The 89,780-nt window shown below is 42.4% G+C and carries 64 protein-coding genes and 1 pseudogene (1 of these 65 running past the window's edge); 27 read left to right on the forward strand and 38 right to left on the reverse strand.

The annotated features are described in order from the left end of the window. Positions 1–825 carry the 5' portion of a multidrug effflux MFS transporter gene (locus tag LN995_RS06430; protein WP_229959551.1) on the reverse strand. 411 nt of this gene lie to the left of the window's left edge, so only the first 825 of its 1,236 coding nucleotides appear in the window; the start codon lies at positions 823–825; the stop codon falls past the left edge of the window. A gap of 284 nt (positions 826–1,109) precedes the next feature. Beyond that, positions 1,110–1,301, reverse strand: coding sequence for a cold-shock protein (locus LN995_RS06435; protein WP_229959552.1), 192 nt, complete (start codon positions 1,299–1,301; stop codon positions 1,110–1,112). Between the two features lie 238 nt (positions 1,302–1,539). Here LN995_RS06435 and LN995_RS06440 point away from each other — a divergent pair, with 238 nt between their 5' ends. Beyond that, a complete protein-coding gene (locus LN995_RS06440; RefSeq protein WP_229959554.1) occupies positions 1,540–2,580 on the forward strand; it encodes an aldo/keto reductase in 1,041 nt (346 codons plus the stop codon). Positions 2,581–2,627: 47 nt separating this feature from the next. Continuing rightward, positions 2,628–3,761 (forward strand): aldo/keto reductase, encoded by a 1,134-nt coding sequence (locus tag LN995_RS06445; RefSeq protein ID WP_229959556.1) that lies wholly within the window; start codon positions 2,628–2,630, stop codon positions 3,759–3,761. Positions 3,762–3,950: 189 nt separating this feature from the next. Here the strand turns inward: LN995_RS06445 and LN995_RS06450 are convergent, their stop codons facing one another. Further along, a complete protein-coding gene (locus LN995_RS06450; protein ID WP_229959558.1) occupies positions 3,951–4,895 on the reverse strand; it encodes an NADP-dependent oxidoreductase in 945 nt (314 codons plus the stop codon). 241 nt (positions 4,896–5,136) lie between these two features. Between LN995_RS06450 and LN995_RS06455 the strand changes: the two genes are divergently transcribed. Continuing rightward, a complete protein-coding gene (locus LN995_RS06455) occupies positions 5,137–5,286 on the forward strand; it encodes a hypothetical protein (RefSeq protein ID WP_229959560.1) in 150 nt (49 codons plus the stop codon). A 215-nt stretch (positions 5,287–5,501) separates the two neighbouring features. Here the strand turns inward: LN995_RS06455 and LN995_RS06460 are convergent, their stop codons facing one another. The 8 genes from LN995_RS06460 to LN995_RS06495 form a co-directional block, all read right to left on the reverse strand. Continuing rightward, positions 5,502–7,943 (reverse strand): TonB-dependent receptor domain-containing protein, encoded by a 2,442-nt coding sequence (locus LN995_RS06460; protein WP_229959562.1) that lies wholly within the window; start codon positions 7,941–7,943, stop codon positions 5,502–5,504. 561 nt (positions 7,944–8,504) lie between these two features. Continuing rightward, a complete protein-coding gene (locus LN995_RS06465; RefSeq protein WP_229959564.1) occupies positions 8,505–9,128 on the reverse strand; it encodes a DUF3347 domain-containing protein in 624 nt (207 codons plus the stop codon). A gap of 103 nt (positions 9,129–9,231) precedes the next feature. Beyond that, positions 9,232–10,434 (reverse strand): efflux RND transporter periplasmic adaptor subunit, encoded by a 1,203-nt coding sequence (locus LN995_RS06470; protein WP_229959566.1) that lies wholly within the window; start codon positions 10,432–10,434, stop codon positions 9,232–9,234. Between the two features lie 56 nt (positions 10,435–10,490). Beyond that, a complete protein-coding gene (locus tag LN995_RS06475; RefSeq protein ID WP_229959568.1) occupies positions 10,491–11,816 on the reverse strand; it encodes an efflux RND transporter periplasmic adaptor subunit in 1,326 nt (441 codons plus the stop codon). A 91-nt stretch (positions 11,817–11,907) separates the two neighbouring features. Next, positions 11,908–13,206 (reverse strand): TolC family protein, encoded by a 1,299-nt coding sequence (locus LN995_RS06480; protein WP_229959570.1) that lies wholly within the window; start codon positions 13,204–13,206, stop codon positions 11,908–11,910. Continuing rightward, positions 13,190–15,088 carry an efflux RND transporter permease subunit gene (locus LN995_RS06485; protein ID WP_229959572.1) on the reverse strand — a complete coding sequence of 633 codons (1,899 nt, stop codon included), beginning with the start codon at positions 15,086–15,088 and terminating at the stop codon, positions 13,190–13,192. The genes LN995_RS06480 and LN995_RS06485 overlap by 17 nt, the downstream gene beginning before the upstream one ends. An 8-nt stretch (positions 15,089–15,096) precedes the next feature. After that, positions 15,097–16,359: an efflux RND transporter permease subunit gene (locus tag LN995_RS06490; RefSeq protein WP_229959574.1), complete on the reverse strand. Its 1,263-nt coding sequence runs from the start codon at positions 16,357–16,359 to the stop codon at positions 15,097–15,099. Between the two features lie 156 nt (positions 16,360–16,515). Then, the gene (locus tag LN995_RS06495; RefSeq protein ID WP_229959576.1) at positions 16,516–16,938 is read right to left on the reverse strand and encodes an HYC_CC_PP family protein; all 423 of its coding nucleotides are present in this window, start codon (positions 16,936–16,938) and stop codon (positions 16,516–16,518) included. 333 nt (positions 16,939–17,271) lie between these two features. Here LN995_RS06495 and LN995_RS06500 point away from each other — a divergent pair, with 333 nt between their 5' ends. Then, positions 17,272–17,787, forward strand: coding sequence for a peroxiredoxin family protein (locus LN995_RS06500; protein WP_229959578.1), 516 nt, complete (start codon positions 17,272–17,274; stop codon positions 17,785–17,787). 112 nt (positions 17,788–17,899) lie between these two features. Here the strand turns inward: LN995_RS06500 and LN995_RS06505 are convergent, their stop codons facing one another. From LN995_RS06505 to LN995_RS06530, 6 genes are all read right to left on the reverse strand, one after another. After that, positions 17,900–19,306: an alkaline phosphatase family protein gene (locus tag LN995_RS06505; RefSeq protein ID WP_229959580.1), complete on the reverse strand. Its 1,407-nt coding sequence runs from the start codon at positions 19,304–19,306 to the stop codon at positions 17,900–17,902. Beyond that, positions 19,251–20,525 (reverse strand): metabolite traffic protein EboE, encoded by a 1,275-nt coding sequence (eboE, locus tag LN995_RS06510; protein ID WP_229959582.1) that lies wholly within the window; start codon positions 20,523–20,525, stop codon positions 19,251–19,253. The genes LN995_RS06505 and eboE overlap by 56 nt, the downstream gene beginning before the upstream one ends. Positions 20,526–20,586: 61 nt before the next feature. After that, on the reverse strand, positions 20,587–21,768 hold the full coding sequence (locus tag LN995_RS06515; protein ID WP_229959584.1) for a 3-dehydroquinate synthase: 1,182 nt from the start codon (positions 21,766–21,768) through the stop codon (positions 20,587–20,589). A 160-nt stretch (positions 21,769–21,928) separates the two neighbouring features. After that, the gene (eboC, locus tag LN995_RS06520) at positions 21,929–22,837 is read right to left on the reverse strand and encodes a UbiA-like protein EboC (RefSeq protein WP_229959586.1); all 909 of its coding nucleotides are present in this window, start codon (positions 22,835–22,837) and stop codon (positions 21,929–21,931) included. Next, positions 22,837–23,781 (reverse strand): TatD family hydrolase, encoded by a 945-nt coding sequence (locus LN995_RS06525; protein ID WP_229959587.1) that lies wholly within the window; start codon positions 23,779–23,781, stop codon positions 22,837–22,839. Before LN995_RS06525 ends, eboC begins: the two co-directional genes overlap by 1 nt. A gap of 22 nt (positions 23,782–23,803) precedes the next feature. Beyond that, positions 23,804–24,700, reverse strand: coding sequence for an EboA domain-containing protein (locus tag LN995_RS06530; protein WP_229959588.1), 897 nt, complete (start codon positions 24,698–24,700; stop codon positions 23,804–23,806). A gap of 558 nt (positions 24,701–25,258) precedes the next feature. Here LN995_RS06530 and glgP point away from each other — a divergent pair. Next, positions 25,259–26,905: an alpha-glucan family phosphorylase gene (glgP, locus tag LN995_RS06535; RefSeq protein ID WP_229959589.1), complete on the forward strand. Its 1,647-nt coding sequence runs from the start codon at positions 25,259–25,261 to the stop codon at positions 26,903–26,905. 127 nt (positions 26,906–27,032) lie between these two features. On the opposite strand, the gene LN995_RS06540 is transcribed toward glgP, so the two are convergent. The 4 genes and pseudogenes from LN995_RS06540 to LN995_RS06555 form a co-directional block, all read right to left on the reverse strand. Continuing rightward, a complete protein-coding gene (locus LN995_RS06540; protein ID WP_229959590.1) occupies positions 27,033–30,149 on the reverse strand; it encodes a T9SS-dependent M36 family metallopeptidase in 3,117 nt (1,038 codons plus the stop codon). 416 nt (positions 30,150–30,565) lie between these two features. Next, the gene (locus LN995_RS06545; protein ID WP_229959591.1) at positions 30,566–32,029 is read right to left on the reverse strand and encodes an aminoacyl-histidine dipeptidase; all 1,464 of its coding nucleotides are present in this window, start codon (positions 32,027–32,029) and stop codon (positions 30,566–30,568) included. Between the two features lie 406 nt (positions 32,030–32,435). After that, positions 32,436–32,844: pseudogene (locus tag LN995_RS22150) on the reverse strand (putative zinc-binding metallopeptidase). A gap of 86 nt (positions 32,845–32,930) precedes the next feature. After that, positions 32,931–34,205, reverse strand: coding sequence for a metal-dependent hydrolase family protein (locus LN995_RS06555; protein ID WP_229959594.1), 1,275 nt, complete (start codon positions 34,203–34,205; stop codon positions 32,931–32,933). Positions 34,206–34,652: 447 nt separating this feature from the next. Here LN995_RS06555 and LN995_RS06560 point away from each other — a divergent pair, with 447 nt between their 5' ends. Beyond that, positions 34,653–34,922 carry a hypothetical protein gene (locus tag LN995_RS06560; protein WP_229959596.1) on the forward strand — a complete coding sequence of 90 codons (270 nt, stop codon included), beginning with the start codon at positions 34,653–34,655 and terminating at the stop codon, positions 34,920–34,922. Between the two features lie 67 nt (positions 34,923–34,989). On the opposite strand, the gene LN995_RS06565 is transcribed toward LN995_RS06560, so the two are convergent. From LN995_RS06565 to LN995_RS06595, 7 genes are all read right to left on the reverse strand, one after another. Further along, on the reverse strand, positions 34,990–35,295 hold the full coding sequence (locus LN995_RS06565) for a DUF3459 domain-containing protein (RefSeq protein ID WP_229959598.1): 306 nt from the start codon (positions 35,293–35,295) through the stop codon (positions 34,990–34,992). After that, positions 35,259–36,821, reverse strand: a complete 1,563-nt coding sequence (gene treZ / locus LN995_RS06570; RefSeq protein WP_229959600.1) for a malto-oligosyltrehalose trehalohydrolase — start codon at positions 36,819–36,821, stop codon at positions 35,259–35,261. The genes LN995_RS06565 and treZ overlap by 37 nt, the downstream gene beginning before the upstream one ends. A gap of 152 nt (positions 36,822–36,973) precedes the next feature. After that, complete coding sequence (locus tag LN995_RS06575) at positions 36,974–38,584, reverse strand: alpha-amylase family glycosyl hydrolase (protein ID WP_229959602.1); 1,611 nt, start codon at positions 38,582–38,584, stop codon at positions 36,974–36,976. Positions 38,585–38,803: 219 nt separating this feature from the next. Next, positions 38,804–39,382: a DUF1579 family protein gene (locus LN995_RS06580; protein ID WP_229959604.1), complete on the reverse strand. Its 579-nt coding sequence runs from the start codon at positions 39,380–39,382 to the stop codon at positions 38,804–38,806. Between the two features lie 355 nt (positions 39,383–39,737). After that, positions 39,738–40,100 (reverse strand): methylglyoxal synthase, encoded by a 363-nt coding sequence (locus tag LN995_RS06585; RefSeq protein WP_229959606.1) that lies wholly within the window; start codon positions 40,098–40,100, stop codon positions 39,738–39,740. 138 nt (positions 40,101–40,238) lie between these two features. Then, positions 40,239–41,309, reverse strand: coding sequence for an NADPH dehydrogenase NamA (gene namA / locus LN995_RS06590; protein WP_229959608.1), 1,071 nt, complete (start codon positions 41,307–41,309; stop codon positions 40,239–40,241). 259 nt (positions 41,310–41,568) lie between these two features. Next, positions 41,569–41,847, reverse strand: a complete 279-nt coding sequence (locus tag LN995_RS06595; protein ID WP_229959610.1) for a GNAT family N-acetyltransferase — start codon at positions 41,845–41,847, stop codon at positions 41,569–41,571. Positions 41,848–42,046: 199 nt separating this feature from the next. On the opposite strand from LN995_RS06595, the gene LN995_RS06600 reads away from it, so the two are divergent. The 9 genes from LN995_RS06600 to LN995_RS06640 all read left to right on the forward strand — a co-directional run bounded on the left by LN995_RS06600 (position 42,047) and on the right by LN995_RS06640 (position 57,221). Next, positions 42,047–43,420, forward strand: a complete 1,374-nt coding sequence (locus LN995_RS06600) for a DUF4270 family protein (protein ID WP_229959612.1) — start codon at positions 42,047–42,049, stop codon at positions 43,418–43,420. 74 nt (positions 43,421–43,494) lie between these two features. Next, the gene (locus tag LN995_RS06605) at positions 43,495–44,448 is read left to right on the forward strand and encodes a Kelch repeat-containing protein (protein WP_229959614.1); all 954 of its coding nucleotides are present in this window, start codon (positions 43,495–43,497) and stop codon (positions 44,446–44,448) included. Positions 44,449–44,900: 452 nt separating this feature from the next. Continuing rightward, a complete protein-coding gene (locus LN995_RS06610; RefSeq protein ID WP_229959616.1) occupies positions 44,901–45,986 on the forward strand; it encodes a sensor histidine kinase in 1,086 nt (361 codons plus the stop codon). After that, positions 45,983–46,741: a LytR/AlgR family response regulator transcription factor gene (locus tag LN995_RS06615; protein WP_229959618.1), complete on the forward strand. Its 759-nt coding sequence runs from the start codon at positions 45,983–45,985 to the stop codon at positions 46,739–46,741. The genes LN995_RS06610 and LN995_RS06615 overlap by 4 nt, the downstream gene beginning before the upstream one ends. Positions 46,742–47,001: 260 nt before the next feature. Continuing rightward, a complete protein-coding gene (locus LN995_RS06620) occupies positions 47,002–51,060 on the forward strand; it encodes a S8 family serine peptidase (RefSeq protein ID WP_229959620.1) in 4,059 nt (1,352 codons plus the stop codon). Between the two features lie 81 nt (positions 51,061–51,141). Next, on the forward strand, positions 51,142–51,864 hold the full coding sequence (locus tag LN995_RS06625; protein ID WP_229959623.1) for a DUF4197 domain-containing protein: 723 nt from the start codon (positions 51,142–51,144) through the stop codon (positions 51,862–51,864). A gap of 400 nt (positions 51,865–52,264) precedes the next feature. After that, positions 52,265–55,090 (forward strand): TonB-dependent receptor, encoded by a 2,826-nt coding sequence (locus tag LN995_RS06630; RefSeq protein WP_229959625.1) that lies wholly within the window; start codon positions 52,265–52,267, stop codon positions 55,088–55,090. Positions 55,091–55,291: 201 nt separating this feature from the next. Next, positions 55,292–56,446 carry a sensor histidine kinase gene (locus tag LN995_RS06635; RefSeq protein WP_229959627.1) on the forward strand — a complete coding sequence of 385 codons (1,155 nt, stop codon included), beginning with the start codon at positions 55,292–55,294 and terminating at the stop codon, positions 56,444–56,446. Positions 56,447–56,522: 76 nt separating this feature from the next. After that, positions 56,523–57,221, forward strand: a complete 699-nt coding sequence (locus LN995_RS06640) for a LytR/AlgR family response regulator transcription factor (protein WP_229959629.1) — start codon at positions 56,523–56,525, stop codon at positions 57,219–57,221. Positions 57,222–57,542: 321 nt separating this feature from the next. On the opposite strand, the gene LN995_RS06645 is transcribed toward LN995_RS06640, so the two are convergent. The 4 genes from LN995_RS06645 to LN995_RS06660 all read right to left on the reverse strand — a co-directional run bounded on the left by LN995_RS06645 (position 57,543) and on the right by LN995_RS06660 (position 60,971). Then, positions 57,543–58,262 carry a pirin family protein gene (locus tag LN995_RS06645; RefSeq protein ID WP_229959631.1) on the reverse strand — a complete coding sequence of 240 codons (720 nt, stop codon included), beginning with the start codon at positions 58,260–58,262 and terminating at the stop codon, positions 57,543–57,545. A 7-nt stretch (positions 58,263–58,269) separates the two neighbouring features. Further along, positions 58,270–58,770, reverse strand: a complete 501-nt coding sequence (locus LN995_RS06650; RefSeq protein WP_229959634.1) for a hypothetical protein — start codon at positions 58,768–58,770, stop codon at positions 58,270–58,272. A gap of 70 nt (positions 58,771–58,840) precedes the next feature. Continuing rightward, on the reverse strand, positions 58,841–59,575 hold the full coding sequence (locus LN995_RS06655) for a dioxygenase family protein (RefSeq protein WP_229959636.1): 735 nt from the start codon (positions 59,573–59,575) through the stop codon (positions 58,841–58,843). Between the two features lie 1,198 nt (positions 59,576–60,773). Next, positions 60,774–60,971, reverse strand: a complete 198-nt coding sequence (locus tag LN995_RS06660) for a hypothetical protein (RefSeq protein ID WP_229959638.1) — start codon at positions 60,969–60,971, stop codon at positions 60,774–60,776. A gap of 434 nt (positions 60,972–61,405) precedes the next feature. On the opposite strand from LN995_RS06660, the gene LN995_RS06665 reads away from it, so the two are divergent. After that, positions 61,406–65,230, forward strand: coding sequence for a DUF5689 domain-containing protein (locus tag LN995_RS06665; protein WP_229959639.1), 3,825 nt, complete (start codon positions 61,406–61,408; stop codon positions 65,228–65,230). Positions 65,231–65,311: 81 nt separating this feature from the next. Here LN995_RS06665 and LN995_RS06670 read toward each other — a convergent pair whose 3' ends face one another. Both LN995_RS06670 and LN995_RS06675 read right to left on the reverse strand, forming a co-directional pair. After that, on the reverse strand, positions 65,312–66,727 hold the full coding sequence (locus tag LN995_RS06670; protein ID WP_229959640.1) for an exonuclease domain-containing protein: 1,416 nt from the start codon (positions 66,725–66,727) through the stop codon (positions 65,312–65,314). A 146-nt stretch (positions 66,728–66,873) separates the two neighbouring features. Beyond that, a complete protein-coding gene (locus LN995_RS06675) occupies positions 66,874–68,004 on the reverse strand; it encodes an AI-2E family transporter (protein WP_229959642.1) in 1,131 nt (376 codons plus the stop codon). Positions 68,005–68,360: 356 nt separating this feature from the next. Between LN995_RS06675 and LN995_RS06680 the strand changes: the two genes are divergently transcribed. The 8 genes from LN995_RS06680 (at position 68,361) to rplT (ending at position 78,328) form a co-directional block, all read left to right on the forward strand. Continuing rightward, entirely contained in the window at positions 68,361–70,223 is a 1,863-nt protein-coding gene (locus tag LN995_RS06680) for a DNA topoisomerase IV subunit B (RefSeq protein WP_229959644.1), read from the forward strand. Then, the gene (locus tag LN995_RS06685; protein WP_229959646.1) at positions 70,216–72,975 is read left to right on the forward strand and encodes a DNA gyrase/topoisomerase IV subunit A; all 2,760 of its coding nucleotides are present in this window, start codon (positions 70,216–70,218) and stop codon (positions 72,973–72,975) included. Before LN995_RS06680 ends, LN995_RS06685 begins: the two co-directional genes overlap by 8 nt. 59 nt (positions 72,976–73,034) lie before the next feature. Further along, on the forward strand, positions 73,035–73,817 hold the full coding sequence (locus LN995_RS06690; RefSeq protein WP_229959648.1) for a tetratricopeptide repeat protein: 783 nt from the start codon (positions 73,035–73,037) through the stop codon (positions 73,815–73,817). Positions 73,818–73,985: 168 nt separating this feature from the next. Beyond that, positions 73,986–75,074, forward strand: coding sequence for a tetratricopeptide repeat protein (locus LN995_RS06695; protein ID WP_229959650.1), 1,089 nt, complete (start codon positions 73,986–73,988; stop codon positions 75,072–75,074). A 14-nt stretch (positions 75,075–75,088) separates the two neighbouring features. After that, a complete protein-coding gene (thrS, locus tag LN995_RS06700) occupies positions 75,089–77,026 on the forward strand; it encodes a threonine--tRNA ligase (protein ID WP_229959652.1) in 1,938 nt (645 codons plus the stop codon). 119 nt (positions 77,027–77,145) lie between these two features. Then, positions 77,146–77,673 (forward strand): translation initiation factor IF-3, encoded by a 528-nt coding sequence (gene infC / locus LN995_RS06705; protein WP_229959654.1) that lies wholly within the window; start codon positions 77,146–77,148, stop codon positions 77,671–77,673. Positions 77,674–77,696: 23 nt separating this feature from the next. After that, entirely contained in the window at positions 77,697–77,891 is a 195-nt protein-coding gene (gene rpmI, locus LN995_RS06710; RefSeq protein ID WP_229959656.1) for a 50S ribosomal protein L35, read from the forward strand. Between the two features lie 92 nt (positions 77,892–77,983). Continuing rightward, positions 77,984–78,328 (forward strand): 50S ribosomal protein L20, encoded by a 345-nt coding sequence (rplT, locus tag LN995_RS06715; protein ID WP_229959658.1) that lies wholly within the window; start codon positions 77,984–77,986, stop codon positions 78,326–78,328. A gap of 244 nt (positions 78,329–78,572) precedes the next feature. Here the strand turns inward: rplT and LN995_RS06720 are convergent, their stop codons facing one another. Next, positions 78,573–80,393 (reverse strand): hypothetical protein, encoded by a 1,821-nt coding sequence (locus tag LN995_RS06720; RefSeq protein WP_229959660.1) that lies wholly within the window; start codon positions 80,391–80,393, stop codon positions 78,573–78,575. A 258-nt stretch (positions 80,394–80,651) separates the two neighbouring features. Here LN995_RS06720 and LN995_RS06725 point away from each other — a divergent pair, with 258 nt between their 5' ends. Further along, on the forward strand, positions 80,652–81,410 hold the full coding sequence (locus LN995_RS06725) for a polysaccharide deacetylase family protein (RefSeq protein WP_229959661.1): 759 nt from the start codon (positions 80,652–80,654) through the stop codon (positions 81,408–81,410). A gap of 1 nt (position 81,411) precedes the next feature. On the opposite strand, the gene LN995_RS06730 is transcribed toward LN995_RS06725, so the two are convergent. Together LN995_RS06730 and LN995_RS06735 are read right to left on the reverse strand one after the other, a co-directional pair. Beyond that, positions 81,412–82,716, reverse strand: a complete 1,305-nt coding sequence (locus tag LN995_RS06730; RefSeq protein WP_229959663.1) for a glycosyltransferase — start codon at positions 82,714–82,716, stop codon at positions 81,412–81,414. A 122-nt stretch (positions 82,717–82,838) separates the two neighbouring features. Beyond that, complete coding sequence (locus tag LN995_RS06735; RefSeq protein ID WP_229959665.1) at positions 82,839–83,990, reverse strand: glycosyltransferase family protein; 1,152 nt, start codon at positions 83,988–83,990, stop codon at positions 82,839–82,841. 305 nt (positions 83,991–84,295) lie between these two features. On the opposite strand from LN995_RS06735, the gene LN995_RS06740 reads away from it, so the two are divergent. After that, positions 84,296–85,315: a zinc-dependent alcohol dehydrogenase family protein gene (locus LN995_RS06740; protein WP_229959667.1), complete on the forward strand. Its 1,020-nt coding sequence runs from the start codon at positions 84,296–84,298 to the stop codon at positions 85,313–85,315. A gap of 109 nt (positions 85,316–85,424) precedes the next feature. On the opposite strand, the gene LN995_RS06745 is transcribed toward LN995_RS06740, so the two are convergent. Then, a complete protein-coding gene (locus LN995_RS06745) occupies positions 85,425–86,894 on the reverse strand; it encodes a M28 family peptidase (RefSeq protein ID WP_229959669.1) in 1,470 nt (489 codons plus the stop codon). Positions 86,895–87,317: 423 nt separating this feature from the next. On the opposite strand from LN995_RS06745, the gene LN995_RS06750 reads away from it, so the two are divergent. Beyond that, positions 87,318–89,654 carry a glycoside hydrolase family 95 protein gene (locus LN995_RS06750; RefSeq protein ID WP_229959671.1) on the forward strand — a complete coding sequence of 779 codons (2,337 nt, stop codon included), beginning with the start codon at positions 87,318–87,320 and terminating at the stop codon, positions 89,652–89,654. Positions 89,655–89,780 lie beyond the last annotated feature (126 nt).

Raw genomic sequence — 89,780 nt, forward strand, 5'->3', positions numbered from 1 at the left:
TCGATACCTACGAAGCATGATACTGTTCACTTGGCTGGCACTAATTAAACCAATAGAGAGGAATGCGAAAATCCAGCCATATTCCTTTTCATTTACCTGAAAGATCTCCATAAACAGCAGCGGGGAACCAGAGACATAAGCCAGCAAGCCTGCAAAAGAAACGGCCCCCGATAATGCATATGTATAAAACTGTGGTTCTTTAATAACCATTAAAAATTTTGAAAGGATTGGCCTGGGCTTAAGGGAATAGCTTGGGTCAGGCTTGCTGCTCTCAGGTAAGCCAAAGTAAACTGCAACCAATATAACAGCCGCCATACCTGCCAGAATTAGAAATACTGCTTCCCAACCAAAACCGGCCGTTACATAGCCCCCAACTGTTGGTGCAATCATTGGAGAAACTCCTACTACCAGCATCAGCAACGAAAATACCTTTGCATTGTCCTCTATCGGAAACAGATCCCGCACCATGGCTACAGATGCCACTGCAGCAGCACAGCTACAAACCGCCTGGATAAATCGCAGTACAATCAGTGCCTCTATTGAGGTCGCAAAAGCACAGGCTACGGAGGCTACCATGTAGCCGGCAAGGCCAATATAAAGCGGTCTTTTTCTGCCAAAACGATCCATCAGAGGACCATAGAGCAACTGGCCAGCTGATATACCAATAAAAAAGCTGGATAAGGACAGGGAAACTTCTGCAACGGTAGTTCTAAGATCTTTAGCAATGGCTGGGAAACCAGGCAAATACATATCTATAGAAAAAGGGCCCAGAGCAGTAAGAGTACCTAATATCAGAATGAGGGAAACGTATTCCTTTCGTGTCATAAAAGAAGAGATTGCTCCGCAAAGGTACAGATAAAAGCGTTAGTGAGAGTCACGCTAACTTAATTGATAAGCGTATTAACCCGTAGGTAAGGTCTCCAATATATTGGTTAATCAGGAACTTTCTCAACTAAATGAGCAATAGGAATTGAAGATAAACAGGTGGGGCGCTACTTCTGAAAGCGGTTTTCATAGCTGAGTAAACCTATGCTTTAGTAGCCTTGGGAGATAAAAAAAAGCCTTACGGAATGTAAGGCTTTCTCATAAACGACTCTTATATACTAAAACTAAGCGCGTTTTACGTTAATCGCGTTTAAGCCTTTTCTTCCATCCTGCAGGTCAAAAGTTACTTCGTCATTTTGTTGGATCTCGTGTACCAGTCCTGATACGTGTACGAAGTACTCCTGATCTGAATTTGTTTCTTTGATGAACCCGAACCCTTTCAGGTCATTAAAGAATTTTACTGTTCCGTTATTCATATTGTATTGTTAATTATACACCTACTACATATCTGGTGATAGATACGTTCATTATTAGCTTCAATAAACTGATAAATAATATTAAACACTCTCAGTTTGTAACAGACAGGTAAAATGAATTTAAAAAGTCTTGTGCCAACTCCTGAAAACTTATATAGGCATTACTGGTTTTCATTTTCCTGGCTAACCAATAAAAGTATATATCGTTTCTTAAATGACAATTATAACAATAAAAGAAATGGAATACAGACAACTAGGAGCATCTGGATTGCAGGTGCCGGTGCTCAGTTTTGGTACAGCCACATTCGGAGGTGGCAACGATTTCTTCAAAGCCTGGGGCAGTACCCAGGTAGAGGAAGCCACTCGTATGGTTAACCTTTGTATGGATGCTGGGGTTAATTTTTTTGACACGGCAGATATTTATTCAGAGGGACTTTCTGAAGAGATATTAGGTAAAGCCCTGGAGGGGCAGCGTGATAAAGTGCTTATTTCAACAAAAGGGACTTTTCCTTTCGGGCAAGGGCCTAATAACCAGGGATCATCCCGCTTTCATTTAACAAAGCAGGTAGAAGGCAGCCTGAAACGCCTTAAAACAGATTACATTGATATTTACCATATGCACGGTTTCGATGGCAACACGCCGATAGAAGAAACCTTGCGAACTCTGGATGATCTAGTACAAAGCGGGAAAATCCGCTACATTGCCGCCTCTAACTTTTCTGGCTGGCATCTGATGAAGTCTTTGTCCATATCGGAAAAGTATGGCTGGAGCCGCTATGTGGCTCACCAGGTGTACTACTCACTGGCCAACCGGGAATATGAATGGGAACTGATGCCGCTGGGGATTGATCAGAATGTGGGCGGAATTATTTGGTCACCGTTGTCTGCTGGCAGGTTGGGTGGTAAGTACCGACGTAACCAACCCTTGCCACAAGATAGCCGCGTAGCGCAAGGAGGCAGTCCTGTACCCGAAGCAGTTGTAAACGAAGAAGTGTTTTACAACACCATAGATGCTATGGATGAAGTAGCTGCCGAAACAGGCAAAACACTTGCCCAGGTAGCACTTAACTGGCTGTTGCAGCGCCCAACTGTCTCTAGTATTGTTATTGGTGCCCGTAACGAAGAACAGCTAAAACAAAACCTGGATGCCGTGGGCTGGAACCTTAACACTGAGCAGGTAAAAAAACTGGATGCTGCCAGTGAAGTTCCTACTATTTATCCTTATTGGCATCAGAGGCAGAATACTTCCCTTAACCCATTACCAGAATTTTATAAATAAGAAGAAGTAGTAAGTGCTACAGTGCTTTGCTATCAGATATTTTACCTATGACCACACGACGTAATTTTATTTCTACAGGTATAAAAGGAGCGGCAGTAGCCGGCTTGGCTCCTATAATTCCGGCTTTTGGTGCCTCCGCTGATTATTCTAACGGTGAAAAGATGCTTGGTACACAAACAAAAGGTAAATCTTCAGGAGCTTACCAGTTTCAGCCTTCCCAGCCTTTCGGTTTAGGCGGGGTAGCCATCGGCAACGCTTTCCGGCCAACTACTGATGAGCAGGCACAGGAAGCTATGGAGGGAGCCTGGGCTGCAGGAGTTCGTTACTTTGACACCTCGCCCTGGTATGGGCTAGGCCTTAGTGAACGCCGCTTTGGACATTTTCTTCATAATAAAAAGCGTGAAGAGTATGTATTGTCAACGAAAGTTGGTCGATTGCTTAAGCCCACGAAAGACATTCCGGAGACTATGTGGCAAGAACCATCTCCTTTTACTTATGAATATGACTATAGTGCAGCAGGGGTAAGGCGTTCGATAGAAGATAGTCTGCAACGGTTGGGAATCGAAAGCATAGACATTGTTTTTATCCATGATCTATCTCCTGATAATGAGGACATGGGGGAAAACTGGACAGAATACTTTAAAATTGCCCGGAGTGGTGCAATGCCAGAGTTAACACGAATGCGAGAAGAAGGCCTGATTAAAGCTTGGGGTTTAGGTGTAAATACCATTGATCCAATACTACGCACGCTGGAAGTGGCCGACCCAGATATCTTTCTTTCAGCAACCCAATACTCTCTGATGTATCATGAGGATGCTCTTAACCGCCTGTTTCCGGCATGTGACAAACATGATGTTTCTATCATAGTTGGAGCCCCGCTAAACTCCGGTTTTCTGGCTGGTATAGACCGGTATGATTATAGCGAGAAAATTCCCGAGGGGTACAAAGAAAAACGGGCGCGCATGACAAAAATAGCTCAGAAACATGGTATTGATTTACGTACCGCCGCACTTCAGTTTTCCGGTGCCCCTGCTACAGTTTCGGCTGTAATTCCTGGTACACGTTATGCCAAACAAGCCAAAGCAAATGTTGAATCTATGAACGTGAAAATACCTGCGAATTTTTGGATTGAGCTGAAAGAGCAAAAACTAATAGCAGCTAATGCACCTGTACCAAAATAGTAAACAGCTACTAAACAGGCAGCTATAGAGCTGCCTGTTTAGTAGCTGTTTACTATTTTGGTACAGAAAATGACATTGCTATAAACTGTTTTAGCTTTTTCTACTATGCGTGTAAAGGAAGTAAGGGTAAAACCCATGAAACCTTTACACCTTGCTAGTATTCTGTTACCTCTTCTATACTACTACTACTTAACTTACACGTATAATCACTTTGCCGTTCGTGGTTCTGCTAGCTACTTTCTCATGTGCATCAGCTATATCTTCAAAACCATAAGTTTGAGCTATGTAGGGTTTTATTTTACCTGACATCAGAAGCTCCGCCAATTGTGTTTCGTCTTCTCCACTTGATTTAACGCTATGGTTTTTTGCCTGAATATTTCGCTTCTTTGCCTCTGCCTTTACCTCGTCTGTAGCTCCTCTTAAAATGGAGATGATTTTGCCACCGTCTTTCATTGTTTTCAATGATTTACGAGTGTTTTCCTCTCCCAGAGAGTCAAGCACCACATCCACATCTTTTACCACATCCTCCACGTTCTGATTTTTATAGTCAATTGGCTCATCAACGCCTATTGATTTTAGAAAATCGTGGTTTTGTGCGGATGCTGTTCCTATTACGTAAGCTTGAAAGTACTTGGCAATCTGCACAGCAAAATGGCCCACACCGCCTGCCGCTGCATGAATAAGCACCCGTTGCCCCGGCTGAACATCTGCCTCATGCACCAGTACCTGCCAGGCAGTAAGTGCCGCCAGTGTAGTGGCAGCGGCCTCTTCAAAAGAGACCTGGGCTGGCTTATGTGCCAGGTGGCCTTCAGGGGCAGTCACATATTCGGCGTATGCCTTGCCATGCCCAGGAAAGTTGACCATTCCAAACACTTCATCGCCCGCTTTAAAGTACTCCACTTCGTCGCCTACAGCCTCTACCTCACCTGAGATGTCCCAACCCAGAATCAGTGGATTATTGTCTTTCAAAGAATCGTATGCTGCTTTGCCTTCCCGAGTTTTAGTATCTACCGGGTTTATGCTAATCGCCTTTACCTTTACCAACACTTCGTTTTTCTGTGGTACTGGCTTTTCAATCTCTTTTATCTGGAAGTTTTCAACGCCTCCCGGTTTTGGTAATATGATTGCTTTCATGTATGAAGTTTTTTTTACAGCTTCTTATTTTAAACTTCATAGAATGTAAAAGGTTATTTATTATAGAGTTAAACCTTGAAATGGAGCTCGTTCCCGTTTGTAGAAGGAAAGGCATTGATAGAATGAAGCATCGTGTACGTTGATCTGTAAGACCTACAGGCAAAGACTAGTGTAGACTTTAACTATTTAGGAGATATTGTTGGCAGGAATCAAAGTCAATGCCTTTTTATAACAGTTGGATATGCAAAGCCTGACGCAGTCTATTTACAGTTTAGCTGATGCAGTGGCAGATGCAAGTGGAATAGTAGTTTCTGCTGAGGTAGATGACCTAGATTATATTATCCAAAAAATGATGAGACCTATACCTGATTGTACAGGAGAGCCTCAATAACATTGTGAAGCATTCGGGGGCTACGCATGTTAAACTTATTATTATCAGAAATAAACACGCTCACCTTCCTGCTCTTCTGCTTTATGAAAAATGTAAACCCCCTTTTGCCTGAGATCAACACAGAATATTAAAGTGATAACTTGTTTCAGGATGAGATGATACAAAAAAAGCAGTCTGCATAAACAGACTGCCTTTAAAGATAAACTATTTACACGCTAATTTCCTGTTCTGTTCAGTTCCTCAAGATTTACATCTCGTTTCTTAGCTTCGAAGTCTTTGCCTTTGTTAAACCTGTACCGAATATTCACTCTCACACTTCTTGCCCCCTGGTACTGGTCTATGTTGTTAATGTTTCCTTCTATGTTGGTATTGACAACTAGTATGCGGCTTTTGAAAATATCAGTAAAGCTTAGGCTTAGATCCAGTTTATCATTCATAAATGAGCGCTTAAACCCTGAATCTACCCACCAGTTGTCTTCTACTTTATACAGACCATATACTGCAGGACCCTGATAGCCAGCGTTTATTTCCATTTTGATGCCAGCAGGTAATTGTATATTCTGGGTTGAGTTAGCCATAAAGCTAAGCTGATCGTTTAGAACAGATTCGGTGTTAAACTTATTTTTATAGCGTTGGTAGGTTAAGGTCGCGTTGTTATTCATATCCCATTTAGATGAGATTTTAATCGGGGCCACCAAAGTTGCACTAAGGTTCTCGAAGTTATCTACATTCTGTTGCTGAAAAACTGTTGTGTTATCTTCTTCGTTTTGCATAGGTACTTCTGCTATAAAATCTTCGGTAACTGAGTAACCTAGCACCAGATTATAAGACTGTTTTAAAGTGTGTGTCAGCTCAAAAGAATTGGTGTATTGCGGTCTCAGGTAAGGGTTGCCTTGTGCCCAGGTGTACGGGTCGAGATAGAAGATGAAAGGGTTAAGGTTTTCGTAGTAAGGTCTGTTTATTCTGCGGCTGTACTTGTACCCGATCTCATAGTTATCATTCACTTTCTGTTGCACAAACACACTTGGGAATAAGTTTAGGTAGCTTCTGTCTGTTGTCTCGTCGTTAGTAACAGAATAACCTTCAGACTCTGTTTGCTCTGCACGCAAACCAGCCTGCAGGCTCCACTTCTTACCAAAACTTGTGGAGTAGTTTGCGTAAGCGGCATAAATATTTTCTTTGTAAATGAAGTGGTTGCTTCTCTTATCATCCAGCATTTCTCGTGTATCTTCTACTTCGTAGAAAAGAAGCTCGTTGTCAGACGTTACATGGCTGCCTTTGGCCCCCAGTTCAAGTTTACCAGTTTTGCCTAATTTTTTTGTAAAGTCTACTTTAGCTGAGTAAATGCTATAGGTGGTAGGGTTGGTGCTTGTGAGCAACTCGTTAACTCGAACCGGAGGACTATAGTTAAGGCTGTCGCGTTTGTTAAAGAACCTGGAGTCGTCGTCGCTGCTGATATTAGCATAATCTATATCTGCTGATAAGGTGGTGCCAGTTGTATCAAGCTTACCCATATAGTGCAGGTTGAAGGTACCATTAAAATAGTCACCTTTAGCTCCGTTTTCAGCTCGCACAAAAACATTTTTTCTAGGGTTAAAATCACGCAGGTAAGAATCAGTGTAAAATGTCTGATCAGATTTCGAATAATAAAGGCTGGTTTGGGCACCAACGCTATGTTTATCGTTAATGTCATAGTCTGTGTTAAGGCGTATGTTGGGAGCAAAGCGTTCATTTTCTTCATAGCCATCCTGCTCAAAGTAGCTCTTTCTGCCTTCATTATTGAACACTCTGTACATGTCCATATCACGGTAACGCATGCGTTTGGCTACATCCAGACTGGCAGACGAATTCCATTTGCCGTTTTTGTAATTAGCACTTGCTCCTGATGTATAAGTGCTTAACTTGTTATATTGGTAACCTGCATAAACACTACCATTCAGACCGAAGTCAATGTTCTTTTTAAGGTTTATGTTGATGATACCAGATGCCCCTTCTGCATCATATTTTGATGATGGATTAGTGATAACTTCCAGATCTTTGATGTTTTCTGCAGACATACTTTGCAGCAGGTTCTGCAGGTCTTTGCCAGACAGGTAAGACTGTTTTCCATTGATCATGATCTGAACGCCAGCCTTACCATTAAGCTTAATGTTTCCGTCCTGGTCTATCCAAACGCCTGGAGATTTTTCCAGCACCTCGTAAGCAGTACTGCCTCCGGCCAGAGCAGTTCCTTCTACACTAACTACCATCTTGTCAGGGTGCGTGGTGATAGTAGGGCGCATCGCCTGAACAGTAACCTCACTGAGAGTTTTTGCATCAGTTTTAAGTCGTAGTGTACCAAAATTCTTTGCGAACTTTTCGTCTGTCACCTCAAAAGGCTCTGTTTGGGTTTGTTCATATCCTAAACCACTCAGTTTAAGGTAATACTTTCCTTTAGCTGGAGCTTTTATCTCAAAGTGGCCGTCCATATCGGCAATGGCTCCAGTTACAACAGATGAACTGGCTGCTTGCACAACGGCTACGTTTGCAAAGCCTACGGCCTGTTCTTTTTCATCTATCAATGTACCGCTCAGCATACCTGCTGTCTGAGCGAAGCTTGATAAGGAAATGCTTAACATACAGAAAAGCATAAGGAGGGAAGTGTACGATTTTCTCATAGTTTTATTTTGTTTAGCGTGTGTGGTAAGTGTTAATCAGTGTTTCAAAATTATTATATAGTACTTTGCAATGCAAGGTACTGTTGGTTTCAAAAATCGTATATTATACAAACATCCGTATTTTGTCTATGAATTCTTGTTAGGCTAAGACAGAAGCTTTAATAGCTCATTTCTGATACTTTTGTGTCTCCTTAGGTTGAGCTATTTTCATTCAAAAGCCCTTACAATGTTCTTAAAGCACTTTATTACTACAGTAACCGAAAGATGGGAGACAAGCGGGAGGAGTTGCCTGAGCAAATCAAGTACTATATAAACAGGTAGCTATTGCCCACAAACCAAAGAATTTACTAGACGAAGCTTTAAAATGAAGTGCCAGTGTACCTTTAGCTAAGGTTGTGTTAGTTTTAGCCGCCTAACGCAAAGAAAGTATGAGCCTAATCAGCAGTAAAAATAAAAGCCGCAGGTGTAGTAAGCGCTACACCTGCGGCTTCATAAAAAACATACAGCCCTAAGTAACACGAACTGCTACTTAGGGCTGTATCAGAGGCGTTATTTGAAATACTAATTCAATACTTCTTCAGTACTGCCACACTCCCGCATAGCATCACCAAAATATGGGTTTTCAATTTCTTTGCTTGCACTCATCCAGTACCCCCCCTCATTGTTTTGGGCCATTGGGCAGTGCTGGTAGTACAAAGTTCTTTCATTTGCACCATAAGCTTTGGCCAGGGAGAAAGTGGCTTCAGAAAGAAGCTCAAGGTTCTCACGCTGAGCAGCTATGTCGTTGGCATTGGCTATTTTAGAAGCACTTTGTTTTACCTCTTCTACTTTCTCTTCTGCATAAGCTTTATGGTCGCCTACTAGCGTGGCTACAGGCATAGACTGAGCGGCACTTAAAACTAAGTTAGCAGCTTCTTGTGCAGCCTTAGCATCAGCTGAAACAAGAGCATCCTTCACTTTAAGGTACTCATCTACCAACTGTGAAATATGTGTGTTGATAGGTTCAGCTACCGAAGTAAAGTCAGGCGTTTCAACAACAACGTTACTTGTCATTTCCTCCTCTTGTTGTTCTGTCTCAACGCTTGCCGTTGTGTCCTGCTGCGAATTTTCAGAGCAGGATGCAAATAAAAATATCGCTATTGTTGCTGTTGTTAATACAGATCTTTTGAATGGATTTGTTGTCATGATCAATAATGGTTTGTGGTTGTAAATTTAATTATTTCTGATTTATCAATATCTACTGTTATTCTCAACAGGAGCTACAGGATTCTCATACTGCTGATTGATGTTAATGGTCATGGCTAGCCATTGGATCACTTCCTTTCTTTAAAACGAATTCACTGTAGAGAAGGTAAGCACCGGAGGTTACTACTTTCTCATTCTCCTTTAGGCCACTTAAAATGGCTACTGTGTCAAAGCTTTCTTCTCCCAGGCGCACCATACGTGCTTTAAAGGTGTCTTTGCCAGTTTGAACCCACACATGGTTCCCTGCAGCATCCCGTATAACAGCATCAGTTGGTACAGCAAGAGTTGAACCATTTAGGCTACTAAGGGTGATATTAGCCTGCATGCCTGGCAGGTACTGTCCCTCCGGGTTAGGTAGTTCAGCACGTAATATTGTTACCTGACTTCCTTGCCTGTACTCGGGACTGATAAAAGAAACTTCAGCTGTAACAGGTTCCTGCGGGGATCCTTGTACAGCTACCTGTATCTCATCACCAACGTTTATATTGGTAATTTCCTGCGGATACAGTTCTGCCTCTACCCAAATCCTGTTAAGCTTTCCGAGCCTGTACAGCAAGCTTCCCTCAGCTATATATTGGCCTTCAGCTGCAGTTACATCCGTTATTATGCCTGAGGCAGGAGCTACAAAAGTAACGCGAGCATTCATGTTGCCGTTCTTAGCTAGCTGGTTTAATTGACTTTTAGTTAAACCATAAAGCAGCAGCTTTTCTTTAGCTGCTTGCATAAAAGAAGCTAAACGAGGCTCCTGGTTTCCTAATTCCTGGTATTGCTTTAACGCCAGTAGGTACTCTTGTTGTAGCATAAGCAACTCTTCACTATATAACTCATAAAGTGGTTGCCCCTTTTTTACTGCCTGTCCGGTTTCCTTTATATACAGACGCTCTACACGACCTGCAGCACGGCTGCTGATTACGTCCGTCTCCGTCTCGTCGAGCACAAGCTGCCCCGTAAGTATAGTACTATTGCCTACGGCATCATATTTTACCGGCTGTGTACTGATATTCGCCAAGGCTATCTGGCTATCACTTAACATTACTTCTCCGTCTTGTTTCTCTGATTGAGCCACAGGCACCAGGTCCATACCACAAATAGGACAGGAGCCAGGTTCATGCTGTACTACCTGCGGGTGCATAGGACAGGTGTAGGTGCTTGTTTCTTCTCTGACATGCTCCTGCGGCTGCTCTTTACAGGCCACTGCTGATAGCAACAGCAGGAAGAATATTAAAATGTTCAGGTATCGTTTCATAATCTAATGTTGATTAGTTGAATGAATGACTCTTTCTTCACAGCTATCAATCCAACTCATTCATTTACTTTTATAAAGCTTTCGCTATCTACCAGGAACTGTGCATTAGAAGCAATAGCATCCGTTGCTTGCAAACCTTCTGTTATTTGAATCTGATCTCCCTGTTTTGTACCAACTGTTACAGCAATAGGCTGAAAAGCACCATTTACTTTTTTAAAAGCTACTGATCTGGTACCTATGTCAAGAACGGCTGCTCTGGGTATCCATAGTGCCGGGGGGGGAGTGTAGGTAGCATGGGCAGTAATTAGCTGGCCTACTCTGGCTAGCTTTTGCTGGCCTGGCAGATATACTCTGACAGTGGCAAAGTTTTCCCCTCCCTGATAAAAAGGCTGAATAAAATCTACTTGAGCTTTCAGTGAGTCATTAGGCAATTGCGGAAACGTAATAATAACAGGTGTACCTTCGGATAGAGCACTGATACCCGCAGCGGGTGTACTAAACTCTGCCCACAACTGGTCTGTATTAACCACTCGTAATAATGGCTGGCCTGTGCTCACATACATTCCCTCTCTAAGCTCAATATCCTGCTCAGTTGTGGCAATTACGGATGATGTTCGTGTAGCTTGCTTGCTCATGCTGTTGCCGCCTCCACTACTATTCATAGCACTTCCTCCACCCGTAACCATTGCATTATTCGTCATGCCCGGTGTTTTTCCCGGAACTGTAGCGCTGAGCCCGACAGCATAGCCACTGTAAGGACTGTAGACGGCAAAAGTATAGCTTGCTTTTCCTGTACGGATCAGGTGGTTAATCTGTATATCGGTGGCTCCTAAAAGGCGCAGCTTTTGCCTTGCTGCTTCTACTAATTGCTTATCTTCAGGTGCTGATTGTTGAAGGTACAGTAGTTCCTGTTGTGCCGTTACCAGTTCAGGACTGTAAATTTCCATTAGCTTTTGTCCTTTACTGATAGGTTGATAGTTGTATTGTACAAATAATTGCTCCACACGACCAGCTATTTTTGCAGGTACAGTATTCACACGGTTTGGGTCATACGTAATAACTCCTTCCATTTCCATTGTCGCCTGTACTGCCTTATACTCAGGGGTAACAGTAGCAATAGAGGATACAACGGTGCTATTGGTAGGCTGAAGCAGAAATGCAAGGTCATCTGTGACCTCTATAGACTCACCTTTGGCTATTTGCTCCACCAGATCCATACCACAGATAGGGCATGAGCCAGGCTCTTGCTGCACAACCTGCGGATGCATAGGGCAGGTGTAGGTTGTTTTCTCCTCTTCGGCGTGCTTATGCGATTGCTCATTACAGGCCGCTGCAACTAACAGGAACAAAAGAGCTGAGAGTATATATATGTATCGTTTCATTATCTAATGCTGAATAGTTTGATGAGTGAACAATTAAATAAGCGCTGGATTATCAGGGGCCTATTATCTACTATTAAAAACTCATCCATTCTTATTTCTCTAATTCTTTTTCATATTTTACAACTATCAGGTAGAGTTGCTCCAGGTTATTCAGGTACTCCATTTGGGCCATGTTCAGGGCTTCCCAAGCGTCAATAACATCGGGTAGTTCAGCGTTGTTTTGCTCATAAGCCAGCATGGTCACATCGTAGTTTTTCTTCAGGGCCGGCAGAATTTTGCTTTTGTAGTTCCCTACCTGTTCCCGTTTAGTGTTCACTTCTAAAGCCATTTCCCGGATCATCCCCAGAGCTTCATTTAAGATTGACTCGCGTTCCTGTTGCATCGCCTCAATCTCCAGGTTCATAGCCTTTACATTGGCTTTGTACATTTTAGAAGACCAGGGAGCTATCGGAATAGAAACCATACCCATAGCTGTGAACTGGTTTGGCATGCTGGTGTTCAGGGGTGTCATATGGTCGAAGCGGAGACGGAAGTCAGGTTTGCGTTCCAGGTTCTCTAGCTGCGCGTTCAGCCGCATGGATTCTATTGTTCTGTCCAATTGACGGATATCACTCCGGGCATTGTTAAGGTAAACGGAATCAGCGGTTAAAACGACAGGCGCAGGTATTGTAACAAGCGTATCTATGGTAAAGCGTTGCTCTTTGGGCAGGTTCATAAGCGTATTGAGCTGTACGTTCTTTTGAACAATCTCATTGGCTGTCATCAGCTGCATATTCTCTACTTCGTGTAGTCTGGCTTCTGCTTTATAGATACTGCCTAACTTACCCTGGCTGTATGGGTAGCGGATTCGGGCCAATTTCAGCATGAACTCCATAATGCGTTCATTTTCTTTTAGTACTGCCATTTTCCGCTCCTGCACTACCCAGCTATAATAGGTAGCCTTTGCCTGAGCGCGAAGCTGATTATAGGTAACAGCCTGTTTCTCTTCTTCTATAGAAGCCCGAGAATTGAGGTATGTTTGGCTTGCCCGTTGTTTAGCGGGGTTAGGTATGGCCTGTTCTGCAGATAGCATCACAGAACCTTCTCTAGCATCACCCATGGTGTTCTGGCCTGGGTAAGGTAGCATGAACACACCTCCTCCCACCATAGGAGCCATCCAGCCTGTAGCACCTTCTGCATAGGCATCCATTGCTTTTGAACGTGTATTATACTGCTGCAGCATAGGGTTATTCACTGCAATCTGATGTAATACGCTATCAAGGCTTAGAGGCTGGTTTTGTGCTGCTACATGCTCAACTGTATGCAGCCATAAGCTGAATAGGAGCAGCATAAATGCACTTTTTGCTCTTTTAGGATGAGAGGTGCTTATATTATTAATGCTTAACATCATATATCTCCAGTTTTCCGTGCTTTTTAAGCTCGTATTCTTTTGTCATTTCAAAAACTACCGGGGTAACCAGCAGAATGTGGATGGAAGAAGTAAACACCCCGCCTATCATAGGCAGTACTATGGGTAGCATAACATCTGTGCCTACGCCTGTTGCCCAAAGCACTGGTATCAGCCCAAACAGCGCTACTGATACAGTCATGATTTTAGGGCGAAGGCGCTTGGCTGCACCTCTGAAAACAAAATCTCTGATATCCTGTTTTGTAATGGTCTCGCTGGAATTCCCCTTCTGATCTACCAGTTCCTTCATCGCCTCATTTAGATAAACCACCATTACCATGGCTGTTTCAATAGCTAAACCAAAAAGGGCAATAAAACCTACTGCCACCGCCACCGATAAATTCACTCCATATATGTACACGATGTACACACCGCCTACAAGCGCAAAAGGAATGGTAATAAGGTTCAGGAAAGCCTCCTTTAAAGATTTAAAAGTGAAATACAGGATAAGGAAGATGATTGCAAGTACCAGTGGAATAATAATTGTCAGCGTTTGGTTGGCCCGAACCTGATTTTCCCACTGCCCGCTCCACTCTAAATAGTAACCATCAGGAATACCTGTTACCTCTGCATTTATCTTTTGCATGGCATCTTCCACAGTACTCCCCAGGTCCCGGTCCCGCACGTTGAAAAGCACTGCTCCACGTAGCTGTGCATTTTCTGAGTTGATCATGGGCGGGCCATCTGCAAACCTAATGGTAGCGACAGAAGATAAGGGAATGGTACCAGTTGTAGCCGTCTGAATCGGGATGCGTTGAATACGCCCTATACTGTTCCGGTACTCCTGTGCCAGACGCACATTAATGGCAAAACGCTGACGTCCTTCAATGGTATTACCAATAGGCATACCTCCCAAAGCCGATTCCACGATCATGTTTACATCATCAACCGATAGGCCATAGCGACCTAAGGCTTCCCTATTGATGTCGATTTCCAGGTATTTGCCTCCTGTTACAGGTTCTACATAAAGATCTTTCACGCCTGGTACGCCATTTAATGCGTCTCGTACTTTGTCCGACACAGCACTGATAGAATCAAGATTCTGCCCATACACTTTCACCCCTACATCAGTGCGTATACCGGTGGCAAGCATATTAATGCGGTTAATGATTGGTTGTGTCCATCCATTTACCACCCCCGGAATCTGCAGTTTGGCATCCAGTTCCTTGATGATGGCTTCTTTGGTCATGCCTTCCCGCCATTCTGATCGGGGTTTTAGCATAATAATGGTTTCAATCATGCTGATAGGGGAATTGTCTGTAGCTGTACTTGCTCTGCCTGCTTTCCCTAAAACCTGCTCTACTTCAGGCACAGACTTAATTATTTTATCTTGCACTTGCAGAATACGCTTTGCCTCAGTATTTGAAATATCCGGCAGTGTAACGGGCATAAACAGAATAGAACTTTCATCCAGGGGCGGCATAAACTCAGTACCAAGGTTAAGGAGCATAGGTATCGCAACAAATAATGCTAAGAGGTTTATACCAATTGTTGTTTTACGCCACTTCAGACACCATTTCAGCACTGGCCCGTACACCCGCTCTAATCCCCGGTTTATCGGATTGACATTATCAGCCTTCAGCTTTCCTTTCAGAAAGAAGGAGATAAGCACTGGTGTTAAGGTAATGGCCACAATGGCATCCACTATCAGAATAAAAGTCTTTGTCCAGGCCAGCGGGCTGAATAGTTTACCCTCCTGACCGGTTAACAGAAACACCGGCAGGAAAGAGGTAATCACTATGATCGTGCTCCAGAACACACTGGGGCCTACCTGTTTGCTGGCCTTTGCTATTATATCGAGTCTTTGTTGCTTTGTTAGCTTCATGTTCAAAACTAATTATTCGCCTCCGCCAGATGCCGGTATGCATTCTCTACCATCACAATGGCATCATCCACAATTACACCTATAGACAAGGCAATACCTGTAAGGGACATAATGTTTGAGGAGATGCCAAAAGCATTAAGTAGTATGAACCCGATGGCAACAGAAAGCGGTAACTGAATCATGATAATAAGCGCACTGCGCCAGTGGAACAGAAAGAGAAACACAACAACAGAAGCTATAATCATCTCTTCTATTAATGTATTTCTGACTGAGTTGATGGATTCATTAATGAGGCCGCTACGGTCGTAAACAATGTTGAATTTTGCTCCTTTCGGTAAACCTTTGGATACCTCTTCCATTTTATCTTTTACATTCTTGATCACCTCTGCAGCGTTTTCACCATAGCGCATCACTACAATGCCACCAACGGCCTCGCCTGTAGCATTCAGGTCAAAGATACCCAGGCGGCTTTCGCCTGTCATTTGTACTGAGGCAACATCTTTTACACGCACAGGAATGGTGTTATTCGTAACAACTGCAATATTTTCTATCTGTTCTGCTGATTCGAGATAGCCTGTTGTTTTAATAATGTAGCCAATGTCGCTGAGTTCGAATTTGCGGCCTCCCGACTCGTTGTTATTTGCACGAACAGCCTGTATTACCTGGGGGATGGACAGGTTGTAATAAGTTAGTTTATTTGGGTCCAGCGTGATCTGGTATTGCTTCTGAAAGCCTCCGAAAGAGGCTACTTCACTGACTCCTTCTACATTTTGTAGCCCAAACTTCACGTACCAGTCCTGTATGGCCCGCTGTTCGCCCAGGTCCATGCCAGGGGCATCTAAGGTGTACCAGAGTATATGGCCAACACCGGTGCCATCTGGTCCAAGTGTAGGGGTAGCATCATCCGGTAATGTGTTGCCAACGGAACTAAGCCTTTCCAGTACCCGCTCACGTGCCCAATATACATCCGTGTCATCATCGAAAATAACATAGATAAAGCTCATGCCGAACATAGAAGTTCCGCGCACATATTTTACCTGTGGGAGGCCCTGTAGGTTAGTTACAAGCGGATAGGTAATTTGGTCCTCTATCAGTTGCGGACTGCGCCCCATCCATTCTGTAAAAACAATTACTTGGTTTTCGGACAAATCGGGAATTGCGTCTACTTTATTGGTCTGTACAGAATACAAGCCCCAGGCAAATAGAAAAGCAGCTATAAGCAACACCATTACCCGGTTTCGGAGCGAAACGGATATTAACTTCTCAATCATGAAATAGAATATTAACCTTAACAGGAATAAAACTAAACCGCACAGCGTTTGTGGTAAAAGAAATATGAGCCAGAACTGATGGCTGATGGTGTGTTTGTGTTACCTGAAGTACACAACGCCACAGCAGCCATACGCTGAACTAGCCACACAGTAAGGTTAAAGAAGAAAGGACTGCACCAGCACAGGTATGTCGCGTGCCAGTGGCGGAGAGGAGTAAAGTGCGTAAGTGGGTTTAAGAGCAGGCTCAGGAGCAAACAACTGTACAAGCACGACTCTTACAGCAGCTATAAATTTAATGTCAAGAGAATGAAGGTTGATAAACTTAGTATCAGATGCAACATCCAGGCGCTCTACTACAAGTTTATGGTCTTCGCAGCAGCTATTGTCTTTTTGCTTAGGGCTATGGCATGGAGGAAGCTTTTCCTGCTTTTGTGCCATAGGGCATTCTTCCGGCTTTCCCAAAAAGGTAATGTCGCGCAATTCTCCACCACATAAATGCATACCCACCGATACACCTGTCGAGGAGACAAGCACCAGCAGTGTTAAGGTTAGCAATATGATCTGGCGGAAAAGCTTCATTAGTTTGGTTTCTCTTGCTACAAAGGTATAACGGAATCGGCAGGAGGTGTTATATAATTAACAAAAAGTTTTATAAAATTTACTAAAGAAGGTGCAGTAGAAACTGATTAAGATCTATATATGTAATTATATTTAACAAAAGATTGTTGAAGTGAGCAATTCAGGATCATAAACTTGTTAAACTGTACTATAAGGCTTAATTTAAAATTTCTTAAAAATTTTTAGTTATAGCAACAAGAACTGTAGCCAGCATAACAGGATGTACCCTTGTTAAGGAAAGCAAAATCAGACAGTAAAACTTTCGCTTGAATATTATAGAAGTTGAATTAGATAATGAAAAGGATTTTAATAATACTTATTGCTGCAGTGCTTATAGGTGCAGGAGCTTTTTATGGCTTAGGTAAGTTCTCAAAAAGTGAAGCTAAATCAGTGTCAACTCCTAAGGAGACTGCCACAAACAACATCCCATGGATACAGTTAACCCGTCTTGATGGCTCTAAAATTGTGGCGCATGATCTGGAAAGCAATGTTGTGCTAGTGGTTTTTCAGCCAGATTGCGATCATTGCCAGCGGGAGGCAAAGGAGATTAGTGAGCATTTATCGTCTTTTAAAAAGTATGATCTCTATTTTATATCCGACGCTGAAATGGATAAGTTAAGCCAGTTTGCTAAAGATTATAAGCTACATGGAGAAAACAATGTTCATTTTGTGCAAGCAACTGCGAACGATATCTTCAATAACTTTGGAGCTATTCCTACTCCTTCGCTCTATGTTTACTCCGATAACGGACACTTAGAGAAATCTTTCATAGGGGAGACTCCTATCGAGAATATTATGAATTCCCTTTAAGTTAAGAATTTATCATTTTGATATTGTGAAATGATAATGCTTAATATCTCTTGATTTAAATGTTCTATTTAACCAGAAAGAGGCTGCCATCTGAATAGCAGCCTCTTTCTGGTTATGCAATAAGTTCTTGCTTAGGAACAGGAAGCTGTAGATGAGAAAGTATGATACTAAACACATCTGTTGCCTGCGGAGCCTGAGGCAATGTTTGGTTTAGATTTTTAGTAAACAGTATCGGCCATTCTGCTTTGTCTTCTGGCACATGTCCATGGGATCCCTTAATAAGGGTAGCGTCCAATGGAATAATATCCATCACCATTCGGAAGCCTAACTTTTTCTTAAGTACTTTCCCGGCCACCAATGGAATCAGCATTTTGATGTCAGGATCTGTAAACATCTCTACGGGATCATAGCCAGGCTTTTTATGAATATCCACCATGCGGGCATAATCGGGAGCCATTTTATCATTCAGCCAGAAATAATAGGTGAACCAGGAGTTATTATCAGCAATGCATACTAGTTCGCCGCATCGTTCATGTGCCAGGTTATATATATTTCGCTCATCACCCTCCAGCACTTCCTGTATGCCCTCTACCTGCTGAAGCAGTTTTTTTACTTCAGCGATTTTACTCTGGTCCTGTATATACACATGCGCTATCTGGTGGTCAGATACGGCAAAAGCTTCACTCATAGCTGTATCCAGCAACTCTGTATCCCGTTCATTTCGCACAGCAATGTAGCCGTTCCTGCGCAGCACACGGTTAATGTGCACCGGGTTGTTTACACTGGAAATACCATACTCAGACAGTAAAATTACCTGTGCCCCTCTGGCTTCATAAAACTTAATAAGATCGGCGCATACAGCATCTATTTCTCTCAGGTCTTTGGCTAAACGCGGGGCATTCTGGTCAGGGCCCAGGCGTTGCAGGTTGTAGTCCAGGTGAGGCAGGTAGATGAGCGTCAGTGTCGGGTTGTACAGGTCGTCTGTTATCTTGGACGCGTCGGCTATCCATTTGCTTGATTTAATAGAAGTTTTCGGGCCCCAATAATTAAAGAGAGGAAATGTTCCCAACTGCCCCTGTAGCTTGTCACGCAAGTCAGCCGGTTGGGTGTAGCAGTCGGGTAGTTTTCGACCATCTGCCAAATACTGCGGACGAGGTGTGAGCGTGTAATCAGCTTTGGTGTTCATGTTGTACCACCAGCCCATATTGGCAACGGTAAAATCAGGATCCGCTGCTTTAGCTATATCCCATATTTTAGGAGACTGTATCAACTTATTAGACTGGCGCCACAGCTTTACTTCATCCTCATCCCGAAAGTACCAGCCATTAGCTATGATGCCATGTTCTTTGGGCCATTTGCCTGTAAGGTAGGTTGCATGGGCTGTACAGGTAACGGCAGGCACAACTGGCTGAATGGTAGTTCCTTGAGCCTCCTGTGTCCATTTAGCCAGGAAAGGAGTGTTTTTACCAATGAGCGACTGTGTCAGTCCTACTACGTCCAGTACTACTGTTTTCTGCATTTCTTAAATTATTTATTGTTGAGATCACCCACTCCAGTTCACGCTGAACGGATTCTGACAAGTCTTTCTTTAAAACATCAGGCAACACCCCCCATGTATACGTTTCTACCTCCAGGTGCTGGGTAAAATGTTCCTGTTGTAACAGCCTGAGTACTTCTACTATATCATCTTGCGTCGATTGCAACTCATTGTATGTCTGCGTGAACAGTGGCACGTGGAAGTGCGTGCGCCATTCAACAGCTTCTGGTTTTTGGATATGCGGTAAAGCTACAGCCAAGTCAGGGTATTGGGTTATGGTGCCATCCGTATTGCGCTCCAGCACTTGGTGCAGGTACGTTGATTCTGCAAACTGCTCCAGTCTTTCCGCCAGCTTTGTTCTGGTTTTAATATCACTTGAAAGCAAGACTTTTAAAGCAGCACTTAATTGAACTTTGCCTATTCTGATACCTGATCCCTTTAATTTATGCAATGCCTCCGCATGATTTTCGTAAGCCAATGCAAAATGGCAAACATCGTAGCAAAGCTGCAGATGAGCGTAAATTGCCTCTTTAGCTTTGGTTTCTGCTAAATTCAGACGCTCCTGTAGTTGTTTTATACCTATAGGTAACAGCCAGTTTTTGTAGTAATTTATTACTTCATTGCTGTTCTCTAACAGTCCGTCCGGTTCTGGCTCTATATCAATATGAATTGTTCTCCCGGTTTCTCTTTTTAACCTGAGAAGTTCTTCTACCAGCTCTACCAGGTGGTTTGTGGCTACGGCAAATACCTCGTTCGTCTTTGTGTCTGAATCAAGCCAGGGCTTATAGGAGAGGGGAGAGGTTGAAATGCCTCCTTCCATGCCAGTTGGTAATAATTCTGCCAGTATATGGGCCAACCTAACTGTATAGTCTAAGCGTTGCCTGGTTGTCCAATCAGGTTGATGTACCTCGTCTTTTACGACTTGTTGATGAAAGCCTCCGTACGGAAAGCCGTTCATGGTAAACACATAGAGATCCTGTTCCTGTAACCATTGCTTAAACTCCTGTAGCTTATTTGCTTCCAGAATGTCTGCACTAGCCTGGTTAGAAAGGCGAAGGCCAACACCAAAAGGTTTATCAGGCGATAATTTCTGCTTTAGCTGGGGAAGGTAGTGTTCCAGTGTTTGAAAAACTGCTTCCCAGGTTTCACCAGGGTGAATGTTGGTGCAATAGGTTAAATGATATCCTTGGTCCAGATACATAATTTATTTTAATCTGATGATGCGGAAAGCGCGCCTTTAACTAAATACAGGCTTTTATTAACTATGCCTGCGTAAGCAGCTGTGCTTGGTAGCGTTTCTGTAGCAACTCTATTGATTGCATGACAAGTGCTTCGTCCATTTCATGTACTTCTACACCTTGCCCTATTTTGGTTAACAACATAATGGTTAATTGGCCACCAAGATGCTCTCTGAATTCATTTAGCCCTTTGATGACACTTAGCTTACCTGATGTATTATCCTGATGCAACAGTTCCGGCACATACAGTTCAAAGCCTAGTTTTTCCATCAAGTCCAGTATATCTTCACATTCGGCAGCACTTAACATACCTTTTAAGCGGGAGTAAATTACATCTATGGCAATGCCAATGGCTACGGCTTCGCCATGCCGCAGGCTATAGTTTGTCAGTTGCTCCAGTTTGTGTGCTGCCCAGTGGCCAAAGTCAAGCGGACGGGAAGAGCCTGTTTCAAAGGGATCTGCACCACCAATATGCTGCACGTGCATTTCCGCGCAACGGTGAATCAGCTGCTGCATAGCCGGCATGTCACGATGGGCTAATTTAATAGCATCGGCTTTGATAGCCTCATAAAAAGAAGCATCTTTAATCAAAGCTACTTTTATAGCCTCCGATATGCCTGCACGCCAGTCACGGTCATCAAGCGTCAGCAGGAAATCACTATCGTTTATTACGGCAAAAGGTGGGGCAAAAGTGCCGAGAAAGTTTTTTTTGCCAAAGGAGTTAAAGCTGTTTTTAACTCCTACAGCTGAGTCATCCTGAGACAAGACAGTGGTAGGTATGCGAATATGGCGAATGCCCCGATGCGCAATGGCTGCCGCAAAGCCAGCCATGTCTAACACAGCGCCACCACCAATAGCAATGAAATAAGAATGCCGGCAGATGCCATGGGCGTTAACAGCCTCGAGCAATTCCTGTAGCAGGTCTATATTGTTTTTTGCTTCTTCACCTCCTGTTATCACCAATGGCTCAGTCAAAAGCAGGATATCATCTTTATGATGATTTGTATAGCCTATAATGTTTTGTATCAGACACGGATGCGCCTCGGCTACGCCACTATCTACAACAAAAAAAACTTTGCGTGCTCCTTCACTTTTATCCTGTTTTAGTACATCAAGCAGGACTGTGTTACTTGGGTTAAAGAGCTTTTCAGTGAAATAAACCCCATATTTAAACTGCACTGCGAACGACTGTTGTATTGTTCTCATAATCCTTGGGGCAACCTTAATGTTTGTTTTAAATTATCAAGCAAATAAAGTTACTAAAATAACTGGTTGTTATTGTACTATTTTTTCTTTATTTATTACGTAATGGTTGTTGTGCTACTAACAGCTCATTCAACAGTATAATTATCTACTGCCTGTAAGATCAGGTAACAGCAAAGTTTTTAGCTATAAAAATAGAAACAGGTAACAACAGGAGCACAACTAAGCCATATTGCCAACCAGCAAAGCCAGCTGCTATACTGGCATCCATTACGATTAGTGCTACCACACCGGCTTTTACAGCTTTCATAATCAGCTTTGGCTCTTTGGCAGGCAAGGCTTTAATAAGTGGCGGAAATATGAGGTAGCCAAATAACAGCAGGAATGGAATGCTGTACAATACATTAAACTGTGGCAGGAATGTTAGTGACACAATGCCGCAGAAAACTGTCAGGTATAAGAATACAGCACCTTTTAGTGCGGCTGGATTTCCGCCATGCACTTCGCCACGGCTAATCATTGTGATTGCGGAGATATAGACAATCGGAATAAGTGATATAAACCAAAGCTGGTCTACCATGTCAGGAATGGCACTTATACCTAACAACAGGTTTCCACCACGGCAGGCACCCATATTAACAGGACCCAGAATAGAGTTATGTTTCCCTTTCCAATCGTAAAGCAAAGCAAGTAGTGCCACACCCAAGGCTATGGTGGCACTAAATAGGGAGACATGCCATGCTGCGAGTACGCCGCCAGCTAAAAGTGCAAAGCCTAAAAGAGAGGCTCCGGCCAAAGAAGCTTTGCCGCTTGGTATCGGCCTTTCCGGACGCTCTACGCGGTCCAGTTCCGCATCAAAAACATCATTGAATACAACTCCCCCGCCATACAAGCCTATTGTGGCAAGGATGAGCCAGAAAAGCGGTTGCAGGTTAATACCAGATAAACTGTTGCCTGTATTTGTAAACGGTAAGAGAGCTCCTGAAGCCGCAAAACCCAGCATTATGTCGGCAACAGCCGTTACAATATTGGCCGGGCGCATAAGCCGTAGGTAAGCACTGAGTCTGGTCATTAACGTACTATGTTTGAATCTAACTCCCCACTAGGTATTATTTTCTCTCCTACAACTGGTGTTTGTCCACCACGAAGCACAGAACTCCCGGAGAATTTCTCTCGCTGATCAATAGGGGAAGCCGCTAACCAGTCAGACTCATGCATCTGACCGCTTTTGCCAAAAGCACCTAAGGCATTCTGATAACATACCTTGCGTACATCCTCCAGCGAAATACCTCGTTCTAACATCAAAGAGGCAGTTTTAGGTACTGACAAGGCATCACTAATGCCCCAGTCGGCAGCACTGTTCACCATAATACGTTCTGAACCATACTGCTTCACTATTTCCACCATGCGTTCATTACCCATTTTAGTGTTTGGATAAATAGTGAAGGCTGCCCAGAATCCTCTGTCCAAAACATCTTTAACTGTTTCTTCATTATTATGGTCTACTATCACCATGTCAGGCGCTATACCATGTTCCAGGCTTACCTCCATACTGCGGATCGTGCCGGCTTTCTTGTCGCGGTGAGGTGTATGGATTTGCACAGGCAGGTTTACCTCTTTTGCCAGTTCCAGTTGCAGCCTGTAATACTTGTCTTCGGCTACCGTTTGGTCGTCGTAGCCAATTTCACCAACGCCAACTACACCTTCTTTACAAACAAATAAAGGCAGCAGCTCCATTACCTGCTCGGCTAGTGCTTCGTTGTTAGCTTCTTTAGAGTTTAGGCCTATAGTGCAGTAATGCTTAATACCAAACTGGCTGGCCCTGAAACGCTCCCAACCAACAAGGCTACTAAAATAATCTTTAAATGCTCCGGCCTCTGTACGCGGTTGTCCCAGCCAGAAAGCAGGCTCTATAATAGCCATAATGCCAGCCTGCCGCATGCGCTCATAATCGTCGGTAGTGCGGGAGGTCATGTGAACGTGAGGATCGATCAGCATTAGGTTGTACGTATTCATGTTTTTTTAGATTAAGGGTGTTCTAATTAAGTGCTAAAGCCTTGTCACTAATCTGTTGCCAGTTAAGTTCGTCAGCCTCTATTCTTGTTTTTAAATCCGGATGCTCATTTAAAAGCGCAATTGCAGGTGCAAAGTTGCTTTGCACACAGGCTAGAGCTGCCGCTTCATGCTGTACCTCTTCCGGGAGAGAAAAAAGCTTTTTGATGTCTTTCAGGATAGTTGCATCTATAAAAGGACCAACAGGGCGCCACAGTTCCGGAGTTACAGAACGGCCTGCTGCCCATCGCTCATGTGCATAATCAGAAAGCATATGAGCTAATTTCGAATTGCTGCGCCTGTCTATGCCGTAAATCTGGTTAATGGGTTTGCCAACAAAAATCGTCTTTAGAACAAGCTGATTCCAGGCATCTTCCTCCATGTAATCAGCAGAAAAAGGATTGTCCAGTACTACAGCCTCAAACACAGAACCTATGTTGGTGCGAACTCCTTCTGAAGCCCGGGGCTTAAACAGCTCAGGGTGTGGCAATAGCGGCAGACTCCCGTATAAAGCCACCTGCTCCCCCATATCGGCTGTATCGAAAAGCTTCTCGATTTTCTGTTGAAAGGCCTCAGCATCAGAATGTGGCAAAGAGAGCAGGAGAAGAGTTCGTGCTGTTTGGTCAGATGTCCAGCTGCTGGGGTTAAAGCCAGTTCTGAGATCATTGGCTTGTTGTACATCTGCCTTTGATAGTTGGAGCTTATTTTTGCCTACAAAACGAGGTGTAGCACTGAAAGCTAGATACAGATCTTTATCTCGGGCACCTGAAGAATTTAGCAGCTCAAGCTTTTTGTCCAGCCAGTCCATACCCTGTGTAGTAGTAGTCGGCTGTAGCTGTTTTTTCAGAAACTCTATAATAGCGTTTATGTCTGCCTGATACACGGTTTTAATACTTTAATTCTAAATAGCTTACAAAGGCAATAGTTAAAACACTGTAACCAGTTTACTTTTTACCTATTGTTGTAACAGTGATTTACTCTACAATGTAATAAATTTTTTATAATGTAATGGAATGAAGATAAAATGTTCCTTACGAATACTTGTTTAAACTGGTAGCGGCTAAGTCTTGCTTTTAGAATGCTTCTATGAAAAGAATAACCTACTTCGGGTGAAGTTCTTCAGGAGTATAAACTAAAACATATGCTTAATATATTGATTTATAGATGTTTATAAATGTTTATAAATGTTTATAAATGTTTGAAACTCTAAAACCCTATCTTGTAAAAAGGACTATAAGCCTAAAGTAAATTCATATAGTAGTTTAATGGTACTAAAAAGTAGTTATACTTAAATACTACATATCTGTGCCAGAAGTTAATGAGATGGGTTACTTCTGTGGAACTAGTTTAAAGTTACAGGAAGAGTGTTTAAATAAATAAAGTTTTTATAACCTTGCTCAAACCTGATGTAAGGTTGAGTTTAATTTATTGAATAAAGTATATGGCGAACTACGATAGATGGTATCATCCCTACGAGATCAACGAGAAATATAACAAGCGTGTAGCGTACTTCTGTATGGAGTATGGCATTCATCAGGCCCTTAAGATTTATTCCGGAGGGCTTGGCTTTTTGGCGGGGTCGCATATGCGCAGCGCCTATGACCTTCGCCAGAATATGATTGGCATCGGTATTCTCTGGAAGAACGGGTACTATGACCAGGTCCGGAATGATGATCAGACAATGGGAGTGTTGTTTCAGAAGAAGTTCTATACTTTTTTGGAGGATAGTGGTATTACTGTTCGGATTATAGTTAATAATCATCCTGTTTTTGTAAAAGCAATGGTGCTTAAACCAGAAGTTTTTGGAACAGTGCCACTTTATTTATTAACAACCGATATTCCTGAAAATGATCATTTGGGGCGCACCATTACGCACAGGTTATATGACCCGGAGCCAATGGCCAGAATTGCCCAGAGCATAGTATTAGGCGTTGGCGGAGCTAAAGTTGTAGATGCGTTAGGGGGAGCAGAAACTTATCACATGAACGAAGGTCATGCGCTTCCACTGGCTTTTCATCTTTACGATAAGTTTGGTACGGCTAATGAGGTCAGGAAACGCATGGTTTTTACTACCCATACTCCTGAAAAAGCCGGTAACGAAGAACATGATATTAACCTGCTGAATCGAATGGGCTTCTTTAGTTCTGTCTCGTTTGATGAGGCCCGGGAAATTACCGGTATGTATGGGCAAACCTTAAACTATACTCTTGCCGCCCTGCGGTTATCCAAAGTGGCGAATGGCGTGTCGCAGCTTCATGGGGAGGTGTCCAGAAGTATGTGGTACGGAAATGATAGGGTATGTGAGATAAAAGCCATTACAAATGCTCAGAATAAGCTTTTCTGGATGGATGATGTAATGGAGCAGGCTCTGAACCACAATAATGATGAGCTGCTGACGCATCGTAAAGCTGAAATGAAAGAGCAGCTATTTGAGATTGTGGCTGACCAGACAGGTAAAATTTTTAGACCGGATGTACTGACGGTGGTGTGGGCAAGGCGTTTTGCAGCTTATAAACGGGCAGACCTGCTGCTCCGCGACCTGGAGCGCTTCCTAAGTATCATAGGCCGTAAAGAGCAGCCTGTGCAGTTTATTTGGGCAGGCAAACCATATCCTTTTGACACTGGAGCTGTAAAAACCTTTAACGACTTAGTGCGCATTTCTTATAGACGGGAAAACTTTGCAGTGCTTACCGGTTATGAGATTGCTTTGTCTAAAAAGCTCAAATGTGGAGCTGATATCTGGCTAAACACACCACGGCGCCCGAGGGAAGCTTCCGGTACCAGCGGTATGACAGCTGCTATGAATGGAGCTATTAACTTTTCGGTGCGGGACGGTTGGTTGCCTGAGTTTGCGCGGCATGGAGAAAATAGTTTTGTTATTCCGGTGGCAGATACTTCGCGCTCCGAGAACTTACAGGATGAAGAGGATTACCACAATATGATGCATATTCTGGAAGATGAGATTGTTCCTACTTATTACCATGACAAACAAAGGTGGACCACTATTATGAAAAACAGTATGCGGGATGTACTGCCACACTTTAACTCTGATCGCATGGCGCATGAGTATTATGATAAGATGTATTAATAATATATGGTGAAGCAAAGCTGTTCAAGGGCGTTCTTGTACAGCCTGAGCATCTAATTTTTTTCAATCAACCCATGTATAAAAGAAAAGAGCGATATCGCTCTTTTCTTTTATACATGGGTTATGGCTATTTATCAAGCACAATCTTTACAAATTTAATGTCATGATCTGTAACTAACCTAGCAATATAAATGCCCCCTGCCAGATTGCCTCTGTCGAAGGTGTAAGAGTACGATTCTCCTGCTTTTCCTTCGTCTTCAGTTAGCACAGACACTACAGCACCTCTAATATCCCGAATCTCGAGCTTAAATTTACCATCCTGAACCATAGTGAATTCTAAGTTTGTATATGAGCCAGCAGGGTTAGGATAGGCAGTAAGTAATAAGCCATCTGCAACAGATTCATCGCTTAAGTCACTGAACCCGGCTGTAGCTATACTGGAGTTGCAGTCTCCCAATACATCGCCATGTGTCAGGTGTGCAGCTACAGCACTTGAAGAAATACAGTTGCTCTTGCCGTTGTGGCATACCAGCACTTTGTCGTTTTTCTTACCGCAACGTACATCAATTACAGTAATAGTTACAGTGGCTGATTTTGAACAATCTTCAGTGTTTGTTGCGGTTACTGTAAGGTTGTAGCTACCTGCTGCTTTAGGCGTGAAAACAGGATTGGCAACATTTGTATTACTTAATCCATTGGCAGGACTCCAGCTGTAGCTGTTGCTACCGCTGGCCTCTAGTTGTACACTTTGAGCGCCATAGCCTAAGTAGATAGTGTTCACATCTCCTCCTGTAAATACATTAGAAGTTGGCTTTACAGTAATAACAGGTGCATTGCATGCGTAAACTGGTGGTAAGTCAAAAGCCTCAAGCTGATCTGTTCTACTAGCGCTTGAGCCTTGGTCAGCGCTGTAGCCAAGGCCTCTGTTTGCAAAAACTTTCCAGATTAGTTCCTGGTTAGCACCTCCATAATTTTGTACGTCAGCAGCTAAAATAGCATCGCGTGCATCTACAAAACCAGGGCTGCATGGTTGTAGTTTTAAACCATCAATTACCAATTGCATGGCCATGTTATTACCACCTTTGCCATAGTACACATCTTTATCAAAACCATATTGGTCTACCATAGCCCAGGTTAAATCCCAAAGCATTGTTGCCCATACAAAGCCTACACCATGCGGGGCTGCCAAGCTAGTGTTGTTGGTAGCGCCATAAGTATAACTGTTTATAGCAAAGCTTGTAGAGTAAGGAGCAGGCCTGATGCCCTGCCCTGTAGTTGATTGGCCTTGTGCATATGTACCGATACCTCTTGCTTTTTCACTTTTATCACCAGGTTGCATAGTTATCATTAAGCCAAACCAGTCGCTCCAGCCTTCGCCACCCTGCTCTGCGTTATTTAAGCAGGCAACATTGTTCGGGCCACCTGTTAAGCGGATGGAGATACCATGTCCATATTCGTGTGCAATAATTCCATTATCAAAGTCCCCATCAATTTCAGGGCTTGAACCATCATTTTTAAGAGAAACAATAACATCTTTAGCTTCATCTAGTAAAGCACGCACAACTGTGCCATCCTCTTGGCTGATCATGACAGATGAAATGTTGATCTCTTTAGTTGGAGTGCCGCCCATGGTAATGGGAGCGCCGGGAGAATTATTAACTACTACTACGGCAATAGCGCCTGCTGCCTCAGCAAACTGCACCTTGTCTACAAATGCACAGGTACCTCTGTAAACTACAGCAATGTTTCCCTTAATAGCATCAGCATTTGAGAAAGCAGAACAGCCTGCCTGCTCGTTTGCCAGCACAAGTTTACCAGTAACAGGTGTAGGAGACAGTGGTTTTCCGAAGGCTGCTTCTAAAGTAGGATAGCTGCCTGCTATGGTTGCCGGAGAAGTAACACGAAACATATCTGCATCAGGACTACCGCTCCACAGGTACATTTGCATACGTGGTCTTGAGCCATCTCTTGGTGTAGAAAAGTTCGCGTTATTACGGGTACTCGTAATGTTTCTGCTGTCCTGTGCCTCTGCCATTACATAGTCGCCTCCAGCACCACCACGTCCGTAATTGTTTACCTGAAAGTTACCGCTGGCTTCATCGAAGCCATACTGATACCATACATCATGCATGATGTTGTTCGTGTAAAACAGGTTTGCTACAGCTGCATCGCGATAATTTTCCGGTTGCTTTTTAAAATCAACCGGGTAGTCAAACAACAACGACGATCCTCCGTCAGGACTGTAATTGTTGTTATACCTATTGTTGTTGTTGTCAGGGTCTTCATAGGCATGAACGTTGTTACCTCGGGTAATGGTAAATTCCGGATTTTTAGATTCCTGCGTCGTATGCCAACCATAAGGAGAGGCAGCTTTGTCGGCTGCATCAGTAGTCACATAAATTCGTGGCCCGTGGCTGGGGCTTTCAGACGGAAGCGCAAAAACATTATATGCATTAGAAGAAAATGCCGCAGAAGACGCCGCCGTGGTGTTGGCCTCTACTGTGTGGCTGTGGCTCGAATGAAGTGCTATATCATTTGCTCCATTGTTATCGAACTGGCAGTGTACTACCATATTATCTTTATCTAGTACTTTTCCAGTATTGGCATCAACCCGAATGTTCCACCAGTTAAGTGCATCAAGTTCATAAATAGATATTTCCCAAGCCAAAACTAGGCTTCCGTCTTCCATAGGTTGGTACACTAGTTTGGCAGGAATTGGCTCGAGTGAAATACCGCCTGTGGTGAATAAGACTTCTTTATTCTGGCTGTGTCCTCTTTCTTTTACAGAGAGAGACTCCTTTATAGAAAGATTAAGATGCTTTGCTGCGGCGGCTACTGCAGCCTCAGCAGCAAGTTGCGGGGCAGTTGACTTAACCTTTTTACTTAGCTCTCTATGGAACCTGTTTCCCATGCTAACAACCTGATTGTCTCTTGAAATGTTGATGTTGGTAACTGCGCCATAGATTTCTATCCCCTGGTAAGCTTGCTGCAGGTAAAGGTGCCTCATGCCACTATGGCGAGTAAGCGCTTCATCTGACAGCTTTAACTCAGTAAGATCTGCATCTGATAAATTCAGCTTAAGCTTGTTACTTCTCAAATGATTTACGGCTGCCTGTGGTACAGCTTTCTTTTCTAAAAAATACTTTTTTTTGGGGCTTATGCCCTGGCTAAAAGAGTCGTAGCTGCCTAAAAGTAACACGGCGGCAAGTGCCAGTTTTGAAAAAGAAGGTAAAAGTTTTTTCATGCGGTGATTTTAGATGACGAAATCGGTTATATTAAATTTTGTATATATATTGTTATAAAATTGCACTATATTAAACCTGTTTCACAGGAAATATTACCTTTTAAAGTAACATCTGTTATAACATTAAAAAACAGTTTTTGAGATCAAAATATGCCGTTTTATTATAAGATGAACTATTATTAGATCAAAATGAAAAGGCGCAATAGTAACATATAACAAAGCAAGATTATAACAGGATTCTAGCTGTTTGATAAGCTTGTTGATGTTATGTTATAGATGCGCTGAGCCTAGAGCCACTAATTTTATACAATTGAGCTGTTGCTTTAATCAAGCGTAAGGGGAGCATAAAACAGAAAGCCTGTTCAAATATGAACAGGCTTTCTGTTTGTCAAGTTATTTCTTAGATAAAACTGCTGTTAAGCTTTTACAGGAATATGTTTTAAAGTTTCTAACAGAAAGTTCCAGTACTTCTGTACCGAACTAACCGCTACCTTTTCGTCTGGAGAGTGAGCACCCCGAATGTTTGGACCGAAAGAAATCATTTCCATTTCAGGGTAATTTGCACCGAGTATACCGCATTCTAAACCAGCGTGGCAGGCATTTACCAACGGTTCATCGGAAAACAATTCTTTATACAGGTCACTCATGACTTGTACAATAGCTGCTCCCGGTGCCGGAGCCCAGCCAGGATATGAGCCACTTAGCGTTACATTGGCACCAGCCAGTTCAAAGACAGCTTGTATAGCCTGTGCTAAATCCATTTTCTCGCTGTCTACAGAGCTGCGGGTAAGGCACATAATTGTAGACTCTCCATTCTGTACCAGCACACGTGCTACGTTATTAGATGTCTGTACCAGGCTTTCTATATCCGGGCTGAGACGGTAAATGCCATTGGGGCAGGCATAAACAGCACGCAGTAGCTTATCCTGAAAACCAGTGGTGAGTACTTTGGCTGGTGCCTCTGTAGCTTCTATTATCACCTGTAGATTAGGATCTGTCGTACGGTGTTCTTTTTGTAGTACCGTTGTGGTTTCTTCTACAAAGGTTTTAAAGGCATCATCTTTATCAGACGGAACAGCCACTATAGCAAAAGACTCTCTGGGAATAGCGTTTCGCAAGCCTCCACCATCAATAGAAGACACTCGTAAACCAAATTGGGTGGAAGCCAGATATAGCAGTCTGTTCATTAGCTTATTGGCATTGCCTCTGCCCAAGTGAATGTCCATACCGGAGTGGCCGCCGGTTAAACCATTAAGAGTCATTTTGTAAGCTGTGTAATTAGCGTCCAGGACTTCTTCTGTGTAAGTGCCTGTAGCTGTAACGTCCACGCCTCCGGCACATCCTATGGTTAACTCTCTATCATCTTCAGTATCGAGGTTCAACATGATTGTGGCATCTAACATGCCTCCTTTCAAGCCCATAGCTCCTGTCATGCCTGTTTCCTCATCTACCGTAAAAAGTGCCTCTATAGGAGGGTGCGCTATGTCTGTAGAGGCAAGTATAGTCATAATAGAGGCAACACCAATGCCATTGTCGGCACCAAGTGTAGTGCCCTTTGCTTTTACCCAATCACCATCGACATACATTTCAATCCCTTGTGTGCTAAAGTCAAAATTAGTGGCGGCATTTTTTTGGTGCACCATGTCGAGGTGGCTCTGCATAACTATCGTCTGCCGATCCTCATAGCCTGCCGAAGCGGGCTTTTTTATAATCACATTGCCTGTTTGATCTTCAGTTGTTTCCAGCCCCAGCTTTTCACCAAAGCTTTTGATGAACTTAATAACTCTTTCTTCCTTTTTAGATGGTCTTGGTACAGCATTAAGGTCGGCAAAGTTATTCCATAATGCCTTTGGCTCTAAAGCCCTTACTTCTTCGTTCATAGTTTGTGTTTATAATTGTTTTCTGTGCTCTTTCAGGCAGAATCAGGATATAAAACAAAGATAAGAAGCTTCGCGCGATATGCCAGATGTTGGGTAATATCAGTCTTGTTGTTTATAAAACTGATATTTAAGGTGCTGTTGCTGCAGTAAATTAAATACAGCTACTGTAGCAAAGTTTAGCTGCCGTGTTCCTGCTTAGTAAGCAATCGGCTTTACATAATATTTGGCGTTCTTGATGAGGCGGTGAATGTGGCGAAGCTTTTACAAAACGGGAGGAGAAAAAAACCTCAGGCAAAAGGTCGGTCAACCCAAGTTCGCGGTTAAGTTCGTTTACTTTTATCCCAATCTGTAAGTATTGTGATACCATCTGGATGAACTGACTGTCTTCCGGGTCATCATTGTTTTGTTACAGCAGGTTAACATTCTTTGCCGTATCAAGTACGGTGCCCCAGGTTTCAGCAAAGTCCTCCCAGGGGTGCATGGTGGCGTAGGCACTGATATAGCTGTTTTGCCAGTCTGGTTTAGGAGTATTGCGCCATTGCATTGCGGTAAAGCGGATTTTCATGATCTCCGAATATACTTTTAAAGGCAGCTTCCTCTTTATTCTGCACCAGCAGTTGCCAGTAATAATGGCCTATTTCATGGCGAAAGTGGCGTATCAGTGTTCGATGAGATTCACCAAAACTTACACGTAGCTTCTCCCGCTCCACCGGGTCAGCTTCAAGTATGTTGATCGTGATTTTACCAGCTGCATGCCCGGTATAGACTTTCTCTTCGTTGCTGATTGTTCTCCATCCTGCATTGTCAGGAATAATATCGGCTTTAAAATCGAGAAAAACACACGAGCAGCCTACGCTACATAGGCTGCTCGTGTGTTTTTTATAAAGCTTAAGTTAAGAGTTTAGTTTTTCACTATTTCTCCATCCTTCATCACAAGCCTCACTTGTCGAACCTGTGAAATAGAGGTAGTAGGGTTACCTTCTACGGCTATAATGTCAGCCAACAGCCCCTGCTTTATGCGGCCTATTTTGTCGCTTACTTTAAAAGCATCAGCGTTTACAGCGGTGGCAGCCCTAAGCACATCAATCGGCTTCATACCGAAATCTACCATCATTTCCATTTCATGGGCATTGTCGCCATGAGAGAATACCCCCACATCACCACCCATTAAAATGGTTATTCCAGCGTCTAGAGCTGCTGTAAAGTTTTTTCGTTTAGCCTGGATACGCTCCGGTTCTTCTTCTGAACCTTTTCTCCAGCCACGGTATTGTGAAATGGCATCGCCTGCAGCCAGCGTAGGGCAAAGGGCCACCTTATTTTTCTTCATCAGGCGGAAAATTTCAGGTGTAGCGTCATCGCCATGTTCAATAGTAGAGACTCCTGCCATAATGGCCCTGCGCATACCTTCTGCAGTAGAGGCATGGGCTACGACAGGCCGTCCACTACTGGCCGCTACTTCCACTATTCTTCTCAGTTCTTCTTCTGTAAAGGTAGGCTGCGCAGTGCCATTAAGACCCCAACGGTAGTCTGCATATACCTTTATCAGATCAGCGCCTTTACCAATCTGGGTGCGTACTTCTTTAATCAAAGCGTCTGTGCCGTCTGCTACAGCTGCCCCAATGGGCGTTTCTATGTCGTAGCTTAATTCTTTAGGGCCATAGCTACCAGACGCTACAATGGCACGGGTGGCTATCAGCATTCGTGGCCCCGGAATCACTTTTTTCTCAATGGCTTGTTTAAGCCCTACATCGTCGTATCCTGCTCCTTCGGTACCTAAATCGCGAACTGTGGTAAAACCAGCCATCAATGTTTTCTGCGCATGTACTGTAGCTCTGGCGATACGTTCGGTTCTGGATTCTTTTAATACCTGGTCATTCCAGGGCGTTTCGTTGTAAGGGTGAAGAAACAAATGGCTGTGTCCTTCAATAAGCCCGGGCAGTAAGGTGGTGCCAGCTAAATCAATAACCTGTGCACTAGCCGGAACTTGCTGTATGTTACCAACCGCTTCTATACGGTTATTCTTAACCAGAACCTGCCAGCCATCATGCATTTGTTCACCATCAAAAACTCTGTCTGGCTTAAGTAAATAAACGGTGCCGTTGGTATTTTGTGCCTGAAGAACAAAAGCTGAAAAAAGGGAGATTAAAGAGATTAGTAAACAAGGAAATCGAGCCATTAAATAGAGTTGAGTTAGTTTAGGTATTTAGGGAAGAGCGAATATAATTAAAGGCAAATAATATATTGATACCTAATTCGTAAAATGCTATGGCTAATTTATCAAGTTATCTTCAAAATAATGCTAAGAAATATTATAACCCGCAAGTTAAATCTCTTTTCCCTTCTTTAAGAAGCTTATTGTGGAAATCAGCTTTTGTGTTGTTTTATGTTTATATGCTATCGTGTATTTTTACCAGAACTCAAAAAAACATTAGCTAAGTTTCTGGTTCTTTCGTTGCCTATCTCTATCTTGTTAAGTATAAGATTGTTACAATAGGTTTTGCCAATTTTGTAATGATGTATACATTAGCAGTATTAGCAGCATAAACTTAGCAGGACTGGCTGGCCTTGTTTATTTTGTGTGGAGGATCGTATAAGTGATTTGAATTTATTAGAAAAATAGGAAATGGAAATATCTTATAAACCAATAGATAGTAGTTATCGGGAAATGTTAGAGGAACTGGCTGCAAAAAAAGCTTTTGTGCGTGTGCAGTATTTTACTGATCTACGAGAGCTTCTGAATGTAACAGCAGTTATGAAAGAAGTGTTTGAAAAGGATGATGCTGCATACCTGCGTCTGGCAACAGGAGAGGAGGTGCGCCTGGACCGTATCGTAAGGGTAGCCGATAAGCCAGCTCCTGGTTATGATGAAGCATATTTTAAATGTGATATTTAAAGATGCATCATAGCTGAAACAATGTTAATAGTAAAAGAGGGCAGTACTTAAGTACTGCCCTCTTTTACTATTGTGCTTCTTTATATATAGCAACACTTAAAGGTGGTAGTTTTAGTTCTTCACCTGCCTGAGCTTGTTTTGGCAGTAACATTTCTTGTTCTTTATCGTTTTCCAGCCAGTTGCTTTCTTTAGAATCCAGCACTTTTCCCCATTTTAAAGCCAGGTTAGGTAAAGTGTGTGTCTGTGTTTGCTCAGAGAGATTAAAGAGGCAAAAGATGTGCTGCTGGCCATCGCTGCTTTGCCTATGTAACACAAAGCCATTCTGACCCAATGGGTCTACTCTAACACCAGACTTAGCAAAGTTCTGTAGCACAGGCTCTGTGCGGCGTAGCCGAATAAGTTCTTTGTACCACTGTAGCATGATACGATGCTTACCTTCTTTTCTCTTCTGCCATTGTAGTTTAGATTTGTTAAAGGTTTCTTCTGCCTGCGGGTCTGGTGGTTCAGCATTCCAGTTAAAGTCTGCAAATTCCTCTTTACGGCCTTAATCAAATCTGTGTCAGAGTGACTTATAAAATAGTAAAAAGGTGCTTCTTCGGCATATTCATCACCCATAAAAAGCATCGGAACATATGGTGCCAGTATGATAGCCGCGGCTCCTAACTTTAGCCGCTCAAAATCAATCAGAGAAGATAGTCTCAGGCTTCCGACATGATTGCCCACCTGGTCGTGGTTTTGGGTAAACACAACAAACTTGTCGCTTGGCACGCCAACCGAAGAGGCCCCATGTTTTCTTTTCCGGAAGCCAACATATTCCCCACTGTGCACAAAACCGTCGGTATAAGCTTTTGCCAGCTGCTCCATCTGCCCGAAATCTTCATAATATTTTTGTCCTTCCTGATGGAGCAATACATAGAGGGCATGATGAAAATCGTCCAGCCACTGAGCTGTAAAACCATAACCACCCACCTCTGGTGCTTTAACTACTTTAGGGCTGTTAAGGTCACTTTCAGCAATCATGTGTAGGGGACGGCCTAGTTTTTGTTCCAGCTCTTCTTTTTTGTTATGGGTCAACTCCCAAAAGCAAACAGCCCCGGTATCATAAACGGTGTGAATAGCATCCAATCGTAACCCATCCAGATGATAATGCTCGAACCAATACAGCGGGTTGTTTGAAAAATACTCCCGGACACCATCTGACCACGCTCCATCAAAATTCAAGGCATCTCCCCAGGGGGTACAATACTGATCAGTGAAGTAGGGGCCATATTTGGCAAAGTAGTTTCCCTCAGGCCCAAGGTGATTATATACTACATCCAGGAAAACGGCAATGCCGCTGGTATGGCAGGCATCAACGAGTTTTTTCAGGCTATCAGGGCCTCCGTAAGATGCCTGTACGGCATAGGGGTAAACACCATCATAGCCCCAGTTCCGGTTTCCCGGAAACTGCGACACGGGCAATAATTCAATGGCGTTTATACCCGTTTCGGCAATATCATTCAGCAAGGGAATAATCGCCTCAAACGTGCCTTCCTTCGTAAAAGTACCTACATGGAGTTCATATAACACGAGATCTTTAAAAGGAAGGCCCCGCCAGTTTGTATCCTGCCAGGCATAGGCGCTGTGGTTAACTACCTGTGATGGCCCGTGCACGTCCTCAGGCTGGTAGTTTGACGCTGGGTCAGGATAGTCTGTTTCTCCATCAGGCATAAAGAAGTACTTTGTACCAGGTTGTATGTCAGTTAATTCAACTTTAAAATAGCCATATTTATCTTTTTGCATCTCCACCTTATGTTCCTTTGGGTGGATCAGATGCAGTGTCATAGATTCTTTCTGGGGTGCCCAAACAGTAAAAGCACAATGTCCATCTTCCTGATACTCTGCACCAACTTTCTTCATTTATAGTTGTAGCTAATCTTTAAGGCATTTTTAAAAAAAAATAAGTATAAATACGGATCGTATTTACACTTAAGCTTATACTTTAAGTAGCTGTAAAGGTTGATGCTACGGCTGCTATTTAGCTAAAGATACTTTATGGTTCGCCTGAGTTGTTAATCGTCTAGCCGAAGCAATATGCCTTCATCTCCGCCTAAACTGATCGTGTTGCTGTAAACAGTGCCTTCACGCTCAGGAAATGTAGCTAATACCACAGTGCCTTTAAAAGAGAAATGTTTAGGCTTAAAATAGCATGGCCTGTGGCTCAGGTTTAGTACCACCATATATTGTTGGTGCCCTTTGGCGTGCCTGGTAAAAGCCAGCATTTGGTTGTCAGAATATATAGGACTGTAATCACCGACATGAAGCGATGGTTCCTGCTGACGTAACTCTATGAGGCGCTTGTAGAGTGATAGCATTGAGAAAGTGTCTTCTTTCTGTACTTTAACATTTTCGCGGCGGAAGTTGTCTGCCAGTCTTAGCCATGGCTTGGCATCTGTAAAACCTCCATTGTCAGTATTGTCCCATTGCATAGGTGTTCGTGCAGGGTCACGGCTTAAGTTTTTATCTGGCATGTTAAGGCCCTGTGGGTCCTGTACTTCATCAAACGGAATCGGAACATCTCGCATACCAATCTCGTCGCCATAGTATATAGTGGGAGTGCCGCGCAACGTAAGCAGCAGCATAGCAGCCACTCTTGCCTGAGACATACCTACACGGCTGGTAATGCGGGGCTGGTCATGGTTACTTAACACCCAGTTAGGCCACCCTTCTTCTGGCAGCGCACCTTCATATTGATCAATGGCAGAGGCCAGCTTTTTTGCTTCCCAAGGTGTAGATATCAGCATAAAGTTAAAAGGCAGATGTGCTCCTTTATTGTCTACACCATAATAAGTTACCAGTTTTTGAATAGGTAGGTAGATTTCACCAATCATCATGCGTTCATCATAGCTGTCCAGCACTTCACGCATCATGCGCACAATCTCATGAACTTCCGGCTGATCTGTAGAATAAACCGGTAACAGCTGATCATAAGTTGCCATGTGCGATTCATAATCAGGGTTAATAGGGTTATCACGAAACTGGTTGTCCTTAATCATGTGCCACATCACGTCTACCCTAAAACCGTCTACACCTTTGTCTAACCAGAAACGCATAACATCCATCATTGCTTTTTGTACCTCTGGATTACGCCAGTTCAGGTCGGGTTGCTCCTTCAGAAAAGCATGGTAATAATACTGTTGCGTTTGCTCATCCCATTCCCAGGCACTGCCACCGAACGAAGCCAGCCAGTTGTTTGGCTCTGATCCATCAGGCTTAGCATCGTGCCAGATGTACCAGTCCCGTTTCGGGTTATCGCGCGAGGACTTTGACTCCTGGAACCACGGGTGCTGGTCAGAGGTATGGTTTGGTACCAGGTCTAATATTAACTTCATGTCCCGCACATGAATTTCTTCTAACAACTTGTCAAAATCATTCATGGAGCCGAACAGCGGGTGAATGCCTGTATAATCAGATATATCATAGCCAAAATCAGCCATAGGAGATGGATAGATTGGTGAAATCCATACAGCACTTATACCTAACCACTTCAGGTGGTCAAGCCGTTTTATAATGCCGTTAAGGTCGCCTACGCCGTCACTGTTGCTGTCCTGATACGAGCGGGGATAGATCTGATAAAAAATTCCGTTTTGCCACCAAAGATGTTCTTTTTTCTCTTCATTCATAGTATATTCTTGTTTAAGAATAGTTCTGGAGTTAACTGTACAGCATTCATAATTTAAGAAGTTTTAATGTACGGTAGATATTTTATCAGGATATAAACCTTTCAGCAGGAAGCCTTAATGTAGCTTAAGGAGCTTTGTGTTTAAAATGTTGAAAAAGCAAAAGCCCTGTACCATGCTCTCGCATAGTACAGGGCTTTATAGGTAAACTACAGTATGCTTTTACAACCCTGCAGTGTTGGCAGGTACGTAATGGTTAGTAGCAGTTATAACGTAAAGCCCTTTCGCATTAGGCTTTCTTACAATTTTCTTTATTGAGCCATCTTCCAGGAAAAAATACTGCCAATGAGCAACATTGCTGTTGCCTATTGCAAAGCTTTCTGTTTCCTTTACAGATGATAGGGTTAATAAATTGTACTCAGGGCGCCATTCTCCTACCATTAAAACAATACTTTCCCCCTCATCGTCCAGCTGAACAAACTCAAAGCGCTTGCTGGTTTCTGAATATCGTAAAAAGCCTTCACCTGTTACGATGCTTCCATCAGTTTTTTTTATTTCAAATTGCTCCTTGATATAGTTTCCCTGGTAAGCCTTATTAAAAGATGCGTTGCCAGTTGTCTCTACAAATTTCTGAGTTTCAGGCTGCCATTCATAAGAACTTATTCGCCAGTTGCCAATGGTTTTCTGAAGAAGCTTATTGGCTTCTGAAGTTGTGATGTCTTTTTTGTTTTGTGCCTCTAAGGTTGTACCTGAGCCTACCAGCAGCACTGCTGTCAATAGGTAAACGATTATTTTTTTCATGGTTTTATTTTTATGGATTATGGTTGCGATGTCTTCAAAAGTCTGGTTCTTGTTAGAAGACATTGCTAATTTACGCTGATAAAATGTAGAATATTCGTGAACTATACTAACAAGCGCTAAGCCTCTGCAAACGAATAGTTTTTGTGGACAGGGAGTAATGGGAGAGGGGGGGGGGCGACGAATTTTGATGGAGGAATTAAGCTTCTGAGGGGTAGGGAGAGTCTGTGCCTGCAGGTACTGAGGAAGATTGCTTTTTTTTGAATTTAAAGAGCTGATGAAAAACAAAGCGTTAATGGCTTAGCTGTTTTGTGGCTAAGCCATTACGCTTAATAATGAGGTGGGTAGTTGCTTTTACTTATTCGTCACATACAATCAAATCGGCAGAAGCACGATTAAGAGCAATAGGGATGTTATTTATCACAGCCGTACGGATAAGCGTCTGGATATCATGTTCATGCCCCTGTGGTGTTTCAGCGTCTATAAAAAAAATGATTTTGTCTACTTCTCCCTGTAGAATTTTAGCAGCCAGCAATATATCTCCTCCACTTGGGCCATGACCAAAGCCAGTTACTTTTAAATCGATCAAATCACTTATCAAACGAGCTGTATTTGATGTTCCGATAAGGTCATGCTCACTTAGTTTTGCATGGTTTTCCTTCGCCCAATTTAAAAGGTCGTTTTTCTTCTTGTCGTGGGCAATTAGTGCGATAGTTTTCATGATGAGCAAATGTATAATAACTTCCTAATATTAGAAAGATAATCTTATCTCTCCAATATTACATCCTGATTCTTTAGAATCATATCTTAAGATGGTATGTTGGCTTATGTTTCTTTTAGCACGTCGTATTGTTGTAGTTTAACGCCGTGGCTTTGCTCTCTCATATTGTAGTGGCCAGGTAATGTCATGGTTCAACTCCTGTGCAGCTTTTAGCGGGAAGTAAGGTTCTCTAAGAAACTCTCTTGCCAAAAGCACCAGGTCTGCTTTTCCGGTGGTGATAATATCTTCAGCCTGTTCCGGTGATGTTATCATGCCTACGGCTCCTGTTGGCATACCTGTTTCCTTTTTTATGCTTTCTGCAAATTCTACCTGATAACCTGGTCCTACAGGAATTTTGGCATGTGGAACATTACCGCCTGTTGAACAATCAATCAAGTCAACGCCCTTATCTTTTAGTACATTGGCTAAGGCTACAGAGTCTTCTCCTGTCCAGCCTCCTTCCGTCCAATCGGTAGCAGATATCCTTACCAGAAGCGGGTACTCGACAGGCCATACTTCCTGAACACTCTCTATTACTTCCAGTAGCAGGCGAATTCTGTTTTCGAAAGAGCCGCCATAGTTGTCGGTTCTCTGGTTGCTCAGCGGCGAGTAAAACTCGTGGAGCAGGTAACCATGGGCAGCATGCAGTTCTATAACTTTAAATCCGGCTTCCAGAGAACGTTTAGCTGCCGCTTTAAAATCAGCAATTACTTTCTGTATACCTTCCGCATCAAGTTCCAGCGGTTTCGGTTCTGATTCGATAAAAGGAATAGCACTGGGAGCTACTGTTTGCCAGCCATCTTCTTCTTCTGTGATAGCTGTACCTCCTTTCCAGGGGCTGCGGTGGCTTGCTTTTCTACCTGCATGCCCCAGCTGCACACCCGGAACAGTGCCATGTGCTTCTATAAAAGAGGTAATGCGTTTAATACCCTCAACGTGTTCGGCTTTCCAGATGCCAAGGTCATCAGGGGTAATCCTTCCCTCTGGAGATACGGCTGTAGCTTCAAATATTATAAGGCTGGCACCTCCTACTGCCCTGCTTCCTAAATGTACCAAATGCCAGTCGTTCGCAAAGCCATCTTCGCTGGAGTACTGGCACATGGGAGAAACAACAATTCTGTTCTTTAACTCTATATTTTTGATCTTTAGTGGGCTGAAAAGGTTGGGCATAGTTTATTCTGTTTATGAATAGTCAAAATTTTGATGGGCAAACTTTAACCAGCCTACCGATTTTAATATTTTGGAAAGGATGTCAGTTGATTTGTCTAAACTTATCACGAATCCTTGCTTACGTATTTATCCTATGTGAAAAAGAGGCAATGGTTCCATGCGTTTCTTTACCATGGCATTCTGTTATTTCCACTACTAATGCTTAATGAACGAAAATGTTCCAGTTGCTTTCTAAGGTAACGCTTACAAGTCACCTGTTTCAGGTCATCAGGTCGTTATACTCCGGGTGCCGTTTGGCATAAGCCTCTACTACAGGGCAGGAAGGAATAAATTTGTAATTCTTTTCCCGGACATAATCCAACCCTGCTTTTACCAGTTTGTCTGCCATTCCCTTTCCGCGACTTTTTTCAGGCACAAATGTATGGTCAAAGTCCATTACGCCGTCTTCTGGATAGGTATAGGTAAGCTCGGCCTGATCTTCTCCGAGGTCTGCATAAAATCGCAGATCATTCTCATCATGTATAATGTTAGGTTCCATAGTTAGGTTTAAAGTGTACAGGATATACGGAGCAAAGAAGGGAGTGTTCAAGCAATAGTTTGAGGTTCTATAACAATTGATGTACTGTTCATGGAGAAGACTGTCTATTTCAGTCAGCATTTTGTCCGCTTCATCTTTCTTTTGATTGTAAGGTCAGGCTATAAGGGTAAAATTTGCCTTACTGATTCAATAAAAAAACATGTGTTCATCTACTAATAATTATCTTAAAGCCCTGTTTCTTTTACTGCTGGCAGGGGCTTTTTATTCCTGTGAAAACCCTAACGATGTGGGCTTGGAACTAGAAGACAATACGCTTCAAACATTATACACAGATACTGTTACGGTTAATGTCTCCACTGTTTTACTGGACTCGATTGTTACATCCGGAAGCGGTACCATGTTAGTGGGGCAGTTTCAGGATGAGTTAATGGGTAAGACAACTGCCAGCTCTTATGCACAAGTAGAGTTGGGCGACAGCTGGACTGTTGAGGATGATGCTGAATATGACTCTATAAAACTGATTATGCCTTATTCTGGCTACAGTTATGGAGACACTGCCCAATGGCTGACAATTGAAGTACACAAGTTATTAGAAGAAGTTAGTTTGCTCTCTCTTCCTCCTTACGTGGGCACAGAAGAACCACAGTCTTATTTCTACAGTAGCTCAGCGCTCTATAACACGAGCCAACTTAAGGCAGAAGAGCAACCATTAAGTGTATATGCTTTCCAGCCAAGGCCGAGCAGAACGGACAGCCTAATGATTTCTTTGCCTGATGCATTAGGTACAGACTGGATGAGCCTGAAGAAGGCGAATGACAGTAAGCTGACTATTTCTAATAACTTTATGGACTATTTTAAAGGGATAAAGATAAACCCTGCTGCCTCTGGTGAAAGTGGTTCAATTATAGGCTTTAATCTAAGCAATGCATTTATCAGATTGTATTATAAAGAGACATCAGGCGGAATTGTTGAGAGTCTTTATCACGATTTTCCTTTGGCGTCCATCAATCAGTACAACCAGCTTACCGGCGACTATAGCCAGTCGGTGTTAGCGGGTCTGGAGCGGGGAGGGGAGCCTCTTTCCAGTAGTGCTTCTTCTAGTGTTGGAATTGCACAGTCAGGTACAGGACTGATGATTAAGCTAGAGTTTCCGTATCTAGAGGACTTGCAAAAAGCCATTAATTCTAAAATGATAAACATGGCGGTACTGCAAGTGGTACCTGTTGTGAACACAAACAGATACCCTTACCTGCTTCCTACTACGTTGGCCCTGTATGAAACAGATAAAACCAATGTGCCGCTGAGCCCACTTTACATGGATTACTCTACCACGCAACAGACGGCCACCTATCAGGCAGATGAAGAATATGACATGGCCTCAACTTATCAGTTTGGTATTACAGAGTACTTCTCTGAACTGTTCGAGGAAACTGAAACTTCCGGAAGGGCAATACTACTGGCTCCTTCGTCAGATTCTTTCACTCAGTCAGTTGATCGCATAGTGGTAGGAGGGTCAGGCCACACAAGCAGAGTTAAATTAAAGCTTTACTATACTTTACTGAACAACAATTAATAATTATTTACAACAGTTTTATGAAGAACCTCTTAAACAAGTGCCTATTATTACGTTTAGCACTATCCTTATTAATGATAAGCGCCTTTACCTCGTGCGATAGCGATGAAGATGAAGATCTGCTGGGTGCTTATACAAAAGAGTCAGATTTTGCCGGTGTGGCACGCAGTGGTGCCGTCTCCTTTGTTATTGGGGAGAAGGCCTATGTTGGTACAGGCTACGACGGCAAAAACAGATTAAAAGATTTTTGGGAATATGATGCATCCAAAAGCTCCTGGACTAAAAAGGCAGAGTTTCCAGGCACAGCTAGAAGTGCAGCTGTAAGCTTTACTGCTAACGGAAAAGGGTACGTAGGTACAGGTTATGATGGCTTAAACTACCTGAAAGATTTCTGGGAGTATGATCCCGAAGCTGATACCTGGACACAAATTGCTGACTTCCCTGGCTCAGCCCGTTATGGATCTATTGCCCTGTCTCTGGAGGAAAAGGGCTATGTTGGTGCCGGTTATGATGGAAATTATCTGAAAGATTTCTGGCAATATGACCCTGCAACAGCCACTTGGACAGAAAAAGTGGGTTTAGGTGGCTCTAAGCGGCTGAATGGTTTTGCTTTCACCTTGAACGGTAAAGGTTATGTTGGCGGCGGTGTTAACAATGGCCTGTATGAGTCTGACTTCCTGCAATACGATCCTGCCACTGATACTTGGACAAGACTGAAAGCGTTGAATGAAGATGATCGTGAGGACGAAGATGCTTATCCTTCTTCCAGAGCCTTGGCAGTTACGTTTACGCTGAATGGTAAAGCTTATTTGTGTACTGGTACCAATGGTTCAGCCCTTACTGAAGTGTGGGAATATAATGATTTAGGAGATCTTTGGACACAGAAGTATTCTTTTGAAGGTAGTGCACGAGAAGCAGCCGTAGGTTTTGCCATAGGTAACTATGGTTATATAACAACAGGTAACAGTGGTAGCTACCGCTATGATGACCTGTGGAAATTTGATCCAACTCTTCTTACTGAAGATTAATTGTAACCAGCAGTTTCAGCCACTACAGAAGTAGTGGCTGAAACTGCTTTTGCCTTTTAAGATCATCAGGTTGTACAGTAAAAGGTTTCCAGGAAGTCTGACAGTGTATGAACTTCTTCTTTAATTCATAAGAACTATAATGTAGTTCTTTCGCCTCTTGCCCTCACATTTAACCTCACCAAAAGACTGATACATCGCACTGCTTTGGCTAGTAATACTTCTTATTTAGTTAGGTTAAGCAGGCTTTTATAAAAAAGCTTTCACTTGTTTTTTTTGATGGCTTAAAGTGATGTATCCTTAAAATTTTATATATTGTGCCTCTTTTGGTTTCTGTAATGAATTATTAAATAACTTAGAATAAGTGTATATTTTAAATTTAGAAAATATAGCTGTACAATCTGTCAGGCTAAAGATAGGAAAGCTATTCTCTAAGAAGGCTTTTTTTTACTGTTATGAATAAATCAAGCAATTATAACAGGGAGCTATTTATAGTAGCTTTGATAACTTCTGTTTTCTTTGGAGTGTTTAGTGTTTTGCCAATGCTGATTTCTTCGCATTTGTCTTTTATAGCACCACCTCCACCGCCCCCACCACATGCTTTGCATGGGGTAATGCGAGAACACCCTCCGGTAAATCTGACTTCCAGCATTGTTGTAACTACAGCTTTAATGCTTTGCCTGTGGATGATGAACATTTTTATCTATTCCAGGCTAAGAAATATCAAGGCAAAAGAGCAAACAATGAATATCATACGCTATGTTATAAGCTATGCAGTCATGTTTGGCTTAGTGACGGCTTATTACTTGGTTCTGACCATGTTTGTTCCAGACCCAAGACATGGCAGACAGTTGTTTTTCCCCTTTATTGCTGGCATTACGAATAATACCATTGTCTTGATAATTCTTGACTTGGTTGTGTTGCAGCGGAAAAAAGCACTGGTTGAATTGGAGAATACAGAACTGAAGATGAACAGCATAATTGCTCAGCATCAGCATTTAAAGCATCAGTTGCAGCCCCATTTCCTGTTCAACTCGCTTAACATATTAAAGTCACTGATAAAAAAACAACCTCAGGAGGCTGAAGATTACCTGATAAGGCTGTCTGAGTTCCTGCGCTCCTCTATAACAGCAAATAACCAGAATACAATTGCCTTGCAGGAGGAACTGAAGCTGTGCATTGATTACCTGGAGATGCAGAAAGTACGCTTTAAAGATGCCTTTGTTTATAAAATAAATATACCAGAGGATATAAAGAAGTCAGGATATCTGCCTGTGTTTTCGTTGCAGTTATTGGCTGAGAATGCTATAAAACATAACTCCTTAACAACAGAGGAGCCTCTTACAATATGGATCTCCTACACGGGTGAAGACAGTATTATTATTAAAAATAACAAAAAACCGAAGCGCATAAATGAGTCCTCTTCTGGTATTGGGTTAAGGAATCTGTCAGAGCGCTACAAAGTGATTTCAGGTGATGAAATAAATATCATGAATTCTGAGAACTTCTTCTCGGTTGAACTTAAAGTACTGGAAAGTTGAAAGTAGTTATAATTGAAGATGAGCCGTTAACGGCAGAAGACCTGTCTGATACTTTACTGCAGGTAGATAAATCTATTCAGATTGAAGCAGTGCTTACGTCTGTAAAAAATGCCATCAGTTATTTTAAAGACAATGCGTTCCCTGACCTTATTTTTTCGGATATACAGTTAGGAGATGGATTAAGCTTTGAGATTTTTAAGGCTATCAATACAACCACACCGGTTGTATTCTGTACCGCTTACGATGAGTATGCCCTGGAAGCATTTAAGGCAAACGGTATCGATTATATATTAAAGCCTTTTACTACAGCTTCTATCAATGCTACTATTCATAAGATTAAGCAGTTGCAGCAAAGGCTTTCTCAAAAAGACACGTCGTACAAAGACCTTTATGAATTATTTGAAAACAAATTAGCCCGTAAGAAAGGCTCCATATTGGTTTATCAGAGGGATAAAATTATTCCTCTTCCAGTAAAAGAAATAGCTATTTGTTATGTTGATAACCAGATTACCCGGGCTGTCTGTTTTGACCAAAGAAGTTACATCGTTAATCATACATTGGATGAGTTGGAGGATATACTGGGGACACCGTTTTTCCGTGCTAACAGGCAGCACCTGGTAAACCATGAAGCTGTTAGAGAAGCCTCACATTACTTTGGACGAAAATTAGTTGTAAATCTTACAGTTCCTTTTCAGGATGACGTTATAGTAAGTAAAGCTAAAAGCTCAAGTTTTTTAAATTGGTTAGCTGGTTAGCACCGTGAAAGGCAATAGCAGGATATGCTTTTAATTAGCCTTGAGTGCTAAGGCTGCTGCTGGGTAACCTGCCTCTATCGTAGTGTGACGATGCATGTTCTTTCTTTACCTCGTTCCATTGAGGTGATAATTTGAATAGCTCAAAATAGAGATTGTCCGCTTCACCTGTTTTTCAATTGCCTGATTGATACTTCCTTCAGAACTTAGTTAAAGACAAAACTGGAATATATTAAAATTTATAAAGCCTGATAAGCAAGGTTATGAAATTATATCGTTTGGGGCTGATTGTACTTGTACTGGGCCTGCAGTGTCTACAGGCTTATGCTCAGGACAACACACGTTTACGTTTAATGGATGACACGAGTCGTCTACCTGTAAAAATCAACACCCATTTACTTAAGAAAGATGCCAATAGCTATCAAAAAAGCTATAAAAAGGAGCATCGGAAGGCGAAACGGTTTGCACTTAAGAACGGCTATCCTATTAAAAAGTCAGACGCAAAAGGTAAGGTTACAGAGCTTCAAGGCTTTTATAAGACAGGTAAACCAAAATACTATACTACCTACAGTAGCTCTGAAGGCAGCACTATAACTATCTCAGCCGCAGATGCGGCTTCCACTACCAGTACAGATCAGCTTTGGCAGGGAGGCTCTTTAGGTTTAGAGTTAGATGGGAGCAGTTCGGCAGTTTCCGGCAAGCTGGGCATTTGGGATGGTAGTTCTGTTCGTGCAACGCATCGGGAACTTACAGGCAGAGTCACGCAGCAGGATCGGGTAACGGTAACTTCTCTAGAAGATCAGGACCACCCGACGCATGTGGCGGGTATTATGATAGGAGCAGGTGTAAACGCCCGTGCTAAGGGCATGGCCTATAATTCCAATCTCAAAGCCTGGGACTGGAACAGTGATATATCGGAGGCAACTACAGCAGCTGCGGCTGGTATGTTACTTTCTAATCATTCTTATGGCTTAGGATATGTTGGCTGGGTTTATAATTCAGATCGAACAGGCAGCATAAAATGGGAGTGGCATGGTGATACTGACATTGATGCTTATGAAGATTACCGTTTTGGTTATTATGATGATGAGGCCAGGCAGATAGACCGGCTGGCTTATAATGCACCGGGATACTTAATGGTGGTGGCAGCAGGAAACGACAGAACTGAGAGCGGACCTACAGATGGGTCATCCTATTATTTAGGGTTTACCAACAGAACAAGTACTGTAGCAAGGCGCAAGCAGGAAGATTATGACTTGCTGACTGGTAACGGAGTAGCTAAAAATGTCTTAACGATTGGTGCCGTTTCCGCTATTGTAGGAGGGTATCAAACAACAACAGACGTTGAGAGTGCTTATTTCAGTAACTGGGGGCCTACAGACGATGGTCGTATTAAACCCGATCTGGTTGGTGACGGTGTAAATGTTTTTTCATCTGTTGCCACTTCCGATGATGCTTATGCCTCTTACAGTGGTACTTCTATGGCAGCCCCTAACGTGACAGGCTCTTTGCTTTTATTGCAGGAGCACTACGCGAAGCTTAACGAGGGCAGCTTTATGCGGGCTTCTACCTTAAAGGGCCTGGCTATTCACACAGCCGATGAAGCAGGCAATGCACCAGGACCGGATTATAGCTTTGGATGGGGCTTATTGAATACAGCCAGGGCTGCATCGGTTGTCACTAACAGCGACAAAACGAACCTTATGACAGAGCGAATCATAAACCAGGGCGAGAGCTATACGGCAACGGTTGTTGCCTCTGGAACAGGCCCAATAGTTGCTACCTTAAGCTGGACAGATCCGGAAGCTACACCACTTAACATTGATGATGAAGTAGTTAATAATCGAACCCCAAGCTTAGTGAATGATTTAGATTTACAAATTTCAGATAGTGATAACACCTGGTTACCTTGGGTGCTGAACCCGGCACAGCCAAAATCAGCAGCCTCTACCGGCGATAATACCATAGACAATGTTGAGCAGGTACTTATTAGGAATCCTGTGGCAGGAAAAACCTATGAGCTGACGGTAAAGCATAAAGGAACCTTAACAAACAGTTCTCAGGTTTATTCGCTCATCTTAAGTGGAATAGGAGGTGGTACCTATTGTGTATCCAGTCCAAATTCAGATCAGGGAGCTCGTATCACGAAGGTTACGTTGGGTGAGATCAATAGTAGTATTACAGACAACGTTTGTACTACTTATTCTGATTTTACAGATCAACAGGCAACTCTGGTAGTAGGAAGTAGTACTGCCTATCCTTTAAGCGTTAGCCTTGGTACATGCAGTAGCAATGCAGACAAATTAGTAAAAGTGTTTATTGACTGGAACAATGATTTCGATTTTGACGATGCAGATGAATTAGTTGCTACCTCAGGAGTGATAGCTGGAAATGGAACTTTCACAGCCAATGTTGTGGTACCTGCAAATATCAATGTAAATACCTTTACCAGGATGAGAATTGTATGCACTGAAACGGATGATGCAGATGATGTAAAAGCCTGTGGAGCATATGAAAATGGGGAAACTCAGGACTACAGTATCAAAGTAATTGATCCGGTTACAGATGCTGGACCTGTGTCGCTTGTGTTACCTGACTCCAGTACCTGTGCGGGGCCTCAAACAGTAAAAGTAAAAATCAGAAACTACGGCAGTAGCAGTATCACTAACATTAAAGTTACAGCAGTGGTAATACAGGCCAGTCAGGAATTAGCTACTTTATCTGGTACTTACACTAATACTTTAGAAACTAAGCAAGAGGCAGAGTTGAGTTTAGAAGGTACTTTTACAGCTACAGCGGGCGAAACGTATATTGTTTTATTAACCACAGAACTCGCAAACGACCAGGTTGCAGGCAATAATACCTACACTACCTCCGTGACAATTGCTCCGCAAACGGTTGCTCCGGAGGCGCAGGCCTATAGCTGTAATGCCAGTAACATTAACCTGTACGCGAACGGAGCCGGAACAGCTTATTGGTATGATAGCGCTACAGGTGGTAATCTGGTAGCTGCAGGAAACAACACTTCTACCAGCACCATGCCTGCCAATGAGACTTATTATGTAGCCTTTAATGAGTTTACAGGCAGCCTTGGGCCAACTGCAAAAACGGCTTTTGGAGGAGGAAGTTACGGTGGTGGCTATGTACCCATGCCTCTCATTACAACTGATGTTCCGCTGGAACTGGATAGCGCCAGGTTGTATATTGGTTATCCGGGTAAGTTGACCTTTACCGTGGAAACTGCTAATGACAGTATTATAGCCAGTGCCACTATTGATGTGCAAGCTACCCGTACGGAGCCGTCTGCTACAGATGCAGTGGATGATGTAAACGATACAGGAGCTATGTATCCTTTAAACCTGAAAATACCGGAGGCAGGTAATTATCATATTCGAATGACTTACCAGGACGGAGCCACTATTTTCAGGAGCAATGTAAACGTCAGTGGCTTTCCTTTTACCATACCAAATATAATTTCACTGACAGGTGCTTTGTATGATGGTGATACCTTAACCTCAGCTTACTACTATTTGTATGATCTAAAAGTAAAGGCGCTTGATTGTCCCAGTGAAAGAGTAGCCGTAACGGCGCAACCAGTAGATGAAGTACAGGCAACTATAAGTGCTGGCAGTGCCACAACTTTTTGCGAGGGAGATGCTGTAGAGTTATCTGTAGCTGAATTACCTGGTGTTACTTATCAGTGGCAAAAAGACGGGGTACCTGTCAATGGTGCAGATCAACCTGTCTTCACCGCAACGCAGTCCGGGAACTATACTGTTCTGGTATCGAATGGCATATGCGAATTTAGGGCTTCAAACGCTGTTGAAGTAACTGCTTCTGTGTTAACAAAGCCAACTATAACAGTACAGGATACAACCTTGTTAACGTCCAGCAGCAGCACAGGTAATCAATGGCTGCTCAATGGTGCAACCATTGCCGATGCAACTGCGTCCACGCTGATAGCTACCAGAGCAGGTTACTATGCCGTATCAGTTACACAGAATGGATGTTCTGTTACTTCAGACTCAGTTTATATTTTTGTAGAGGAGCCTGAAGTTATTCGTTCTTTAACATTATACCCTAACCCAGCTCCTGCTAATTATGTGATAGTTGATTATACTTCACCAAGCTCTTTGGATAAAATAAGTGGAGCTATATATGACATAATAGGACATAAAGTACGATCTTTAAATATGGAGCTGAACAGCAGAGGGCAGTATAGCAGTGAAGTAAAATTGTCTGGTTTAGCGCCTGGAGTTTATATCGTTCGGTTAGAGGATGAACACCATGTTTTCACTGAAAAATTTGTTAAACTTAATTAAGCTGACCTGATTATGTACAAGGTTTATTGTAAACATTATTTCAGGTTAGCTTTTAAGAATATCATAACTAAAAATAAAAAAATGCGAAGTACAAGATTAGTATTACTTACTTTCTCTATTCTGTTATTAAGCCAGTTGCAGGCATACAGCCAGATTTCCAGTATCATCAGTAAAGTATCTAATCCCAGCTCTTCGGAAATAGGGCTAGGAATAAAAGAGGCACTGGAAAAAGGCGTTTCAGCTGGTACAGACCGACTTTCTGTTGCAAATGGCTTTTTAGGTAACCCTTCTGTTAAGATTCTTTTTCCTTCGGAAGCACAAAAAATGGAGAAGACTTTAAGAGGTCTGGGCTTAAATCAGTTATGTGATAATGTTATTTTATCGTTAAACAGGGCTGCTGAGGATGCAGCCCAGGAAGCCAAACCTATTTTTGTGTCGGCTATCGAGCAAATGTCTTTGTCTGAAGCTTCAAACATTCTGCTTGGAAAAGAAACAGATGCTGCTACCAACTACTTTAAAAGTGCAACAAGTGATCAGCTTCGCGAAAAGTTTAAGCCAATCATTCAGACCAGTCTGGACAAGGCAAATGCAACAACGTATTGGGGTGAGGCAACTAATGCCTACAATAAAGTGCCATTGGTAAAAAAGGTAGATCCTGACTTAACTAACTATGTAACTCAAAAGGCTATTGATGGACTATTTGTGGAGATTGCTAAAGAAGAGTTAAAAATTAGGCAGGATGCCAGTGCCAGAACTTCTCCACTTTTGCAGAAGGTGTTTGGTTATGCTGATAAGAATAACTAAAACAATGCTGCGGCTGCTATAGCTTTACTGGCTTAAGATTGATTTTGTACGAGCGCCTGTATTTTGATACATACTGATATCAAAATACAGGCGCTCGCTTTTCAGGTACAACAATATTTTTGTTTAAAGGAGCTGGTCTTGTGATTGAAATAAAAACTAGTTTTTAAACAGAGCCATTTCCATTCAACATTTGAGAATAAAGCAACCTTTTGTATAACAGTAGCTGAAAATTGTGCTGTACGCATTATAGCTAAGGCTTTACTTAGTGGCTTTTAGGCCGTTTTACCTTTCTCTTTGTCCGTCTCACTTACTTTTCTTTAGCTACCTTTTCCTGAAAGGATAACCTTTGTAGAACAAGTCTTTGCAAGGAGTTTTCTCATTGCGTAAATCATAATTAGGAATGAATAAATTAAAAGTAGTGCCTAAATGGCTATTTTTATTAATTGCTTTAGTGAGCTTCGGTAAAGCTTATGCACAAGGCGTTGCGGTTTATGGTACAGTACAAAGTGCTCAGGATAAAACAGTATTACCTGGTGCGAGTGTGGTGCTTACCAATAATGCAAACGCACTTCAAAAAGGTGTTGCTACCGATATGGAGGGAATATTCAGATTTGAAAATGTTGCTCCGGGGCAGTACAAAGTAGAGGTAAACTTTCTTGGGTTTAAAACACTTTCGCAGGAAGTAAAGGTGCAGGATGGCGCTTTAAATTTGGGCACTTTAACTTTGGAGGAGAGTAGCACAACCATAAAGGAAGTACAGGTAATAGGACGTGTACCATTGGGAGAGCAGAAAGGGGACACGACTCAGTACAACGCCGGGGCTTTTAAAACAGCTCCTGATGCCAGTGCAGAGGACCTGGTGCAGAAGATGCCTGGTATTACGATTCAGGACGGTGCCATACAAGCACAGGGGCAGGATGTGAAGCAGGTTTTGGTGGACGGTAAACGTTTCTTTGGAGACGATGCCAGTACAGCTCTCCGGAACCTGCCTGCTGATGTGATTGAAAATATCCAGATATTCGACAAGAAAAGCGATCAGGCAGAACTGACAGGTGTGGATGACGGTAATCGCGATAAAACAATTAACATAGTTACAAAAGCAGACCGCAGAGTAGGACAGTTTGGTAAAATGTCTGCTGGCTATGGAACCGATGACAGGTACATGATTGGTGCCAGCGTAAACTTTTTTAACGGCGACAGCCGCTTTACTGTAACCGGCCTTACCAATAATATCAACATGCTGGACTTTTCGGTAGGAGAAACACCCGGAGGAGGCATGAGAGGACGACGTCCGCCTTCTGGTGGTGGTACTACAACCGGTCTTATTTCTACCAACACGTTAGGTCTGAACTATAGCGATACTTGGGGTAAGAAAATTGAAGTAAGCGGTAATTACAACTTTACTCAACGTCAGATAGAAAATAACCAGTTGAGGCGGCAAAACTATATATTGCCCACTGACTCAGGGCAGGTGTATACCGAAAATCAGTATAGTAACACTACTACGACGGATCATAAATTTAACTTCCGTTTCGACTACAACATCAACGATAATAACCGGCTCCTGATCACCCCTAGCTTTACACTGAGTGATAATGATGCTGTTACAGCTGTAACGGGTAACACTATCAATAACAATGGAGCCATCAACGAGACTGAAAACAATACCTCATCAGATAAATCAAGTTATACGTTTAATAACAACATTTATTTTAGTCACAAATTTGGTAAAGCAGGACGTACAATATCAACCAGCTTAACGACAGGCCTTAGCGGTACAGATGGCGAAAGCTCATTGTTATCGAACACCATTTACTACAGAGGGAACAGGGATGCCGATAATCGTAACCAATACACGCTGCTGGATAGAAGCGGGTATACCTGGTCAGGTGATGTGTCTTATACAGAGCCGGTTGGGCAGCACGGTCAGTTGCAGTTGCAGTACAATATAGGTAATCAGTTAAACGACTCCGATAAAAAAACTTATAACTATTCTGAGCAATCACAAAGCTACAGCCTGTTAGACACTACCCTCAGCAATGTATTCAACAGCGAGTACTTAACACAACGTACTGGGCTTGGTTATCAGTATAGCTTTGAAAAGCTGAGACTAAGGGCCGATGCAAAGTATCAGTCAGCTGAATTGCAGAGTGACCAGACTTTCCCATCTGATATGGACTTGAAACGTACCTTTACAAACGTTCTCCCTTCGGTACAGGCTAATTACAACTTTTCTAAAACGAGGAGCTTTGACTTTAATTATACAACCAGCACTAATGCACCTTCTGTTGATCAGTTGCAGGGAGTAATAGATAATACAAACCCGCTACAGTTAAGTTCAGGTAATGCCAGTTTAAAGCAGAGTTATCAGCATTCCTTTAGAACCGGTTACAGGAACTTCGATATGGAAACAAATCGTGTGTTCTTTATTGGCTTCTTTGGTAACATTACACAGGACTACATTGCTAACAGCATTACCAGGGCAACAAACGGAGACGTAACACTGAGCAGTGGAGTTGTACTGGAAGAAGGGCAGCAGTTAACACAGTCTGTTAACCTGGATGGCTACTGGAACGTTCGTTCATTCTTTCATTACGGAAAGCCCGTAAACTTTATAAGCTCAAATATCGGGGTACATGGTAACATTGGGTATACCCGTACACCAGGGTTAAATAATGGGGAGCTAAACTATACCTCTTCGCCTAATTTTGGTTTGGGAATTACGCTCAGCAGTAATATTAGTGAGAAAATAGATTTTACCGTATCTACCAACTCCACTTATAACATTGTAAAATACTCATTGCAGCCTGAGCAAAACAGCAACTACTTTCTTCAGAACACTAGCCTGAAGTACAACTGGATATTCTGGAAAGGTTTAGTATACCGAACAGAACTGAACCATCAGTTGAATTCAGGTTTATCCGCCGGGTATGATAACAGCTACCTGCTATGGAATATGAGTGTTAGTAAAAAGCTGTTTAAAAACGAGCAGGGTGAGATAAGCTTAAGTGTGAATGACCTTTTGAAGCAAAACGTAAGTGTACAGCGCAACCTTTCAGCCCAATATGTGGAAGATGTGCAGGCCAGTGCCTTGCAGCGTTATTTTATGCTGACCTTTACCTACAACCTCCGTAACTTTAGCAGTGGCAGTGCGCCTGCTACACCTGGCAAAAATTTCCCAGGCCCTCCTCCAGGTGGAGGAACTCCGCCCCCTCCGAACGGCTAACAGAACAATAGAGAAGAATGGCTATAACAACCATTCTTCTCTATTGTTCTGTTAAAAACTGTAGTTGGAATAACTCTTATTTATAGACCATGAAATACTTCATGAAGAGTTAGCTAAAACCTTTATGATCTTAATTTTTTTCTCTTATCACGCTTATCTATACAAAAGAGTTAAAGATCGGTACCTCTATTCTTTTCCTTTATGAAAAGTGATATTTGGGGGATGTTTCGTTCCAAAGCATTCTCTGTTGTTACACATATTATAGGCTGGACATTGTTCATGTGCCTGCCGGTGTTTTTTCTTAGCCATGAGGCAGGTAAAGAGCAACTTGTTTTAGTATTAAGTTCACCTGCATACTGGAAGTTTTACGGTTGTTATATCTTTCTCTTTTACTTTCATACCTATTTGCTGGTACCATACTTTTTCTTTCAGAAGAAGTATGTGTCTTATGCCGCTGTGATACTGGTGCTTTTTATAGCTGTTTTTTTTCTGAGGCCTTTCGACAACCTGATTGCCCGAAGTATACATAGGCCTGCTGCCGGTAATCCTGGTCCACCACGCGAGATGGATGTGCACCGACCTCATAATACAGATAAAATGGCATACCCTGTGCCCCCTCCAAGAAGAGGGCCGCAGGGTATGCCTCCGCCAGACTTCAATGTTCAAATTGATATTGTCAGTATTTTATTATTTGTCATGGTAATGGCACTGAGCCTTGCCTTAGAAAGCACCCGGCATTTGCGGATGACTGAGAAAAGGGCTATTAGGGCAGAGGCAGACAAAGCAAACGCTGAGTTATCTACCTTAAAGGCTCAGGTTAACCCACATTTCCTGTTTAACACTTTGAATAACATTTATTCTCTGGCCGTGACTCACGATGATAATACAGCAGCTTCTATTATGAAACTCTCTAACATTATGCGTTATGTGACAGATGAGGTAAGTGAAGAGTATGGTTCTCTGGCAGGTGAGGTTGCCTGTTTAAGCGATTTTATAGACCTGCAGCGCCTGCGATTAGGAGAAAAAGTACAGGTAAATTTTACGGTGAGTGGCCAACTGAAAAACAAACAAATAGCGCCACTGCTTTTAATGACTTTTGTAGAAAATGTTTTTAAACATGGTATCAGCAGCCATTATGATTCTCCTATCACTATAAAAATAATATCAAAAGCCGACTCAATTAGCTTCTATTGCCAGAACAGAATCTTTGTAAATAACAGAAGCAACGAGCGGACAGGCATTGGTATTGCTAACACAAAAGAACGATTGAGGCATCTTTATCCTGGTAAACATCAACTGGAAATAAATACTGAAAATGGGTTCTTCACTGTTCAGCTTCAGTTAGAGGTAGGATAGTATGGAGCTAAATAGATTTAATGATATCAATAAACTTACTTTCAACTTTTTATAAATTAAATCAACAAAAGTAACTATGGCTCTTAGGTGTGTTGCAGTGGATGATGAGCCACTGGCCTTGAAAATAATTAATGAATACATAAGCAGGATCCCGGCTCTTGAACTAGTACAAACATTTGAAGATGCTATTGCTGCTTCGGAATTTTTGAATAATACAAGCATTGATATACTTTTGGTAGATGTTAATATGCCAGATATTTCTGGAATTGACCTGGTGCGTTCTCTGAAGGATAAGCCACTTGTTATTTTTACTACTGCCTATAAAAGCTTTGCCTATGAAGGATTTGAACTGCAGGCGCTGGACTATCTGCTAAAACCTATAGACTTTGATCGTTTTTCTAAAGCTGTCCGGAAGGCGATAGATTATGTGGAGTATAAAAAAACGCCCAGGGAAGAGGCTGGTGATAGCCTCTATGTCTACTCTGAGTATCGCTTGGTTAAAATTGAGCTGAACAATATTGAATACATTGAGAGTCTGGAGGACTATATTAAAATTCACGTAGCAGAAGGAAGAGCTGTCCTGTCCTTAATGTCCATGAAAAAAGTGCTGGAGAAGTTGCCGGCTGGTAGGTTCAGGAGAATACACCGTAGCTTTACAGTGCCAGTCGATAAAGTAGTATCAATACAAAACCGGAAAGCTCTCCTGTCATCCGGGAAAGAGCTGCCTATAAGTAACTCTTATAGTAACTTTATTCAGGATTGGAAGAAGTGTTAGGCGCAGGTTGATAGGGTAGCTTGTGCTTTAATAGAAAGTGTAATTCTAAACTTGTTTGCTTTTGCTGCCGTAGTTGTCTCTTATCCGCTGAGTTTTGATCCTAATGTTTTATAAGTAATGTTGGTGTGCTCCAAATTCACGAGGACTCGTTTTTCTTTTTGGTACTGTATAGCTGAAGCAATCTTCTATCTGCTCGTGCAGCACCGCAACATCTGCAAGTTACATTACATAAAAACTAGGAATCACTTTATTACTATGTAATGTTGATAGTATGAGTTTATGCTAAACAAGATATTAATGTTCTAAAGGATACTTTAATGTTTAACTGTTACTCTCCTGCAGTTCCAATGTCAGTATCAGTGCGTTGTTGCTTAATGCTTCCAGTTCAACATTATCAGTACCCCATAGGGCTAAACCATCTCCTTCATGTAGTAGTCTGCCTTCCATCTCAAAAACACCGGCAATAGCATAAGCATAAAATAACGAATGGGTGCTTTTTAAACTATACATAGCCTCGTGCCGCCCTGTAAAACGCCCAATGCTTAACGATAGCGGTAACCTGTACTGGGAGTCTGCTTCTTCTGGTATAATCTTTGCAAGCTTGTTTTCAATTGAGTTAAAATCAAACACAAAATGCTGATGGGCTGGTGAGCTAATTGGTAGCGCGGCTTTTATCCATAGCTGCAAAAATGTATCAGTATTATTTTGATAAGGGTTAGTTAAGCAAAAGCTACTCATTGCCGGAAGGTGGCAAACCAGAATTTCTTCTACGTCTACGGTTAATATATTTCCAGAAACTACAAAATCAACTGCACCTGTAACGGGTATTATTATAACATGCGAATCCTGCTCCACCTCAAAGTCCACACGCTGTGAACCAGCCAGTGTTTCTTCGTTCAGAACGTGTAGGTTACCGAATGGGACCTTGTGTTCATTTTGGAATTTGCCAAAATTAAATGTACAGCGTCTTCTGAACAGAGCCGTTTCAGTTATGCCACGCTGATCTGCTAAATAAATTCTTCCTGGAACTTGCTTTATCATCTTAAGATTAGTTGTGCAGTGAGTGAATGTTTACATAAGGCTGCAATTGAAATAGGTTAGTTATTACTTCTTCTGCTGCTACTTGTGATTTGGCCGAAACCAAAAGGTAGTTTCCAACGGTATCGTGCCAGAGCAAGGGCTCTGAATAAAAGTTAAAGGCAATCTGGTGCTTTGACTTGTCCTGCAGGTCAGAGTTGATAATTTCGAACTGGTATTGGTTAAACTTCAGAAAATGCTTCCCTAAGTTATTGACAATGTCGGGTACTGTTTCGTTTAACTGCTGCAGGTAACCAATTACTGCTGCACTAACTAAGAAGTGAAGTTGAGAAGCTCCCGGCACCATTTGCAGTAGCTCTGCAAATGAATGGTATTTCTGGTTTTGGTTATAAAGCTGAGCCTGCATCTTAAACTCCATGTAGCTGTCTTCAAAAACAAGTTTTTCCCAGGGTTTAGTAGAGGTAGCGTCTATTACTTTTCTGTAACATAAGGTAATGGTGCGAGGGAGCATAGTTTTGCAGTATGTTATCAGGCACTAGAGTTTTGCTTTAGTGCCTGATGGTGGAGTTAGGGTATAAAGATTAAGCTGCGACATTAAGCTGTATGGAAAGTTCAAACCCATCAGTTGTGTTACCGGTAACTGTTGCTATTTGTATCCCTGTGGTATCGTCACTAAATACATTGTCCCTGCTGTTATAGGTATAACCAGACATGCCTTTATCATAGCCATTAACAGCAGCCAGCGCTGTACCAGAGCCTTCCGGAAAAGCTATTTGTGTTACTTTTAGCGATTTCCCGCTTGCGTCATAGATGTGAACATGAATATGCGTCGCACGACCTTGGTACCAACCCGGAAATATGGTTGTAAAGCTTACAAGTCCATTCGCATCTGTCACCTGCCTTCCACGCAAAAAGTGTACAGATTGGTAATTGGAAGACTGCATGTTCGTTCCTCCATATTCCGAGTAATTTCCTTCTGCGTCGCAATGCCAGATATCTACAATGGCTCCCTCAAGGCTGGTACAATTGTTATTGGTGTTGCCAATGGTAATATTGGCTGTCATTTTATAGCCTGTACGTCCATCTGTTATATCACTCCTTACATAAGAGGCCGGGCTTTTTGTCGGGAAAGGCCCTTCTGTTTCGGTTGGTGCCACGGTGCAGCTGCCGGAGTTTGTACCCGTTCCGGAACCTGAGCCAGTGTCTGATGAGCCTTCTGCTGGAGTAACGGTATCCTCCTTGTCGCAGGCGGTAAGCAATACCGGAGCCGATACTGCACCAAGTAGCAAGCTTTTAAGGAAGCTTTTTCTTTCCATATTTCTACAAAGTTTATTTTCAAATACTGTTCTAGGATTACAATTTTGGCAAAACTGATGTCTTAAGGAAAGATGTGTCGGTGAATGAGTTTTTTGTATAGATTAATGCTACAGAGTCTTATAAACCTTATGCGTTTGCCAGGCAGGAGGATAAGAAGCTGACTTTTGATAATTTTTGATAGGTGAGGGTAATCTTAACATCAATTCACCGACACATATAAGCTGTTTATCCAGACTTGTAGCTGTTAGGTTTAGCTGTTTCGTATCTTTACACAGCTTCGGTCTTAATGTATGCCAAGAGCTGCTTTAGGCAGAGGTGTATTCAGAAGAAAGGAGGGAATGATATGGCACTATATGAACTGTTGAGGGTAAGATAAACTAGAAGTATAATAAAGTACTACGGCTTGGTACAGAGGTAGAAGCAGTGACAACATCAGATTAGCAAATGTAAAGCTAAATTTTATAGGATTTGGCATTAATAAAAAGGAATACTTTTTATTGTATTTGTTATAGATGTTGCTTTATTTTGAATTATTAAGTTTGTTTTCATAGCTTGGAAAGGTGCCCTGCTTTGTGGGGTGCTTTTTTGTTTTAGTGCTATACTTAGTTTTAAAGACTATTAACAACAAGCTTTTACCTGTTCCAGCCGCACATGATACTCTAGTAAAATTTCTTCCTTTGCTGAAACTTTTTCAATTTCGTTCTTCATATGAATTCTTATGTCTTGGTGATGGAGAATCAATAAATTTGAACCCACCCTGGTTTACAAAGACTTATTGTGCTGCTTCTGCTATAAGGTTTTGGATAACATATATACCATAAGTTGTCTGGTGGCTGCCAATTGTTTTTAAAATGCCTTTAAGAGAGCTGCAGTCATTATAGTTCGTTCCATGAGCAGCTTTAATATGGTTGATGTCTGCAAATATATTGTTGGTTGGGTCAAAGCCGCGCCAGGGAAGAGCGTACGCTTCATGGCTTCCCGGTTAGAGAGCACATAGCTTATCCGGGAGGGGCATCTTACATTATCTTCCACACATAATATTAGCCATCACTGTGTTTTATTAAGTCTGTTCCGGATATGTGGTTATAAATATTACCAACCGGATTTACACCAGCATTGCTTTGGCATAGGTCAAACGGGAAAATGTGCTCAACTCCTTTGGTTTTGTCTGAATATACTTCAAACGTAACGCCCTTATTAAAAAAAAGATAGCTTCGCCTGCTCATTTAGCTCTTTAAAGTCTTCAGCCCTGAAGCTGGAAAATTGCTTTAGTACTTCTGTATAATGAGGGCTTGCAGCACCCTCTTTACTGATAACTTCGTCCAGAAAATTTGAGTTGATGGGGTATTGGTTAAACACCCCATTAGAAATTTCGGCAAGTGACCCGGCATCCATAAGTAATGTACATTAAAGTGATGTGTTGTTGGTATTCAGTGTGTACGTAACAATATAATAATTTAGCAATTACTTCTTAAGTATTTATTAATATTATGACTTTTTGATTGAATTATTGATAAGTTCTTTAGATGAAGGGTGCTTTTATAGCACCTTTTTTTCTGATGATAAAAATCATTAATAGCTTCAATATTCCAGAAACTGTGTTTCAGAAATACTATAACCACTCTAAAACCAAGATTTTCAACAAAAAATGATGCTAACTATCAAAGCTCTGCTTAAGGTGCTATAAGTCTGCTTTTATTGGGATAACTATGGTTAAATGTCCTGTTTTAGTTGTATATGATAAAGATAAAATAACATTACTTTGGATAAGCTTTTACGTTTAACGTGATAAATTTGTATTTATTTTTTTCATCACTTAAAGTCTACCTATGAAGCATTTATTACATTCTTTGTTTGTCTGTTGCCTAATGTTGTGCCTGGGAATGGCAGGTCCGGCAGTTGGGCAAAGCATCTTTATTAATGAAATACACTACGACAACGAAAGCACTGATGCCAATGAAGCCGTTGAGGTAGCAGCTCCTGCAGGTACTGATTTGTCTGGCTGGAGCCTTGTATTGTACAATGGCAACAATGGCGGTGTTTATAATACCACACCATTGCAAGGAGTAATTGCAGACCAGAGTGGTGGTTACGGCTTTTTGCAGGTCTCTATCAGTGGCATTCAGAACGGAGCCCCTGACGGTGTAGCTTTGGTTAATGCCGACGGGGCAGTAATTCAGTTTTTAAGCTATGAAGGCGTTTTTACGGCAGTGGGCGGACCTGCTGACGGTTTAACCAGTACAGACATTGGTGTAAGTGAAGGAGGAACAACTCCTGCAGGCTTTTCACTGCAGTTAACTGGTGCTGGCAGTGTGTATGCTGATTTTACATGGGCTTCTGAGGCTGAAAGCACTTTTGGCGCAGTTAACACAGGTCAGGTTACAGGAACAGGAGGGGGAGGAACTGATCCTGATCCTGAACCAGAACCAGAACCGGAGCCAAATCCAGAACCAGCCACAATGATCGTTTTCATCAATGAAATACATTATGACAATACAGGTACAGATGAAGGAGAGGGAGTAGAAGTAGCTGGCCTTGCCGGCACCGACCTTACCGGTTGGCAGCTTGTACCTTACAATGGCAATAATGGTGCTGCTTATAGTGCGCTAACTTTATCTGGTACCATTCCTGACCAGCAATCCGGGTTTGGTACTGTATTCTTCTCTATTTCAGGTTTACAGAATGGTGCACCGGATGGTGTTGCCCTTGTTGATGCGGAAGGAAATGTTCTTCAGTTCATAAGCTACGAAGGTTCATTTGCTGCTACCAATGGTCCTGCTGCTGGTTTAACCAGTACTGATATAGGCATCGAAGAGGGGGCAAGCTCTCCTGTAGGGTTCTCTTTACAACTAACTGGTACAGGCTCTGCTTATGAAGATTTTACCTGGGTTGCCGATGTTGCAGCAACTTACAATACTCTAAACAATAGCCAGGTATTTCTGCCTTTGCAGGATATCGTGTTTATCAACGAAATCCATTATGATAATGAAGGTACCGATACAGGCGAAGCTGTTGAACTAGCCGGGCGTGCAGGTACAGATCTTTCGGGCTGGAGCTTGGTTTTGTACAACGGTGGAAACGGTACCGCTTATAATACCCAAACACTTACAGGTACTATTCCTGACCAAACCAATGGTTTTGGCTTTATAGCGGTTACTTATCCTGCCAATGGCTTGCAAAATGGTGCCCCAGACGGTGTAGCATTGGTCAATGCTGATGGCGAGGTTGTGCAGTTTTTAAGCTATGAAGGTAGCTTTACTGCTGTTGATGGCCCTGCTGATGGTCTTGCCAGTACAGATATAGGAGTTCAGGAAGCCAGCTCAAGTCCTGTAGGCTATTCTTTGCAGCTTACTGGTGCCGGATTTACCTATGAGAACTTTACATGGACCGGTCCAACTACCAGTACGTTTGGTACACTGAATGTTGGGCAGGATTTTGGTGGCGGTACTACAGAACCAGAGCCGAGTCCGGAGCCACAGGAAGTTACTATTGCAGAAGCAAGAGCTTTGCCGCTTAACTCGCAGGTAATAGTAAGCGGAACATTAACGGCAGCCAACGAACTAGGCGGCCCGGCTTATCTGCAGGACAGCACAGGTGGTATTCCCGTTTTCGATTACCAACTACACGGGCCGGGTGCTTTCAGTATAGGTGATTCTATACAGGTAACAGCCTCTGTGGGTGTTTATAACCAGATGGTGCAGTTAGTCGATGTGACTAACGTAGAGAGCTTTGGCGTTGCTACAAATCCTGTTGCGCCTTTAGAGGTAAGCATCTCTGAAATTACTCCAGCGCTTGAGGGGCAGTTAATTACTGTACCTAATGTTTCTTTTACAGATACAAGAGGCTTGCTTTTCCCGGAAAGTAACTATGGCATTACTGATGGTACCGGCACATTAGAGTTCCGGATTGATGGTGATGTAGAGAGCCTGGTAGGGCACGAAGTGCCGGATTCTGCGGTGACAGTTACAGGCGTTTTAGGTAGCTTCAGAGGCACATTACAAATTCTGCCTCGCTTTATAGAAGATTTACCTGGTGCACCGGAATACACCCCGGAAGGAACAGATATTCCTATTAATACCACGCTTGATGTAATGACCTGGAATATGGAGTTCTTTGGGTCTACTATAGCAACCTTTGGGCCTGATGACGTGCAGCAACAACTACAGAACGCTACCAGACTTATCGATAGCGTTAATGCAGACATTATTGCTGTTCAGGAAATATCTGATGAGAACCTGCTGCAGCAACTGGCAGATAGCTTGGGCTATGAGCGTGTTTGCTCTGATCGTTTCTCTTATTCTTTCAATGGGCCGGATCCGACTTTCCCTGAACAGAAGGTTTGCTTCTTATATAACCCGGAGGTTGTTACTTTTGTTGATGCAAGAGTACTTTTCGAAGCAATGTATGACTCTGCCCGTACGGGTTACAGCACTGCCTTGAACAACTATCCTACAGGCGATCCGTCTTCTTTTTGGTCTAGTGGGCGTTTGCCTTTTATGATTACCGTGGATGCTATGGTGGAAGGCGTTACAGAAAGATTCCAACTTGTGAATATCCATGCCAAATCAGGCTCAGGAAGTTCAGACCTGCTCAGAAGAAGGTTTGATGTGCAGGCTTTGAGAGACACGTTAGATCAGTATTATCCTAACGCCAACATTATTATACTAGGCGATTATAATGATGATGTGGATGAGTCTATTGGAGGAGGAGCTTCAACTTATAGTGCGTTTGTGGAAGCAGAAGACTTCAGGGTAGTGACAGCTGCATTAAGTGAGGCCGGCTTGCGTTCATTCATCACCCAAGATAATGTCATTGACCATCAGACGGTCAGTGATGAGCTTTATGATAATTACCTTGAAGGTTCTGCTACGTTGGTTGTTCCTTTCTCTTATATCAGTAACTATGCTAACACCACATCCGACCACTTACCTGTCGTGACGCGTTATGAACTGACAGCGCCTCTTGTGGTTGATGCTGGTCCTAACCAGGTGGTTTACCGCGGTTATTCTCCTGCTGCCTGCGCTACACTTACAGCTACTGCGGCGACAGGTGGCGCTCCCGGCTACACTTATACCTGGAGCACCGGCGAAATAGGAGAGTCGGTACAGGTTTGCCCTGATGAGACAACAGTTTATACACTTACTGTTACTGATGCCAGAGGAGTTTCTTTTACAGATTCTGTACAGGTATGTGTCGTAGACGTAAGCTGTGGAAGTGCTAAGAATCCTAAAGTACAGGTATATTATAACCCTTCCGGAAAGTCTGGTAAAGGTAAAACCCTATGCATTTCAGAATATGCCGTACCAGCACTTCTTCGCTTAGGAGCAACCTTAGGAAATGGCGACGTTACTACCTGTGAGGGTAATCCTGTTCCGGTTGAGAAGGTTGACCTGAAAGAACTTGTTCTTTCTATCATTGCTTATCCTAACCCTGCTACAGATTACCTGAACATTATTTTTGATAAGTTAGAGGATTGCGATGTAGAAGTTGCTTTCTATAATATGCTGGGTAAGGAGGTGTACAGAAAGTCTCACTTCATTAAGAATGGTAACCTGGACCTTGATATTAGACAAATCAAGCTGAACAAAGGGGTGAACTACCTGAAAGTAAGCAGCAAGTACGGTAGCAAGACTATTCGAGTTCTGAAGCAGTAGGACTGCTTTGGTATAAAAATACAATACAAAAAGAAACCCGGCACTTTGGCCGGGTTTTCTTTTTAATGAGGTTCTGTGATTTTAATCAAACACAATTAACTTTTCTTTATGGGTGCCGCGCATGTGGCTCCTGATAATCTGCTGCACATCTTTATTATCGTTATAACGTTTTATCACGCTTTTGAAATCGTCAATACTTTGTGCAGAGAAGAACTCATCCATAAATCCAAAGCCTAAGTAAGTGCCATTCTCTACTACTACCACTGACTTCTCTCCATACTCACGACCCTTGCCGATAATTACAAAGCTGTCATGCTCATACGAGAAGGATTCAACGGCCTGGTCTACGCGGGCATTATATTCTTCAGGGCTCTCTTGGCCGATGCAGGCGCCATTGCACTGGTGTACCTGGTAATCGAAACAGGCTCCGTTGGTTTTATACAAATCACACAATTTCTGGCAGAGGTTATACTTCGCTACCTTATGAAAAAGAAAGCCTTTTGCCTTAAACTGGTTGGTTAGTGCGATAAGCGGTGTCATGCTGATGTTATCCGCTTTGTTCACGCTTCCGAATGTCAGGCGTTTGTAACCATTGCCGTCTTCATACATAAATATTCCGGTGTTGAACACAGAGCGTCGCTGTTGCCGGTTATAATGTGGCTTCATGCGCTTTATCTCTGCCGACTCAAACAGAAGCGCCACCAGTTCATTACCCATTTGCTCATAAGTAATGTCTGAAATCTGGTTCTTGAAATCCAGTGACTTGCGGCTTTTATAATCGATGTTAAAGTGCTGAATAATGCGCTTACGGATGTTTTTGCTCTTACCTACATAAATCACTTCACCTTGCTCATTATGGAAGTAATAAACGCCTGGTGTCGTTGGCAAAGCATCTACTTGTTCTTTTCTGATGTTAGGTGGCAGTAACGAAGTTTTGATTTCCTGCTTCAGCATCTGTTGTGCAGGTTGCTCTGCCATCTGCTGGTTACCATCTATAACAGGTCTGTTTATCTTAATCAGCTTGTCGAACAACTTGGCAGTAGCCTCTGCATCGCCTATAGCACGATGGCGTAACTGTAGATCAATATTTATGCTCTTGCAGAGCTTCCCAAGACTATAAGAAGGCAGACCAGGTATTAGTGAGCGGCTTAAGCGAACGGTGCAAAGAGTCTTGCGCTGAAAGTTAAAGCCAAGGTCAGCAAACTCTTTTTTGATGAATGAGTAATCGAAGCGGACATTATGCGCTACAAACACCATGCCTTCGGTAAACTTTACAATATCCTTTGCCACCTCATAGAACTTAGGCGCGTCCTGCACCATATCATCCGTTATGCCCGTGAGCTGCGAAATAAAAAAGGGGATAGACCGCTGCGGGTTGATAAGTGTGTTATACTTGTCAACTATCTGCTGCCCATCGTGTATGAATATAGCAATTTCAGTTATCTTGTCTTGAGCAGGTTGGCTACCTGTGGTCTCAATGTCTACTATGGCGTACAAGCTATTGTCTTTTTAGTGCTTTAAATACAGCAACTGGAGTTATAACAGGTGCTATACTATAAACCAATATTTTTAGTAATACGTTTCAAACTTGCTTAGCACTACAATATTTGCAAACATAGTTAGTAACCTGTCGGTTTTAGTAATTACTGGTTTCTTTCACCCTTAGCCTCTCCTTTCCAGATGGACGAGAACCATTTGCTGACTTTGCCACGCTTTTTGGGCTTTACGTCATCTATATCTGCCAGCAGGAAGCCTAGTGGTACCAGTGGCTCATAAGAATCAAAGATTACTTTCAGAATGGCAATACCGGGTAAAGCCAGAATCATTCCTGCTGCTCCCCACAAGGCGCCGCCTAACAGTAAGGCCACAATTGCTGCAAAAGGATTTATACTGACTTTAGAGCCGACCACATATGGCGTTATAAAATTACCCTCCAGAAACTGCACAAAAACAAACACGCCGATAACCAAAACGGCATCAATCAGATGTCCGGTTGTAGCGAGTGTGAAAAGTGCAGGCAGTAAAGAACCGATCAGGATGCCGATATAAGGAATAATGGTCAGGATAGAGGCAAAAACACCAAAGAAAAGCGCGTACTTCACACCTAATATAAACAATCCTGCAGAGTTGAGTAACGACACTACCACAATAACAATCATCAGCCCAGAAATATAGCTTTGAGCCACGCGTTGTATAAGATGCAGGGTCTGCACCATATTATCGCGACGATCTCTGGTAATGAGCATGAAAAGAAACTTCTCCAGGTGATCACGGTAGTAGAGCAGGCAGAAAACATAAATAGGAACTACTGTAAGAGCTGCAATTAAACCGGTGGTCATTGAAATAGTATTTCCCAGAAAGGTGCCGGCAATGTCCTGCAGGCTGGTTATAGCATTGCGCACCAAGTCTGTTTTATTTGTGGGTTGTATGCCAAAATTATCTAACATAAACAGCTGCACTTGCTCAATCAGGTCGGTTATATTGTTGCCGATTGTTTGTAGTTCACTCGTCAGGCTCATTATCTGGGTAGACAGGAACCAGATCAGCAGCCCCAGCACTACAACAATCAATATGATACTAATAATGATAGCCAGCGGGCGGGGTATCTTCACGCGCTCCATCTTGCGATTAAGGGGCAAAAGCAGGAGGGCAAACAGAAGCGAGAAAGCTAATGGCACCAAAAGGGACTGAAAAGCTTGCAGAAGCCATATAAGCAGGTACACCCCTAATAATATAAGGATGTATTTTAAATAATTGGGTAACTTTATCTCCATAAAACATTTTTCAAATAAAGAGCTGCCTAAACATGCAGGAACATTTTCTGCATGTTTAGGCAGTATTATTGCTGTACAAATATAATCTTTTTTTAATGTAAAAATGCTAAATATTTTAGCTGTAGTATATGTTTAAAAAAGCTGTTTTAGATGAACTAGCCTTGTATTTTTTTAGTTGTATAAAAAAGAGAAGTTTAAAGCTGCAATTTACATTTCTGATTTAACTAATAGTTTTAGTAAAAAAAGATTTACTTTGCAGCAAGACATGGTGTTAAAACTTAATTGTGCCATGTGTCTTCTATTTTTTCTATATTTCCGATTGATTCTATCGAAACAAATACACTTACGCTTAAATAATGGCAGAGTTAGACCATAATTACAACGAAGACAGCATTCGCTCGCTGGAGCCGCGCGAGCACATCAGGTTGCGCCCTGGTATGTACATCGGCAAGCTGGGAGACGGCTCTTCGGCCGATGACGGTATTTACATTTTGGTAAAAGAGGTAATCGACAACTCCATTGATGAACACGTGATGGGTTTCGGTAAAACCATTGAGATCAAGATTTCAGACCACAAGGTACAGGTGCGCGACTATGGCCGTGGAATTCCGCTGGGCAAGGTGATCGACTGCGTGAGTAAGATAAACACGGGTGGTAAGTACGACAGCAAGGCTTTCCAGAAGTCAGTAGGTCTGAACGGTGTGGGTACAAAGGCTGTAAATGCCCTTTCGAGCCACTTCCGTATTCAGTCTGTACGCGACGGACAGATGAAGGCAGCTGAGTTTGAGCGCGGCGTGCTGACGCTTGATTCTAACTTGCAGGAAACTTCTCAGCGCAACGGTACGCTTACGGTTTTCACGCCAGACGATACCATTTTCAAAAACTTCCAGTTCAACCTCGATTACCTCGAGAACCAGGTATGGAATTATGCCTACCTTAACTCCGGCCTTACCATTAATTTTAACGGTAAGAAATACTTCTCAGAGAATGGCCTGCTGGACCTGCTCCGTAACAAGGCTGACGAGGAGAACATGCGCTACCCGATCATCCACCTGAAAGGAACAGACATTGAACTTGCCCTTACGCACGGCAATGACTATGGTGAGGAATACTATTCCTTCGTGAACGGCCAGTATACGACAATGGGCGGAACACACCTGGCGGCTTTCCGTGAGGCGGTGGTGAAAACGGTTCGGGAGCATTATAAAAAAGACTATGATGCAGCTGATATTCGTGCCTCTATTATAGGTGCGATCTCGTTGCGTGTGCAGGAACCCGTGTTCGAGTCGCAGACAAAAACCAAGTTAGGTTCTATTGATATGGGCCCAGACGGTCCGACTGTGCGTGGTTACATCAACGATTTTGTGCGTGAGCACCTCGACAATTACCTGCACAAGAATCCTGCTACTGCTGAGGCGCTGAAAAAGCGAATCGAGCAGAGTGAGCGTGAGCGTAAGGACATGGCAGGTGTGAAGAAGTTGGCCAACCAGCGTGCTAAAAAAGCAAACCTGCACAACCGCAAGTTGCGCGACTGCCGTCTGCACTTCAACGAAGACAAGCACGAGAACTCTTTGCTTTCTACACTTTTTATCACAGAGGGTGACTCAGCAAGTGGTTCTATCACTAAGTCGCGCAATGTGGATACCGAGGCGGTGTTCAGTTTGCGTGGTAAGCCGCTGAACTGCTTTGGCCTGAAGAAAAAAGTGGTGTACGAGAACGAGGAGTTTAACCTGTTGCAGCACGCGCTGAACATTGAAGAAGGTCTGGAAGGTCTGCGTTACAACCGCGTGGTAATTGCTACCGATGCCGACGTGGACGGTATGCACATTCGCCTGCTGTTGCTGACGTTCTTTCTGCAGTTTTTCCCTGACCTGGTGCGTAACGGCCATGTGTATATTCTGGAAACTCCGCTTTTCCGTGTACGCAACAAGAAGGAAACCATTTACTGCTACAACGAAACCGAGAAGCAGGAAGCCATGAACAAATTGGGCAAGAAACCAGAGATTACCCGCTTTAAAGGTTTGGGAGAAATTTCACCAGACGAGTTCGGTAAATTTATCGGCGAAAACATTAAACTAAAGCCTGTTATCCTGCACAAGGATACCACTATACAAAAGATTCTGAGCTACTACATGGGCAAGAACACGCCTGACCGTCAGCAGTTCATTATCGATAATTTGAAGATTGAAAAAGACATAGTAGAGGAAGTATATGCATAACGAAGATTTAAACGAAGAATTGCACCATCACGAAGGAGAAGAAGAGCAGGGCGTACAGTTTACCGATGGCGAAGAAGAAGTCATCCATAACGTAACACCTGTTTCTGGTCTGTACGAAAACTGGTTCCTCGATTATGCTTCTTATGTAATTCTGGAGCGTGCGGTGCCAGCCATTGAAGATGGTCTGAAACCGGTGCAGCGCCGCATCCTGCACGCCATGAAAGAAATGGACGATGGTCGCTTTAACAAAGTAGCCAACGTCATAGGGCAGACCATGCAGTACCACCCACACGGCGATGCCTCTATTGGTGATGCTATTGTGGGTTTAGGGCAGAAAGACCTTTTAATTGAAACACAGGGTAACTGGGGTGATGTACGTACGGGTGACAGTGCAGCAGCTTCCCGTTACATTGAGGCACGACTTTCTAAATTTGCTTTAGATGTTGTGTTTAACCCGCAGACAACGCAGTGGCAGCTGTCTTACGATGGGCGTAAAAACGAGCCGGTTACTTTACCTGTTAAGTTCCCGCTGCTGCTGGCGCAGGGTGTGGAAGGTATTGCCGTAGGTTTATCTACCAAAGTAATGCCGCATAACTTCAGGGAGCTGATCAAAGGTTCTATTGATGTGCTGAAAGGGCGTCAAACACTACTACTGCCAGACTTCCCGAATGGAGGACAGGTAGATGTAACGAACTATAACGGTGGTGCGCGGGGTGGTAAAATACGCGTTCGTGCCACTATCGAAAAAGTAGATAAGACGCTGCTAATTATCCGCGATGTGCCTTATGGCATTACCACAACCGGATTGATGGATTCTATTGTGAAAGCGAGTGAGAACAATAAGATCAAAATCAAGAAGGTGGTGGACAACACGGCGGCTAATGTAGAGATACATGTACAGTTGCCTCCCGGCGTGTCACCGGATCTAACAATAGATGCGCTGTATGCTTTTACTGATTGTGAAGTCTCAATTTCTCCAAACACCTGTGTCATTATAGAAGACAAGCCGCACTTTATGAGTGTGGATGAATTACTGCGTATTTCTACTTTTAAAACAGTAGACCTGCTGAAGCGCGAGCTGGAGATTCGTAAAGGAGAGCTGGAAGATAAATGGCATCATTCCTCGCTGGAGAAAATATTTATCGAAAATCGTATCTATCGCGATATTGAAGAGTGTGAGACATGGGAAGCTGTGTTGAATGCAATCGATACAGGTTTAGACCCATTCAAGCCTTTGCTTCGCCGTGAGGTAACCGAAGATGATATTATCCGACTGACAGAGATCAAAATTAAACGCATATCGAAGTATGACTCTTTTAAAGCTGATGAATATATCAGGAAGCTGGAAGAAGAGATGGCTGAGGTGGACGACCACTTAGCTAACCTAATTCGCTATGCAATTGCATACTTTGAAGGCTTGATGAAAAAGTACGGACAGGGTAAAGAACGTCGTACACAGGTCAAGACTTTTGATGTGATCAATGCGCAGAACGTTGCTATTGCGAACCAGAAGCTTTACATGAATGCCAAAGATGGCTTTATCGGAACAAGCCTCCGCAAAGATGAGTTTGTGTGCGATTGCTCAGACATGGACGACATCATCGTGTTCCGCAAAGATGGTAAGTTCATGGTAACCAAGGTGGCCGACAAAACCTTTGTGGGGAAAGATATTATTATGGCTGGCGTTTACAACAAGAACGACGAGCACATGGTGTACAACATGATCTATGCGGATGGTAAATCTGGCGTATCTTATGCCAAGCGCTTCTCTGTTAAGTCCATCACCAGAGATAAAGAATATGACCTTACTAAAGGCGAGAAAGGTTCTAAGGTTCATTACCTGACAGCTAACCCTAATTCAGAGTCTGAGGTGGTAACAGTAACACTTACGCCTGCTGCTTCGGCCCGTAACAAGGTCTTTGATTTTGACTTTGCAGATTTGATGATTAAAGGCAAAGGTTCGAACGGTAATATCGTAACGAAGTATCCGGTGAAAAAAGTCGTGCAGAAAAGCTTGGGCGATTCTACATTGGGAGGCCGTGAAATTTCTTATGATGAAGTTATTGGTAGACTGAACACCGAAGGCAGGGGGCGGTATTTAGGTTCTTTCAATACAGATGATACCATCCTGGTAATCTATGATGACGGCACCTATGAGATGACATCCTTTGACCTGACGAACCATTATGCGGTAGAAAAAATCAAAGTGCTGCAGAAGTTTGATCCGGAGCTGGTTATTTCCGCTATTTATTATGAGGGAGATAATAAAACGTACTACCTGAAACGTTTCAAAGTGGAGACTTCTACGGTAGGTAAAAAATTCCCATTTATACCGGAAACCAAAGGTTCAAGGCTGGAGGCTGTTTCTACGCATCCTGAGCCGCTGGCTAACATTAAGTTCAAACGTTCTATCCGTGGAGAGAAAGAATCAGAGAAACTGCTGCTCAGCGAGTTTATGGATGTGAAGGGATGGAAAGCTATGGGGAATAAGCTCAACTATTATAAAATTCTGGAGGTAGATGTACCAAAGCAGGAGGTAATTGAGCTGCAGGATGAAAAGCCCAAAGCCAAAAGAACTGCTGTTTCAAAGAAAGAGCCTGTATCAGTGCCTGCAGAGTTAAAAGAACTGGCGGCAGAGGCTGTCTTGTCTAGTGGTACTCAACATCTTAAGGAGGAAAACGTAGATGTTAGTGAAGACATTGAAAGGGCTAAAGAAGCCCTTAAGAAAAAGAAGCAGCTAAACATTTTCTAAAGTAGGCTGAGTACTTGCAAAAGTCTTTTTTTATCCTTAGGTTAAGGTGTGGAATGATTATGAAGAGACTTTATAGCGTTTTGTTTATAGTTTGCATGTGTTGTGCATTTCAGTCTGTTTGTACAGCAGCAGACAACTCAGAAAATGAGTTGCTGCTGCAACGTGCAGAACAGCTGTTGAGCAGCCATAAAGACAATGAAGCTCTTCATTTGTATGAGAAGGTATTAGCTTTGTCTGCAGATAGCTACGAAGCACTTTGTAAAGCAAGTTTGTTACATTGCCGCATTGGCGATCGTTACAGTGATGAAACGAGTAAGCTGCAGCACTTTGAAAAGGCCAAGAACTATGCCCGGCGTGCTTACAGTATTAATTCAACTGACGCTGAGTCTAATTTTGTAATGGCTATGTCAATGTACGCTTATGCCATGGTTGCTGGCCCAAAGGAACGCCTTAGTAGTATTCATGATGCAAAACCTTTTATAGATGCTGCTTTGGCATGCAACAGCCATCATGATGGTGCCTGGTATTTGTTAGGGCGCTGGTATTATAAAATGGCAAACCTTAATTTTGCGGAAAAAATTGCTGCAAAGGTTTTTTTTGATGGTCTTTGTGAAGAAGCCACTAACCAGCATGCTGTTGAAGCCCTCAATAACGCTATTGCTTATAATCCCACTTATATTAGATATTATTACGACCTTGCCTGTATTTATCAGGATATGAATGAAACGCAATCCTGCATCACGACTTTAGAAAAAGCTCTAACTGTTAACCTTGATACAAAGAACGAGCTAGAGCTAAGCAGGCGTTGCAAGATTATGTTAAAGGAACATCTTAATAATTAGAAGATATCTTTTAAAATCAAAAAGCCTGCCACCGCAAGGAAGCAGGCTTTTTGATTTTAATTAGTTATTGATTCAGGGAAGGGATACAGTATTCTATTAATAGAAATTATCTTAATTTAGCGCTTATATAGTAAAAGCCGGTATTTTGCAGAAATTTAGATTGAAAAGATGGTAGGGCGAATTTACAAAATGTTGGTGCTGTTACTATCTGTTATATTTGTCTCTTGTAATACAGATAAGGGCGATCAGGAGCGTATGGTAAATCTGCAGCAGGTTTCTAATAATGTAGAATCGCAACTGGAAAATTTAAGTGCAGCTATTGCTAAGTCGAAGCGCGACGGTAGTCTTTATGCCAGGCGAGCAGTGGTGCTATTGCGACGAGGAGAGTTAGATCAGGCGTTGCAGGACGCAGACAGAGCTGTTAAACTGACAAAAAATGAACCTGCCAGCCTCTTTGTGAAAGCACAGGTGTTGCGGGTGATGGGGCGAGAAGGCGAAGCATTGCCTCTTGCCTTACGGGCAGAGCGTAATTCTTACCAGAGCTCGTCTTTATATGTGCTTTTGGGGGAGATGTACCTTCAGCGTCGGGATTATCAGAAAGCGTTGGTGTACTTGAATAAAGCTCAGGAGCTATCTCCTGCAGATGAATTTGCCTTCTATTATAAAGGAAGGGTGCTGGCAGCTACAGGAGACACGGCAAGGGCTGAACATTATTATAAACAAGCCCTGGAAAATGCTTCCTCTTTTATGGAGCCTCAGCGCGAGCTGGCAGGTATCTATATTGCGCAGGATGATTTTGCCATAGCAGGGACTTATATAAATGGAGCTATTAAACTAGCCCCTAATGATGGGCAGGTCCTTTATTATAAAGGCTTAAGTTATCTTTCAGCGCAAAAACCGGACAGTGCTCAGCAGTATTTTGTTAAAGCTCTGTCAGTGAATGATACGTTACAGGGAGCTAATTATCAGCTCGGTATTATGCGCCATAGCCAGGGAGACAATGCTGCAGCCATAGCACACCTGGAGAAGGTCGTTAGTAAAGTCTATATAAACAGGCCAAAGTATATGACAACCCTTGCCAGTAGCTATGAGCGTACAGGCCAATATGCAAATTCGCTTGCTCAGTACCATCGATTAGTGAACATAGAACCCAGCTATACTTTTGCCTATGAAAGCATAAGCCGTCTGAAGTATAAATTGAGTAGACCAAAACCTGATAGTACCAAGGTGCGTCAGGTTACAAGTGAAGAACAATAGACAATAAGATAATAATGATCAACATCACACTGCCAGATGGCTCTGTACGCCAATATGAACAAGGCGTAACAAGCCTTGAGATTGCACAGAGCATAAGTGAAGGCTTAGCCCGTAATGTACTTGCTGCCAAAGTTAATGATACTGTCTGGGACCTTAGCCGCCCTATAAACCAGGATGCAACGGTACAGCTTCTCACCTGGAATGATGATTTAGGTAAAAATACTTTCTGGCACTCATCTGCACACTTGCTGGCTGAGGCACTGGAAGAACTGTATCCGGGTATAAAATTTGGTATTGGCCCTCCTGTAGAGAATGGGTTCTATTATGATGTGGATCTTGGAGAACAACAGTTTTCTCAGGATGACTTTGCCAAAGTGGAGCAAAAAATGCTGGAACTTGCCCGCAATAAGAGTGAGTTTACCCGCAGAGAAGTTTCGAAGGCAGAGGCAGTAGATTACTTTACAGAGAAAGGTGATGAGTACAAGCTGGACCTGATAAAAGATCTGGCGGATGGCACTATCACATTTTATGAGCAAGGAAAGTTTGTAGACCTTTGCCGTGGGCCACACATCCCTAATACTAGCATTATTAAAGCTGCTAAAATTATGAATGTGGCTGGTGCGTACTGGCGTGGCGACGAAAACAGCAAACAGCTAACCCGCATATATGGCGTTACATTCCCAAAACAGAAAGAGCTGACAGAGTACCTGGAGCGCTTGGAAGAGGCTAAGAAACGTGACCACCGTAAATTGGGTAAGGAACTGGAACTGTTTGCCTTCTCTGAGAAGGTGGGAATGGGCTTGCCATTGTGGTTGCCAAAAGGCACACTGTTACGTGAGCGCTTAGAGCAGTTTATGCGTAAAGCGCAGACGCGTGCCGGATACCAGCCAGTAGTAACGCCTCATATAGCCAGCAAAGAGCTGTATGTTACATCCGGCCACTATGAGAAATACGGTGCAGATTCGTTTCAGCCAATTAAGACACCAAACGAAGGTGAAGAGTTCTTTCTGAAGCCAATGAACTGCCCTCACCACTGTGAGATATATAAAACTCGTCCGCGCTCTTATAAAGAGCTACCGGTGCGCCTGGCTGAGTTTGGAACTGTGTATCGTTATGAGCAAAGTGGTGAGCTGCATGGCCTGACTCGTGTTCGTGGCTTTACACAGGATGATGCTCATATTTTTTGCCGCCCGGACCAGGTGAAAGATGAATTTACAAAAGTAATTGACCTGGTGTTGTATGTGTTTAAAGCGTTAGGTTTTGATGACTATACAGCACAAATATCCCTGCGTGACCCAGAAAACAAGCAAAAGTACATTGGCGGAGACGAAGCATGGGACAAGGCAGAGCGTGCTATTATAGAGGCAGCCGAAGAGAAAGGGTTAAGAACTGTAACCGAATTGGGTGAGGCTGCGTTTTACGGACCAAAGCTTGACTTTATGGTAAAGGATGCCCTTGGCCGTAAATGGCAGCTTGGAACTATTCAGGTAGATTACCAGTTACCAGAAAGGTTCCAGTTGGAATACATTGGTGCTGATAATCAAAAACATCGCCCGGTAATGATTCACCGTGCGCCATTTGGTTCTTTAGAGCGCTTTGTTGCCGTACTGATAGAACATTGTGGCGGTAATTTTCCACTGTGGCTGAGCCCGGAGCAATTTGCTATACTTCCGATCTCTGAAAAATATCACGATTTTGCACAACAGGTATATGACCGATTGGCGCAGGAGGATATAAGAGGTTATGTAGATAACCGCGATGAGAAGATTGGACGTAAAATACGTGACGCTGAAGTTCGTAAAGTGCCATACATGCTGATTGTAGGAGAGAAAGAGCAGGAGAATGGAGCCGTATCAGTACGTAAACATGGTGAAGGCGATTTAGGCAGCATGTTAGTGGAAGAGTATATCAGCTTATTTAAATCTAAAATAGCTGCATTACTCAATAATTAAAGAAGATATTTTTTTCTTGATAGATAAATTGCGATATTCGCAACTTAATTGTAATAATTAAAACTTAAGGAGGTACAACTATAGCTACGCAAAACAGGCGCTATATCCCACGCGGAAAGGTGGAGGAGCCATACAAAGTCAATGATAAAATAACTGCCAGAGAGGTAAGGGTGGTTGGTGACAATGTAGAGCAGGGGGTTTACCCTACAAGGCAAGCCCAGCAAATGGCCAACGAGCAAAATCTAGACCTGGTAGAGATTTCGCCAACTGCAAATCCACCCGTTTGCCGTATTATCGACTACTCGAAATTTAAATACGAGCAGAAGAAAAAGACGCGGGAAATGAAAGCGAAGGCTCAGAAAGTGGTAATCAAAGAGATCCGTTTCGGTCCGAATACAGATGACCACGATTTTGAGTTTAAGCTGAAACATGCCCAGGGTTTTCTGGAAAGTGGTTATAAGGTGAAGTCTTACGTTCACTTTGTGGGTAGATCTATTGTTTTTAAGGAAAGAGGAGAAATCCTGTTACTTAAATTTGCCCAGGCACTTGAGGACCTTGCTAAAGTTGAGCAGTTACCTAAGTTGGAAGGGAAAAGAATGTTTTTAATTCTTTCTCCTAAGGTAGCACCTGCTGCTTCTAAAAAGTAATTTGTTTAATAATTTATATACCCATGCCAAAAGTTAAAACTAAATCTGGTGCAAAGAAGCGTTTCTCTTTGACAGGTTCTGGCAAAATTAAGCGTAAGCACGCTTTTAAAAGCCATATCCTGACTAAGAAAACGACAAAGCAAAAGCGTAATTTGACACACACTGGCCTTGTTAGCTCTGCTGACGAAGCAAACGTGAAATTTATGCTTAAAATCTAACTTCTAAAGTTAGTAAGGTTAATACAGTACGAACCCAGTGCCTGGTCTTTAAAAAGATTATTTGAATCACCAGTCGCTAAAACTTTTAAAAAATGCCTAGATCGGTAAATGTCGTTGCAGCACGACACAGAAGAAAAAAAGTAATGAAATTGGCCAAAGGTTACTTTGGCCGTCGCAAGAATGTTTGGACAGTTGCGAAAAACGCGGTAGAAAAAGGCTTAGTTTATGCTTACCGTGATAGAAAAGTTAAGAAGAGAGATTTCCGTGCGTTGTGGATTCAGCGTATTAATGCAGGTGCTCGTGAGCATGGCTTATCTTATTCTCAGCTAATGGGTGCCCTTAAAAAGGCTAACATCGACCTGAACCGCAAAGTACTTGCTGACCTGGCGATGAATCATCCAGAAGCTTTCAAAAGCATTGTTGACAAAGTAAAGTAATTTACTAGCAATATATTAGAAGAAGGGCTTAGCATTTTGCTAAGCCCTTTTTACTTTATAATACTAAGGGTAACTAAGTAAGTTTAAAGACAACCTGTAATCATGGGTTCTGCATTCTTATAAAAAATCCCCTGCTGTTCCTTCTTAAGCATTTAAAAGTACCTAGGAAAGATATAGCGAGGGATAGGAGTAGAATTACTTGTCTCTTAGCTAACAAATAAAGTCTTAAAAGGCAAAGAGTATCTTAAGCTGATGTTAGCTTTTCCAGTTTAGAAAACAGAAGTTGGTCTTCCGCTTCCAATAACTCATCTATAAATAATACCTGCTTCTCCAGGTTATCAGCATATACCTTAGAGGCTATTCCTTTATAATAAGAAATACCTTTCATAAGCTCCTGCCAAAAGTTCTGGAGGTATTTGTGCTGCTTATCAGTTAGAGTATTAAGTTGCTCAGCTTTTTGATTCTTCCAGTAGTCTATGTACATCTTCAGTTCGTTCACAAACATGTGCGGACGATAAGTCTGATTCAGCACATTAAAACGGCCATAAATATGATCAACCATCTCCTGTAGTTTAAATATGCCTGTGAAGTAAGCTAGGTTTGGCCCAGGACATATCGTAACACCTTTGGATGTTTGTTTTTGGCTAATCCCGATCCCGAGCTTTACAAGTACAGTGTTGGCTAAACCTTCGCAAAGGCACTCCTTAACCAGCACTTTTGCTTCTTCTGCTTTGTATTCATCCTGAGGCAGTCCCTGCTTTGCAAGTTGCTCAAGCTTTAGCCGCTGATATTTTCTGGATGCCGTACATATTGGTTCTGTTGTAAATTCTGAATTAGATACAAGATGTTTTTTCACACAAGGGCTGCCAGGTTTACCTCTGTCTATTCTGTAGTTCTTTAGTTCTTCGTTGCTGGTGCCTCGCAGGCTATTGAAGGGTACACCAAGTGGCGAAATAGAGCTTAGAAACAGGTCCTTTTCTGTTGCTGTCAAAAGCTTTGCAAGTGTTTCCTGATCTACGGTAGTTGCTTCTGGAACTAATAAGAAAGGCGTACCCCAGCCTGTCGCATCTACTTTATAATATTGCAGCAGAAACTCTTGCTCATTAGCTGTACCGATGCCTCCTTGTACAGTAACGCGCATATCTGGTACTGAACGTGGCACATGCACTCCTTTGCCAGCCAGTGCAGCACAAAATATGCTGTAGAGCTCCATCTGCATGGCTTCTCTGTTTTGTTTGAACTCCTCTAAAATAGGGCCTAATAAGTAGCCATCCGTGGCAAAAGCATGTCCTCCACAGTTTAAACCAGATTCAACTCTGAATTCTGATACCCAGATTCCTTTTTTTGCCAGTATCTTACCTTGTACTAAAGCCGAGCGATAGTCGCTTACTTTGATAATAATCTTTTTAGCTATGTTGCCTTCATTATCAGGAACAAACACGGGAAACTGCTCTAAATAACTATACAGGCGCATATTAAAGCCGGCGGAAAACACCATAGAAGAATGCACGTTGCTGTTGGCGAAGCCCCGCAGAGCAGCCAGGGCATCAGAATATTCTGGAGGCAATGCTTCACCGTTCTTTGCATAATTTGTTTTATCCAGCTTTGTCATAATGTTTACATCAATACTGCCTGGCACAACGGCTTGGCGTAGCTCCTGTTGTAACTTCTGTTTTTGAGCAGAATCTTCCTGTACTAGCATCTGCTGATAAAGTGCTCGAAGAGGAGAGGTATCAGGAAGTATGGTAAAGTATTTTGTTAACCTGGATTCAGGCTCAAATTCTTCGCCTTTTATGTCAGCTATTTGCTGCTTTACCAGTTCATCTACCATGTTCAGATAAGCAGTTACACGCTTAGCTCTGTAATCTTCCTCATGAGTGGCTATGGGAACGTAAGGCTTGCTATTCAGCTGGCTGTAGTGTTCCCGCATCTGCTCCAATAGAGTATCATCGCTAAGAGAAAGTGTAGAGGAAATGCCATACTGTGCCACTTTCAAGGGAGAGTCAACAGAGAAAGCCAGCCCCATGACTGGAATATGGAATGTATGATGCATGTTAGGTTGCATAGTTATGAGAGTGATTAAGTTCACAAGGTAGGAGTGATGGTTCTGTAGAGAAATGAGGTATATCAAGCACCAAAATGACAATTGTCATTGCATTTCAGTTTTATTGAAAACGCTGATTTTTCTACTTGAACATGCTGAGCAATGTATTTAAAATCCATGTTCAGGAATTAGAGTAAGAATTTTATCCTGATAAATAGCTTTAAATATTAATATATTATCTTGCAGATATTTTAATTATTTAAAGTTTGACTGTTCCGCATGAAAAAAGAGTTGTACCTTACAATTGATGATTTCCCTTCCAGAACATCGGAGGAAATGCTCTTTTTCCTTAAAAAGAAAGATATCAGGTGTATTATTTTCTGTATCGGAAAAGAACTTGCTAAACAGGAGGACTTAGCTATAAAAGCTCTCTCGATGGGGTTTATACTTGGTAACCACTCTTATTCGCACAAAGCTTTTTCAAAGATTTCTTTACGCGAAGCTTCTAAAGAAATTCGGAAGACGCACCTTTTGCTGGAGAAGCTTTATAACAGAGCAGGAGTTGCGCGGGACAAAAAGTATTTCAGGTTTCCTTATGGAGATAAAGGTGATGGTATGCTTGGGCAGGTTTTTACCAGAGGTACAGATCCCCGAAAAAGGCTGAAGAAAAGAAAGATTCAGAAGAGCCTGACTGAACTTGGTTATACAAACATTATGGCACCAGGTGTATCTTATGGGTATTACAAAAACTATCTAGCAAAAGAACGCGACGTACACTGGACACTGGATGTAATGGAATGGTGCCTGAAAAGATCAAGCGGAATGTTCGATATTAAAAGTGAAGCAGATGTGCTGGCTAGGCTTTTTTCAGAGAATCCTTTTGACTGCAGAGGAGTAGTACCTGAAGAAAAATATGGTGTTACGTTTACTTCCTCGAACGAAGTAGTTCTGATGCATGATTGTGAGCAGACATTTTCACCCTTTAAAACTGCTATAAATGAAATGCTAGCCAAAGGGTGTCGCTTTGCAAAATTCTAAACTAATTTGCTAAATCCTGATAAATCTGAGCATATTCAGAGGCTATCTTTTCATTTGAAAAAAGCGAAACAGCTGTCTTTGCTATTCTTTCTCTTGTGAATATTACCTCTAGTTTTGCAAAATCAATGTTGTCTATAGGTGTTTTATCTTTATCTAAGTCTCCCAAGGCTATGTTAATCACTAAGCCTGTTTTATGTTTCTGAACATAACCTGCTGCACTAATCACATTACTGTTTACAAGTACTGGCAAACCTGTAGCGTTATATTCTACTACCTTAGTGCCAAGTGCTATTTTCTCTCTTTTTAGGTAGATCAGGCCATAGTCTGCAGCAGAAAGGTAGTTTGGTACCTCATGGTATTCCGGACTGATAACCAGGTATTCGCTGCTATCGATATCATTTTCTCTAAATGCCTTTTCTAGGTGTATCTTGGAACTTTGGGGAATCAGAAACAGGAATGCATGTTTGTTCTTTATCGCTCTATAGTTCTTAATTAACTCAGCATACAGGTACGGACAATGCCAGCCACCGATGCTCATGCTTCCGAGGTAACAAAAAATAATCTTACTGCCAAAGCTGTGTTTGTTTCGGATATGTTCTCTGGCAACAGCATCGAATTTAAAGTTTGAACAATCAACGTTGTTCGGTACAACTTTAAACTTAAAGTCAGTATAGCAGTTCTGATAATGCTGTTGATAATAATCAGATATGCATATAGTTAAGGATGAACCTTGCAGTAACTTCTTTTCCTGGCTTTTCCAGAACTTAAAGGCATGGCTGTCTCTTGTCCAGGAACTCTGCAGAAGATTTTCCTCTGGATAGTCTGAGCGAGGATCAAAAACTAACTTTACTTTTTTACTGATTTTTTTTAGGAGAAGAAGAATAGCAGACGAAGGATAACTTCTGCAATGGAAAACTTTAAATCTATCTATAAAAGCATATTTCAGTAAAAGAGGTAAAACCAAAAGTTTTACAACCCAAAAAAAGTAAGATGAGTCTGCCTCGTAAGGTCTGAAGCCAAGCCCTTTAACGTACTTCGGTGAAAAGTATGGAAAAGGAAACGGAAACGGTACCGGAAGAAACTTTAGCTCAATAGGTGCTGTATCGAACTTCTTTACGAAAGCTTTGATCTCTCTTCTCTTTATGAATTTCCAGTACCAGGGAAAGATGTATAATAACCGGATTTTTAAGCTCATGTCAGATTTTGCAGTTGCCTGCAACAACTCCAAAACCTGTCTTTTAAGTAAAGGACTCCAGATTTCTTCGCTATAGATAACATAGCAGACGTTTAAGTGCTTTTTTGGCATACGCTGAAGTTCTGGTAGCTACTTGCTTGGTAGGGTTTAGTTCTTGATTTGTGACTAAGCAAGCCTGCCATTTTATAGGTTTGATTTAAGCTTTGTAAAAGGAGTTCTAAACATGCAGCCTATCAGGCTATAAGTCGGTGTTTAGTATTTACGAAAAAGTGTTCAGCATCTACTGTTTCCTGGAATAAGTCTTTGTAGTAACTGCTAACTGTTTCAAATGAATAATGCTTGCTAAAACGCATATAAGATTTGGTAGCCATCTCGAATCTGTAGACCTTATCGCTGATAAGCCTCATCAGCCCCAATTCAATCTGGCTTAAGGAATTAGGATCTGTAAAATGAGCAAGGCTTTGATCAAAGATTTCCATTCTGGGCATCTCATTGTCGCAAAGTACAGCGCAACCATTTCCCATGGCTTCCAGGTACACTAAGCCATAGGCATCTTTTAAAGTAGGCATATAGAAGATGGCTGATTCACGCAATAATTTTAATACGCTGGCATTAGCAAGGTATTTATAGTGTTTATAATTTATGCTCTGTGGGAGTACAACAGGGTCACGGGTAACAAAGCTGAATTCGCAATTCGTAAATAAGTTGTTGTCACGCTGATAAATGTTTCTGATAGCAGCTAAAACATTAGACAGTCCTTTTCTTTTACCATCAATACCTACAAAACATATCTTTAAAACTTTGCCAAAGTGCTTGTTATACATCTCATCTTCGGTAAGCTTACCTATCTTTGGAATCAGAAAAGGCGCCAGTTTTACTTTATACTTCATGTAAGGAGCAAAAGAACAGAATCTTTCAATGGCGTTATTAGAACTAAAGGTTATAAAGGTAGACTGTGAGCTCATTTTGCATATCTGGTTTACCTCATGCCATCTTTCGTCATCATTGTAAATGCCTTCGTACTCATTTGTCATAAAGCCGGTATTTGTTAAAACCGGTATTCCTCTTCTCCTTATACCAGCAGGGAAAAATCCATGGGAAAAAAATAGTGCCTTGTTTTCTAACAGTTTCTGCGGTACATAAACTGTCTTCAGTTGTTGATTGAACAGATTACATCTTGTTAAGTCGACCTTTATTTTTTCGGCTAATTTTTGAACAGAGTAAAGAGACAGAAAGTGCAGAAAAGACCTGTTACTGTCGTTGAACCTGATGTTGATTGCTGTATCCTCAAGAAGCTTGAAATTTCTCGGATAAAGTACATCTGTATTATATTTGATAATCTGGCTCCTGTGAGCTATATCATTTGCTTCAAAGAAATTGACCAAAACATTTAGCTTCTCATTCATAAATGCCCATCATGTAAAATGATGCCTAAAAAGTTGTATGGTTTAGTAACTAAATTTTAATATAACTATTCACAAATATATTAAAATGTTCTAAAAATAATAAGAATAGTTAAAATAAATATGTTTCAACATGGATTAGAATTTATTGTTCTGCTTTTGAATGCTTAGGCAGGTTTTGCGACAATAAACTTTAAAGGTTCCTTACGTAAAAGTGTAATAAAGCAAACTGTTCAAGTAAGCTGATCTCAAAAAAGACGATTTAATAAACTAAAAGCAATAACATAATGAGAGCATATAAACTTCATGCACCAAAAGGATTGAATAACTTAAAACTTGGAGATTATGATGAGCCAGTAGTCAAGGACAATGAAGTAAAGATTCAGATGAAAGCTGCTTCTTTAAACTACCGTGACACAGCAGTGGCAGCAGGAGGCTTCAGTTATCCTGGCGAGCAGCTTCCTTTAATTCCTTTCAGCGACGGGGCCGGTGTTGTAACAGAAGTGGGGCAAAGTGTTAAAAAAGTGAAGCCAGGAGACCGAGTGTCTGTAAACTTTTTTCCGGACTGGCATGGCGGGGCTTTTTCAAAGCAAAAGACAGCACGTTCTTTGGGTGGTAGTACAGATGGTATATTAGCAGAGTATGTGGTTTTTGATGAGAATGCAGTCGTAAAAATCCCTGATAAACTTTCTTTTGAAGAAGCTGCTACGTTTCCGTGCGCAGGTGTTACGGCATGGCATGCACTGGTTGTAAAGGGCAGCATCAAAGCCGGAGACACAGTCCTGGTGCAAGGTACTGGTGGCGTATCTGTTTTCGGCTTACAGATTGCAAAACTTTTTGGAGCAAAAGTTATAGTTACCTCCAGCAGTAATGAGAAACTGGATCAGGCCAGAGAACTTGGTGCTGATTACCTCATCAATTATAAAGAAACTCCTGAATGGGATGAAATAGCTTTAGAATGCACTGGTGGAGAGGGGGTAGATTTTATATTGGAAGTCGGTGGCCCTGGTACATTAAACAAGTCTCTGAAAGCAATAAAGCCGGGAGGTAGTATTTACATAATTGGTGCCGTAGGAGGAGGAGCACCTGGGCAGACAGACAATATATTTATATCACCGTTAACCATGACGAACCTGCAAGGTATTTATGTCGGCAGTGCTGAAATGCTGACAGAAATATTTAAAGCTTTTGCCGCAAATCAGGTAAAACCTGTTATTGGCAAAACTTTTACTTTTGATGAGGTTAAGGATGCGCTGAACTTTATGAGTAGCGGCTCTCATTTTGGCAAAATTGTAGTTTCCATTTAATTCAGCTAGCTTCAAAAGAATAAGAGCTGCAATTACTTACATAAAAAACACCAAACATATTGCTACCTATAAGCAGGTGCATCCTTGTCTGGTGTTTTTTTATGTTTTCTTAATCAGCCCAGCGCCACTCGCCGGCAATTTTCAGCGGTTCTTCCAGGTTATTTTTAAGTAAGAAAGCTTTTGTTTCTTCATCATTTAAACGTTTGGCGGGTATACTGGAGGCGTCAGCCAACCCATATAACAGCATGCTGCTAAAGCGCACTGTGTTCTTCAAACCAGTTTCATCAACCTGATCAAAAGAGTCGCAGTCGGCATGGTAGCAGTCCCTGCCATTATTGGGTAACTTTCCTCCGAAAGAACCCCCTGTAGGAATACCATGTAGCATGAATGGCTGATGATCGGAATGCAGCCCGGCACGGGAACTAAAGCTGTTTTTAAAGGTTGTGTCTATTTGAGCAGTGATGGCACCTATAGACTGAAATAAGGGCTTACACATCTCGTTGCTGGCACTATAGCCTTTAGGATCATTCGTCATATCATAATTCAGCATAAAGGCCAGTTTATTGATAGATTTGTCTTTTATAGCCTCTTTTACATAAGCTTTAGAACCTAGTAATCCCTCTTCTTCGCCCATAAAAAGAACAAACTCAATGGTGCGCTTAGGCTTTAGTTTAAGCGCCTGAAACGTACGCGCCATATCTATAACCGAAAAAGAACCAATACCATTATCAATAGCCCCGGTAGCCAAGTCCCAGCTATCCAAGTGGCCGCCAACGACAACCTTCTCGTTTGGTAGTGATTTGCCTTTTAGTGTGGCAATTACATTACGGGCTTTTATGATTCCGGAAAAATTGCTCATATTGATCTGAGCCTTCAGAGGACCACTTTTTAACTGCTCTTTAAGCCGTAATCCATCTTCTTTACCTATACATATGGCTGGAATAGGAATAAGCTTACCAGTTACTGAAGCAGTGCCTGTCAATAAAGTACCGCCATCAACGGTATTGATGATAATGATGCCTTTTGCGTCGTATTTTATGGCAATAGCTGCTTTCTCAGAACGGTGCAATGTGTGTGTGCCTTCCGGTGAGCCAGGAAGTACACCGAGATACACTAAAGCGATCTTGTCTTTAACTGCACCAGGATTTGCCTGATAGTCAGCTTCAAGGCCATTACCCATATCTACTATGTCTGCGGTCATCTCTATTTTAGTGGGTGAGTGTGCCAGTGATACAGACTTAACAGTTTGTAAATGTGAGGCATCAGGACCAATTTTAAAACTTAAGTCTCCGCGGCTCCAACTCTCCACTTCAAAAGGCTGGTAGCGCACATCACTGAAGCCATAAGACTTTAACAGGTTATAGGCATATTCTTCTGCTTCTTTGCCATTCTCTGAACCTGTAAGCCGGTGACCAATGGTTTCGCTGGCTGTTTTAAGGGTGCTGTACGCCTTAGAGTTATTTTGTACTTCTGTGTTTATTTTCTTAAATACAGATGGCCATTCTGGGCTTACCTGAGCAAAAGCCTGAACGGATAGCAAAGCTGCCAGACATGAAGAGGTGAAAGTTTTCTTAAACATTGTCGGTAATAATTTTAGATTAGGTTTATCTAAAATAAGCATTAAAAACGATAATACACATTACTTCTTTATAGAGCTGTATTATCGTCTGATTGAAGGGGTGTCTTTAGAAAAAGTATTTCAGATTTTAACTTGTCCTTAGTGCCAGTCTTAATCAGGGCTAAATCTAAAGCGGCAAATAATTCCATACACTTAGGAAGAAGTGATAGGAAAGTAAAATGCCAGCCATCACCAATAAAGGACGTTGCTTAGGTGAAAGATGTCTTAAAAAGCTTATGTCGCACGTCATGATGCTTATGTTTTTCTACTGTACATTACATAGCTTTATGTATATAATGTACAGTTTTAATAATTAGTTGAATATATTTTGATAGATTTGTTTCTTTATCTTTACTAGCGTTAGTTAAACAATTTGAATCTTTCATGTATCAGATAAAGCCTTCTGTAAAGCAACTCTTGTTATCTCTATTGTTTATATTTCTTGCCTTCCATATAAACGGGCAACACAATCAGCAACCTAGTCAGCATGACCTTAACCTGTGGTTTAGCAAACCTGCTTCTGAATGGAACGAGGCACTACCGGTAGGCAATGGGAGGCTGGGAGCAATGGTTTTCGGTGGTATAGCATCGGAAAGATTTCAGCTAAACGAAGAAACAGTATGGACTGGTAAACCTGCTGATTTTGTAAACCCTGAAGCACGTGAAGCCTTACCTGAAGTGCGAGCCTTACTTTTTTCCGGTAAATATGCAGAAGCGCAGGAGTTAGCCAAAGAGAAAATGATGGGTGACAAAAGCGTTTCCAGCTCCTATCAAACTTTAGGTGATTTACTTCTGAACTTTGGTGAAATCTCTCAGAACATAACAAATTATAAACGGGAGCTTGACTTAAACACCGCTGTGGCTAAGGTAAGTTACAGAGCAGGGAATGTGTCTTTTACACGTGAGATATTTTCCAGTGCGTCAGACCAGGCGCTGGTAGTGAGGCTTTCAGCCGATAAGCCTGCCTCTCTTTCTTTTAACCTGACGTTAACCCGGCCAGGAAATAAGGCTAAAGTTGAGGTTATGGGTAATGAAATCATCATGAGTGAACATGTTGGCGATGGAGTAGGAGTTAGAATGGTAGCAAGGGTTAAAGTACTACATGATGGAGGGACTGTGCAAGTTGCAGGTGATAGCATTGCTGTACATAAAGGAAACACTGTAACATTGCTTCTTACTGCTGCAACCGATTATAGAGGAGATAATCCTTTGATAACGTCTGAAGCACAATTAACTGCTGCTGTTAAAAAAGATTATGATGCTCTTAAGGCTGATCATATTGCTGATTACCAGAAGTATTTTAATAGAGTGAACTTTGACTTAGGAGCTACGAATGCCTCCAAAGCACCAACAGATGAGCGATTGGCCGCTATGAAAAATGGCACTACTGATCCGCAGTTGATTAAGCTATACTATCAGTTTGGGCGATATCTTTTAATTAGCAGTTCACGACCTGGAGGCTTGCCAGCTAACCTGCAGGGGATTTGGGCTGATGGGCTTACGCCTCCCTGGAGTGCAGATTACCATATCAATATAAACATCCAGATGAATTACTGGCCAGCAGAGGTTACGAACCTTTCAGAGATGCATTTACCTTTTCTGAATTTCCTGAATGCTTTAAGACCAGATGCCCGTAAAACTGCACAAGAGATGTACGGCATAAATGGAACTGTTGCGCACTTTACTTCTGACCCCTGGTTTTTTACTGAAACTTATGGAGAACCTCAATGGGCCATGTGGCCTATGGGAATGGCGTGGTGTGCACAGCATTCGTGGGAGCATTACTTGTTTACAGAAGATAAAAAGTACTTGAAGGACTTAGGCTATCCAGTAATGAAAGATGCGGCAGAGTTCTGTGCTAACTGGCTGGTGGAAGATCCTAAAACGAAAAAATTAGTATCTGGTCCGTCTATTTCACCTGAGAATACTTTTAAAACTCCTAATGGTGAAATTGCTACCATGGTTATGGGCCCTACAATGGACCACATGATTATGCGCGACCTCCTGCAGAATACAATTGAGGCAAGTAAGGTGTTAAATGTAGATGCAGCATTGAGAAAGCATCTTGAAGGTATTCTGCAGCGTCTGACACCTACTAAAGTTGGCAGCGATGGACGCATAATGGAATGGACTGAAGAGTTTGAGGAGCCTGAACCAGGACACCGCCACATCTCGCACCTGTTTGCATTGCACCCTGGCCGGCAGATTACGAAACAGAAGAGCCCAGAGCTAATGGAGGCAGCCCGTAAAACTTTAAATTACCGCCTTTCGCACGGAGGAGGTCACACTGGCTGGAGCCGCGCCTGGATTATAAACTTTTTCGCACGATTACATGATGGTGAAGCAGCTTATGAAAACTTGGTGGCTTTGCTGCAGAAGTCTACTTTGCCCAACCTTTTTGATACGCATCCGCCATTTCAGATAGACGGAAATTTCGGTGCTACTGCAGGTATCACAGAAATGCTGCTACAAAGTCATGCTGGTGAAGTTGAACTGCTACCGGCACTACCTGAAGCCTGGAAACAAGGCTACATACATGGCATAGTGGCACGCGGAGGCTTCGAGGTAGATATTGATTGGGAAGATGGCGCGTTAAAGCAAGTTAACATACTTTCAAAGCTGGGAAACAACTGCCGTATTCGCTATAGGGATCAGGTGATTACACTTAGAACTAAGAAAGGCAAGCGTTATAAGCTTAATGCAAAGCTGCAGCAGCTATAGAACGTTTGGCTGTGTGAGAGTTGTGATATTATAAATGAAAGTTAAGTAACCTCACTTCAGTTATCAACAAGATAGTTATTCTTGTTATCTGCCGTTTTTTCGGCAGTATCTCAAGAACTGTGTAAA

The sequence above is a fragment of the Pontibacter silvestris genome (assembly GCF_020907275.1).
Taxonomy (GTDB): domain Bacteria; phylum Bacteroidota; class Bacteroidia; order Cytophagales; family Hymenobacteraceae; genus Pontibacter; species Pontibacter silvestris.

What these genes read in the sequence shown, in the direction of transcription:
- LN995_RS06730 (WP_229959663.1), bottom strand. Translation starts at nt 82,716, where the DNA reads ATGCCAAAAAAGCACTTAAACGTCTGCTATGTTATCTATAGCGAAGAA.
- LN995_RS06595 (WP_229959610.1), bottom strand. Translation starts at nt 41,847, where the DNA reads ATGGAACCTAACATTATACATGATGAGAATGATCTGCGATTTTATGCA.
- LN995_RS06685 (WP_229959646.1), top strand. Translation starts at nt 70,216, where the DNA reads ATGCATAACGAAGATTTAAACGAAGAATTGCACCATCACGAAGGAGAA.
- glgP (WP_229959589.1), top strand. Translation starts at nt 25,259, where the DNA reads ATGGCGAACTACGATAGATGGTATCATCCCTACGAGATCAACGAGAAA.
- LN995_RS06660 (WP_229959638.1), bottom strand. Translation starts at nt 60,971, where the DNA reads ATGGATGCCGGGTCACTTGCCGAAATTTCTAATGGGGTGTTTAACCAA.
- LN995_RS06440 (WP_229959554.1), top strand. Translation starts at nt 1,540, where the DNA reads ATGGAATACAGACAACTAGGAGCATCTGGATTGCAGGTGCCGGTGCTC.
- LN995_RS06600 (WP_229959612.1), top strand. Translation starts at nt 42,047, where the DNA reads ATGTGTTCATCTACTAATAATTATCTTAAAGCCCTGTTTCTTTTACTG.
- LN995_RS06460 (WP_229959562.1), bottom strand. Translation starts at nt 7,943, where the DNA reads ATGAGAAAATCGTACACTTCCCTCCTTATGCTTTTCTGTATGTTAAGC.
- rplT (WP_229959658.1), top strand. Translation starts at nt 77,984, where the DNA reads ATGCCTAGATCGGTAAATGTCGTTGCAGCACGACACAGAAGAAAAAAA.
- LN995_RS06485 (WP_229959572.1), bottom strand. Translation starts at nt 15,088, where the DNA reads ATGAAGCTAACAAAGCAACAAAGACTCGATATAATAGCAAAGGCCAGC.
- LN995_RS06495 (WP_229959576.1), bottom strand. Translation starts at nt 16,938, where the DNA reads ATGAAGCTTTTCCGCCAGATCATATTGCTAACCTTAACACTGCTGGTG.
- LN995_RS06675 (WP_229959642.1), bottom strand. Translation starts at nt 68,004, where the DNA reads ATGGAGATAAAGTTACCCAATTATTTAAAATACATCCTTATATTATTA.
- LN995_RS06515 (WP_229959584.1), bottom strand. Translation starts at nt 21,768, where the DNA reads ATGAGAACAATACAACAGTCGTTCGCAGTGCAGTTTAAATATGGGGTT.
- LN995_RS06680 (WP_229959644.1), top strand. Translation starts at nt 68,361, where the DNA reads ATGGCAGAGTTAGACCATAATTACAACGAAGACAGCATTCGCTCGCTG.
- LN995_RS06630 (WP_229959625.1), top strand. Translation starts at nt 52,265, where the DNA reads ATGAATAAATTAAAAGTAGTGCCTAAATGGCTATTTTTATTAATTGCT.
- LN995_RS06650 (WP_229959634.1), bottom strand. Translation starts at nt 58,770, where the DNA reads ATGCTCCCTCGCACCATTACCTTATGTTACAGAAAAGTAATAGACGCT.
- LN995_RS06540 (WP_229959590.1), bottom strand. Translation starts at nt 30,149, where the DNA reads ATGAAAAAACTTTTACCTTCTTTTTCAAAACTGGCACTTGCCGCCGTG.
- LN995_RS06585 (WP_229959606.1), bottom strand. Translation starts at nt 40,100, where the DNA reads ATGAAAACTATCGCACTAATTGCCCACGACAAGAAGAAAAACGACCTT.
- LN995_RS06750 (WP_229959671.1), top strand. Translation starts at nt 87,318, where the DNA reads ATGTATCAGATAAAGCCTTCTGTAAAGCAACTCTTGTTATCTCTATTG.
- LN995_RS06575 (WP_229959602.1), bottom strand. Translation starts at nt 38,584, where the DNA reads ATGAATGAAGAGAAAAAAGAACATCTTTGGTGGCAAAACGGAATTTTT.
- eboC (WP_229959586.1), bottom strand. Translation starts at nt 22,837, where the DNA reads ATGACCAGACTCAGTGCTTACCTACGGCTTATGCGCCCGGCCAATATT.
- LN995_RS06475 (WP_229959568.1), bottom strand. Translation starts at nt 11,816, where the DNA reads ATGAAACGATACATATATATACTCTCAGCTCTTTTGTTCCTGTTAGTT.
- LN995_RS06725 (WP_229959661.1), top strand. Translation starts at nt 80,652, where the DNA reads ATGAAAAAAGAGTTGTACCTTACAATTGATGATTTCCCTTCCAGAACA.
- LN995_RS06435 (WP_229959552.1), bottom strand. Translation starts at nt 1,301, where the DNA reads ATGAATAACGGAACAGTAAAATTCTTTAATGACCTGAAAGGGTTCGGG.
- LN995_RS06655 (WP_229959636.1), bottom strand. Translation starts at nt 59,575, where the DNA reads ATGGAAAGAAAAAGCTTCCTTAAAAGCTTGCTACTTGGTGCAGTATCG.
- LN995_RS06525 (WP_229959587.1), bottom strand. Translation starts at nt 23,781, where the DNA reads ATGAATACGTACAACCTAATGCTGATCGATCCTCACGTTCACATGACC.
- LN995_RS06665 (WP_229959639.1), top strand. Translation starts at nt 61,406, where the DNA reads ATGAAGCATTTATTACATTCTTTGTTTGTCTGTTGCCTAATGTTGTGC.
- LN995_RS06620 (WP_229959620.1), top strand. Translation starts at nt 47,002, where the DNA reads ATGAAATTATATCGTTTGGGGCTGATTGTACTTGTACTGGGCCTGCAG.
- LN995_RS06465 (WP_229959564.1), bottom strand. Translation starts at nt 9,128, where the DNA reads ATGACAACAAATCCATTCAAAAGATCTGTATTAACAACAGCAACAATA.
- LN995_RS06545 (WP_229959591.1), bottom strand. Translation starts at nt 32,029, where the DNA reads ATGAACGAAGAAGTAAGGGCTTTAGAGCCAAAGGCATTATGGAATAAC.
- LN995_RS06505 (WP_229959580.1), bottom strand. Translation starts at nt 19,306, where the DNA reads ATGCAGAAAACAGTAGTACTGGACGTAGTAGGACTGACACAGTCGCTC.
- LN995_RS06640 (WP_229959629.1), top strand. Translation starts at nt 56,523, where the DNA reads ATGGCTCTTAGGTGTGTTGCAGTGGATGATGAGCCACTGGCCTTGAAA.
- LN995_RS06555 (WP_229959594.1), bottom strand. Translation starts at nt 34,205, where the DNA reads ATGGCTCGATTTCCTTGTTTACTAATCTCTTTAATCTCCCTTTTTTCA.
- LN995_RS06745 (WP_229959669.1), bottom strand. Translation starts at nt 86,894, where the DNA reads ATGTTTAAGAAAACTTTCACCTCTTCATGTCTGGCAGCTTTGCTATCC.
- rpmI (WP_229959656.1), top strand. Translation starts at nt 77,697, where the DNA reads ATGCCAAAAGTTAAAACTAAATCTGGTGCAAAGAAGCGTTTCTCTTTG.
- eboE (WP_229959582.1), bottom strand. Translation starts at nt 20,525, where the DNA reads ATGTATCTGGACCAAGGATATCATTTAACCTATTGCACCAACATTCAC.
- LN995_RS06445 (WP_229959556.1), top strand. Translation starts at nt 2,628, where the DNA reads ATGACCACACGACGTAATTTTATTTCTACAGGTATAAAAGGAGCGGCA.
- LN995_RS06690 (WP_229959648.1), top strand. Translation starts at nt 73,035, where the DNA reads ATGAAGAGACTTTATAGCGTTTTGTTTATAGTTTGCATGTGTTGTGCA.
- LN995_RS06605 (WP_229959614.1), top strand. Translation starts at nt 43,495, where the DNA reads ATGATAAGCGCCTTTACCTCGTGCGATAGCGATGAAGATGAAGATCTG.
- LN995_RS06450 (WP_229959558.1), bottom strand. Translation starts at nt 4,895, where the DNA reads ATGAAAGCAATCATATTACCAAAACCGGGAGGCGTTGAAAACTTCCAG.
- treZ (WP_229959600.1), bottom strand. Translation starts at nt 36,821, where the DNA reads ATGAAGAAAGTTGGTGCAGAGTATCAGGAAGATGGACATTGTGCTTTT.
- LN995_RS06490 (WP_229959574.1), bottom strand. Translation starts at nt 16,359, where the DNA reads ATGATTGAGAAGTTAATATCCGTTTCGCTCCGAAACCGGGTAATGGTG.
- namA (WP_229959608.1), bottom strand. Translation starts at nt 41,309, where the DNA reads ATGCCCAACCTTTTCAGCCCACTAAAGATCAAAAATATAGAGTTAAAG.
- LN995_RS06695 (WP_229959650.1), top strand. Translation starts at nt 73,986, where the DNA reads ATGGTAGGGCGAATTTACAAAATGTTGGTGCTGTTACTATCTGTTATA.
- LN995_RS06625 (WP_229959623.1), top strand. Translation starts at nt 51,142, where the DNA reads ATGCGAAGTACAAGATTAGTATTACTTACTTTCTCTATTCTGTTATTA.
- LN995_RS06560 (WP_229959596.1), top strand. Translation starts at nt 34,653, where the DNA reads ATGGAAATATCTTATAAACCAATAGATAGTAGTTATCGGGAAATGTTA.
- LN995_RS06500 (WP_229959578.1), top strand. Translation starts at nt 17,272, where the DNA reads ATGAAAAGGATTTTAATAATACTTATTGCTGCAGTGCTTATAGGTGCA.
- LN995_RS06635 (WP_229959627.1), top strand. Translation starts at nt 55,292, where the DNA reads ATGAAAAGTGATATTTGGGGGATGTTTCGTTCCAAAGCATTCTCTGTT.
- LN995_RS06645 (WP_229959631.1), bottom strand. Translation starts at nt 58,262, where the DNA reads ATGATAAAGCAAGTTCCAGGAAGAATTTATTTAGCAGATCAGCGTGGC.
- LN995_RS06610 (WP_229959616.1), top strand. Translation starts at nt 44,901, where the DNA reads ATGAATAAATCAAGCAATTATAACAGGGAGCTATTTATAGTAGCTTTG.
- thrS (WP_229959652.1), top strand. Translation starts at nt 75,089, where the DNA reads ATGATCAACATCACACTGCCAGATGGCTCTGTACGCCAATATGAACAA.
- LN995_RS06740 (WP_229959667.1), top strand. Translation starts at nt 84,296, where the DNA reads ATGAGAGCATATAAACTTCATGCACCAAAAGGATTGAATAACTTAAAA.
- LN995_RS06720 (WP_229959660.1), bottom strand. Translation starts at nt 80,393, where the DNA reads ATGCAACCTAACATGCATCATACATTCCATATTCCAGTCATGGGGCTG.
- LN995_RS06455 (WP_229959560.1), top strand. Translation starts at nt 5,137, where the DNA reads ATGCAAAGCCTGACGCAGTCTATTTACAGTTTAGCTGATGCAGTGGCA.
- LN995_RS06470 (WP_229959566.1), bottom strand. Translation starts at nt 10,434, where the DNA reads ATGAAACGATACCTGAACATTTTAATATTCTTCCTGCTGTTGCTATCA.
- LN995_RS06480 (WP_229959570.1), bottom strand. Translation starts at nt 13,206, where the DNA reads ATGATGTTAAGCATTAATAATATAAGCACCTCTCATCCTAAAAGAGCA.
- LN995_RS06580 (WP_229959604.1), bottom strand. Translation starts at nt 39,382, where the DNA reads ATGAAAAAAATAATCGTTTACCTATTGACAGCAGTGCTGCTGGTAGGC.